This is a genomic window from Paenibacillus sp. FSL k6-2145, from assembly GCF_037976585.1.
Taxonomy (GTDB): Bacteria; Bacillota; Bacilli; order Paenibacillales; family Paenibacillaceae; genus Paenibacillus.
In genome coordinates this window covers 6,112,948-6,228,290 of record NZ_CP150267.1, presented here as the reverse complement: position 1 = coordinate 6,228,290, position 115,343 = coordinate 6,112,948, and the positions used below count along the sequence as shown (strand labels likewise).

Sequence of the window (115,343 nt, the reverse complement as noted above, 5' to 3'; positions counted from 1 at the left end):
TTATAGTAGTTAATCTTTGATCAATTGTGCGTTGCTTTATTTTACCTTTTGAATATGTAGCTAGCCACTCATATGCAACCATCTCAAAAGTGAGCTTCTTATTTTTCTGAGCGTCAATCCCGTATGAATTTAGATCAGAAATGACCTTATTGACTCGCTTTTCAGCTTCCTTCTTTGTATCCCCTCTTCGAGAAATTTGTTTTCTCTTTCCTGTGGCAGGGTCAGGCGGAGCATCCCCAACACAAACCCACTTATATCCTTGTTTATTGTTTGATGCCACTTTGTAGAAATATGCCATTATGATCAGCTCCTTATAAACCACTGGTCTGTTTTTTCAGCTGTTGAAGAAGACGTAATGCTTCATTGGAAGGTGTCTTTGGTTGAGAAGAACGGAATAAAGAGACAGCCACTTGAATTTTACCTTTCATAAGTTCAACATCTTCACGGTAGCTGTGGTATTCTTCGTGTAATCTAGAGGAAATCTGTTCAGCACGGTCTGCAGCCAACTCAATAGGGACTCTAAACTCTTCTGATAGAAGTCCAATATATTCAGGCCAAGTCATATCTAAGGGTGTAGGGAGCAAGTAGTAGGGCATAGAAGCCATTAATCTAAAGTTTGTTGCCTGGATCTCTTGGAGATCAATAAAAAGCTTAGGTAGTTCATCCTGATGGCCCTCGTGACGAACGATGTGAGCAAGCTCGTGAAAGAAATCTACCCGCTGTTGTATTAAAGAAGTATCTTTATTTAGAAAAATAACACTCCCCCAATCTTCCCAATGAGATTTCGGTTTTCCATTGTAGTAAATGATGTCTGCGCCCCATATGGAGGCAATTAGGTCGATATCTAGCTCGTGAGGATGATTAATTCCAAACACTTGATACAAATCGCAGATCAACAGTTCTGTATCCGTCGGTTCATAATATGGAAGCATTATGCCATTTCCCCTTGTAAAATAGTACATATGTTCGGTTTTTGGTTTGAAAGAAAAGCCCAAAAGGGCTTGGTGGAATTACTTTGCTGCTGTGATACCAAAAGTAGAGATGTTATTGTCTTGGATTTTGAATCGATATTTAAAACCATTTCTAACAGTCGCTCCATCAAAAGCATTCAGGTTTACATTGCTATCGAGTAAACCAATATCTTTTATAACATCTTGCGCATCGTTATATGTGTACTCGCTATTAGTTGTCATGATAAGTGTAGCGATGGCTGTCATTAGTGTTCCGCCAGTTTGTTCGCTGAAACCACCATTTCCTATGAGCATAATTTCCTGTATTTCCTCATTGGAGTTTAATACACCAACCATACTTAAGTCATCACTAAAAGTATATTGGAAAGTTCTTGTATCGTTCTCTTGAGACTTAGTTAAATCGAGTTTGGTTATACCTAAACCATTTAACCGGTACTTACCCACGATTGAATTGAATACATTCTTGAATTCATCTGTTGTCATGTTAAAGAGTGAGAGACTATTCTGCATTAGAGCATTTTGATTATCAACAACAGTAGCAGCAGTCGTGTCTTCAGTCTGATCCGACACTGCGTTGATAGAATTATCAGCCAGGGCCCGAATACCAAAAAGACCAACACAACAGATTGTAAGAAATATCCCAGTTAAAACCCAATGTCTTTTAGCTTTTCCGTTTTGTTTTTTTACGGATTTTATAGCAAGAACAACAAATATGAAAAATGCAAAGAAACCAATTAAGAATAGTATTGTGAATAAATCTTGCAAAATCTCACCTCTTGATTATCCTACTAACCAGCAATTATTTATCCTGCTGCTTTTTCTTCATTTCTCTCCAAGCCTGAATTGCTGCATCTGCGACCTGCTTTTCCTCTTCAGTCCAACTCTTCCCGCCATCCAAGTAAGCACTACCACCTGAAGGAGTTTTTGAAATTGAGCGACCTAAAATATAATCACCTGATACTTCAAAAAAATCAGCAAAGATATTGATTTCGTTATCTTCTATTGGACGTTTTCCAGATTCAATTCTCGATAGAACACTATTACTCATACCGATACGTTCTGAAAATTCAAGCTGACTTAAACCTCTTTCCTCACGCAAGTTCTTAATACGTTTTCCTGTTACGGACAAAGGAATAACACTCCCTTTCTTTCTAAAACAGCAATTAAATGATACCATTTTTCTATTTTAGAAAAAACAATTTTGCTAAAGTGGCAAAAATTAGTTTGACTTTGCTGATTTAGCAATGTAATATATGGAACAAGAAGATTGCTAAAACAGCAAAGAGAGGGAGTGAAGAAATGCTTAGGGATTTCAATCTTCACTTTATAAAAGAAAGACGCAAGAAATTAGGTAAAACACTTCAAGACATGGCTGATTCACTAGACATGAAGAATGCTTCGACTTATATGAAATATGAAAATGGTGAGTATTCTTTTAAAGCAGTACACTTGCCAGTTTTGGCAAAACAACTTGAATGTAATCTCAGTAATTTTTTTGCTGAAAACTTTGCTAAAACAGCAAAGTAACACTTCTGAAAGGAGACTTAACATGTTCAAAATCGAAGTCAATCCTAGTGAACTGGAACAAATGATCATGTCGGCCGTTCACAAAGCAATTGAACAATCAGCATTTGCTTCTTCCCAAACACATCCAACCCTGATGGACAAGAAGCAATTAATGGAGTTGCTACAGATCGGCGCTACGAAAGCGGCAGAGCTTCTGAACAGAGAGGATTTCCCAGTGATTAGAGAGTTTGGTCACCCAAGAGTACCTTTTCACTCATTAATGGTTTGGATTGACGAACACACAGATTGGGTGAAATCCAATGCTAAAGGCTATTGGGAGCAGCGAGGAGGCACTGCTTAATGCCACTACACTGGTATCGCGAATCCTCTCCATCCGCATGCGTCGCAGGAGCAACTATAAGAGTTTTACTTCAAGGTATTGAGCCTGATGAAGCTCTCCAGCAAACGTTATATAACGGTCGTCATACTGACAATCCGGAAGAGATTACGTTTGACGAACTAAATTCATTGAAGGAAACAACCCAAGCTCATCTTGAGCAAATAAGAAAATCCGCCGGAGCTGTACCGGCTACCGGCGGACGATGAAGGGATCAGGGGAAGACCTTACAACACAATATTACATCAACCCTCTGTCCAAATTCATCAGACTAAAACGGACAAAGGAGATCTAACAGATATGACAATTGGACATTTTCCTGGTGCACTGGGTGAAGTTCTCAAACGTACCGGCGATACTCTGGCGAAGGCAGGAGAAGCAGTTCACATGGATGGTTCGCAGATTGGAAAGGTGATCAAAGGGACGCGTAATCCATCGAAAGAACTGATGCGTAGCGCGGCTGAACATTACGATGATGGTCAGTTATACATTGCTGCAGCTGGGGAAGTCACAGGCGGCGCTTTTGCTCCCTGGCTGGACAATGTGGACTTACATAGGGCATCGGTACTTTTTAAAACGGTCGAGGAAATGAAGGAAGTTTTGGACCTGTCATCCGAGGTGCCGATCAATAAGACGGGCGACCAGCTCACCGAAGCTGATCGGCAGATAATGAAGCGGCTTCTGATGGAGACGGTCGAAGCGATAACGGCGCTCACGCACTTTGCAGCCGTGCTGTGCAAAGAGTATTCGTTCTCTTGGTTCGGGATCTGGAAAGAGCATCGGGCCGAGCTAAAGGCTAAAAAATATATGAAATGAAATGAGGTTACTTGAATGTCTCGTGAACAGTTGGCATATGAAGCATTGCAGGCTGGAAGAAACTCGAAGCACAACTTGGAACTGATTCGCAAACGGCCTGAGAAATTGTTGCCTGGGAAGATGAATGATGCAGAGCAGTATCTTAATAGGATGATCCGGTTCGCGGAAGTAGAAATGAAAAATGCCCGCCTGGCAGGGCGGACACTTGGTTTGAGAACTCGACTAAAGTCTCTTATGCTGCAAATTTTACAGTCTCCCGAGCAAAAGCGCAAGGGGGAATCGGTATGAAAGATCAATTATACATCCGAATCATCATTAATTATACGGAATCAGCCAAGGCCCTACGTGAGAACACGGCAGCTGTTATGTCCTTCAATGGATCGGTTCAGGGAAGTGACTTCGAAGCTCTTTGGCGGGAACGGGATATGATTTATCACCGCTGGCAGAATGCTGCCGCAAGCCTTCGTGAGCTACCCATGGAATATATGTCACTTGCGATTAGTGCAATCGACCATATTTAGAACACATAAAAGAACAAGACAAGCCTGTCGGCCTTGTCTTCCGGCGTCGGACGGTTTCATAACCAACTCCCGTACGGCGTCGGAAGATGCGGCTGACGCATCAATACATATGAAGGGAGGATAACTCGTGCAAATCATTCATCGGCTGACTGTTGTCAGCAATCCCACTCGTGTTTTCGAAGTGGGTACCGAAATCGAAGGCTGCGAGGTTATTGAGATCAAGCAAGTTGGTGCTGAGTACGAAGATCATGTCCATTCAGAATTTCATGTAATGGATGGTGATGGCCAACTGATTACAAGTGTTGAAAATGCTCCTGTGATTCTTGATTGGAAGACAATCGCAGAAGATGGGGAAGCACCAAGAAGTATCTTTACAAAAGAAAAATAGCCCGTTGCACCGGGCTATTTCAGAGCATTGAAAATTAAATATGGATACACGGCCATCTTACCATGGGTGACCGTTCCAAACAAGGAGGACGTTATGAGTAAAACGACTGCTATTACTGTCGACTTATCCGCTCAAACCATAGACGCTGCTGTTAAACCAGCGATGCACTACACGCCAGCAATACTTTCCGTCTCGGGTACATTTGGTTCCGTTGAACTGATGGCCGATGACGATCAACTTGCGGCTGTAGCGGATGCAATCAGCCAGCACTTCAAATCAAAGGAGAAGAGCGCATGAGACAAATTACTTTGACTTCCCTGACCCTTCGCAATTTCAAAGGATTACGGGATTTTGTATTGGAAGCTGACGGTCGCAGTGTTTCTGCTTACGGTGACAATGCCACAGGCAAAACAACGTTGTTCGATGCATTCGTATGGACGCTGTTTGGTAAAGACAGCCAAAATCGCACGGACTTTGAAATCAAAGGTCTGGATGAAGCTGGAAAAGTTGCTGAACACGGCCTGCAACATGAGGTTGAAGCAATCCTGATGGTTGACCGTCGTCGCCGTTCTTTCAAAAAGGTGTTTGCCGAGAAATGGACGCGTAAGCGGGGGCAAGCGGCGGCAGAATTTGGTGGTCATACAACAGATTATTATGTGGACGGTGTTCCAGTTAAGCAAGGACAGTACAAGGCCGAAGTCGATGGGCTTATAAGTGAAGACATCTTCAAGTTGCTGACAAGTCCTTCTTACTTTAACGAGATTCTTAAACCGGATGCGCGTCGCAAAGTGCTTCTGGAAGTGTGTGGGGAAATGACAGATGCCGAAATCATTGCAAGCAGCAAGCAACTCGCGCCACTGGCTGACATTCTTGGAGATCGAAGCCTTGAGGATCACCGCAAGGTAATCGCAGCTCGTCGGACGGAGATCAATAAGGAACTGGAGAAGATCCCGGTTCGCATAGATGAAGCCCGCCGAACCATGCCAGACGTATCCGACCTGGATGCTGAACTTCTGCAGGAGGACATTGAAACGATGCGCGGTAGAGTTGATGCCAAGACCGCTGAGCTTCAACGAATTCAATCCGGTGGTGAATTGTCGGCCAAGGAGATCCGCTTGCGTGAGATTAACGCAGAATTGACTGAAATCAAGCAACGTGTGCAAGCAGATGGATTACAAGCAGTTGTAGGGCAACAAGGAAGGCTGTCGCAATTACGAGGGGAAGCATCCGATTTACAATCTCGGATCTCATCTGGACAGCGGGAAGCTGATCAGCTCAAAAGGCAGATTTCCCGTTCTGATAGCCAAGTCAAACGGCTACGGGAAGAATGGACATCCCTTGATAGTCTCCAATATCCAGTGCATGAACATCAGCATGATGCCAACTGCCCAACTTGTGGCCAAACCCTTCCTGATGATCAAGTACAGGCTGCACAGAATAAAGCGTTGGAAGCTTTTAACATGAATAAGTCCAGACGACTTGAAGGGATCAGCTCCGATGGCAAACTCGCGGCTGCAGAGAAAAGAACTCATGATGAAGCATTGAAAACACTCGAACGCGATTTAGTTGTGCTACAGGAAGAAGTTGCATCGAAGGCAGCGGAGGTCATGGCAGCTGAAGCAACTTTGCAAAGCTTGCAAACGAACGTTGCCGATCCTGCGGACGATTCGGAATATCAAACTAAACAACGCGAATGTGAAACGGTGCGCGCTGAGATTGAACAGCTTCGTTCTTCTTCCGCGGATGCTATCGGCAAAGTGCAATCCGAGATCCGGTTGATCCGATCGCAAGTTGATGACTTGGAAACGGACAAAGCAAAACTGGCGACAGTAAATGCAACTGAGGAACGCATCGCTGAGTTGGCTGAACAGGAACGTAAGCTTGCAGGCGAGTTTGAGAAGCTGGAACACGAGCTCTACCTCACAGAAGAGTTCACACGAACGAAAGTGTCACTTCTTGAATCCAAGATCAATAGCAAATTCAGATATGCCCGGTTCAGGCTCTTTGAGGAACAAATCAATGGTGGTCTGAAGGATGTCTGCAAGACGCTGTATAACGGCGTTCCGTATGAAGGCGGTTTGAACAACGCTGCTCGGATCAACGTAGGTTTGGACATCATCAATACGCTTGGACAGCATTACGGATTCTCGGCCCCGATTTTCGTGGACAATGCCGAAGCCGTGACGCAGCTCATCGATACAGATGCCCAAATGATTCGTTTGGTTGTTCCACCGGCATTTAGTAGTTTGCCAGAAGAGGTACAGGAAGAACTCAGCAAACAACATGGCAGTTATGAAGATGCTGAAGCTGCTTGGAGGGACAGAAACAAGAAACTCCGCTTAGAGCATAACGACATCCAGGAGGCGATGTAAATGTACGACATTCTTAAAAGTATAGAAGCACAGAAAAAGTACTGTGAGGAAAAAAAGGCTCCACACTTCGCACCGCAATCGGGACGTTGCTGGAATTGCAATCAGAATATCTATTCTCCTGGTCGTTCCATGTGGAGAGGAAAGTTTGATGAAAGAGAATCAGCGGGCATTTCTGTAGAGAAAGCAGGACAGGAACTTGTAACCGGATGCCCTCATTGCCATAGATCATACTGCGATTAATACATTCAGGAGGCGATTTAATTGAGTACAGAAAAACAACAAGCTCCCCAAACAGGGGAGCAAGCAATTGCTAAAACAGAGCCGACACAATCTGAACGTTTTATGACCAAAGTCATTTCCGAATTTGGTTCAAGCGTTGGCGAAGTTGCTCTTACCAACTTCCAGAAACGTCTTGCTCAGAACTACTTCATTGCTTTGGATGCAGTGTTGAAGACTGCAGAAGAAAAGCGCCTGAAAAAATCTGACCAGTATCGTGATCCTGTTCCTATGACTTGGGCGAACGTGAACATGGATAAGTTGTCACGCGATGTAGTTGCTTATGCTCGTATTGGTTTCGATCCAGCGCAGCCGAATCATATTAGCTTGATACCTTTTAAAAACAACAATACAGGTAAATACGATATCGGCTTTATCGAAGGGTACCGGGGCCTTGAACTCAAATCAGTGAAATACGGCTTGGAAGTTCCTGACCATGTAACTGTTGAACTGGTGTACTCCAATGATTACTTTGCACCTATTAAGAAAGATGCAAACCACCCACATGAAAGTTATGAATTTGAGATCAAAAACCCTTTTGACCGTGGGACTATCCTTGGCGGATTTTATTTTCACTCTTTTATCAAAACCCCTCAGAAAAACAAGTTGGTTATGATGACCCTCAAGGAAATTGAGAAACGTAAGCCAGAAAAAGCGAGTGTTGAGTTCTGGGGCGGAGAGAAAGACGTTTGGGAGAATAAGAAAAAGGTTGGTAAGGAGACAGTTGAAGGATGGCACGAAAAAATGTGTTGGAAGACCGTTTATCGTGCAGCGCACAACGATATCACCATTGACTCACAGAAGATAGACGATGATTATCTGCGCCTGAAACAGATAGAGAGTGACTTGTCTGATGCTGAGGTTTCAGAAGAGATTAGAGCGAATGCAAATCGTGACGTAATCGATGTTACCCCGCCACACCTGGATGATATTCCAAACGATGTATCTTCAGGAGATGGTCAGCCTGAGATGGAGTTCGGTGATCCGGATGACGGGAAATCGGACAAGGCGCCTTTCTGATGATTGAAATTAGTTCTCTCGGCTCCAGCAGCGCGGGTAACGCCTACCGAATCACGGATGGAAAAACGCCGCTCCTGCTGGATGCAGGGCTTCGATATAAAGACATTCAGCGCGGTCTTGCCTTCCGTGTGTCGGATCTGGCCGGATGCCTTGTGAGTCATGATCATGGCGACCATAGTATCGCTATCAAGGATCTGATGAAGGCAGGAGTGGACATATACACTAGTTCCGGTACCGCAGATGCTTTGCGTCTCGACAGTCACCGTGTGCGGCGTGTATCGGCACTTGAGCCGTTCACCATTGGTACCTGGTCAATTCTACCCTTTGATGTTCAGCATGACGCAGCGGAGCCCTTGGGGTTCCTCTTGGCTAATACAGCAGGGGACAAGCTTCTGTTTGCAACAGACACCTATTACATCAAGCATCGATTTACTGGACTTACTCACATCATGGTGGAATGCAATTATTCCATTCAGATCCTTAACCAAAATATCGCCGCTGGCCATGTGCCGGCGGTCATGAAACATAGATTGTTGCGTTCGCACTTCTCGCTCGAGAACGTGAAGGAATTCATCCGAGCGAACGACATGCGGCATGTGCAAGAGATTCACTTGCTTCACCTGTCAGACAACAATTCAGATGAAGCGATGTTCAAACGGGAAATAGCAGCCCTCACAGGCAAACAGGTATATGTAGCGGGTAGGTGATCGATATGAACGATCTGTCAGGCAAGCCGCTCCTTAAGAGCATGATGGGGAAACGGATATGGAAGTTGTTTGATACTGACAAGGCAGCCTTTCAACGTGAAACTATTGCGTATTTTGAACGCGGGTACCCGGATTGGGAGGTTAAGAGGGCTAAGTATCCGCATGTATTCTTACAACACAGAAAGGGTCGATGATACATGGCAACTGTTAAGCAAGTCTCTGTTGGGGCTTCATATACGAAGAACCTGGGCAATTTCCAAAGTTTGAAAGTGGAAGCGAACATTGTTGTTGACTTACATGACGATGATGATCCAGAAGCTGTTTACGCTGATGCATGGGAAAGGGTCCAAAAACAAGTTCGAATTGGATTAGGAGGGAGCAATCAGAATGAACAACACCACACAGACCAGCAGAAAGGCAGTCTTCAACCAGCTTCAGCAAATGTTTGAAGAAGCTGATGGTCGCGGATCTACTGCTCTCCAATTGCACTTGAAGGATGTGGCCTATGCACTTGGTGCTCAAGCCGCAATGGTGTCTGAACCGGATCAAATGCCAGAAGTCATTAACAATCTAATCACCGAGTTTGGTCGAGGTATTCAAACAGTCATTCAAGAGATAACAGGCAATGAAAGCAAGTTAGATGTCGCCGTTTACGCAGTAAGTAGTTCACAGCATTAAAAAGGGGTTGAGCAACATGCCCGATGGCAGTTACCCGTTTCCGATTTACTCCGGCATCTTGGAGCCAGACCACTACAAGAACATAGGCAACGCGATATGGCTTTTCCTCTGGTGCATCAGTTCAACTACGAAGGAGATTGAGGAGGAGGAAACTGTCTGGGGCGTTGTCCTCGGCGGCAAGCCAATGAAGCTGTCTGAGATTGCTGGATACTTCGGAGTCAATGATAAGACCGTCAGCAGATGGATGGATGCACTTGAACAACATCAGTACATCAATGTTACCAGGGCACCAAGAGGGTTGATATTAAAGGTTAAAAATTCAAAGAAGAGATCAGACAGAAATGTCCGATCAGTCGAAAGTGAACGGACAAAAGTGTCCGATCACAATCACGGTGATCAGACAATATTGTCCGATCAGTCGCCTAGTGATCAGACAGAAATGTCCGATCACACAGCAAATTTGGGTAGTGATCGGACAAAACTGTCCGATCTAAAAGATAGTACTACTACTATTACTACTGTTAAAGATTCGGATTCATGGGATGACATATTGAATCCTATTCCTTCCGGAGACGATGGAATGATTGAAATATTGGATGCTTATTGCAAGATGCACAACAAACTGGATTTTAATGTTTCTCAGAAAGAACGTTTAGCCATGGGTAAGATGGTCGCCGGAGGTACGCCTAGCCCTTTTACCATCCAAACTATGGCAAGCCTGCTTCAGGCAAAACGCATTCGTGAGGGAAATAGCTTCAAGCTTCCCAAGAGTTTTTTATACTACGTCGAAGGCATCGAGGAAGCTTGGAAAATTCATCAAGTACCGGAACAGCAGCAGCCATTTAAACCTGCTTTGGTTCCAAACGTACAAGCGCCAGCGGCTACTCAGCCGCGCAGATTAAGCCGTCAGCAACAGGAACTCGCAGATCTAAGGCGGCGAGCGGAGGAGGAACGTAAGCGTGGATAGAGCAGAAATTTTTGACTTGCTGATCGAGATCAAGGAGAACTACCCCCATTTCGACGTGAGTGAGGAAAATGTGGATCGTCACATGAAGTATCTGCATGACTTCTCGTTTGAAGCAGCTCAGCAAAACCTTCAAGAACATGTACGGACAGGGAAGTGGGCACCGAATATTGCTGAAATCCGCGGACAGTTGGGTGAACAGCTTGAACGTAATCGGATGCGTGCTGTAACTGCTGAATTTTTTGCAAAGAGAGAAGCGGCAGCAGAAGTGGCTTGCCCACCTCCGCCAGGCTGGAAGGATGGTTTAATTGAACGGCTTCGACATAGAAAATAACCTGCCATACAGCATGGAGTTTGAACAGGCAGCATTGGGTGCCTTGTTGCTAAAGCCAGATGAAGCATTGGAACATGCCGAAATGCTCACAGTTGACGCTTTTTACGATAAGGCCCATAGCCTAATTTACACAACGATTGCAGGATTGGCTGAAGGTCAAAATCCGATCGACCTTGTTACAGTGACGGAAAGTCTGAAGGACAAAGGTGAACTGAATGATATCGGTGGAGTGAGTTACCTTGCTAAGTTGGCGGGGGGAGTACCAACTGTCGCGAATGCCGGTTACTACTTCGAACAGCTTCAGGATATGGCAATTCGCAGGGATCTGATTCGGACGAATATGCTTCTGATACAACAAGCAGCTGCAGGGACGGAAATATCGCAGTTAATGTCCAGTGCTCAACAAGCACAGAACAAGTTAACTGATCGAGCAGCACCAAAACAGGATTTTAAGCGAATTGAAAATGTGTTGATTGATGTTGTGGAATCTGCCGAGATTCGTTCTGACAACTTTAAGAATGGCACAGTCACAGGTATTCAGACCGGATTTGCAGACTTGGACAGTATCACAGCCGGATTGCAAAAGAGTGATTTGATTATTGTTGCCGCTCGACCATCAGTAGGTAAAACGGCTTTCGCTCTGAACATTGCTCAAAACGTGGCCATTCGGAATACCGAACCGGTAGCCATATTCAGTTTAGAGATGTCGGCAGCTCAGCTTGTTCAGCGGATGGTATGTGCCGAGGGGAACATCGACGCGAGCAACATGAGAATGGGCGATTTTGCTTCAGATGATTGGACAAAATTTGCTCAAGCAGTCGGAATCCTAGGTGCTACAAATATCCGTATCGACGATTCGCCGGGTATCACTGTTCACGAGATTCGCGCGAAGTGCCGTCGTCTGAAAAAGCAAGAAGGACTGAGGATGATAGTCATCGACTATCTTCAGCTCATCGCAGGTCGTCAGGGAAAAGGTTCTGAGAATCGACAACAAGAAGTTTCCGAGATTTCAAGGACATTGAAGCAATTGGCTCGTGAATTGGATGTTCCGGTTGTTGCATTGTCCCAGCTCAGCCGAGCGGTTGAACAACGCCAGGACAAACGTCCGATGATGAGTGACTTACGGGAATCGGGTTCGATCGAGCAAGATGCCGACATTGTAGCGTTCTTGTACCGGGACGACTACTACAACCAGGAGTCGGAGAAGAAGAACATCATCGAGATCATCATCGGTAAGCAGCGGAATGGTCCAGTAGGCACGGTTGAACTGGTCTTCCTGAAACAGTTCAATAAATTCGTCAATTACCAACGCACTCATAACGATTCATTCGGACCAAAACCGCCACAACGGCCTCAAAACATTGAACAACGCCAGTGGGCATAAGGAGGAACGGACATGAAGCAAGGGAAGCGGCCAACAAAGCGGCAAAAGATTGAGATTAAGGCTAATGGCTTGAATGCAGAGAACTGGTTAGTTGAAAGGGATCTGCCAGACCAAATGGTCATTGTTCATCGTTTTTCAGGTAAAGCGAGAACAATTCGGCGGGGAGCATGATGGGCAGTACGTATACCAGATGGTCGGTGTCAGAGTACATGAGACATCGATTCATGAATACAGGACAGGTCCCAGATCGGGATGAGCTGCAGGCCGAATTTGCGGGAATTGATCAAACTGAGCTCCACGAAGGGATCGCTGAGTTTGATGCAATTGTCGGAACTGGAGGTGCGGCATGCGAAAGCTGATTGATCCGCACCATCAGACACATTTGAGTTACATTGTCCGCGGTGACGATGGTCGTAAACTGGACGAGATATTTGTCATTAAGCGGGACATGCTGCCTGCACGTCAACGGCGTAGAGAAAGAACGAAAGGGCGGCGACGCAGATGATCACTTTCACGGTATATGGTGAACCGGTGGCGCAGGGGAGGCCTCGGGCTTCAACTCAAGGCGGGTTCGTGAGAATGTATGACCCGGAGAAGTCGAAGGGATACAAGGATTATGTCCGACTGGCAGCTGCTGAGCATGCGCCAAACGCATTGTTGGAAGGCCCGCTCGGAATGATGTTGACAGTGTACAGGTCAATTCCCAAATCCTTTAGTAAGAAGAAGGCCGCGCAGGCCGAGTCTGGAGAGATCAGGCCAGTCAGCAAGCCGGACGTGGACAATTATCTGAAAGGTGTGAAGGATGCCCTCAAGGGCGTTATCTGGAAGGATGACAGCCAAGTGGTTGAGGTATTTGCTCAGAAGCGTTATAGCGCACGGCCACGCATTGAAGTGAAAATCAAAGACCTATCTAACTAAATCTTAGGAGATGAACAATCATGGCAAATGAAATGGTGAAATTTACGGCAGAAGTGGCAAAAGGAATCAGTGTTGGTACAAAGGATGTCACAATTAAGTTGCTTATCCCACTTGCTGCAGTCGAATCAAGATTATCTGTTTTAGCTAAGATGCAAGAAAAAGAGGTCATGGTATACCTGGGCGATCCGCAGGGAGCTTTTGACTTCGATGATGAAGAACGGGACCCAATGTATGACACTTGGCAAGGTGGCCGCCGCGTAACAACCGATGCATCTGGGGTAGTCACCAAGATTGAAGGTTCAGGACAGGAAGAGAAGGACGAGAACCAGGCGAAGCTCTTCGATAGTGAAGGCAATCGGTTGAATCAGCAGGATGATGTACAAGATTCAGACAAGCATACACTTGAGCAGTATATCCTTCAGCATCGCCCTGTTGTGCCCGGATTGGACCTTGATGTTCTCCCTGTACTTGAACGCCGGAGTAGAACAGGGGAAACTTTGCGAGAGATCGCAGAGGATATGGATATAAGTCTCGGCATTCTGGCAGCTCAAGTTATTAAGTATGAATTTGCTGTTAAGGACTTAATGACTACTATCGATAAAGAACCTGAACTTTATGGTGAAAAATATGACAATGAAATACCTGATTGGATGACGGAAGGTGGTGGAGATTCCGAGCCGAAGGAAATGGAATTCTCTTCTAATGATTTAGAAGTTGATCCGCAGCCGCCGGCAGATAAGAATTTACCTGAAGGCGACACAGAGGGTTCAGATGGCGACATCGATCCAGACGAATTGGAGCGTTATATCTTGGAGAAGCGCCCGATCATTCCTGACATCACTTTAGACGTCCCAGCTGCCATTGAACGTAAGCGCGGAAGTGATGCAACATGGCGTGAAATTGCAGACAGCATGGGTATTTCGCAAGGCAAGCTGAGTGGCGCGGTTTCTCGTTACAAGAAGGCAGTTAAAGATCAGATGATAGGAAATGGGGTAGCGTAAGCCTTCTGATGAAATTCTCAGTCAATCAAGGCTTGGAGTTTAGTTCAGTAATACGAAATTCTACTCTGTTTTTTATAATAATAAAAATTTTTATTTTCTCTCTTTCATTACGAGTATCTTTCAAAACGCTAAATAAGATGAAAGTGAAGACTAATAAGAGTATGCAAGAAATAATGATTTTAATCGTGAGAATAGAATCATAAGCGATCAAAATATTACTTGAAGTGAAAGAAACTATAGCACCAACTAATGTGAGGCTTAAACCGAAAGTTGATATTTGCTTACTTTTTTCAATATTACCGTCTATGTAGCCGACTAATTCTTTTAAATCATTCAAACTTAATCCGTTTATATGAGAGCTGGTTTGTTTGTAATCAGTGACCAATGTTTCTAAATATCTATCGAAATCCATAACAGTACTCATTCGTTTGCTCCTATCTGCATTGTTTATATATTTATCGGAATGTTATTGGAAAATGTAAATATCTGAATAAAGGAAACCCCCGCAATCCTTGGTCGGGTCCGCGGGGGTTAAACTATTACCATCACCAAATTATAACACGGTGAGGGGATTAAAATGGGGAAACGCCGAAAAAACAACTTACAATTAACTTTTAACATACTGCCAATCGACGAGAAGGCTACCCGCCGCGCTGTGGAAGAATATATTGAAATCGTTCGTCAGTACCGGCAGATCGGTTTCGTGAGACGTGAGGCAGCAATCATTCAAGCTTATGTATACAGAGAACACCAGTCCACAAATGTGATCAGCAAGCAGACTGAGACAATTGCTATATATAATGTAGATAAGGAAACTGAGTTGAAAGAGATGGATCGGTTGCTCAGTTTAGCAATGGAAAAGTTATCATCCGTTCAACGGGAAGTAATCCAGCGAAGCTATCTTGATGTTGAGGGAGAGTTTGATTATATCAATTGTGGAGAGATAGGGGTGAGTGATAGAACATATCGAAGAATTAAAAATGAAGCAATAAATATGTTGGCTTTAATTCTAAACTTAAATGTAGTTAACAATGTTCTACTAAATGAAGTGAAATAGCTGACAAAAAAAGTGTTAGCTATTTTTTTATGATAAACTGTGATTATGGAGGGGAAATATGAAAATTTCAGAAGCATATCCAATTCAAATATTTGCAACTTACAGTGACCTTTTTGGAGAAGTATTTAACAAAGAACGTTTGAAGGATATTATACATGATCTTCCTCTTGGGGGAATGATAAATATTCTTTCAAAGTTGAATGGAGATGAACTTGATGAAAAAAAAATCAGACATGAATTTATTACTTTTTTGAAAACAAACGTAACTAATTCTGAATTAATTATACAAAAAGTTGAAGGGATGAAGTTATACACACCACAGGGTTTATTGACACTATGGAAGTGGTTTCTCTCATATGGAGATTGGAATAAAATTGATGCTTTTTTTGAAACTAACAGAAGCATAAGTACTAATTTGTATCTTCATCTTATAATTGGAGATTATCTGTATGAAAAAAAAGATGAGAACGATGAAGATGAAATTCTTTATGAGATGTTTAGTAATCTTAATTTTAATTCACACGAGGACATTGCTTCAGCACTAGCGCGTGCCTGTGTGATTTATGATGAAATTGCAAAGAACAAAGACAACTTCAATTCTAGGGAGTATATGGATATAAATGCTGCTTTTCAAGGAAAATATAATTATAGTATTACGGAATATTTAGCATGTATATTTTCTATTTTTTCGTCGTTTGATGCGGCTAAAAATGATATGAGCAAAAGCGCAGCAAGAGATTTGGATTTTTTCAAACAATTTGTTGAACATGTGAAAATTGACAAAATACTGGATGAACTTTCGGTAGACATAAAAGTGGCCAAGAGATGGGCTGCTGAAAACATAGATAATAGCTGGAATTATCAACTGTTCAAAGAGAAACCATTGATCAAACTGGATAATGGTTTTTACTTACCTTTTAGTGTGAACCTTCTAAGACAGCAGATGTTTTCTCAATTGTTTTTTAAAATTAGAGAATGCTTTTCCAAAGATAATGAACAAATTATAAGTTTCATAGGAAGATGCTTCGAAAAGTATGTGGAGATTATTACTGAAGAGGCAGTAAGCTTGTCAAATATTGATTATAAAGTCATTCCCGAATTTACATTCGGTAACAATAAATCGCCTGATTATATGCTTCGCTTAGGTAAGAAGTTACTTGCGGTTGAAGTAAAGAATAGAAGATTAAAATTAGACTCAATTATTAACAAGAACCACGAAACGATTCATTCTGATATGGGAAATATGATCGAAAGTCCAATTCTTCAACTATCTAGGTGCATAAAGAAATTGATAGAAAAGAACCATTCTTCTGTAGCAGGGATAGAGGAGATCTATCTTGCCGTTGTAACACAGGGATCTATTGCGACTTTACCGAATTTTATGAAAGATATTGAAGATAATGTATTTGGTAGATTAGAAATTCCAGTAAAATCAATTTATCATTTTGATATTCAAGAATATGAAAGTTTATTAGCGATAATAGCGAAACAGGGGGCTAAACCAGTATTCAGGATTCTTGATAACAAAACTAGACTGGCTCCCTATATATCATTTAACAATTATTTGTATAAAAGATCCTATTCCAAGAAACGTTTACCTTTAATTAATCAAAAGTTTAACCATTACACAGACGAATTTCTAGATATTCTAACTGGAAATCAAACAAGAGACCGCTAAATGGCCATGTTTTGACCTTAACTTGGCCCTGAGCTGGATTTTTTACATGATATATTTGTATTGTGGAAATCGGGCGAGAATGAAACGCACAGCTGTACTAGCGGCATATGACTGGGGCGTTCATCTTCTCACCTTTTCCAGTTCTCAGTAAAGCAACCGATAGGCCAACCGGGAGGCATTCGAGCAAAGGGAACTCCTGATAGAGTTTCTGCTATGCTCCTTCGGTTGTTTTGTTGTTTTGAAAATCAAATGCGAAATAGTAAGCATTCAGCAGGAAACGACGGGTTTGTTCTAGTTCATCGGGACTCACCTGTTTTCAGTTCCTTGACCGGAATTTTGCATCATATGTAAAATGGTCTTGTTCTTCCTCTCTTGTAACTTAGAACGTATGCTTTTAAAGCAAAGAGCACAGCGTTTTTGCGGCGACAGTTTCGGGCGCATGCTTTTAGGACGTAAAACCAACATCATACATATCACATTAAAGTCGTTCCTTCACTGGATCGGCTTTTTTTATTGGAGGAATTGAAGTCATCAGCAGAAGACGGAAGAAGATACGCATTCGCCCCAACAAGCAGCCAGAGAAGTGCAAGGGTTGTGTATGGGGTAGATGGGATGGAGTTAAGCAGTTTTGTTGTAGACGACCTTGTGTTAGGAAGGGAAATCTTCCCTGATGTCGAATTATAAGAGACTGGGGGGAGTGCTTTGAAAATTAGTGATGTTATTGATTATTCATTAGAATCTATAGCCGGCAAGATCAAGAATGCACCAAGTGAAAAAATCGCTGAACTTGCAAGTAACAATGTCCTAAGAAGTACGTTTGCGATCACAAGTACATTTGCCATTTTAACTGAGGAGTTAAAGAAAGAATTATTATACTTAATTCAGGAAATTTCTCAGACTGAAGTTAGAAAAAAAGATATATCTGCTCTTCGGGTTAGACTCAATGAGTTTATTCTGTCTGAATTTAAGGAGCATGAGAAACATTTGACAAGTTTGAACATCTTCTCTAAATTCGCAAGTCCGGAAATCATCAAATTTATTAATAAAGAAATTGATGACACTAAGTCGACAGTGGAACTGAAACTGTTGGTTGTCGAACGGAAGCTCAGTGAACGAAAGTGGCAAATTTATTGGGATTTAACTAAAATGGCACTTTCTGCAATAATAGGAGGTGTTATTGGAGCATATATCAAAAGTGTATTGGGAGCCTAAACGAAGGGGCCTTTTCTTTTGTCGAGTTGTGATATAAGGAGGAAAGTTTATGGGTGAATTTGAAGACGGTTTTTATTCATATATAAGAAATGAAGCAAAAGAATATGTTTGTGTAGAGTGTGGTACAAATAACCTTAAGGCAACAACAAGAAAATATATCAATCCGTTTGTAGCAGAAGTTACTCTCAAATGTGTTTATTGTGTAGGTGAAAGAGTAGTTACGATGCGAATGCCAGATTAACATCTCCGAAGGTTTTTCTTTTGCTCTCATATTGACAGAATTTGAGCCGTTCTAAGTCTTGCTAAATGAGTTCTTATGTTCTCGTGTGTTAGTCCATTGATAGTTGAGAACAGCAACTGAGCCATTTTATGCATACATATGAAGGTTATACGAACGTTGAAACCAACTCAACTCAATTTTTAACTGAATCTTTTTATGTTGAAGTTTATAAGTGTGTTACAAGTTACATAACGGAGGCACAATAATGAAAGAACAACAAATCCATCTGCGTTTGGCTACAAGTAACTTAGACCTTTCAAAAGTTACTAATGATTACTATGAATCGTACGAAACTTATGATCGGGTAGGCGGATTCTGGACTTCAACATACAGACATGATATTTGTTGCGAATGGTTGCATTTTAAAATATACAAACCATTGGCTGAAGTTTATAACGGATACGTATTTAACGTCTTATCTGATGCTAAAATATTCACGATTAATAGTTTTGACAAAGAAGAGATTGTTCAAAATGAATATAAAAATAATTATAATTTGATTGCGAAAGATTTTGATGGAATTCATCTTGATGGTGAATATTTAGATCAACTGAAAAAGAGACATGCTGATTCTCTTTTTCTACATTGGTCATGTGATAGTACATGGTGGTTCAACACTGATAAATTAAAATTAGGGTTTACTCTTAATGGTGAAGAGATAAAGAATTTTGCTAAGATATCATACAAGGGTTTTAATCTTAGGCCTCAATAATTTGTCTAATAAATCCCTTGAGTGCCGTTAATTATTGTCAGGTGCAAAAAGGCTGTTTCAGAATTCGAGAGGGGTATGATACTTGATGAAAAAAATATTGAAACATTCAGATTGGCTTTTTCTAAGCATAGTGATATTAGGTTACATTGCTATTACCATTGAAATAGTTTTTACAGGTGAACAATCGATAGTAGAGAAAAGAGATTTATATAGAATGATGGCTAGCACAAATATTACGCTGGCTTTAGGGTTTGCTGCTATTCTGATCGCTGTTGTGGCATTGAATAATAAAGTACTTATTGATGCAGCTTGGAAAAAATCCTTAACGGTTGGTATTACAGCTTATATTCTATTTATGTTACTGAATTCTATTCAGTTAATGTTGAGCTACTCAAACATCTATATAGAGTTAGCTGTTATGAAAAATGTCTTTGTTGTATCGAATATTTGTTTTGCACTATCGTTGGTATCAGCATTCTCTCTTATGAAGCGTGTAATCATGAGAGTGGAGAAATGAAATCTGTAAATGACTGTGGCTTATCTGCTACAGTCAACATCCGAATCGTGCCAATCGATAAGATTAACGCAGCAGCCTACAGCCTCTGTGTAGACCTTCAGCCTGGCGATGTTGAATAGAGAAGTTTCGCCGTATCATAGAGGAATTTGGCAATGTTGAGCCGATTGTCTGGAACGAACGCACTGGGATTAGGGTCGGGGGTCTCAGCGGTAAAAGATCATGGATAAATCAAAATGATACCAGCTCAAAATAAGCAAGGGTTTTGACACAGTTTGTCAAATGATTAATTCGAGGTGGTTAATATTGGATGAATTAATTAAAAAAATAACGGCATTTAGAGATGCGCGAGACTGGGGACAATTTCATAACCCCAAGGACCTTGCGATTTCTTTAAATCTAGAGGCGAGCGAATTACTCGAGCTCTTCCAATGGAAGAGCAGTGAGGAAGCAATCGAGCAAAATAAAGACAAGCTTCAGGACGAATTAGCAGACGTTCTCTATTACGTGCTACTAATTTGCCATGATCTTGGCATAGAACCCAAGGAAGCACTGCTTAAGAAGATAAAGAAAAATGCCGATAAGTATCCTGTAGAGAAGTCTTATGGTTCCAAAAAGAAATACAATGAATTTTAGAGGTGATAACTAACATGACTCAAATCCTATTACAACCTGCAGCAAGTGATAAACCATTAGAACATTTTGAAAAAACCATACAGCAAAAAGTTACTCAAGAAGTCCTTAGCGAATTTTTAACTGAAGAACAGCTCTCCCAGGTTCAATTGATTTATGGTGAGGATAATGTGCCTGTATGGGGTGTAATAAAATCTGCTGACCTGAGTAATAAAAGGCAGTGGGACAAAGTTCAGAAAGGTGATGTAGCTCTTTTTGCAGGTAGGACTATTTATGCATCAGGAACAGTGACTTTAAAACTACATAATATTGATTTGGCAAAGAAATTATGGCCGGATACTGAGTATCCCTTTGAGTATATTTATTTTTTAAATAATATTATCCAGCAAAATATTTCAAAGAAAGAACTCAACAGCCAAATTGGTTATTCTATTAATAATCCGATTCAAAAGTTTACAGTCCTTGATCCAGAGACTAGCCAGGTTTTGTTAGAGGAGTACGACTCTTTCAATTCCACAAACGTAAGTGATTTTACTCGTGAATTTGTGGCTTTGGCGAGAAAACCATTGGTTAGATATGAGAAATATAGCCGGAAAGAAATTCATGATATTTTCGAGCCTCATACAAAATTTACTCCACAGACGGGGACATGGGGAATAAAAGGGATAATTCCTTTGAAAGAAGCACCTAACGATTTCGTTTTATTTGTAACCTATGGTAAAAAAGAAGCTCACCATACATTTGATGAAGAGATAAACATTAATGGACTGGTGAATTGGCAATCTCAACCCAAGCAAAAGTTGGGATCTAAAACCGTGAAAAGGCTAATTGATCACGATCATGAAAAAAGCAATGTTTATTTACTATTACGCACAGCTAGCAATGATCCTAGATATATTTATATGGGGAAATTAGCTTACGTTGAGCATGATCTTTCGAAAGAAGAGCCAGTATATTTTAAATGGCAGATACTTGATTGGGATTTAGATAAAGAAAGAGCATCTTTATTAGGTATAGAACTTGTTGATGAAATATCAGATTTAACGATCGTTCATGCCAGTCCATCAAAAGAACTTACTTTAGTTCCACCGCCTCCTAAAAAGAAACGAAATAAAAAGAGCCAGAACAGTTTTAAAGGGAGAAAGGTTGATTTTGTTCAGACTAATGCAAAGAACAAAGTAGTAGGTGATCTCGGAGAAATGTTAGTTGTCCAATATGAAAAGGATAAACTTATAGAAGCGGGAAGACCTGACTTAGCAGATGATGTTGAGCATTCCTCCGATCTTATTGGAGACGGATTAGGTTATGATATAAAATCTTATACCCCTGATGGGGAAGTGAAATATATAGAAGTTAAAGCAACTGTAGGTGATATTTACACTCCGTACTATTTAACTCTGAGAGAAGTATTGTTTTCTCAAGAAAAGAAGAATAGCTACTATTTGTACAGGGTTTACAACATTAATGACAATCCTGAGTTTTGTATTTACCAGGGTGATCTTACCGACCAATTAGTATTAGAACCAACTCAATATAAGGTTTACCCATAATTATTACATGTAGCTGGGTAACCTTATAATGTTTCAGGTGATTATAACATTTTTAAAGTATGGTTATCTTTTCTTTACTGAAAACTTAAGAGATATGCTTAAGAAATCAGCCTAAAACTATAGGCTGATTTTCTTTTTTTATATTAATCAACTACTACGAATGAAAGTGATATTTTCACCTAAATTCACCTTCTCAACCTTCCATCCAGCTTTTAACCAAGAATGAGCTTGAACACGAGTGGCATTGGTTGTGTTTCCCCACCATGTTCGATCTTTGAAAGCACTCTCGGGGAGCTTGCTTCCTATAATGTATTCTATGTCTGCGTATGTAAGTGTAAGGGTGACTTTTGAACATAAATATTCGTTTAATGGGTCATATTTATTCATGAGCATACCTCCATTTTGTTTTTCTTATTATATTACGTTTCGGGGGTGGTGGTAATGTAATGGCCAGAGAAAGAAGTCCCGAACGGGACAAGGCCAAACTAATATGGCTAGAGAGCGGCGGGAAAATGATGCTAAAAGACATCGCCGCCGCTCTTTCTGTTCCCGAGTCCAGGGTCCGAAAATGGAAGTCCATGGACCGTTGGGAAGAACAATTGAATGGGAGCGCTGAGGGATCACTCAAAGGGAGCGTTCCAAATGGAGCGAATGGGAGCGTTCCGAAATCAAGGGGAGCGCCCAAAGGCAACAAGAATGCATCTGGCAATCGGGGCGGTGCTCCACTCGGGAATAAAAACGCCGTTGGGAACAGCGGTGGTCCAGGTGGTCCATACCGAAATAAGAAGGCGTTGAAGACGGGTATGTATGAAACGATCTTCCTAGATGCGTTGGAACCTGAAGAACAGGACATGTTTGATCAAATCGATACAGACCCCCTTGCTCAGCTCAATGAACAGTTGATCATGCTATCCTTGCAGGAGCGGCGACACATGAAACGAGTCAAGTTGCTTGAAGCCGGTCTGACTGACGAAGAACGTAAGACCAAGCAAGAGCTCATGCAGCGGCAGGACAAGGTTTCTATGTTGAGCCCTAAAACGGGAAAGGCAATCACGGTACCACTGACCACTGAAGGGATGAAGGTCACCGAGATTACGACTGTAGTCACGTCTAAGCTGGACAAGATCCTCAAACAAGAGGAAGCCTTGGTCAAAACACGGGATAAGAAGCTTCGGGTCATCAATTTGATCGCCAGCTTGCAACAAGAAGAAGAGAAATTAAGAATCGCCCGTGAACGTCTTGAACTGGATAAATACAAGGCGTTGGGCCATGGGGATGAAAGCGGGGGCGGAAATGATGTAGACGATGACGATGGGGATGATTTAGATTGGTAATTGCACTGGCTAAGGAACACCGTCGTCGAATCAAGCGTAGGCTGCAACAACGACCGGAGAAGCTCACTGAGTTAAAAGCGATCTTGTTAGACTTCGAACAGTTTTGTTACCGGATGCTCAAGATCAAGGACAAGTCCGGTGCTATGGTACGGTTGATCCTCAATGATGCCCAGCGGCGCTATGCTGCAAAGGTATTTGAGGATCTGGAAGCAGGGAAGCCCGTTCGGATCATCATTCTGAAAGCTCGGCAAATGGGCTTTTCAACGGTGACAGAGGCGTTAATCTACTATTTCACGTCACTGCAGGAAGCAAAGAATGCCTTTATCGTTGCTCAGTCTTCCGATGCTTCAAGTAACTTGTTCGATATGTTCCAGCTTTACTATGAACGCGTGCCATCAGTTATTCAGCCGATGACTCGCAAGAACAATGCCAAGAAGCTGACTTTTGAGAACCCCGCGATCCGGACGGCAGATCGTCGAAGGAGTCCAGGGTTAAAGTCGAAGATCACCGTTCAGACAGCCGAAAGCCGGGTACTTGCCCGTTCCGATACGATTCATTATCTCCATGCTTCCGAAGTAGCGTTCTGGCCCGCGAAGAAAAAGAAACGGCATTTGCTGTCGTTGCTGGCTGCGTTGTCTAAAGAGCCAGGGAGTATTGGAATTATCGAATCTACAGCGAACGGCATGGAAGAGTTTAAGCAAATATGGGATGCAGCCGTTAAGGGCGAAAATGATTTTTCTCCGCTCTTTTTTGCATGGTTCGAAATGCCAGACTACCGCAAGCCTGTCCCCCCTGATTTTGAACTCACCGAAGATGAACTGGAACTGAAAGCAAAATACGGGTTGGAGGATGAACAGTTGCAATGGCGACGGTACACCATCCGGAACGATTGCGGCGGTGATTCACGACAGTTTGAACAGGAATACCCTTCTGAACCTGACGAAGCGTTCTTGTTATCAGGTGAAAGTATCTTTGATAACAAGTTTATTAAGCGACTGCGGGATGCAATTCAGAAATCAGGCATTCGGTATGAAATTGACTTTGTTAAGCAGGATGTTATCCCGACACTGAATGGGGAACTGGTCATCTATCACCTTCCAGAGCAGGGGAAGCGATATATTTTATCTGCAGATACAGCAAAGGGTACCGAAGATGGCGACTATGACGCTGCTTATGTGATCGATGCGCGTACAGGCGAAATGTGCGCCGCTCTGCATGGCAAGTGGGACACTGACTTGTTCGGGAAAAAGCTGAACACGTTGGGCTTGTACTACAACACAGCATTGCTTGCCGTTGAGAATAACAACACTGGGGAATCTGTTCTCAATACGTTGTTCAACACATGTCATTACCCGCTGCTGTTCCTTCATAAGAAGGGCAAGCTTGGATGGGAAACCAATAAGGCAACCCGTCCTGTGATGATCAGTGATTTCAAAGAAGCCATTCGTGATGAGCTTTACGATATTTATTGTCCAGAACTGTTCGGTGAGTGTATGACTTTCATCGACAATAAAGGCAAAGCGGAAGCAGACAGCGGTTGTCATGATGACCGGATCATGGCTTATTCAATTGCCCTGCAGGTGCGTCAGGTAGCCGACAAGTGGTTCGAATGGTTTAAGAAAAAACAACAGCAACGGGAGGAATCGAAGCATGAAGAAAACAATGGGGGAGTGGGGTGGATTTAATTGAGTGAAGGCAATGCAGCATGGGTTCCATTTTCGAAAGAAGAAGGTAAGCACATTCCGTCCAGTGCCCAACTTCCCGATGTATTCGACAGCTTATACGATGATCACGGACTGTTACCATTTGAATCAGGCAACGATCCTACATCCTGCAGGCTGCTTGTCAAAAACAGCAACATCATTCCTCAGTGTATTGAGGCATACAAGCGCAACATTGCAGGACATGGTATCGCGCTGGAGTACTTACCGGGCGAGAGTGACGAGACTGCAAAGGAAGAATGGAACCGTGCAGAGCGCTTTTTGGAGACTTGTAACCTCGAAGATAATCCTGAAGAGATCATAGGCCAGCTTATTGAGGATTTGGAAAGCACGGGAATGGCCAATATGGAAGTTGCATGGCCGAGCGGTAGCGAGTTCCCGACGATCTTCCGGATGGACCCGAAGTATGTACGGTACACCAAGGAAAGCAAACTTGCGACAATTAAACGCAAACGTCGGATCAGTTCTACCAAAGAGGTTGAGGAGTTCACTCAGCAGATCTATGCCCGTCGATATGCTATGAAACGGGGGACTTCGGTTGTGTGGTTCCGTCTATTCGGTACCGATGGCACTGAGAATCAAGTTATTCCATTGAAGGTTGGCAATGACGGAGCCTACGGAGAACCCCGTTGGTTTGGGAACGCGCCTGGTGTGGTCGGTTCCCGTGAAGCTGAGGAATTGAACGTATCCTATTTCTCAAATGGTCGAATGCTTTCCATGATCCTGACTGTGACGAATGGACGACTCACTCAACAATCCATGGAGCTATTGAGTAAGGTCAAAGGATCTCAATCCCAAGGGGGTATTCTTTACCTTGAAGCCAAAGGGCAAGAAACAGGCGGACCATTAGATGAGAAGGTCGAGAAAGTATCAATCCAGATGGACAAGCTCAATGACCTTTTGCAACAAGATGCGCTCTTCCTTGATTATGGAAAGGAAAAGAAAGCTGATATCTTGTCATCCTTCCGCTTACCGCCGATTCTTGTTGGCCAAAGCTCAGACTATAACCGGGCGACAGCTCAGGCAGCATTGCAGTTTGCAGAAGAACAAGTATTTGAGCCTTATCGCAAGTGGATCATGAATGAGGTATTCAACAAGCGGTTGTTCCCAGCCATGGGAATCTTCCGAGTGAAAGCAGTGCTTCGAGCACCGAGCATCATTGATCCGGAAGATCGCAAGGCAATGCTGGACTTTATCGCTGAACGAGGAATTATGTTGGTCCGTGACCTGATCCCAATTGCAGAGGACGTTTTGGGTACGACGATCGATGAAAGCAAGTTCAGTCCGCAATACCTTGATACGCCAATTGCACAATTGGCAGGAAGTCAACCAGCTATCCTTGATCCGGAGGGAACAGGTGACGCTGACGACCTGCAGGAGCGTGTATCGATTATTGCTAAGCGTTTACTGCGAAAAGGATCAACTGAGGTGGGCGCTCATGTGTGAAACTTGTTGGGAACTGATTGTCAAAGCTGATGACGATGAGTTTCTTGATAGTCTTGAGCTGACATATGTGGAACGCGAGTTGCTTGAAGAGTTGTATAAGCAGGGTGAAGACCGGATCATGGAGATCCTTGAGCTTCAGGGAGAAGCGCTTCAGGAAGCTATCGCTGAACTGAGCGAGGAATCTCTTGGTGATATCGGTGAGTTGGGTAAGGTCATGATTGCGTTACACACATCCGAAGTCTTTGGTGATCTGTTTGAACAGGCGGTACAGGATGCATTCGAACCTTTGTTCAATCTGGCGGGAGAGTCTGAGCTGCTTGAGCTTGATTATGAAAAGGTGTGGAGCACTAAGAATAAGGCGGCCAAGAAATTCGTGAAGGAGATCCGCAGCCTGGTACCCGATATGAACCAGTCTTCAACGGATACACTCTTGCGCAGCTTCGAAAAGGCGATTGATGAAGGGAACACTCCTTCAGAACGGGCTTTGCTTGTTCAAGAGATCAGCGCTATAGCCGCAACGGGTGAAGATGGACCTTTCAGCATGGAGCGAGCGCAACGAGTATCGCGAACGATGAGCACGGCAGCAGCCAACGGCGGCAAGTTGGAAGGCTGGAAGCAATCTGAGATTGCCAAGGGTAAGAAATGGCGTTCTGCTGCCGGCGCGAGGACACGAAAGACTCACCGCAAGGCAAACGGACAAGTGGTGGAACTGGATACACCTTTTAAGGTAGGTAAAAGCAAGCTCATGTATCCGGGCGATCCTTCAGGTGAGGCTAAAGAGATAATTAATTGCAGATGTAATATGGCATTAATTATAAATAACCAAGTTAAAACAAAAAAATAATTAATTTAACTTGATTATTTTAAAGTTATATTGTATAAATAATGTAGTTACATTGAAAATTATTTATACAAGGAGAGTGACTGTATGGCTGTATGGATGGTTCGACCGTTTCCAGAACAAGTTGATCGTAAAGATGTGTTTCTTCAGAAGAACATAATTGCTGTTTCATGGGGAATTGATGATTTAACAAACTGTAATGACAAAGAAATGATTAGTCAGGTAGTTGAGAAAAAAAATCTTGAGCCAAGAGACGCAAGTTTAAAGGTTGGTTTATTGGATAAATTTAAAAATCAAATGACAGCAGGGGATTATGTCTTGCTCCCATACGTTGATGTTTTTTATGTTGGCGTTGTTAAAGGAGACTATTACTTTAATTCTAATGAACCAACTTATGCTCATCAAAGAAAAGTGGAATGGCTATTTGGTGCGCAGCCAATGGAACGACATATGTTGCCGGAAGCAATTCAAAAATCTATTAGATCGAAGTTGGGTCTTGCAGATTTGTCACAACATGATCTGAAGTTTAAAGAGTTTGTAGGTCAACTGGTTCTGGGAGAAGAAGAGATCAATGATTCTGATACAGATATAAGGGAAATCATAAATGATTTATCATTAATATCACTGGAGGTGATCAGAAATGAATTAGAAAGTGATGATCCAAACAGAAGATTACAGGCAGCGATATGTATAATGAATTTGAAATTAAAAATTTAGTCAAGAAAAAGACCATAATAATATGGTCTTTTTCTTTTTAGTGAGGTGAGAGAAGAAATGACCTACAAAATGAAGGATGCTAAGATTACGCACTTGTCGCTCGTGGATAAGGGCGCTAATGGTGTATCATTCGCTATTATTAAAGCTGCTGGAAAAAACGCCATTCAGAAACAAGTTCAGATCTCCAAGGTGGACGACACCAAGCAAATCGTTATTGGGGTTGTATATCAACCGGATGTGGAGGATTCCCACGGTGACTTGATGGACGCTGTGGAGATCGAGAAGGCGGCGCACTTGTTCATGGAGAACCAGCACACCTACAACATCGATAAGCAACACGACTTGGATGCTGATAAAGGATACGTTGTTGAATCCTATATTGCCCCATGTGATATGGAGATTGGGGACCAGGTAATTGCAAAAGGTTCATGGGTTGCAGGTGTAAAGGTAACTGATGATGATACTTGGGAAGACATTCAGAAGGGTGAGATCACTGGATTCAGCATGTTTGGCGTGGGTAAGCGTGAGGAAGTCGAGGATGAAGAGGAAGTTTCCAAGGGACTGCTTCACAACATCAAGAAAGCTATCAATGCAGCCTTGTCTCCGATCGTCAAAGGGGCTGTAGCCGACAAATACAATAAGAACCGGAAGAACCGTGAATTTTGGGCAGCGCAAGACGCCTTGAACGCGGTTCTTTTTCGTTGGGACTCCTGGGAATCCGGGATGGAGACAGACGCCGAAATCATTCGCGAAGCCTTGCAAGATTTTGTTGAGATCGCCCAAGACGTATTGGTGCAAGAGGATATCGTGAAGGCGATAGGCCAACCCCCTGAAGCTATTGTCAAAGCAGGCAAAAAGATTTCTGCCAGCAACCTGCAGCACATTGATGATGCGATTGCTACATTGACCGACCTTAAAAATAAAACGGCTCCTGAAGAAGAGCCTGAGGAGGAAGACGATTTGAAACCAGAAGATATTGCAAAAGCCGTTCAGGCTGCTGTTGGGCCTATTGTTAAGCAAATGGAGGGACTGGAAGCTGATGTCACTGAACTGAAGAAACAGGATGGTGAAGGTGATCTAGATCCAAACGCTGGAACATCTGGTGCGGGAACAAGCACTAATCCTGAAGCCAATGCGGTTACTGATGCCATTGCCAAAGCATTGGCCCCGTTGACTGAGCAAATGAGCACGTTGGCAGCTGATGTACAGATTGTTAAAAACAGCCGAGGCGGATCTGCTCAGGGCGGCGCACAAGATGAAGGCATTCAGAAGTCAGGTGGAGCCGTAAGCTTCAGCGGCTTACTCTAATCTGCTTAAAATTGAAGGGAGACTATTAAACACATGAGAACCAATGGACAAATTATTAAATCCACTACCGTTACACCGATGGACCAAGCAGCACTTAATTATGAGCAAGTAGATGCCTTTATGACTATGGCTTACGAATCTACTCAGTTCCTGAAAGGCATTCGTACCATCATCCGTAGGAGTTCAAAAGGTAACATTGATAAAATTGGTGTGACTGGGCGAAACCTTCGCGGTAAAGTGGAAAACAAATCCGTTAGCAAAATCTCTGAACCAACATTTCCGCAAGTACCGTATGCTGTTGCGCCTGTTGTACTGGCATTCGAAATTACGGAGGAATTTATCCGCCAAACGCAACGTGTTCGTGGCCAAAATGCAGAGGATATCATCATGGCGGCTATGACTAAGAACTATGCAGATAACATGCAGGACCTTGGCTTTAATGGTGATACAGCGACACCAAGCACTGATCCAGATTACGACTTCCTCAAAATCAATAATGGCTGGTTAAAGAAAGCTAAGGAAGAAGGGAATCTCGTTGACTGGTCGACATTGCCTACTGAAAAGAAAGTCGGTATCTTTTTCGAATTGGAACGTGCTGTTCCGACGCGTCTGCGTGCAGCTGGAGTTTTCAAATATTTCATGCACCCGAACACATTTAGTGAACGTCTGCAGAAACTGGCTGAAAAAGATACCAGCGCTTCGATCCAACTGCAAATCATGGGCGGCGTGAAAAAGATCAATTCCTATGACGTTGAAGAAGTAGCACACATGCCAGAAGGCGTCGTAATTTTCACGTATCACGACAATTTTGTTTTGGTGAACACCTATGACATGCAGATCCGTAAGACGACTGAAGGTAAAGAAGCCATCTACGAGGACAAACGCTTCTATGCTATTCATTCCGACTATGACTCCATCTTTGAAGAGCCGGGTGCAGTGTCGATTGCGGAAGGGGTGACGTTCTAATGCCAAGAGTGATCTTTACAGGGAAAAACACGTCTGTATCCAAATATGGCCTTCGCTTCGAACCGAACAAGCGTATTCTGGTTGATGATGAGATTGCGGATAAATTGGCACAGGAGCAGGATTTCACAGTTGAAGACATTCAACTTGACCCAGCTCCACCAGTTGATGATATTGGCAAGGACGATGGTCCTTCCCTTCAGGAATTGAAGGAACAAGCAAAGGCTGAGGGCATCAAAGGGTTTTCATCCATGAATAAGCAAGAACTGACTGTTGCACTGGCAGCACTGCCACAGAAGGATGATCCTTATGCTAACGCCCCAACTTCTTAAAACTCGTAGTCGTGTATCACCTATTCAGGAAGCTACATCGGAACAGTTGGAACAGTATATCGATGACGCCCAAGTGCGGATTGAATTGTATTTACCCATTCCTTTCCCTGAAGAAGTGGATCGGCAGCTCATGCTCGCATGGGTCAAGCTGGCTGAAGGGCTTGCCTTACAGGACAGTGAAGAATATTTGGCTGCTGTCGCACGGAACTATGCTTCAGAGAGCGATGGGGCTTGGACATACACCCGACAAGCCATTGCAGGCATGACCACGGGTAACCCGGACGTGGACGCAATCTTGTTCCTTTGGGTTAAGAAACAACAGGAAGGGCCGAACGATGGCAACATCACGGCCTATTTGTTGTGAACCACCGATTTAAAACGCCACTTGCTGTGTATCGGGTTGGCAGCAAGCGAGACGGTGATGACTTGTTCAACGACCGGAAAACGGGCAAGATTAGCGATCTCAAGTGTCATGTTATCAAGACGGAGACATCCGACAAGGCTGATGCCAAACCCGTGATGTACATCGTGAAGAAAACGATCGGCGTGGCCAAAACGGCTGATGTGAGAATCAGCGATGAAATTGTATTATTCGGCCGCCGTTATCTCGTCATCGATGCGAATCCTCGTCGCTATTGGATGGAACTGCTGATGACATGTGAGGTGAAAGGCAATGATCGTTAATGATTTTGATGGATTGGCACGTAGATTTAGAAAACTGGCTGATCAAGGGATGAAGCGGGTCCTGACCAACATTGCCGAAGCTTTGGGTGAGACTTTGTTAAACCACATCATTGACGAAATCGATAGGCAAGGTCTTATTGATACAGGTTTGATGTGGAACTCCTTTACCCGTGGTGGCGACGGAAACGTATGGGAATGGGACGTTGACAGGAACTCTATCACATTGGAAGTCGGATCTGATCTTGGGTCCGGTATAAACGATCAGGGAGTATGGGGATACCCGCGTTTGATTAATGACGGTTACACAATTCACAAAGCCCATTGGGTACCAGGTTACTGGAACAGTGGTGGATCATTTGTGTATGACCGAAAAGCCAAGACAGGCTTCATGGCTAAACCACGAAGCTTCATCGGTCGGAAGTATTTCGACATTGCCGTGACGCAGTTTGAAGGAGGGATGAATCAACTCATCATACAACGCCTGGACAGAGAATTGGAAAGGGTGTTGCGCTGATGGATGCAGGTTTAAAAGCATGGGCTGAGATTGTGCGACACGTTTACCCTGATCTGACGATCCTACGGGACCGGACGCAATGGCTGGCTGGTAATTTCGATACGCCTTCCGTTTTTATTGAAACGGATCTTGTATCTGATAAGACCCATACCCCGCGGGCTGACCGGATCGTAGAGGATGTAGGACTTGTCTTCCATTTTGATAAGGAGCGATTAACGGAAGAAGACGAGGGTGAGCCCATCCCCTTTGATTTAGCGCCGTTGTTCACATTCTTACGGCAACAACGGTTTTGTTACGCTTCAAAACGCTTCGGTGTGGCATTGGTGATGGAACCGCCGCGTAACCGACCCGAAAAGGATCGGATTGAAGTCACCTGCAGGTATTCGTATCTTCTGGCAGTGCCGAAGGTTCCGGTACCGAAGATCAATGAATTCCACATTGGATATGGAAAGGAGTTCACACCATGAGTACACCACGCAAGGAAAGACTTGCTGCCGCTGTCCAGGAGGATCTGAACAAACGTACCAAGCAAGAATGGATTGAGGGTGCAGTTGCCTTGAAGCATGAACGCTTTGAGGTGGCGGGGGCCCTTTTTGATTGCAAAGCAGAAACCCTGCTATCCCAGCAGGAAGTACAAAACCGACTGGAAGCATACTTGCAACCAGCTTCACAAAAGGAGGAAACCTTGAATGTCGATTCAGAGAGTTAGACCTGGCGGATATGTGGAATTGATCGCGTTGGCGAAAGCAAGGGTAGTGCCAGTAACTGGCCGTGTGCTTATCCCATATCAAGCCGAGTGGGGGGCGGCCAATAAAGCAATTGATATGGCCGACACGTCCGAACGTTTGAAGGAAAGCGGCCTGCAGGTCGATGAATTGGAGCTGGCTTCGGAAACGGGGGCAACGGTGGTCGGTTACCGGGTCACCAGTGGTTTGGAAACGGTTGCTTCCGTATCTGTTACGGACAGTTACATGATTGAGGCACGTTATCCAGGATTACGCGGTAATGATTTTGAATACATGATTCGTGCCAGCTTGGTCGATGCCACCAAAAAGGAAATCATCGTTCGCGATACCAAAGGGATTTATGACACAGAGACGTTCACAGTGTCCGATAAGGCTTCTGCAGAAGAAGCCCTGAAGAAGTCAAATATGGTCCGGTTCAAATCGACAGGTGTTGTTGCTTGGGCGGACGTGGCATACACGGTGCTCACGGGAGCAGTATCTGGTTCAGCGACAATCACGGCGTCAGACTGGAGTCGAATCTTTAACCGGGTGGACGGTCTGACCTTCGATGTGTTCTATTTACCTTCAACTGAAGCTGCCGTCCAAGCTGCGGCAAAACAATGGCTGTTGGATCGTCGCATGAAGGCCCGCAGACTCGCTCAGTTGGTCGTTGCTGGCCTTCCACTCGATGATACCGACATTGATAAGCATAATGCCCGTAGCCGCGCTATGAACGCGCGGTATATCGCCAACTGTTCACTAGCTGGGACACACACCAACGGGAAAACGTACAACTCGGTGCAATGGGGAGCATGGTTGGCTGGTCTGATGGCGGGTACACCTGCGAATAAGTCCTTTACAGGGGTTAAGGTCCCAATGACACAGGCTGCCATTGATTGGAGCCATAGCGAAGTCATTAAAGGTTTGGCTGAAGGCACTCTGATGGCAACTCGTGACGGTTACGACTATATCATTGAGTCAGCGGTCAATACGCTGACAACGATGGGTGCAGGTGAACGTGAGGACTTTGGTAAGATCCGTGTCTCTATGACGATCGACCAAGTTCTGAACGACATCTATTCCACGGCGAAGAAGTGGAAGGCTAAACTGGACAATGACAAGGATGGTCGGGGTATGTTTATTGCGGCTGTGCTTGAATACCTGGCAATCCGCAGGAGCCAAAAAGCGATTGATGAAGGTTATACCTTCACGGAAGATCCGAACAATGTGAGTGACTTCGATTACGCTTATTTCAAACTGTTCGCCAAACCGCTCGATGCCATCGAAGCATTCTATATTACATGGGAGGTGGCATAGTAGATGGAGCGCGAACTAATTGGCCGAAATCTCTCGGTTGAAGATGATAATGGGGATGCAGTTCAGACTATCAAAGAAATTGAAGTCACACTGAATCCTGAAACATTGGATGTTGTCCGAGCTCGCCGAATGGCCAAGACCAAACAAATCGTGGGATATGAGATCCCAGTTAAAATCGTTATGTCCAAATTGGAATCCAGGTTGCGTTATCGTCTGTTGACTGACTTTAAAGCAGGTAAAACCATGTTCCTCGATCGCATCACAGGTTCCTTGGAAGATATGCAGACAGGCAATACGGAGAGAGTCCTTCTGACAGGGATTCATATCCACGGAAATATGGATATTTTGGTTGCCCAGATCGACAGTAATACAGGTATTGATATCACGTTGGAAGGAACGGCTACGGATTTTGATTTTGTGGAACAGTTCCCAGACTACATGGCCTGAGCTATTGATAATCCCTTGAGAAAAATGGTTCAATCATCATATATTTAAGAATATGAACCATTAGGAGGAACTTAAATGGCTATTTGGGTAAGCAGAGGCGAATTGATTGGGACTACTAGTGAAATTGTGGGTTATAAGTCTGGTCTCGGATTAACAAGGGAAGAATACTCAGATATTGTACCTACTGAGAGTCACCGCATATGGTTTGGAGAGGACGATGACACTCTCAGAATTTATCCAGAAGAATTTGAAGAGCTTATCTCACATTTACTCTTTAAGGTAGGGAACATTGAAAGTCCTACAAATGAACTGTTTACTATTTCACTACGTAGAAAATATAAGGATAATGAAGAATTGCTCGATATACTTATGGATCTTTTTTCAATGTTTATTGAATCCCTGAATAAGTTTAGCGCCACTGTAAAACTCCTCAGTACTCCGGTGTATAATCCTAAAGAGTTTTTTGATGATGCTAGATCTAAGTATGGATTTCCAGGAAGCAAACTTGCTTTAGAAATCGTTGAAAACCATATCTTGCAAATGCACAAGAGCCCATGGGGATCATTCCGTGAAATTGATTGGAGGGATATTATTAAACTCAAGGGACTCTTTGCTTCCAGTTCAATAAATACATCTCATGGAACGTTTATTGATCAACGCTATATTGATTATTTGGGTCCAAACTTTAACAAAATTGAAGATATTCATTGGCGAAAGTTTGAAGCACTCACATGTGAATTTTTTGAAAGACAAGGATATTACGTTGAGATTGGGCCCGGGACAAACGATGGAGGAATCGATGCAAGAGTTTGGACGGATAATCCTGAGAATGGAGAACCTCCAACTATATTAGTACAGTGCAAACGGTATAAAGAAAAGTATCCAATAGAACAAATTATTGTTAAAGGGCTTCATGATGATGTTGTTTACGAGAATGCGCAGAAAGGTTTAATAGTTACTACAAGCACTCTTTCCCCTGGATCTAGAAACCTAATCAAAGCGAGATCATATCCAGTGTATGAAGCTAATAAAATGACTCTTAAGAATTGGATTGAAGTAATGAGAAAGCCTAATACAGGAGTATTTATGGCAAGATAGATCTTAAGACCGCTTAGCTGAGCGGTCTTTTTATATTTTGAAATTTTGGCAGGAGGAATAACAATGAGCGACAAACTACAAAAATATCTGGCAGCTGGTACAGAGGCGGCCGAACCTGAACAAATCGAAGTACCAGTAGACGGAGAAAAATGGTCCGTTCGTCGGCTGACCACGATTGATATTCGTAGGTGTTATGATGTGGCATTCAACGACGATGGAACTGCAAAGGAAACATTCAACGAGATCGATGCCATGATTGTACGTGCAACAGAACATGATTTCCCGTGGAATAACAAGGAATTGTTGTTGGCTTACAAGTGTACGAACAAAAACGAACTGCCACCCCGTTTGCTGAACGATCCTGATCATTATGCGGTATTGTCCAAGGCAGTTCGGAACTTTCAGGAAACTAAGGACGCGTTGCTTAAAGAAGCAAAAAACTCATCCGGCGAGACGGAGAAGCTAGCTGGATAGCATCCTTTTGGATTAATCAAAAGAAGCTGCCTGCCGAAGTCTTGCCATATGAAGTAAATCGGAACAGACAATATCATTTCTGTCTTGCCGCATCGATGCTGGCTGAGGAAGAGATGAAGAAGCTTAACAAGTAGCATGGGAAGGGGGTGAACAATATCGCAGCCACAAGCCGGGTGACCGTCCCGTTTGAAGCTAAAGATTTAATATCTGGCGCTGTGCGAAATATGCGCAGTTTGATTCAAAGAGCCACAGATGACGTGAGAGAGTTTCGACGCATTGCGGGTAGCATGGGTGATGATATAGTTTCCAGCAGCCGCAGGGCTAGAGATGCAGCCGATGATTTGGGTAGGCGAATACATGGTGCAGCGGATGAAGTACGAGATTTCAACCGTGTCCAACTGGATGATATTTTTCGTCGTTCGCGAGCTGGGGCCGATGATTTAAGGCGGTCTGCAAGTCGTGCCGATGCGGAGATCCGTGGGATAAGTGATGCACATGTCCGCCTGAGAGCAAATGATGAGATTAGTCCATTAGTGGATGGTATTTCCGCCAAAGTTGCGGCTTTGGCTACAGTAGCTGGTGGGCTTGTGCTCGGTGGTGGCGTGTCAGACTCGCTGTTTGGTGGTGTAACAGACTATTACTCGGAAGCAGCGCGTAGCGCACCTTATATACCTGCTCAGGAACGGCAAAAAGCACTCGCAATAAATGATGATCTCGTATCTCAAGGGATCATTCCAGACCGTTCAACTGGTGCGGGTAATCTGGCCGACATTGCACCGATGTTCCCTGATAAATCTATGATCGGGGAAGCAATCACGGCTTCATCAAAGATTCAATACATTCGTCCTGACGCTGGAGCTGAGGAAGTCAACCGTGCATTAGCCCAAGCTAGTAATGCATTTAAGGAAACGCCTACTCAGATCGCAGATAGCATGATGTATGCCTATCAAAGTGTGGGCGATCGTCAGCAAGATTTGTTCGATACATTCTGGGAATATAGTCCTTATTTTGCTAGTAGCGGTACGGATTCTGCTCAGATGAGTAATTTTTTATCAAAAACGGTCGAAGGTGGAGCCTTCAATTTCGACAAGCCTGGTGATTTCTTTAAAGAAACATTTGGAGTAAAAGCCCTAAATGCTGATGACATGGCTAATTATTTCGTTAGCAGGGGTTCAGGTAAAAAAGATGCAGCTAGTCAAGCTCAAGCATTCACAGAAGACGTTAACTCTGGGGATAAGCAAAAAGCTCAGGGTGCTATAGCCGCATTAGTTGCTGATTTAGCCAGTCAAAGTCGAAGTGATTTAAAGCAATCGCTTGTAACTCTTGGTTCAGCTGCTGCCGAGGATAATTCAGATTCGATTCTGAGTACGTATAGTCTACCTTTCGAAAAAGCACCGGATATGACCGGAACCACTGATCGATTGGTTGCAACTCAACAACAAGCTAACCCAATGACTGAATACAACCAGATCCAAGCTCAAATCCAAATGCAGATGCAAGACATCGGCGGAAATATCATGCAGGCTTCATTGCCGGCGCTTAAAGAATTTAACTCCTTGATCACTGAGAACAAAGACAGCATCGAAGCTTTTGGTGTAGGTGTTGTAAATGCAATTACGAAAGTGACCAATGTTTATAAGGAAAACGCTGGTTTAATTAATGCAGCATTGATTGGGTTGGCTAGTGTGCTTGTGATAAAAGGACTGGTTTCTTTTGGCCAGGGTGTGCGTCAACTCAATTCAGATCTTGCCGGGGCTGTTGGATGGGCAGGACAAAAAGGTAAGAATATCGTAACCGGGGCGGGTCAAGGGCTTAAAAACGGCTGGGATCGCATTCGGGGCAGATCATCCGGACCACCTGAGCCGACGGTGGAAACACCTGCCGAACGTGCTAATCGTATTCGTAATCAAGTAGGTGACCGTCGAATCAGGGGTGACTTAGGTCGTAATCGAAACAACTCAGGTAACCCACTGGGTGGAGTTCGTAGCTCATCAACGATGACAATTAATGCAAATCGGGTGAATGTGTATGGATCTACATCAGGTGGTAGAGGTAATGGTCGAAACCGTGGAAATAGAAGAGGAGGCGGGAATAACCGAGGTTCAGGGGGAGATCGTAACCGCAATAGAAACAATTCTCCTGATACACGTGACCCGAACAGGCGCGGATCGCGTGAAAATCCATATCGGGTGCGTCGGCCCAATCCTCCAACCCCTCCACCAACTCCTGACGTGCCAAACGGGGGTAAGATAGGGAACTTCATTAAATCGAATGCGAAAATGTTGAAAGCTGGCGGAATTATTGGGGCTGCCACATCATTGGGTTTCGGAGCATATGACTTATACCAGACAGCCAAGGAAACCGGGTGGAAGGAAGCCATATCTTCGTCAGGTGGTTCAGTTGCAGGTGGTGCCATTGGAGGTACGTTGGGTGGTATTGTCGGATCATTAGCCGGTCCGCTCGGAACTGCTGCAGGTGCTTACTTTGGGAATTGGGCAGGAGAAAAGCTTGGTGCACTTGCTGATTCAAGCGGTATTACTCGTGACATCGTGGATGGTGTCTCATCTCTTACAGACTCTATCAAGGGTTGGATGGGTTTTGGTCCAAAAGAAGAGGCTAAGCCGGTTATGCCACAGTTACCCAAAGAAGCATTTGTCACTACAACGGCTTCTACAACAAAGGAAGGCGAGCAAAAAATCAAGGAAACGATGGAAAGTGTCGTTTCTAATGTTCAGAAAAGCGGACTGAAGCAAGGCCTTACAGATGCAATGAACGAGAGCGGCATCACTCAAGCCGCAGATCATATTAAGGATAAGTTAGTGGGTATGTTCAAGGGTTCTGAGTCCAAAGAAGCTGAGAATAATGTCAAGGCTGTTGGGACAGCAGTCAAGGAAACCGAACAGAAAGCCAAGGATCTGGGCGTTACAACAAAGAATAGTACCAGGGATATTATCAGCGGCAACGGCCAGGCTGCTTTGAGTTTTAGTGGTGTGAGCTCATCGGCCAAAAGTGCGATTGATCTTACCCGGCAACATCTTGAATCGCTCTCAACTGTCTCAAGCAAAGGAAGCGCCTGGGGTAGCAATCTAATCAGTATGATGGCGGCGGGAATGCAAAGTAAATTCCCGACATTGACAAGTATCGTTTCCAAAGCTGCAGGTGTGATCAAGGATTACCTGGGTTTTAGTTCCCCAACCAAAGAAGGTCCTGCCAGTAAGTCAGATCGATGGGCAGGAAACTTCGTATCCATGTTCTCGGATGGATTACGGCCGGACTCAATTAAACAACGCATGAATTTGATCGCGGGGACGATGCGTGATGGTGTAGAAGGCATTGAAGGTCCAGAATTATCCGGAGGCAACATTCCTGTCCGTACCACTTCACTGTCTGCCCAGGCATCCAGTGGAAATAAGTCTGTGACGATTGGCAATGTCACAATTGATCTCGGAGGGATTACAGCTGGCATAACTGACTTCCAATCCTTTGCCAAGGCTCTGACAAGCCCTGAAGGGCGCGCACTGATCCGTGATGTAGCAGGAGAAGAAATATACAAAGCATTGGAGACGGGGGGGTAACTCATGCTTGCAATGTCTCAGGGAGCGATTCGGTTGACCTTCCCGATCACTCCAGCAGAGGTACAAATCACAACCGGGAATGAAGTGGATACTTTTAACGTCATTGCCGGACAAGAGCGGACAGGGAAACCCACTTCCAAGTTGCAGCGGGTTTCTTTTACAGCCATTTTGCCCCGCGAGTGGCGCGAACTGTGGGAAACGGACAAGAAACAGACCGTCACTTACAAAAGGCCAGAAACCACGTGGCAACTGCTGGAGAAGTGGAAGCCTAAGCCGGTCGTGATCAACTTTGAAGAATTATTTTCCCAGACCATGTTGATTGAGAACATGGAGATCGTTTATAAAGATGGCCAAGGTAATATCCACATTACAATAAGCTTGGTAGAGCATAAACCTGTCAAAATTATTTCATATAGTAACACGAAGCAACTCCTGAAGCCCGGCGTGATCATCACTAAGTCTAGTAAAAGTAGGCCCAATACGACCAGCAAGAAAGACAAAAAGGATAAGACAAAGAAGTCTAAAGATAAGAAGAAGTCAGAGGATAAAAAGAAAAGTACTGCTGCAGCCAAAGATGCTGCTGATAATGCAACAGGTGCATTTGACTATACAGGGCAAAAAAACAAAATATCTGCAGCGGTAAACAAAGCGAAGTAAGGAGGGCAGTCATGGATAAATTTGCAGTCATATACGGTAAACAGGATTCCAGGTCTGCCTTGACTCCTGCTATAACCGACATTTCTTGGTCATCCCAAAGGGACGAAATCGCGCGAAGCATGACTGTGCGGCTGCGTGATATCCCTACGGTTAGTGTGGCCGGTATGCTGATGTGCTTTTCCCACCGAATCGGCAAGGCACTCCTTCATCACAAAAATCAGTTCTTTCATGGTCCAATCATTGACTATGAGAAAGACGACTTTTCAGGTGTATGGGAGATTAAAGCCCGTGAGATCGGTTGGTATCTGGCCAAGAACAAAGGGACTCGTCCATATCTGAAAGGTGAAGCAGGGGCTGAACTTCAGAAATACATCCAGACGACGGGCGTTGACTTTCGTTGCCCTAAACTCGGCTTTAATCTGGATGAAAGATATGGGACTATGGCACATTCCGAAATCATCCTGGATGTGCTGCAAAAAGCATATGAGCGTAACGGCTACCGCTATCATGTGGATGTCATCCGGACGGAGAAACATTTTTATCTGCAGGTCATTCGTGAAGGGACAAACGAGAGGGTACCCATTTTTGTTCCCGAGCAAATGGAAGCCAGCAGTGCAGGATACAACATGGAGGACACTTACACCGTTGTCACAGCCCAGAAGTACAAGGATGACAAACTATCAGCATCTGTCACTAAAACTGATGCTAGCGCATTAAAGACTTTTGGACGTATGGAAGAAATCATCGAAGTTGAAGAAGATGAGAACCCGACGACAGTTGCAACTCAAAGGTTGAAGGCGATGGCCAAGCCCAAGCAGATTAAGAAGATCACTGTTCGTCATGAGGATCATACTTTGTCGGGACTACGGGCTGGATGGCTCGTGTTGATCAAGACAACCGTCGTCACTAAATGGATCGTGGAGAGTGCCGACACAAGCTGGAGCAATGGGATATTCACGGTCAAGATGGTTTTGGAACGGAGGGAAGCATGATGATGGGTGATGCTATCAAGCTTTTAAAAGAGAAGATGGCGGGGCACATTGATGCACGGGATACCGAACGCGCTACCCTTCTGAGCTGGCCAAACGCCAAAATCGAAGTGGATGGCGATCCGCATCCTTATGAGTCGGGCAAACTCGTCTTTGCGGATTACCTGCAGGAGCAAGAACTTGAAGTCACCTTTGATGTGTTGGAACCATCCCCTTCAGTATTAAAAGGCAAAATGATCATTCCGAGCCCCCTGCAGGTTGGTGATCGACTCCTGGTATCGCGTATGACAGGACAACGTTATTACGTGTTGGGAAAGGGGCGTTGATCCATGGAAGAAGATGAAACGTTATTCCCTGAAATGGAGTTGGAAGAGGTCGATGTCACAGACCTGATGGATAACATCCCTTCAGCGACTAAATGGACATACAAAATAGATTACCGTAACCGCAGGGCTGTCCTGGATGAGTCGGGGCGTCCGGTCCGGACAACCAGTTATGAGGAATTTCTTGTCGAAACCGCCATGAAGATACTTTGCACCGAGCGATTCCAATATGTTGTATACGGCGCTGACATGGGCGTTGAAAAATCTGAGTGGCCAGGTTGGGAAGACACTGAAATTATCCGAGATATTGAAGAAGCGTTAACGGCTCACCCGGAGATTGAGCAAGCCGAGGTTACGTCAATGACACGAGTGGATCGGGGCATGGATTTGACCATCCAAATTACGGGTCTTGTAGGCATGGCTGAATTGAATGAGGTGATCGATACATGAGCTTAACGATTAATGATTTGCCTAAATTCCCTGTTGTCCCTGTACTTGAAGAAACCCCGGATATGATTTATCAACGATGGGTTAACCGGGCTATTACGATGGCCAACGAAAGAGGGCTGCCACCGCCTCCTGTGGGCGAAGGGGAATATTTTTATGACCTTTGGTACCCCATAGCTCAGGAGATCGCTGAACAGCAAGAATTGTGGGGCTATGGTGTGCTGCAATCCACACCGATCTGGGCAGATGATGAATTCTTGGATGCTCATGGATGGGCGGATGGGATGGTCCGGAAAGATGGAGAATCCAACGATGATTATCGGTTGCGTATCTTGGACAGGGCCTTCACAGAAGAGGGCAATGGCCGTCGTAAAGACTATGAAATATGGGCTAAAGAGATTCAAGGCGTGGGTGGTGCTGTCGCAGTAGAAAAGGAACATCATGACAACTCTATCGATCTGTATCTAACAGACATGAACGGTCAACCTATTACTGCTGAGTTTGCGGAGACAGTCAAAACGTTAATGTGGGAGGATTATCGTATTGCTGGTCATGACTTGGCTGTGCATCCGGCTCCGATCTTCCTAGTGACTGTAAATGCCACATTGGAAACAATGGAAGATCTGCAGCAGCTGGCCGAACTGATCCGTCAGCGTGTGACAGCGTACGCCAACGGTCGCAGCAAGTTGTTGTACAACTATATCGCGGCTCTCTTGCTCATACCAGGCGTGGAGAATTACAGTGACTTTACCCTTAATGATGATGTTCAGGACATTGATGTGCCGCCTGTCTCGTTCCTGCAGGTTGAGGTGATGCTGTTATGATTCCCGTTCGGTACCGCGAGGTACTTGCGCCGTACTGGTATGAGAACGAGGTAGCGGACTGGCACTTTGGCGTGATGGAGGAAGAAATCGATCTACGAGCAGAGAAAATGAGCGAACTTGTGAATCAATTTTTACTGCAGCGGTCAACCTGGGGGTTGGATCTGTGGGAATGGATCTACTTCCGGACGGAACAGGTAGGTCTATTGGCTAACCGTCGAGAAGCAATCCGAAGGAAACGACTGGCCAAAAAGCCTTTCAAGTTGCCGATCCTTCGACAAATCGGTTCGCAGTACGGTAAGCTTCTGCAGGTGACGGAAGAGTTTATGACCAAAGAGATCCACTTTGAGTATGACAGCAGCTCCCCAATTAATATGGCGGGGCTATTTACTGATTTTGAATATATTCGGCCAGTTCATATCAATAGAGCTGTGCCGGTGGCCAAAACAATAACACCAGCAATAACAATGACAGGGAAAGGGTACTCGCATTCAGTTGATTTCCCAATTTGCGGATTAGAAATGCCCCTAGAGTTGGGGACGAGTGGCGTACTGGCTACTCAGAACGTCACGGTGGGCTCAGTGACATCACACGCCCGGATTGACAGTCCGATTACAGGATTTGAAATACCCATGCAAGGAGGGACAGCATAATGGCAGATATTATTCAACCGTTAATGCTTGATTATGCGGTGACCGATGCGGATTCACATTTTGACCACGCCCTGGTAAACGTCAGTGGTGAGCTGGTGGAATTTCCGATCTACAATACCGTCATCTCCGGAAGATCGATCCGCAAGTACGTGTTTTTGAACGATACCGAGGTCGTCGGCAAGCAAATCCTTGGTGCGTCTTTGATGGATAACCAGGGTAGAACACTTGCAAATCAGGCGTTGAATGTTGTTAAGAACGATCGGGGATTTCTTATCGGATTTGAATTCAGTATCAAGTTGGAGGTGAAGGCAATTGTATAACAAACAAACGTGGTTGGATGAGATCCCAGATATGACAAAGCCGATTATGGACCCATCAACTGGGAAACAGAAAACTGATCCGCAGACAGGAAGACCATTATTTGAATTGGTTCAGGTGGGTACCCGGATTACCTCAACAAGATTGAACACGATGGAAAGCGGGATAGATGCCGCTCATGGACTTGTTGAGAAACTTGCCAAGGAGATGGGTAGTAATTTTGTCGCTGTGATCGATGGAGTTATGGGGCTACAGTGTAGCGCTCAAGGTCTGATTGCAAGCTGGACAGCAGGTGTGGCGTATGTCAGTGGTCGTCGATATGAGATTACAGCAGGAACCCTACCACTTAATCCGACTCAAGGGCAGTATCTTTATGTGGACGTTGGTGGAGTAGTTAAAAAGACATCATCACAGGCCGCAGCTAAAGCGGGGCTGGTGCTATTTTATGTGGCCACCGACACAAGTGGTGTAATTTCTTCCAACGATCAACGGGTTAACATCGGAATGGATGAGATTCGTCAGGAGATCGATGCGAATACGCTTCACTCCACTAGTAAAGATAACCCACACGAAGTAAACAAGGACCAGATTGGGTTAGGAAACGTTGATAACATCCAGCAAGCAACGAAGACTGAGTTTAATGAACATGTGGGGACCGGCGGAAATGCACATGCAGTAGTTACATCAACAACAGCTGGATTCATGAGTCCGGCTGATAAGAATAAGATCAACGGTATCCAAGCTGGGGCACAAGTAAATGCAGTAACTAGTGTTGCTGGAAAAACCGGAGCAGTTTCGTTGACGAGCAAAGATATTGTTGGACTAAACACAGATAATTTAGCTTTGGCTACAAATGCCACAGCGACCGGAGCCCGTGCTGTAGGTATAGGTTTTAATGTATCTGCGAGTGCGGCACAGTCAGTGGCAATTGGTGATAGGGCTACAACGACAGGAAGCTTTAGCGTTGCAATTGGCGTCTCTTGCGAAGCTACGCAAATTACTTCCATAGCAATTGGCTATGTCGCGAAAGCTACAGGCGACAGTTCCATAGCAATTGGAGATAATGCAAGGGCGAGCGGAGCTGGATCAGTGGCAATAGGTGATGCGGCTGTTTCACTAAACGATTATGAAGGAGTATTAGGCGCATCACACACCACAAAAAATTGGAAAGTGCCGGGTTCTTTATCTGTAGCAGGGACTAAAAATTTTGAAATCCCACATCCAGCTCCACACAAGAAAGCTACTCACGTCATACGTCACGGAGCTGTAGAGAGCCCGACTTCTGGGGATACGCTCTATCGATACACCGTTGAAGCAGCTATCGATGGGGAAACTGTTGAAATACAGTTGCCCGATTACTTTGAACATCTGAACATAAACGTTGATGTTTGGGTAAACGGGCACATGCATTTTGGTCGTGCTTTTGGATGGACTGAAGGCGACAAACTGAAAGTAACGTGTGAAAAGGCAGGGACCTACAAAACTCTCATCATAGGAACACGGAATGATGACAATGTTCAGGAATGGTATTTCAAAGGAGTTGAGCGAGAAATAGGTGAAAGCTGGCTTGGTGAAACATATGTGTTTGAAGTGGAAGAAATCATAGAAATCGAAGAATTCAAGGAGGTCATATCAAAATGAGTATCAATATCAAATCGTCTGTTATTCAATTTCGTAACCCACAAATAGGCCAACCGACTCGGGCGGTGGTAGAACATTATTACGGGCGCAGAGTTATTGCTGACATCGATGGTACGGATCAGACATTTAAATTTGTACCATCTGAATTACACTTTGAAGCAACAGAGGAAGAAATTATCATGGCTATTAGTATGAAAATCAATTAAGCGCCGAAGGGCATTTTTTTTGCCTTTTGGAGTTTTCAGGGGGCTATTTACTTTAAATGATGGGGGATATGAATTTGGAGAACGTGGGGAAATGGGTTTTGGCCGTAGGAAGCTGGCTGGTGTCTTACTTATTTGGGGGTTGGTCTGGAGTGTTAGGAGTATTGCTGTTCTTCGTTATTTTGGATTATTTGACGGGTGTGGTGGCTGCCGGATCTATTGGAGGATTAAAAAGCAAAATTGGCCTTATCGGGATTGCCCGGAAGGTCTTTATTTTTGCGATGGTGGCTGTCGGTCACTTGGTGGATGGCATCCTTGGTGATGGCCACTTATTCAGGGATACAGTGGCGTTCTTTTACATTGCAAACGAACTACTGTCTATCACCGAAAACGGTGGCAAATTGGGCGCGCCTATCCCTGCCGTGATCAAGCAGGCTATTGAAGTGTTGAAAGGCAAAGGTGGCAATGACAACGATAAAGGAGCTGGTACAGGTGCAAGCACGTAAGGATGGAAACGTTCAAGGGATCGATGTTTCCCGTTACCAGGGCAAGATTGATTGGCTGCAGGTGAAGGCAGATAAACGGGAATTTGTTTTCATTAAGGCTACTGAAGGCAAAACATACACAGATCCGAACTTTGTGGCCAACGTTAAAGGGGCGTTGTCGGCTGGGTTGCTGGTTGGTACGTATCATTTCTTGCGGGCCACATCAGCAGTTGCAGCAAAGGCTGAAGCAGTTCATTATGCGAAATCCCTCGAGGAGATTGGCGGGGCAAAAGCATTGCAGTTACCGCCTGTGATGGACTACGAGAACAATCCTGATGGTATCAGCAAGGCACAGATCAACATTGTGGCCAAAGCTTTCTTGGTTGAGCTGGAGCGACTGACAGGGATCAAACCGATTATTTATACGGGCAACTCGTTCGCCGCCAATTTTGATATTGGCCTATCCGGTTATGATCTTTGGATTGCACGTTATAGTAACACTCGTGTCCCGGATGATCAGCCCGCATGGAAGACCTGGACCATATTTCAATATAGCGATTCAGGCAAAATACCAGGCATTGCCGGTAACGTGGATCTGAATGAGTTCAATGGATCGTTAGCGGATCTCAAGAAACGATATGGAAGGGAGCCAAACATGAGTAATCCATTTGAAGGATACCGGCTCACAAGTTCGTTCGGAATGCGGACACATCCGGTGTCAGGAGAGAAGAAGTTTCACAGGGGCGTGGATCTCGTTGTCACACCTGCAGACGGTCCCATCCATGCTTTTGTAGCTGGAGAGGTAATTCACGCTAAATTGGGTGTGTCCGGATCCGGCTTCGGTAATTACGGTGTGACTGTTGCCATTAAGGACGACAAAGGTTATCTGCACGTTTACGCCCATTTATCAGCTGCAGGCGTAAAAGTTGGCCAACAAGTAAAACGTGGCCAACTGATCGGTAAGCAAGGCAGTACCGGCATCAGCAGCGGGGCGCATTTGCATTATGAAGTTCGCAAAGCCTTTGGTCCGCAATATGGTTATACGACCACAGAAGCGGGAGTTGTAGAGCCGACACAATACTTAATCAACTATTATGGGCAAGCGCCTATTAAGGAGGACAAGCCAGTGACGGTAAGGGATATCAATGTGCCGAGCAAGTGGGCAGAAGCGGCATGGGCTGAGGTTACAGCCAATGGGTATTACGATGGCACACAGCCAGGTGCGGTAATTACACGAGAGGAATCAGCAATTGTGATGAATAGGCTAAGGAAAAATATCCTGAAGCTGATTGCAGGGATTAACGGAAACGTGGCCGACATGGATGAGCGTCTTAAGAAGATTGAAGCAGAAGGATAATTGTGGTATTTTAAAGTCGAATCTAAAAGCATCGGTAAAAAAGACCTGCATAACCTTCATCGGTTAGCAGGTCTTTTTTTGATTTAATCATTTACCCTATTTTTTAAAACGGACTGTTTGAACTCCACTTCCGGGATTATTAAACATGAGTGTACTAGCGTTTACTACAGTAGAACCAGCCACACAGGCACCTCCTGCTTGCATTGGGAAAACGATCGTAACCGATTCTTCACCAGATGTAAGGAATATTGAGGTGTGAATAAAAACTCTAGTACCTGCAGGTATCGTATAGCCGTTCGTCAAAGGAATTGGAGATGGAATAGTATAGAATTGACCAATGATATTACTAAATGGAGCCCGTTGATTATTTCTTTTCATTGTTTTGTTGACCTCGTTTCTGTTTGTTTTTATTACACATTATTGTATATGATTGGGTGGTTGTCTCTGATACAAACACTTATAATTTTGGGCTGTTGGTAAAAAAGACACTGCTGGAATTATTCCGGCAGTGTCTTTTTTTGTTACATATATATTTTTATCAAGCAGCGTGTCCGGCTCTTATTTGTCTGAAGCTCAGCGGTAGCCTTGCGACCAAGTAAACGTTTGACGATCCGAACCGCTTGATAGTATTTATAAGAATGAACTTCATAGTTATTATTATTCTCTATTTCGAATTGGCATGGACAACGAACAATGATTTATTTCATTTAACGGTACCCACTCAACACCATCCTGATGTTTGCATTTCACTCTTTTTTTGTCGGATGACATTTCAATCTTTCCTATGTACTTCGAATTATCCTCAAAAACTAAACAAACTTCATATAGCTTTGCCTCAGCTAAAAGCAAATCCTTAATCATACTTCCCCTCCATTTCCATTATTTATTTACAGTATAACATGTGGTCTTATATTTTTGGTGAGGAAAAGAAATTAAAGTACAGAATGATATCAGCATCCCCCTCAGACACTTGAAATAAATAAAGAGCAGGAGGTATAACCTCGCTCGCTGCTCTTTATTCGCTTCACTGTGACTGGAGAATTCCAGGATTAGTATATAAGGTCTATTTGATAGTTCCTATATAATTCTTGGCTTTAAATTTTTGCCCCCATATGGAGCGATAAACCTGACTCCCAAACTTAAAGGAAAATTCTTCTTGTCAGCTCATGGTAAATGGTGGTAATATCATTTCGACGAGTACGACAGGTCCTGTGACACCACAATGTGGGTTGTGGGATAAGAATGGTCGAAAACGCGTTGCTAAATTACATAATTTGTACAGTATTCTGTGCTAGCGATTCGTATAACCTCAAATTTGCGAAACAAGTCTGTTTAGTGTAAGGTTTTTAACTCGCAAATTGTATGCTGGATTGTGCGTGTTCGCATATGTACTGCGGTTTGTTCCTTCTAACCGTCGGCAACTCCGTATAGCCTTTCTTATTTCGACAAGGATCTGCATTTATGTAGGTCTATTTTTTGTTGGAAATAAGAACTCTGCGGACTCGTACAACAGCACACTTAGGAGGTTAAACCTTGAACAACTCATCTAAGCAAGCCAGTCTAGAAAACATCACGCAAGAAGGTGCACCTTTACTTGCCAAAAACTCGCCAGTAAATGAAGAAGAAGGACTGGGGCTCTTTAATCCTGAACGTATGTACGAATCATTGCGTATTACAGAATTCGAGATAACTAGTGGATTGGGAGAAATAATTGACAATAGTATGGAAGCGGGCGCTAAAGACGTTTGGGTTAAAATTGAAACCGAAAAGCGTAAGGATGTAACTTCTAAGAAAGAAGTAGAGGTAATTTCAGAGATAGCTATAATCGACAATGGTTGTGGGATGAATTCCAATGTATTAAATCGTTGTTTAGTCCTAGGTGACACTATTCGCCCACCGAAACTAGGTGGAGCGAAAGGAATTGGTAAATTTGGGGTGGGTCTTACTCTTGGTGGGGTATCCTTGGCTCGTCGTGTCGAGGTATACTCGCGTGACAATAAGAACAACGAGTTCTCCTATACTTATCTTGACTTGGATATGGTGGCTAAAAATGACCAAATGTCGATTCCGTATCCTGTTCAAAAGAAACCACCAGAGAATTATGCTAAATATCTAGAGAATGATACCGGAACAATAGTTTTGTTAGTATCTTGTGATCGTCTTCAATATGATTTTATAAAGAATAAGCAGATTAATGCAAGTGAGCAAATTGCGGGTTTATCACACTTTTTTGGGCGTACTTATCGTAAATTTATCTATGCAGGTACTAAAATTCATGTAAATGACGAGAAAGTATTTCTCCACGACCCGTTATACAAAATGGGCCCTACTAGATTTGAGATTAATGGAACAGTCGAAAAGAAAGCTACTCTATGGGGAAAAACAGAAACGTTTCCGTTGGAGATTCCTAATTCCGGAGGTAAAAAAGGAATTGTTACTATTACAATGACATTATTACCGATAGAATGGCGCAAAAAATATGGTGATGGCGGGAATCAGTTTTCTAAGGATAGGAAAATTCCGGAAAATGAAGGGGTCTCTATCTTACGTGCTAATCGTGAAGTTCTATATACAACTGTGCCTTACATTATTGGTAAGCGCGGCTCTGCACGTTTCATGAATATTGATAGATGGTGGGGATGTGAGATTTCCTTTCCACCAGAATTAGACGAGTATTTTACAGTTAGATATATAAAACGTGGAGCAGAACCAGTTCCATCTTTGCGAGAGAAGATTAGGGATATTATCTCTGATGCAGTTGAAGATCTTAGAATACAAATTCAGAGAGACTTCAATGAAGAGAAGCAAAGAGCAGCTAAAGAAGATGGGATTTTTGATGATGCAGAAAAGGCCATGTCTGAAGCAGAATCATTCTTACCTAAGGGTAAGCAAGGTGCAGACATCAGCAAAGAAAATGAAGAAGAAATTTTGGATGATATAGCCACAAAGGCGGCTGATAACGACAGTGCAAAAACTAAGGACGATAAAAAGCGAGAACTTGCTGATAAGCCCTACAGTATCGTACCTGTCAACTTACCAGAGATGTTCTTTTTTGAAACAATCCATGTTTTAGGGAAAATCGTTATTCAACTTAATGTCAATCATCCGTTCTATAAACATGTCTTCGAGCCACTTTGTGGTTCGATTGAATTACTTGACGATGAAGAAGCTAATTCTGCAGATACGGAAGAAAAGCGTAAAGTACGTCAAGCAATCATGTTAATGTTGCTTAGTTATGCTAAGTCAGAATCGTTTTTTACTGATACACAACAAATTAGCATGTTACAGCAATTAAGGATGCAATGGGGGATGACATTAGGAGCAGTAATCAATAACACAGCAGAGAAGGAGTGGTAATAGTTTGAATTCCTCTCTAGTCCCGATTCTTTTTACACCTGAAGTCATAAGAAAGAGTGTTATCCCCAATAGAACTGGCGTATATTTGCTTGGAAATGACGTTGATGGTTTTGAGGTGAGATATGTGGGACGTTCGGATAATTGTGTTAAAACAAGGCTCTTAAGTCATAACCACATATACAAGTACGATTATTTTGTATTGCTATATGCTGGATCTGAGGTTGAGGCTTTTTGGATGGAATGCCAATACTGGCATGTATTCCATAAGAGTCATATTTCGAATAAAATACACCCCGCCTCCCCACCCAAAAAGCAATTAGAGTGTCCCTACTGTCACTTTACATCAAATGTTGTAAAATTGCTTGGATAACTATAGTTCAGTTGAACATTCTTTTGCTTGATACGAACCCAAACAAGCTGGAACGGATGAGCAACTTACGCAATCGATAAACAAGATAACAACAAAGGGCTGTTTAAGAGTCGTAAAGGCCACATCTTGTTAGATCAGGTCCTGACGTTTGAAGTAAGTGAATACTAATCAACTTTTATTAGATTAAGGAGAAAAGGCTCCATCAGTGATAAACTGATGGAGCCTTAGTTATGTTACATGTATAGTTTAATCAGGCAATGTGTCCGAAGCTTATTTGTCCGCAGCGTAGCGGATACCTTGCGGCCCGGTAATCGCTTGACGATCCAGACAGCCTGATAATGAGCATCCTTCACTGAATTTTGAAGCATAAAATTCATTTCTTTTGTATAAGAAACTGGGTAACATTACGGCTTAGTAAACCTAACTTAATTGACTTGCTAAAACCTTCCAACCCTGCATATAAAGTCTCATGATTAATATTCATTCGTTGTAAATTATCCCAAGTATCCAATATGAATTTCCTAGGGAAAATGAATTTGAAAGCCACAATATCACCGTTTTGGTCAATTCTTCCTTCATTTAATTGATAATTCAATAATATTTTATCAAATTGTTCATAATTTTCGTTTGATACTATAAATAAGCCTTGTTGCCGTCTAAGTCTTTCGTTTTTCCTAAGTGGCTCATATGTCTTAAAATATGACGGATCACTAGTAAAACCTAACGATGGCGGTTTTATCAGTAATTCGTCATTTTCATCTACGAGCCTATGATTATAATTTAAAAAATTTTTAATTTTTAGTGCATAGATACAAAAATCTGAGGTTGCACCATCTACAGCAAAAAAAGCCCCAACATATGGCGAATATGTCCAATCAAGCAAACGAGTCGGGGCGCCATAATGTTGCATTAATGACCAAGCTTCTAAAAAGTAAAGATCTCTCTCTTTTGAATTTATTTCTTTTGGTTCATATAAAGTATGAGTTGAGTAAAGATTATACGATGAAATAAATTCTTTAGTCATTTCCATTTCTGCCAAGTTGTAATTTATTCCAATTTCCAAGTTGATGTATTCATTGAATATATGTACCTTATCAAACTCTCTATGTAATGAAGTAACTATTTTCCATTCTGCATTTGATTGTCCCCGATATATCCATTGTCCTCGGGGAAATGTGCTAACTAATTCTTCGAATTCCCTCCATGATTTCAACACAACTTCTAACCACACAATAAAATACATCCCTTCAATTAAACTATCTTTAATTTATCATTTCTGTCCCAATATTCCAACACAACATTTAAAAGAAGTTATTAACCGTCTATTACTGTAATGACCGCTTTAATTTAATGTAGATACTACTTATTCTTTTGACTGATTCTTTCTGTTAAATAAGGAGCGTATATTCGCATATACTATTAAAAAACAAACAAATGTTCTGTTTTTTGGAGGGGTGAATATGCGAGTTAAATACATGGGTTGGTTAGTTGAAATCATTTATCAACACCAGTCGGGAAAGATTACGAAGCGTCGCATTCAGATTAAGAACATTCGATCTGTAATGATCAAATCAGACGACCTTCTGCCTGACCAGCCCCGTACATACGGGAATAAGAACTGCTGACGTGTCATCCGATCAAGACGATAGCATAGGAGGAATGACAGATGCTGAGCGATTATCAACGGAAAGTGCTGAGAATATGTACAACTACAACGGAGGCGGTGATGCTTCCCATAGCCTCTGAATATCAAATCTAATTGAACAGTGTGGAAGGAGTAGAATTTTTATTGAAACGATAATGTTTAATATGCGTACTGTAACATATATGGAATTATATAAATATGAATGGGGGAGAAGCTTTGAAAGACAAGCGAAACAAGGAAAGGCGTTTTAACAGTGTAAAGAGAGAAAAAGAAATGCGAAAACGTCAAAAAAAGAACGCGACAAGCAAAAAAAATACCCAAATTAAGATGCGAAGCCAAGAAGTGTTTCTTTCTCCACTGGAACGAGTGCTTGCAAAAGTACATCGTCGGGAAGCTAAAGTTCTCAAGCACTTAAGGAAGTATAGTTCTTTTATCAATAGTAAGAAGTTTTTGAAATATCCAGTTCAATTAATTGGATGGATAAGTCTTATTCAAGTTCTTCTTGTTATTGGAATTGCTCCATTAAAGCTTATGTTCACAGGACTTTTTCAGCTACCAAGCATGGGGGACATATTTACATATCTCTTCGGGATGAAAGATGCGATTTTTTCAGCTTCTCCAATTAAAAATTTCCTGGATCAACTGGTTACTTTGATATTTGGCGTTGGATCTTTCGCATTTATCATCACACTGGTTGATGTGGAAAAAATTGCTAATGAATCGGTTTTAAAAGGTACGAAATTTCCAACACGGAAATTTATCATTGCTTATTTCTCAGCATACTCCGCTGTGAAGAATTTATTTATGCCAGAGATATTCATTCTCTTGGTTTCTGGCCTACTTTTATTCGCAGTAATGAGGTACTTCAAACTTAATGATCAAAGAAAGAACGATCCTGTTGGCTTTGAACGTAGTAGATTACTCCTTCAAGAGGATAAGATCAAACTATCGGATGGTTCGTATTATAACGTGGTAACTGGTGAGATTTCAAAAGTAAAAGGACAGAAGCAAAAAGGAATGAAACGTGCATCATAAAAAGTTATATACTAAAAGTCTAAGGAAGCTCAGGCTTTTTAAGATATTTAATACGTATAATTATAGTCTCCAAATTATTCTTTTTATGAATTACAACTAGTTTGCACAGAAGAATTTGTACATCAACTACTTAAAAAATGATTCAAGCTTCTTTGTCTTAACCACCCTGCTTCAATTTCATGCAAAAGTGAATACTAAAAAGTGCTCCATCGGCGTTTGCTGATGGAGCACTTTTTATATTATTTATAGAAAGAATTTACGCATATTAAGCGCAGGCATTTTAGCATTATTGGATAAAAATAAAATCACAAAAAACTCACGCTTTTTACGTAAGAGAACGAATATGGGCGAATTAAAAAGCTAATCAAGAGAGATAAATTACTGAAATTAATGCTGCATGAAATTGGACGGTATCAATGGAAATATCAGCATTATAAAGGGTTCTCTGTTGTTGATGAGATAAGAGACCAACGTATTGACGGCGTTAGTGGTGGTGTTAGCGGTATGCTTGATGCTGTTCATAATATGGGACTTCAAAAACCGGCATCATGGAATGATTTGCTGGATCAAGGACTGGAGGATGATGAACATGAAGAACCGCTTAGCGGCATGGAAAGTGTCTGGATTTTCTATAAAGGTAAGTCCATTCATCTATCCTTTCTGTCATTTGGCAGCATCCGTGAACTGAAAAGGGTATGCCAGAATATATACAAATACAATTATCCCGGGCAGTTGTCGGAAGCAAGTGGATACAAGGTGAACGAGATGAAAGACGGCTCCCGTGTCGTTGTTGTTCGTCCTCCTTTTGCAGAATCATGGGCGTTCTTCGTCCGGAAGTTCGATATTCCGAATGCTTCACTTGAACAGTTGATTACGGGTAACAACGCAAATTTGCCAATCACACTGCTTCAATATCTGATGAAAGGAAGCCGGATTACAGCAGTCACCGGGGCGCAAGGTTCTGGTAAAACGACGTTGCTTATGGCTATGGTGAAACACATCTATGCATCCTACACCCTTCGGGTGCAGGAGATGGCGTTTGAGCTTCAATTAAGACGGATCTATAGCCGTCGTAATATCTTGAGTTTCCGAGAGACCGAACACATTTCAGGTCAACAAGGACTTGATTTGCAGAAAAAAACGGATGGTACTGTCAATATTCTTGGTGAGGTTGCGAGTGATGAAGTGGCAGCGTGGATGATTCAAATGTCTCAGGTTGCCAGTCTGTTCACCCTGTTTACCCACCATGCCAAAACGTTCCGTGATCTGGTTTTCTCCCTCCGTAATTCCTTGCTCAAGACAGGTATGTTCCAGCATGAGCATATTGCTGAGGAGCAGGTTGTGAGTGTCATCAATTTCGATGTTCACATGAAAAAAGATGCTGAGGGACGAAGATATATCGAACGTATTACGGAATGTCTTCCTCGTGCGAATCAAGGTGATAGCTTGGAAGAGAGGGCAGGTTTTACATTTCGTAATGTTGTGGAATACAGAGATGGAGTGTATGTTGCAACAGCTCCAATCTCCTCTGGAAGCATGGTGGATATGCGAGACCAGATGACATTACAGGATGCCGAGAAATTTGAACAGTTTATGAAGCAACACTGGGGTGATTCAGCATGACAATTAAATGGATTCTGCTCCTCGTATTAAGTATTTGTGCAGGAGGGCTGCTGATCACACTTCTGGTTCTAAGTATGTTACGTCACAGAGGAGGTGGTTCACCAAGTCAGCCCGGCGTTATTCTTGCTCCTAGCGGGAAGGGACTCAAGGGAGTCGGATCAATCTTGTTTCAATCCTACCGTCTTGGAATGAAGGTCCCACTGTTATCAGCGTATATTTTACAGGTGCAGAAACGTATTTCATTCCGCCATGTTGGGGATGAGCCTTCACTTCGCAGGCTGACGATGACAGTGGTTCTGATTATTCTTGGAGGTTATGGAGGCATAAGTGTCATTCTGTTTCTTCTGCAGCCGGGTATCGCTTTTGTAATACTTTCCGTACTCTGTGCTGTGGTGTTAAACAGCCTGGTATTGGATATGTGCCTCAGTCGTATGGAAAAAAGGTTGCTGGTGCAGATGTTGGATCTCTTCGCAGATGTAAGGCACCGGTATCATCAGCATGGCATGGTTGAGGAAGCGCTATATGAAGCCGCTGAAGCAGGTACAGGAGAAGCAGCAGAACAGGTAAGACTGATCTACGAAGCTCTAACTTCTCCAGATCCGAATGAAGCACTTGAGCGTTATTATGAAGTGGCTCCCAACCGTTTTCTCAAAGGATTTGCCGGCGTTTCCTATATGGTCATGGAGTTCGGGGATAAGGACAGGGCACAAGGTTCTATTTATCTCAAAGGACTTGGTAACCTAACTCAGGAGATTCATTTGGAGATTTTGCGGCGTGATAAATTGGATTACCTGCTCAAAGGGCTTAATATTATCGCTCTTGCTCCGGTATTGTTCACCGCTCCAATCGAACGCTGGGCTAGAGTCAGCTTTCCAACGATGGATGAATTTTACCGCAGCAAAATCGGTTTTGTTACCAAAATATCGATCTATGTCATCATCATCCTTGCTTATTTGCTTCTGCAAAGGCTCCAGCAATACGATGAAACTCGTTACCGGTCAGGACATAAGCATTCATGGTTGGATCAGTTGCTGTACAGGCAGACCTTCATACGGAAATTGGCGATGTTGTTTGCAGCAAAACCTGGCAGTGCACAGTACAGTCAAACGATACGGCTCATGAGGGAGAGCAGTTCAGAGTTGAAATACGAATGGCTCGCCATTCGTCGAGTGATGTTATTCGCAGGTTGTTTAGTTCTTACAATGGGATGCATCTTGTTATTGCATCAGGTTGAACGTAACCACATCATGCATGATCCGATCCGGGATGATCGAATGTTTGGTGCAATGGCTGAAGCGGATCTCAGGAAAGCTGAGGAAAAAACACTGTTGGATCAATCCGTATTGGAAAGTGTAGAAATGAACCGAGGAGCTACATACGAAGAAGTCTCCAAAGCGTTACAGCAGTTATCTCCAGTTCAGTTAGACCATGATACCCAGAATGAGACCATCACGCGCATTATGCAGAAACTTGAGGTGTACAACAAGCAATATGTACGCTGGTGGGAAATGATTATAGCCATTCTTATGGGTGTAGCAGGGTATTACATGCCGGTATGGCTCATGTTATTTCAACGGAAAATGCGAAGATTGGATATGCGACATGAAATCTATCAATTCCAGACAGTGATTTCCATTCTACGTGAGATGGACCGAATGTCAGTCGAAGAGATATTGGAATGGCTTAATCGATTTGCCGTCATTTTCAAGCGTCCGCTACAAAAATGTTTGTTGCATTTTGAACATGGGCCAGAGCTTGCACTTGAACAATTAAAGGAAGAGGCGGGCTTGCCCGAGTTCCAGCGACTGGTTGATAAATTACTGCTTGCCCTTGGCAAAATATCAATACGTGAAGCCTTCGATGATCTTGAGAGCATGATGGCATTCTATTTTGAACAACGTAAGCAAGAGTACAGCAAAATGATAGATGTCAAAGCATCATGGGGGAGAACCATTGGATTTACACCTATGTACGCCCTTATCTTTTTGTATCTGGTTATTCCATTGGTCGGTATGAGTTTCTTGCAGATGAACATTTATTATGAGCAAATTCAGAAACTGTAGCACAATTCATCTGTGTGACAGTCTGAAATAGTTTAATAACTTATAACTTGGGAGGATTTATCATGAACAATGCATCAAGCGCTTTAAAGGTGGCAGCAGGGATTTTCTTAACAATCGCTTTGATCACAATTGTAGTTCTGTTGTTTATTTCGGCTCAGGAGGCAACCAAGACGGCCCAGAATAATTTTGCTGATATCCAAACCGAGTTGTCCCAGGCCGCATTTACGGTATATGACGGAACAACCATCAGTGGATCGCAGGTTACGAATGCGCTGCGTAAATATGCGGACAAGGATCAGTTCGGTATTCAAGTTATTACAGGTAAAAATAAAGCGGGTCAATGGTACGGCAATCAACTAAACATTTCACAGGATCTCAATAATGCGGACTACGGCTCGGTTATTGCACCCGACGATAAAGTGGGGATTATTAACCAGACCATGAGTGAAAAAGACAATCAATATGTCAATCCAAGTGGTAAATTCAAAGCCATTATCGTAAAAGACCGATCCAACGTGGTAAGAGGGCTGATCTTCCAGCAATCCTGACAGGAGTTGGTTTAACATGTCCCGGAATACACAGCATCTTATGTTGTTTTGTACGGCGGTTGTCCTGTTTGTGACAGCCTGCCTGTACGGGCAACAGAATGTTAAGATTTTATCAGCGGCCTTGAACGACAGAGTACAGACAACAGCAGGCATGGAAGGTCGGCTGACAACAACACTGCATACCACCAATCCGTCCCGGTATAGTGGTGCGGAAGTGTTGCATACCGTGAGACAGATGACAGGCACAGGCATTCCTGTAGAGGTAGACGGGACTTCCTATGTGATCGATCCACTTGTCAGCAAAATAGCGACTATTCCTGTCCAGCTCTATGTTACCTACAGACCAGAGTTTATACGAAATGAAACTGGAGAACTGCTCAAGATTGTTTTTTGGAAGGAGACCAGTGTGAATTGATTAATGCCGCATCCAAGCTGCTTGCCGTATTGCTCGCAGTCCTTCTGCTCTATGTGTACCCAACTGCTGAAACAGCTGATCGGCAGGATGATATAACACGTATGACGGCTGTTCAGAATGTAACACGTTTTGTTGATGCTGTCCGAACGAAAGGATATATTTCACCTCGAATGTTGGCTGAGTTTGAGGAGCAACTGGCCCAGACGGGCAATCTGTATGAGGTGTCGATGGAACATTTACATAAGAAATATGTACCTCATTATACAGACCCGATGGACAATAACAGTTTTACCGGGACCTATGAGGTAGTGCAGGATGGATATTATGCAGCTCAGATTCGAGAAAGACTATTCCCATCCTCAGGTGTGATACCGGTTGATGATCCTGGCCGAAGATATACGTTGACGACAGGGGATTTTTTCACCGTGACGCTCCAAAATACAAATCGTACACCTTCCATGCTCATTCGTGAATGGTTGAGTGGCACGGCTCAGGCTTCAGCAGTATTTGTCACATACGGAGGTATGGTCCTCAATGAAGATTACTGAGCTATCCATTGTATTTGTGCTGATCTTCTTCCCGCTCTTCTGGATCATCTCACTCCATACCCAAGATGCCGAAGAGGCTCAATATCTTGGTCAACGATACAGATCTGCACTTCAAACCGCAGTCATGGATGCAGGTGCAGTCATGCATCAGAATGAGAAACAAAATGATGAAGCAGGTTATGATTCAACCAAATTTGTTAAAGCGGATAAAGAGCTTGCCTTGTTAACATTTACTCAGACGATGGCTTTGAATATGGGGATTCAGGATGATCCCGCAGCTATTCAAAACATGTTTAATTACATTCCTGCCGTGGTTATTCTGGATTATGATGGCTATTATATGTTGTCCACAGAAACAGAGATGACGGGTCACCGTGAAGATTCTTTCAGGCAAGTGTGGAGCCCCAAGAAACCTTATACATATTCAGATTCTAATGGTAACAGTATTAACTTTACACTGGACGACTACGTATATGCCTATGACGCAAATGCAGGGAAATGGATTGAAGGATTTCAAAAAGAACTGGCCTCAAGCACACAGATTCCTTTACTTCAGAATACCAGCGTATTTGAACAAGTTAGACTAAGCCGGATTGTGACTACTGTGCAGGATGATCTGGCTGATGTGATTAACCGCCATAATGAGTTTGCCAGAAAGAACGGTATTTCCTATACGTTCACGATGCCCCTGGTTGCACAGGAAGATTGGTACAACTCCATTAACGATACAGGGATTATGGCCTTTATCCAAGGTATAGGTGTGGGTGACCAGAAGATCAACAATTATGCGATCGGTGGAGGCAGACTTGTGAAGAAAACGGCCATCGTAGGTGGGGTAGATCCTTTAACGGGTATCAGGTACTATTACCCCTCCACATGTGGTAATGGTTACCGTGCTGAAGAGGTGTTCACAGACGCAAGACAAGCAGCTGCGCAAGGCTATTTCGAATATAAATGCTCTAATCGTTAGGGTAGCCTGTATGACAAAATCATGTAAGAGGTTCTTGAACTGTTTACATTACTTTCAGAAAAGACGGGACCTGTGCTAGAATAGGGTTTCGGAACAATAACAAAAGTAATGTCTAATAGATAGGAGCAACCTCATCTTATGAGTTTATTGTCAGTAGAGAACGTAAGTCACAATTTTGGAGATCGCACGTTATTTAAAAATGTATCATTTCGTTTACTTGCCGGAGAGCGCGTAGGACTTGTTGGTGCCAATGGTGTGGGTAAATCCACATTAATGAACATCCTTACCGGTAAATTGCTTAAAGATAGTGGAAAAGTGGAATGGACACCTAAGGTCCGTTATGGATATCTGGATCAGCACACGAAGCTTACCCCAGGCAAAACCATTCGTGACGTGCTTAAGGATGCATTCCTTCCGTTGCTTGAATTGGAAAAAGAAATGATGAATATTACGGACCAGATGGCAGATGCAGATCCAGATAAGCTGGAGCAGTTGCTGGAAGAGATGGGCGATATTCAGGAACAACTGGAACAGGGCGACTTTTATCTGATTGACGTAAAAGTGGAAGAGATGGCCAATGGTCTTGGTTTGTCCGCAATTGGTCTTGATCGGGATGTCGCAGCTCTAAGTGGTGGACAACGTACCAAGGTGCTTCTTGCCAAGCTTCTGCTTGAGAAACCTACAGCTCTTTTGCTGGATGAGCCGACCAACTATCTGGATGTAGAGCACATTGAATGGCTGTCACGTTACCTGAAGGACTACCCGCACGCGTTTCTTTTAATCTCCCATGACACGGAATTCATGAATGAAGTCGTAAATGTCATTTATCATTTGGAATTTGCCAAATTAACGAGATATGCAGCGAACTATAACAAGTTCCTCGAGATGGCTGATATGAATAAAGCCCAGCATATTGATGCATACGAGAAACAGCAAGAGTACATCAAGAAGCAGGAAGATTTCATTCAGCGTAACAAGGCACGTGCTTCAACTTCAGGTCGAGCGAAGAGTCGGGAGAAACAGCTGGACAGAATTGAACGTATTGATCGCCCAGATGAAGCGGCCAAACCAACGTTCAAATTCAAGGATGCCCGTGCGAGCAGTAAAACGGTCTTTGAGGGTATTGATTTTGAAATTGGATATACGTATCCTTTGCTGCCTAAGATGACAATGACAATCGAACGTGGTGAGAAAATTGCCATCGTAGGTTGTAATGGTGTGGGTAAATCGACGCTGTTGAAAACCATCCTGGGAAAAATATCTCCACTCAGTGGAAAGACTTTCTTAGGAGATTACCTCGAAACAGCCTATTTTGAGCAGGAGGTTCGTGCTGGGAATATCACGCCGATTGAGGATGTCTGGAATGAATTTTCACATTTGACCCAAAATGAGGTCCGAGGTCATCTCGCTCGCTGCGGGTTGAAAAATGAGCACATTACTCGTCCACTTAATATGCTGAGTGGTGGAGAACAAGCCAAGGTTCGTTTATGCAAACTCTTGATGCGTGAAAGCAATTGGATTCTATTCGATGAGCCGACGAACCATCTGGATGTCACAGCCAAAGCGGAGTTGCAGCGTGCTTTGAAAGAATTCAAGGGAACGGTGTTACTGGTATCTCATGAACCTGATTTCTACGAGGGATGGGTCACCAAAACATGGAATGTCGAAGAATGGTCTGAGAAAAACTAAACGATTCAAGACAATGTTTAACAGAAATGACGGTGACAAAAAAAACCGTCTATGGTAACATAGGCTACAACTTCATATGAACACTAGGGGGGCCGCACGATGCGGCTGAGATGGAAGAATGCGATTCCGGACCCTTTGCACCTGATCTGGATCATACCAGCGTAGGGAAGTGGCGAGCGCGTTTCAGTGAATGACGTGAGCAAACGGCAATTCGAAAGAATTCAACCGTCTTGCTTAGTAAATTGAAACATGCAGTTGCGTGTATAACGTTATGGCTATAAGGTCTATAGCTTTATTGCACGAAATGAACTGTATGTATCAGTCAGTCATCTGGTCCTATAATTAATACGCAGCCACTCCCCTACGGGAGTGGCTTTTTTGTGTTTTCATAGCATTCAAGTCTGGAAGGAGATGAACAGTACGGTAATTTCTCATGAACATGTTCAAGAATCATTTGAATTGCATGTTGTATCTACGGGTGCAGGGGATCAGGCATCTTTTGTAAAAGCTGCAAAGGACGTTTGGCCTTTGGTGGACTATATTCACATACGAGAAAAACAACTCACATGGCAAGACAAGATCGGTTGGGCTCAAAGTCTGCGTAGCGTTGGCATTCCATCTTGCCGCATTGTTATCAATAGTTCAGAACTTCCTCCACAGAATGACATTTATGGCGGTGTACATTGGGGGCAAGATGCGATACGAAATTATAACCCTGCTGTTATAAGCAATGTGCAGCGCCTTCGTCTGGGTGTATCTGTTCATTCAATCGATGAGGCAAAAATCGCTGAAGAACGGGGAGCCGATTATCTTTTCTTCGGGCATGTCTACTCAACCAACAGTAAGCCTGATCTTGACCCCAGAGGATTACATGCTCTTGCTGAAGTGTGCAGGCGTGTCTCCATTCCTGTCATGGCGATTGGGGGCATCGAACCGGGAAACATTCAAGCTATTCGCTCTGCAGGGGCACAGGGAGTCGCCGTGATCTCGAATGTATGGGCGAGCGAGTCACCGGATCGGGCGGCTGCATTATTAAGGCAGGCTATCGTTGCTACAGAAAGTCTGAGTCCCTGAATCAAGGAGATGAGAGGATGAAAGAGATCGTTATTGATAAACCAGATAAGTTTCATGCAGAAACGATTATTGTAGGTGGAGGCGTTGTTGGTTGTGCTATCGCTTATGAGCTTGCTTCCCGTGGACAGGATGTGCTGTTGCTGGAGCGTTCGGCGATTGCAGGAGGCACTTCTTGCGCGGCGGCTGGAATGCTGGCGGCAGACAGTGAGGATTTTGCTCATCCTTTGATGGCTAAGCTTGCCAGACAGAGTAGACAGTTACTTATCGAGCAACAGGTGCTAATGGCTACACTCAGTGAGGTAGAGACTGGCCTGCAACGCCAGGGATTCCTAACTCCTTTTCGTTCATACAGAGAATTAAGTAGTTATAAGGACAATCGGAAGTCTGCGTTGTCTGCTTCTGCTGATGAGGTATGGTGGGATCGTTCCGTTGTGCAACAGGAGGCATCATGGCTTAACAGAGATACGTATGGAGCCTACTACAGACCTTACGAGAGTGAGATTCTTCCAGTCCATCTAACGAAGGCATATGCTGAATCCGCTCAAGCATTGGGAGCACGGGTTATGGAGGACATACAGGATATACGTGTGCAAGCAAACGAACTTGGCGTGCAGGGAATCACCACATCGATCGGTGAGATGAGATGCAAACATGTCATTATAGCGGCTGGATTACAGAGTGAAGAGTTGATGAGACATGTGAATCTGAGCATGCCTGTGTGGTCGGTAAAAGGAGAAATAGCCGCCGTTCAGTTCTCAGATGAACATGCAGGGTACAGACCTGACAGAACGGTGTATGCAGAGGATATCTATATTGTTCCCAAAGCCAATGGCGAAGTTTGGCTCGGGGCAACCAGTCTGCCAGGCAGAACGGATCTTAACGTTTCTGTACAGGGTGTCCAGAAGCTGCTAACAGCGGCTACCCACTGGGTACCTGGGATGAAAGAAGCACAATTTATGCGAGCGTGGGCAGGCGTAAGACCGGCAACTCCAGATGGACTGCCTTATATAGGTGCTTGCAAGAGTATACCAGGGCTGTTCGCCGCCTTTGGGCATTACCGCAACGGTATCTTGCTTAGTGCGATAACAGGCAGGCTTATCGCTGAGTTGCTCGCTGGCAAAAGCTCAGAAGAACTCGGAATTGAGGCGCTGAGTCCGGAGCGATTGAACAGAAAGGGAGTGGTGCAGTGAATATCATCGTTAATGGTCAACGGATGGAGATTGAAGACAGATTGAATCGTGTGGATAAACTGCTTAAATCTTTTGATCTGCAAGTCAAGACTGTAGTTGTAGAGCTGAACAAGCATATTTTAACCCGTGAGTATCATGAGTCAACGGCATTAAGAGAAGGCGATCGAATTGAGATTGTACATTTTGTAGGAGGCGGTTGATGATGTTGAATATTGGTAAATATACGTTTGAGTCCAGATTGTTGCTCGGAACAGGCAAGTTTTCGGATCTGGAAGTGCAAAGTCAGGCTGTGGAAGCATCTGAAACGGAAGTTTTAACCTTTGCTGTTCGTCGTCTGAATCTGGAGGAGCGCAACCAGAAGCATTTCCTGGATACATTGGATCTGGACAAATACACTCTTCTTCCGAATACGGCTGGAGCTTCCAATGCGGAAGAGGCGGTGCGAATTGCCGAGCTTGCGCGGGCTTCAGGACTTTGTGATATGATAAAAGTCGAAGTCATCGGAGATGGAATGACGTTACTCCCAGATCCGATTGAAACGTACAAGGCTTGCGAAATTTTGCTTGAAAAGGGCTTCACGGTATTGCCTTATATTTCGGATGATGTCATTCTGGCCAAAAGGCTACAATTGCTTGGCGTACATGCTGTAATGCCTGGCGCTTCTCCCATCGGAGCTGGCAGAGGCATCATCAATCCCTATAACCTTGAGATCATCATTGAGCAGGCCGTTGTACCTGTAATTGTGGATGCAGGATTGCGCTCCCCAAAAGATGCTGCTTATGCGATGGAACTTGGTGCAGATGGCGTATTGTTAAATACAGCCGTATCCGGATCAGGGGATCCAGTGAGCATGGCTAAAGCGATGCGATTGGGGGTAGAAGCAGGTAGATTGGCATATGAGGCAGGCATGATTCCCGTAAAGCGTTATGCAGCAGCCAGTAGTCCTGTGGAAGGAATGGTTCATACATGACAGATCAATTAACATCCTCAGAACAGGCCGATCGTTATTCCAGACAGGAACGTTACGCGCCACTTGGCAAGGAAGGCCAGGCCAGATTAAAGGGCAGCAGAGTTTTAATTGTAGGCGCTGGCGCACTCGGAACAGGAATTGCAGAAACGTTAGTTCGTTCAGGAGTTGGACACTTAACAATTGTGGATCGTGATTATGTGGAGTGGAGTAACCTGCAGCGACAGCAATTATATGTAGAACAGGACGCGATTGAACGGATGCCGAAGGCGGTGGCAGCGGAAAAACGGTTATCTGCCATTAATTCCACGGTTCATGTGGAAGGGAAAGTGTTGGATGTCAGAGTAGATGAATTGGAAGAACTCGTTCAGCATACCGACTTGATCATGGATGCAACGGATAACTTTGATACACGATTACTCATTAACGATATGGCACAGAAACACCGTATTCCCTGGATTTATGGTGGATGCGTAGGTAGTTACGGCATCACCTATACGTTTATGCCTGGAGATACGCCATGTTTAAATTGTTTGCTGGGTGAAGTCCCTCTGGGTGGAGATACATGTGATACGTCTGGTATCATACCTCAAGCGGTACAGATGGTAACGGCAAATCAGACAGCAGAAGCGATGAAGTTACTTAGTGGCAATGCCAATGCATTGAGACGTAAGTTATTGTCATTTGACGTGTGGAGGAACGAATACATATCCATCAATGTGGATGGTGCGAAAAAGCAAGACTGTCCTTCCTGCGGCACTTCGGCAACATATCCATATCTTTCTGCGTCCAATCTGGAGAAAACCGATGTGTTATGTGGCAGGGACACCGTTCAGATCCGACCTGCACGGCGTATGAATCTGGATCTTCAACATACGGCGGAACGTCTGAACAGGCTTCAAGAAGGAAAAGTGGAATCCAATCCGTTTCTGGTTTCTTTTACAACAGGAGTCCATAGAATGGTTATTTTCCAAGATGGACGTGTCCTCGTACACGGAACAAAAGACACAGCTGAAGCACGTACGCTCGTCCATCGCTACTTTGGTTAAAGCAAGAAAGAAGCAAAGTCTGTTCCCTTGAGGGAATGGACTTTTTCATTTTACGGCATGCTATCTGTACCAACCATTGCTGCGAGCAGTGGGGATAGAGACAGGCCGGGTGAAAAAGAGTGAAAACAGTCATTTTGCTGATTGGAGCAGGAGAACAGGTCAGCCGTATTCAGGATATTTTATGTAGCGAAGGGTACGAGGTGCAACGAATGAAGTGGTCCCAACTAAACCAATCCGTCGAGCCTTCGTTGCTGCATATTAAACTGATCATCCTGGTAGAACGGGAAGAGGGAAATGAACATTGTGGCCAGGATCAGAAATTAGAGTTAAAACGATGGATAGATAAGGGTCAGGTTATACCTCTACTGGTTATTACTTCAAATGCATCTCCTCAGTTCATCGTGGAATGGCTGGATTACGGAGCTAATGACGTGATGGAGGAACCGATCCACTTAACCGTGATGCTTGCCAGAATACGAAATTTATTGCGTGTTTTTGCGAATGCAACACCAGAGGGTGAGGAAGTAATTGTAGTTCATGATCTTAAAGTCAATTTGCGTTCAAGAAGGGTAAGTCGTACGGGTGAATACCTGACATTAACGCCAAAAGAGTACGAATTGCTGGAATTCCTGGCCCTGCATGTAAATGAAGCATGTACCCGGAGTGATATTTTGCGGGAAGTATGGGGATATGAGTATGCGATGGATACCAACGTTGTGGATGTGTATATTAAACATCTAAGGGTTAAGGTGGATAAGGGAAGAAGTGTGAAACTGATTCATACGGTGCGTGGGATCGGTTACATGCTTCATGATAAAAATTAGATGTATCACCGAATTCCATGAAACTCCAGTTTAGACTGTGGCGAAAAAAGGGTAAATAAAAAGACCGGAACATATCGTCCGGCCTTTACTTACTAGCAATATATAATTCTAAAGTACACGACGAGCTTTAACATACGTTCTCTTCCAAGTACCAGAGTCCAGATCAGAGAGGGTTACGCCTGGAGATCCATACGTATGCAGAATCTTACCATTTCCCGCATAAACACCTACGTGAGTGACATTAGAACCGGTAGACCGGCTACCACTGGAGAAGAATACCAGATCTCCGACACGCAGATTAGCTTTAGACACAGCTTTACCTTCTTTGGATTGTTTCACGGAAGTGCGCGGCAAATCTACACCATACTTTTTGAAAATATATTTCATAAAAGAAGAACAGTCAAAAACTTTGGTTGTTGATGTTGAAGCACCAAATTTATATGGAGTTCCAGTAAATTGTTTACCATAGTTAACAATCTGTTGACCTGTGGATACAGAAGCAGTTGCTGCCTGTGCAACAGGTGCGTTAGTCATTAATACAGCTCCAAAACCTAGTGTAGCGCACAACCCGACGGTTACGGCCTTTTGGACAAAGATGTTTGTTTTCATGTTAGTTAGTACCTCCAAAATTCGTTTTCGTTAAGTTGCTAGAGCGAGTATAACAGCTTTGTAACAGCCTAGAAATTGGATAGGGAAGTGTAATCCCTTGCGCCACAATGGTTTGGGTATGTTTATTAAAATATGATTAAAAATGTCAAAAAATTAATCATTGACGGACGAAGAATAAAGATGAAACAACAAAGACCCTTGAATATCAAGGGTCTTTGTTATGTGTGAACCTATTTTCTTCATTCAATCACTGGTTACAAAAACGTAATAAATAACTATGAAGCATTCGAATAGATTCAATCTTTGCTCTGAATTATCAGTAATAAGCCACTATCAATAGTGACTGTACCGGAGGAGCCTAAGAGCTTGTTGCTTACACCCAAGGATTGTCCCATGCGAATGGTGGCTTGATCTAGCGGATACATAAAACCATCTAGAGTTATTCCTGCAACTTCATGAGTCAAGGGCAGCAGAGAAACATATTTATAGTCTCGGTGTTCAACCACAGCTTTGGATGTGGTCAGTGTCATGTAGTTGTGTTTGTCCTGAATGGCACAGGAGATATGATGTTGCATCGCGCGAACCATGATATGTACATTAGCGAGAGTGTGATCCATACGTGTACCTGTAGCACCTAACATTAAGATGTGAGAAGGTTCGTAATCTAGCGCTGTCTCAAAAGCCATTTCTGTATCAGTAAGATCCTTATGAACAGGGTCACATGTAATGAACCGAATGCTATTGTTGCTTACAATGATACGTTCCTCTTCAGTAATGGAGTCGAAGTCTCCAACTGCAATGTGAGGCTGAATGCCGTGTTCAATTAAAAATAATGCACCGCGATCGGCCGCGATGATCATATCATCTTCTCGTATTTCCTGAAGTAATTCTACAGATAAGTTTCCGCCTGTAAAAATAACTATCCGTTTCACCGTCATTTTATTTCATCCTTCCTAGTTCAGAGAAAAATAGTTCATTGTTCAAATATAATGTTGGAACCTGTACAAATATATTCACCAAACCAGTATAATCCACAAAATGTGGTTGCACAATTTCAGTGCTCGCGGATACAATGGGTAGAGCGACATGGAGATGACTTGAAAAGTGAGGTTTGAACAGGTTGGACTTACACATTTTTGAAGTATTCAGCATTATAGGCACTATCGCATTTGCAATGTCCGGTGCCTTCGTAGCAATGGAAGAGGAGTATGACATTCTGGGTGTACTAGTGCTTGGACTTGTCACGGCATTCGGAGGCGGGATTATCCGGAATGTACTTATAGGTATACCTGTAACGACACTGTGGAGTCAGGGATCACTTATTATGTTAGCCTTAGTATCTGTAGCGATTGCGTTTATATTGCCTCTCAAGTGGATAAGTCACTGGAAGCGAACAGAGGCGTTGTTTGATGCAATCGGACTCGCAGCATTTGCAATTCAAGGGGCGCTGTACGCGGCGAACATGGGACATCCTATTAGCGCAGTTATCGTTGCAGCAGTAATGACCGGTATTGGTGGAGGCGTTATTCGTGATGTGCTTGCGGGACGTAAACCGCTTGTATTGCGTGACGAAATTTATGCTGTATGGGCAATGACAGCCGGTTTTGTTATAGGTATGGGTTGGTTAACAACGAATGCCGGATTATTATTTTGTTTCGCGGCCGTTGTGTTCTTCCGGATGTGTTCTGTACATTATAAATGGAAACTGCCACGTCGTTCGTTGGTGCCATCTGAGACCGGGAACGTCACTCCTCAGCCGGAGAGCATTGTGACACAGCCAACATCGTCGGTACTGCAAGGTACGTTAAGCAAGGGGGATTAATATGATTAATGTTTTGTTTGTATGTCTGGGCAATATATGTAGATCACCAATGGCTGAAGCCGTTTTGCGTCACAAAGTCCTGGAGAAGGGGCTTGAACACCAGATTCGTGTGGACTCAGCGGGTACAGGGGACTGGCATGTTGGTAAACCTCCGCATGAAGGGACTCGAAAATTGCTGGATTCGTACCAGATTTCTTATGCCAACATGGCAGCAAGACAGTTCGCCAGCGAAGACTTTACTCAATTTGATTACATTGTGTGTATGGACAATTCCAATGCAGATAATGTGCGCAACGTTCCAGGCGGAGCTGAGGCGGACATCATCAAGTTCATGGACATGCTTCCCGAGGAAAAACTCAGAGAAGTACCTGACCCGTATTACACAGGCAATTTTGAAGAGGTGTACGAGCTGGTTAACGCAGGCTGCGATGTTCTGTTGAGAAAGATTGAAGCGGAACATTCCTTAGCTTAAAAAGTAAACGAAATTCATGCTTAATTTGTAATCGGGCAAAGAAGCAGGATTAGAGCACTTAAAGCAAGCAGGACATCCTGCTTCTTTTTCAGATTACAATTGTAAGCGGTATCATTAAAATGAAAAACAATAGCGGCATTTCAGCCGCCTGTTAATGTGGTCCTTTTATCTCTCCTGGAGAAAATAAAGTAATGCTTCGGGCAATTCCTTCTGCCAAAAACCCCATTGGTGTTTTCCGTCTTTCTCTTGATAGGAGACGAGGGCACCACGTTTTTCCAGCAATTCTCGAGTATCCCGGTTTAATTGAACAAAATCATACGTACCGGTATCTGCCTTAAAGGCAGTTTCCTGTAAACCAACGATCATCCAGATCGAGAGCCAAGACAGATCTTCAGCTGCGGCATAGATTTCTTGTGAAGCAGAGTAGAAGGCACCAGACATGCTGATGACACGTGTGAACAGATCCGGATATAACAGAGCAAGATGAAGCGAAACACTGCCACCAAGCGAGTCTCCGGCAAGAATGCGTTCCTGCGGAGAACGGCGCACAGGATATTTCTCTTCTATATAGGGAATAATCTCTTCAGCGAAGCAAGCGGTATATGCCTTGAACCGATCTCCGAATGGAGCATATTCCTGCGTTCTCACAGACACATCGACCTGAACCCCTACAATAATGAAAGGTTCGGCTCCTTCGTCCAGAATAATTTGGTTAGCTGTTGTAGCAATTCGTCCGAAATTAAAAAATTCTTCGCCATCCTGACAATATACGACAGGGTAGCTAAGTAATTCGTTATAGCCCGGAGGGAGGTAAATACGGAGCGTTCGCTTCTCTCCGAGATAGCGACTTTCAATCTCTTCCTTCACAATCGTGCGTTTCAAATAGCGGGAATCCGTCATAAAACGTCACCTTTCTCGGTTAATTTTTTGCATTCGACCGCGCAATACGGTAAGATTACCCTTGTGCGGGGTTAGGTCAAACACGCAATCATGTATTATGCTGTTATACCAATATTAATCCCCTGTTATACATACAATCCGGCAGGAAACATAAAAAAATTACGGATTTCTTTGACGTATGGAGTGAAACAGGTGTATAATAATATTATAACAGCGGAACTTGATATTCAAATTTTTTGTTGAGGTGAAGAAAAAAATGAGCAAGGTTCCTTATGAAGTGTATACAGAGGATGTAGAAGCTCTGTCCGTGCTGTCTCCTGACGGCGAAATTGTTAACAAAGACATGATGCCTACACTTTCCGATGATCAATTAAAAGAAATTATGTACCGCATGGTATTTACCCGTACTTGGGATGACCGTGCAGTAAACCTGGGCCGTCAAGGTCGTCTTGGTTTCTATGCTCCAGTATCTGGTCAAGAAGCTACAATGGTTGGTAGTGAATTTGCAATTGAAAAAGAAGACTTTGTATGTCCTGGCTATCGTGACATTCCGCAACTCGTATGGCATGGACTTCCTCTTTATCAAGCATTCTTGTACTCCCGTGGACACCAACATGGTGGACAAATTCCAGATGGCGTTAATGTATTGATGCCACAAATCATCATTGGTGCACAAATTCTGCATGCAATGGGTATCGCTATGGGTTACAAATTGAAGAAACAAAAACAAGTTGTTATCACTTACACAGGTGATGGCGGTTCTTCTGAAGGTGACTTCTATGAAGGTCTGAACTACGCTGGTGTATACAAACTGCCTGTTATCTTCTTCGTACAAAACAATGGTTATGCCATCACAACTCCTTTTGCTAAACAAACAGCAGCTCTGTCCATCGCTCACAAAGCGGTAGCAGCAGGTATCAAAGGTGTTAAAGTTGACGGTATGGACATCTTCGCTGTTATCAAAGCTGTTCAGGAAGCTGCTGAGCGTGGACGTAACGGAGAAGGCGCAACATTGATCGAAGCAGTAACATATCGTTTCCGTCCTCACTCCCTTTCGGATGATGCTTCCAAGTATCGTACAAAAGAAGAAGAGGCAGAATGGTCTGCTAAAGATCCTATCGCACGTTTCGCTAAATATCTTGAGAAAAAAGGTCTTTGGACTGAAGAAGATACAGCACGTGTGAAAGAAGAAGCAAAAGCTAAAGTAAATGAAGAGATCAAAAAAGCGGAAAAAACCGAGAAAATGACGATTTCAGGCTTGATCGACAGCATGTTCGAACAAACGCCTAAGCACTTGGAAGAGCAAAAAGCTGATTTCCAATAAGTTTTTTCCGATAAAGCATAAACATCCGTGACTTTAATGTCCCGGTATACATGTACGAATTCAAATGTGAACTGTCAATGTTTAAGGAGGAAATGAAGCAAATGGCACAAATGAACATGAAAGAAGCAATCCGTGATGCGCTTCGCGTGGAGTTGAAACGTGATCCTAACGTTCTGCTTTTCGGTGAAGACGTAGGTAATGTAGGCGGCGTTTTCCGTGTAACGGAAGGTCTGCAAAAAGAGTTTGGCGAAGAGCGTGTATTTGATACACCACTGGCTGAGTCCGCTATTGGTGGTCTGGCTGTAGGTCTGGGTGTACAAGGCTTCCGTCCGGTTGCTGAGATCCAATTCGTTGGTTTTATCTTCGAAGCCCTTGACCAAATGGTAGTGCAAGCTGCTCGTATGCGTTTCCGCTCCGGTGGAAAATACAATTCTCCAATCGTATTCCGTACACCATTCGGTGGCGGTGTAAAAGCGGCAGAATTGCATACAGATTCCCTGGAAGGTCTGCTCACGCAAACACCAGGTATCAAAGTCGTTGTTCCTTCTAACCCTTACGATGCAAAAGGACTGATGATCGCTTCTATTCGCGATAACGATCCTGTATTCTTCATGGAGCACTTGAACTTGTACCATGCTTTCCGTGCAGAAGTGCCTGAAGAAGATTACGTTGTTGAGTTGGGTAAAGCGAACGTTGTTCGTGAAGGTTCTGATGTAACAATCATTACTTACGGTATGATGGTTCACACTTCTGTGAAAGCAGCAGATGAACTCGAAAAACAAGGAATCAAAGTTGAAGTTATCGACCTTCGTACGGTTAGCCCGATCGACATCGATACTATCGTTGCTTCCGTTAAGAAAACAAACCGTGCAATTGTTGTACAGGAAGCTCAAAAGAGCGCAGGTGTTGCAGCTGAAGTCATTGCCCAAATCAATGAAAAAGCAATCCTGCACCTGGAAGCACCGGTTCTGCGTGTAGCTGGTCCGGACACTGTATATCCATTTGCACAAATCGAAGATACATGGCTGCCTAACCCGGCGCGTATCGTTGCTGCGGTTAACAAAGTCGTAAATTTCTAATTTAATCATCTGACATGCCGCAAGGCGCAGTATGGTGATTCACACCGCAGCGCAAGCTGCACTGTAAACAGCCATTAGCCCCTTGAGTAACAGTTATTTGCATTAGCAGTAACAGTTGTTTCTTGGAGTTAAGGGTTGTTTTCAGGATTGAGCACATAATCAAGGAGGTTTTTCAGTTGGCTAAATTTGAATATAAATTCCCTGAATTGGGCGAAGGCCTGCACGAAGGCGAAATCATCAAGATGCACATCAAAGTCGGTGACAAAGTAACTGACGACGACATCATCATGGAAGTACAGAACGACAAAGCGGTTGTGGAAGTACCTTGTCCGGTTAACGGAACAGTTACAGAAGTATTCGCTAAAGACGGTCAAATCTGCCACGTTGGTGAAGTTGTAGCGATCATCGATGCAGAAGGCGAACTTCCTGAGCAAGACGACGCTCCTGCTGGCGATCAAGGCGAGCAAGAGAAAGATGCAGCTCAAGGCGGAGCTGACACAAGCGGTTCTTCTGCAGCAGCTTCCAGCTCGGATGCAGCTAAAGAAGGCGGCAACAACAGCGTTCCGGCAGTACCTGCCAAAGACGTTCTGGCAACACCAAGCGTGCGTAAATTTGCTCGCGAACAAGGTGTAGACATCGCACAGGTTAACGGCACTGGCAACAACGGTAAAGTAACCAAAGAAGATGTTGAATCCTTCAAAAACGGTGGCGGTTCTTCCGCAGCGGCATCTTCCGAAGCTCCGGCTCAAGAAGAGAAAAAATCCGCAGCACCAGCAGCGGCTGCAGCTGATCAATACCTTGAAGAAGAGCGCGTACCATTCAAAGGTATCCGTAAAGCAATCTCTAATGCGATGGTTAAATCGGCTTACACAGCACCTCACGTTACAATCATGGACGAAGTGGACGTAACTGAATTGGTTGCTTTCCGTACTCGCATGAAACCAATTGCAGAGAAAAAAGGAACAAAAGTTACTTATCTCCCATTCATCGTTAAAGCACTGGTTGCGGCTTCCCGCCAATTCCCGGCTCTGAACGCTATGATTGATGAAGAAGCTAACGAAATTGTTTACAAAAAATACTACAACATCGGTATCGCTACAGATACAGACAACGGCTTGATCGTTCCTGTTATCAAAGATGCTGATCGTAAATCCATCTGGATGATTGCTGATTCTATCCGTGATCTGGCTGCTCGTGGTCGTGAGGGCAAATTGAGCGCGAATGAAATGAGAGGAAGCACAATCTCCATCAGTAACATCGGTTCTGCTGGCGGTATGTTCTTCACTCCAATCATCAACTTCCCTGAAGTTGCTATTCTCGGAACAGGACGCATCAGCGAAAAAGCAGTGATCAAAAACGGCGAAGTAGTTGCAGCACCTGTAATGGCTCTTTCCCTGAGCTTTGACCACCGTATCATCGATGGCGCAACAGCACAAAACTTTATGAATTACATTAAACAGCTGCTCGCTAACCCTGAGCTGCTTGTTATGGAGGTGTAAGATATGGTAGTAGGCGACGCTTCTCTCAATATCGACACATTAGTAATTGGTGCGGGTCCTGGCGGCTATGTAGCTGCCATCCGCGCTGCTCAACTGGGCCAAAGCGTATTGATCGTAGACAAATCCGAACTGGGCGGTGTTTGTTTGAACCGTGGATGTATTCCATCCAAAGCCCTGATCTCTGCTGCACACCAATATGAGTCTGCACTTCACGGTGAAGCTTTTGGTATCTCTGCTGAGAACGTAAAAGTGGACTTCAGCAAAACTCAAGAGTTTAAAAACGGCGTTGTTAAGAAAATGACTGGCGGCGTAGCTGGTTTGCTCAAAGGCAACAAAGTTGAAGTTTTCAACGGTGAGTGCATGTTCATCAACGAAAACGAAGCTCGTGTATTCAATGACCACGAGTCTCCACGTTACAAATTTAAAAATGCAATTATTGCAACAGGTTCCCGTCCAATCGAACTGAAACCTTTCCCGTTTGGCGGACGCATTCTGTCTTCGACAGAAGCTCTGAACTTGCCTGAAGTACCAAAAAGCATGATCGTTATCGGTGGCGGATATATCGGTGCTGAGCTTGGTCAAATGTACTCCAAATTCGGTGCAAAAGTAACAATCATCGAAGGTTTGGATACAGTACTGCCAGGTTTCGATAAAGACATGACTAGCCTCGTGGCTAAAAACATGAAGAAAACAGGCATCGAAATCGTAACGGGTGCAAAAGCTGAAAGTGCTGAGCAAACGGATAAAGATGTAACTGTTAAGTACTCTGTAAATGGTGAGTCCAAAGAAGTAACTGCAGATTACCTGCTGGTAACTGTTGGACGTCGTCCAAACACAGATGGAGAACTGGGTCTCGACATGATTGGGGTTGACGTTGACGAGCGTGGATTTGTCAAAGTTGACCACCAAGGTCGTACCAGCATTCCTCACATCTTTGCTATCGGTGACATCGTATCTGGCTTGGCTCTGGCACACAAAGCTTCTTATGAAGGTAAAGTGGCTGCTGAAGCAATCGCAGGACAACCATCTGTAGTTGACTACAAATGTATGCCAGCTGTTGTGTTCACAGATCCAGAGTGTTCCAGCGTAGGTTACACTGAAAAAGAAGCTAAAGAAAAAGGTTACAAAGTAAAAGCAGGCAAGTTCCCTTATGCGGGTAACGGCCGTGCTGTATCTTTGAACCACGCTGAAGGCTTCGTGAAAATCGTAGCTGACGAAGAAAGCGGCCTTGTATTGGGTTGCCAAATCGTAGGTCTGGAAGCTTCCAACCTGATTGCTGAGCTTGGTTTGGCAATTGAGATGGGCGCTACTTTGGAAGATCTGGCTCTCACAATTCACGCTCACCCAACTTTGGGCGAAATCGTGATGGAAGCTGCGGAATTGGTTATGGGTCACCCGATCCACATCATCTCCCGTTAAGATCATCTAAGCTTCGGATCCGTCCGGCATTATACGTATATCAGAAGAGACGAATGACGTTAACGCGTTATTCGTCTCTTTTTTTTGATTGAAATAAGAGCAAAGTTTAAAAAGGTTATGCCTTGATTTGTATAGCTGATTACAATACAACGAATTCCTCATTTGTGGTACACTGTAATAATGATTAGAGTAGTATAGGGTGGTATTAGTTGAATTAAACTTTTACTTGAGAACGCAGAGGACGGAAAGTGCCTAAAGAAGCGAAGCGTTCGCCTTTATCACCGGATTTTTCCCCTTAGGAAAAGGGAATCGAAAAAATCTGGGGATAACAGAGCGATCGGAAGGTTGTTCGGTCATCGGAGTGGGCAAGTGTAAATGTTTTTAGTTCAATTGATATACGAGCCAATTCTATTCTGGAGTAGTATAACAGTGAGGAGATTTCAACATGAAAAACTATCTCGATTTATTACAGGATATTCTGAACAACGGCGTGCATAAAGGAGACCGTACAGGAACAGGAACACAATCTGTATTTGGCAGACAGCTCCGTTATGATCTCTCCGAAGGGTTTCCGCTGGTAACAACGAAACGAATTCATCTCAAATCGGTTATTCATGAACTGTTGTGGTTTTTGAGTGGCGATACCAATATATCTTATCTGAAAGAAAACGGTGTGAAGATCTGGGACGATTGGGCGGACGAAAATGGGGATCTCGGTCCGGTATACGGCTCGCAGTGGCGCACATGGGAAGCGCCAAACGGAGAAAAAATTGATCAGATCGCCGCAGTCATTGATTCGATTAAAAATAATCCGGATTCACGTCGTCACCTTGTCAGCGCATGGAATGTGGCTGAGATTAATAATATGAAGCTTCCACCTTGTCATTTTGCGTTTCAGTTTTACGTTGCAGAGGGTAAATTATCATGTATGCTTACGATGCGTTCTGTGGATACGTTCCTCGGGTTACCGTTTAACATCGCGAGTTATGCGCTCTTAACTCATATGATCGCTCAGCAATGTGATCTTGAGGTGGGTGACTTCATTTGGTCTGGAGGGGATGTTCACATCTACTCTAACCATGTTGATCAGGTTAAAACTCAGCTGGAGCGTGAACCTTATGCTTTACCTAAGCTGGTAATCAAGCGTAAGCCGGATTCTATTTTTGATTATAAGTTTGAAGACTTTGAGTTTGAGAACTATCAGCATCATCCGGGCATTAAAGCTCCAATTGCAGTCTAATTATGTGTTCAATCTCGATAAGAGACTTGGATTGAAGGAGTGTATTACCCTTGAGTATTGAACTGGTATGGGCAATGGGGGAGAACGGTGTGATCGGATTAAACAATTCGATTCCATGGCGTTTACCCAAAGATATGGCCTTTTTCAAACAACGTACGTTAAACAAAACAATTATCATGGGACGTAACACGTGGGAATCTTTTGGTGGTAAGCCGCTTCCTCAGCGCCGTAATATCGTAGTGACAAGAGATCTGAACTACAAGGTGGAACAGGCTGAAATCGTACATACGATTGAAGAGGGTCTGAGTGTAACCAAAGGTGAGGAACTGTGCGTAATTGGGGGTTCCCAAGTGTATCGTGAGTTCCTGCCACTTGCAGATCGTCTTGTGGTGACCAAAATTCATGAGAATTTTGAGGGAGATACGTTTTTTCCTGAAGTGGATTGGTCCGAATGGGAACTGATTGAACAGATTGAAGGCGAACAGGATGAGAAAAATGTTCATGCGTATACTTTTGAATTTTATGAACGTAAACGGTAAATATGGCATAAGAAATTCCTGACTTCGGTCGTATTTGTATGATGAGAGGCGCTGATTGCGAAATATTCGTGAACAGCGTCTTTTCTTTTATAAAAAAAAGAGTCACTTGTTTAAATTGGAATACATATAACATTAATGTAACATAATTAATTGGTATTTATGTATAATATACATACGACCAAGCATTAAACAGTAAAAAAGTGTAAAAGTTTTGAGGTTTTAACGTTGTGAAGCCCTAAAACGAGTCTGATATTCGGAATTGAGAACAATTTATAGCAAAATATGTTGGATTTGATGACAAATTATCTGACATTCACTTAACGTTTCGACCTTTTATTTCTTTAACAAACACCAGATTTCGCAGTTCAAAACCACATTTAACACCAAAATAAGGGTATTGACCATGGGTAGACTTGAAAGATATGATGTATAAAATACAAATAATTATGCGGATAATCCATTTAATATTCAGCACAGTAAATGCTACTATAATTGAAATATCTTCGAGAAGATTTTGTGATACAATAGACAAAAACTCAAGTAATGAGTAATCCATTTCATATAGAACCATGCACATGAAGGGATTAAGACAAGAACGGATGGGGGAAAACGTAAGATGTCTACACCTACTGGATTTATGGAATACAAACGTCAACTGCCAGCGGATCGTGAGCCAGCGGAGCGGATCAAGGATTGGGAAGAGTTTCATAAACATATGGCAGAAGAAGAACTCAGAACACAAGGTGCACGATGCATGGATTGTGGTACCCCGTATTGCCATACAGGTATAGATATGATTGGCGGCACGTCAGGTTGCCCTGTGCATAACTTGATTCCTGAATGGAATAATCTTGTATATCGCGGACTGTGGAGAGAAGCACTTGAGCGCCTTCACAAAACGAATAATTTCCCGGAATTTACAGGTCGCGTCTGTCCAGCTCCTTGCGAAGGATCATGTACAGTTGGCTTAATCGGTCAGCCTGTAACCATCAAAACGATCGAAGAAGCAATTATTGAAAAAGGTTTCGAAGAAGGATGGGTGGTTCCCCAACCTCCTGAAAAACGTACGGGTAAACGTGTAGCTGTGGTAGGTTCAGGTCCAGCGGGATTAGCTACTGCGGCTCAGTTGAATAAAGCAGGACACTCGGTAACGGTATATGAGCGTTCGGACCGTGTCGGCGGATTGCTGATGTACGGTATCCCAACGATGAAATTGGATAAAAAGGTAGTTCAACGTCGTGTTGATCTGCTCGAAGCAGAAGGCATTCAATTCATTACAAACACCGAGATCGGTAAAGATATTGCAGCACAACAACTGGTGGATGAATATGACGCTGTTGTATTGTGCGGTGGTGCAACGAAGCCGCGTGAATTCAATATTGAAGGCAGCGACTTGAAGGGCGTTCATTATGCAATGGATTTCCTTAATGGCAGCATTAAGAGTTATCTGGACTCCAACCTGGAAGATGGTCAATATCTGTCCGCTAAAGATAAAGATATTATCGTCATTGGTGGCGGTGATACAGGATCTGACTGTGTGGCTACATCGCTGCGCCATGGTTGTCGTACGATCACTCAATTCGGTACGCATACACAAGCGCCTATGGAACGTGATCGCATTAACAACCCTTGGCCGCAATTCCCGAACGTATACACACTTGATTATGCGCAAGAGGAAGCCAAAGCGTTGTTTGGTCAAGATCCGCGTGAGTTCTCCATCATGACAACAAAATTTGTCGGAGACGATGAGGGGAACCTCAAAGAATTGCATACAGTACAGATCGAGCGTATTGTGGATGAGACTGGTCGAAAGATTTATCAGCCGATTCCAGGTACAGAGCGTGTATTCCCGGCTCAGATGGCCATGATTGCCATTGGTTTTGATGGACCGGAACAAACGTTGGTAGAGCAACTGGGACTTGCAACAGATCGTCGTACAAACGTTAAGGCACGTTACGGCAAATACAATACCAATGTGGATAAAGTATTTGCAGCAGGTGACATGCGTCGTGGTCAAAGCTTGGTTGTATGGGCAATTAATGAAGGCCGTGAGGCTGCTCGTGAAGTGGACAAATACTTGATGGGTGCTTCGGTTCTGGTGTAAAAGTATAGAACAAGATATCAATGACAACCTTCGCGATTAGCGAGGGTTGTTTGCTGTTATTTTAACCAAGTTGACTATATATTTCATCTAAGTGTGAGCAATATCATTGCTTTTTAAGTGATAAAGATTTATTATTATATTATAATTATTATAAATAAGGATTCAGTGAAACCCAGAATCGGTAAGATAAAAGTAAAATTTAATGAATATAAACCGGAGGTGCGACCTGCTATGGCAAGTAACCGGGACAAGTCCATTTCAGAACAGATCTTTCACATTAAAAATCAATTGGTTGAAAAAGGATATAAGTTAACACAACAACGGGAAGTTACTGTACGTGTATTGCTTGAACATGAAAAGGATCATTTCAGCGCAGAGGAAGTATTTCTCCTGGTTAAGGAGCAGTTCCCTGAGATTGGATTGGCTACCGTATACCGCACTCTCGAACTGCTGAGTGACCTTCAGGTCGTTGAAAAGATTAACTTTGGTGACGGCGCTGCGCGCTTTGATTTGCGAAGTACAGACGGTTCCCATCACCACCATCATTTGATCTGTACAGAATGTGGTAAAGTAGAAGAGATTATGGAAGATGGTCTGCTTCGTTTGGAACAACAAATCGAACGTCAGTATGGCTTTGCTGTTACGGATCATCGTCTGGATTTCCAGGGTGTATGCAAAGAGTGCAGACAAAAACATGTATTAAAGGAACAGGCAGCAGGATAATTCATTTCGGGAAGGTGCTCCCGAATCCAAAATCTGATATAATGAGTTTCAGAAGCAAGGGGCTTCCGTCGGCGGAATGCCCCTTTTTGCCGTCATGCGGACGGTGAAGGAGGAGAGATGGACGGATGAAGACACTGGTTATAGCGGAAAAACCCGACATGGGTCGAACCATTGCCGCCGTCATAGAACCAAAGGCCAAGAACAATCGCACGTATCTCGAGGGTGAACATTACATCATCACATGGGCGATAGGGCATTTGCTTGGACTGGCTGAACCGGATGCCTATGATACAAAGTACAAGCGCTGGAATATAGCGGACCTGCCGATCATACCCGATCAGTTCAAGATTGTACCCAATCCGAGGACAAAAGATCAGCTCAAAATGATTGGAGAACTGGCAAAACGGGCTTCAGCGATCGTTAATGCTTGCGATGCAGGGAGAGAAGGTCAGTACATCTTCGCCCTCATACAACAGCAATTGAAGCTGCGTCAACCTGTAAAGCGTTTATGGATATCGGATTTGACGGCAGAGAGCATTAGACGTGGTTTTGATGGTCTGAAGGATGCCTCTGAATTTGAAAATTTGACCCATGCTGCTCGCGCCAGAAGTGAAGCTGATTGGCTGATTGGGATGAATGCCTCGCGGGCGTTTACAACCCGTCATAATGCATTGTTGTCCGTAGGTCGTGTGCAGACGCCGGTACTCGCGCTAATCTACGATCGGGAAATAGAGATTGAAGCGTTCCAGTCACAGACCTTTTATGAAGTAGCCGCCTGGTTTCGGCAGGAAGGTGTCGAGTACCGGGGACTGCGTCAGGGAGATAAATTGACCGATGCGGAGGCAGCAGAGGCCATTGCAGCCAGTGTGAAGGGCAAGACAGGGCAGATTACCAAATACGAAGCAAAGCAGACAAAGGAGTATCCGTATCGTTTGTATGACCTGACCCTTTTACAGCGTGAAGCCAATGCCAAGTTTGGATATGGAGCCAAAAAAACATTGGATATTGCACAGGCCTTGTATGAAAAACACAAGGTAATTTCGTATCCGCGGACAAACTCCAACTATGTTACAGAACAGAATATTGAAGGTATGCACAAAACACTAAACCTGCTTAAAAATGGTACCTATAGTGAGCTTGCGCAAGGGGCCAAGCCAGAGCTTGTTCATAAGAATAATAAAGGGGTATGTAACCCGAGCAGGGTTGAGGATCACCACGCGATCCTACCTACTTTGAAGCGACCAGGTACCTTATCCAAGGATGAGCAGAACATCTATGATTTGATTGTCAGACGATTCTTGTCTCACTTTTATCCTCCGGCGGAGTATAAGCAACATACCGTGCTCACCGAAGTGGAGAAACATCAGTTTAAGACATCTGTCAAAGAGCTGCTGTCCCTCGGATGGAAAGTGGTTCTCGGTTCTGGAGATCAGGAACAGGGCGGTGCAGGCAAGAAGAAGACTAAGAAAAACGGCAATGAGGAAGAGGAAGCAGAAGAGTGGACGGACAAGGCTTTTACTGTACAACCCGACTTGCCTGTTCAATGTACGAAGAGTGAGTTTAAGGAGAAGGCGACCCAGCCTCCCAAAAGTTATACCGAGGGAACATTGCTGAAAGCGATGGAAAGTGCAGGCAAGCAGATCGAGAATGAAGAGCTGCGAGATGCGATGAAAGATAGTGGTCTGGGTACTCCGGCTACACGTGCGGCTACAATTGAACGCCTCAAAAACGTGGGTTACATTACGCTGCAAGGGAAGAAAATGCAGTTAACGCTCAAAGGCAGAACAGCTATTGAGTTGATTCGCCGTGCGGGTGTAGATCTGTTAACTTCACCTGAGATGACCGGGCAATGGGAAAGAAGGTTATATCAGATTTCCAAAGGTGAGGCGGGTCAGGACAAGTTCATGGAGAACGTCAAGAAATTCACCTTGTCCATCATTGAGAAAGTGCGTGTACAAGCTCCTGCTCCAGCAGATGCTTTTGGAGAAGATTCACGGGCAGGCAGGGGGAAAGGTAAAGGAGCAAGAACCCAGGCCGGCAATACAAGGACATCTGCCAAGACAGCTAGTGGCGGTTCGACTGTAAAAACGTCCCATCAGACTTCGGCATCTTCATCGAGAGCCGGCAGTGGGAAAAGTGCGACCACCAAGGCTCCGTCTTCTAGTGCGAGTCCATCGGGAGTGAGAGAGATACTGGCACCTTGTCCTTCTCCCGGCTGCACGGGTCAGATTATAGAGGGCAAGAAGGGTTATGGATGCTCACGTTTCAAGGAAGGCTGTTCGTTTGTAGTTTGGAAAGAGTATGCGGGCAAAAAAATCACCAGTACGATGTTAAAATCGCTGATTGAGAAGGGCAGTACCCAGGTACTGTCGTTCAAACGAAAAGACGGGAGTACAGTAAAGGCACGTATTATTTTGCAAGATGTGGTAACAGGCAAGTTATCTGGTGAGAAACAGGATGCTTGATCTTAGTTAACTGTTAACATACAGCAAAAGGACCCTTATCCAAGGGTCCTTTTTTGTTGCTGCTGTTGTATATTTTCGTGTATGACTTTTGGTACCTCTTCCAGAGCAGTGATGGTATACATCGATGTTTCCGGATTAGGTTGAAGTTCTACGATGTTGTATTGCCATTCATTCGGTTGTTTGATATATATGCTGTGAATTCCGGCTTTTACCGCGGGCATAATGTCTGTCCGCAGTGAGTTGCCAATCATCCAAGTTGCACGACGATCAAACGGACCATTAGACAGAATGCCTTCCAGTGCCTCAACGTTTTTGTGTTGTCGGATATAGATCCGATCATCAAAATAAGCCGAGAGTTTCATCTGATCAATCTTGCGCTGCTGAATCACGGTTTCGCCGCCGGTATATAAGTAGAGGGAATGTCCAGCACCTTTGAGGTTCTCAAGCGTTTCAACCATATGAGGGTAGGGTTCAACCTCCTGGTCGTACACACTCATACCCAACTTGCTCAGATAGGACTCTTCTCTGGGAGAAGTTAATCTGTTGAACTTTCCGGAGAAGTAACGATAGGTATCAATCAGGGATTGCGGGAAATGATGACTTGCAAAACCAAGCTTGTTCACTCCGGTTACATCGATCTCCAGCTGTTTTTCTCGAATCTCTTGTGTTGTCAGAGAATGTCCATCAAACCACTCTTGCATATTCTCAAAGAATTCTCCCAAAATCAGGTTGAAGTACTTGTTGCAATATACAAGTGTATCATCAAGGTCAAACAAAATATGTTGTTTCATTATTTTCATGATCTAACTCACTCCTTGTAGCCAGTAACTCCACAATGGTTCAACTAAATTAAATGCGAATGTAGGATTCCAGAAACATATTCAATTCAGATACGCCATCCGGCCGAATACTGTATTTCTCTTTGCGGTTACTTCCGAGCAGATGGGTCCGTAGCAGACCTGCGATGCGTAGCGCCATAACCTGGTCTTTGACCGTGTCTTCGTCTTTACCCAATTCTTCACACATCTCAGCGAGGGATTTGGGTTCATCCGATACGTAACGAAGCAGGCGAAGTCTTTCGGGATCAGCCAATGCATGGGTAAAACGTAAAAGGCATGTTGGCGGCTGGTCTTCGTTCTCTTCAGGTGCATCTACGGGATACTGCATAATCATCATCCCCTCATAGAAGCAGTACATATTAATAGGGCGATTGTGCACCGTTGGAAACAGGATAACTTCATTCAATCCAGGCATTGGTTCAACAAGAACTCCTGCCGTAGCATATTCAATAAGCAGTTCAGGGCCCATTTTATCAAGCAAAATGCGTTTTTCTTCGGCATCTTCTTCCAGCCACACACGCTGATCTTCGCTCATATTCTGACAGTAGTGTTCATCCCATAGTCGCAATAATGGGACATAACTGTTCCGAATGCGCGTAGATTCTTCTATTGTAAGAGCGGGCAGAAGAGGAGACACACGTGCAAACAGGTCTTCCGCTGTCATTCCGGCAAGCATGTCCAGAAATTCACGATTTTCCTTCGTATCATTTTGATACGCAGCCCATGCAAACAGGACATCAAAATCATCAAATGGCCAAGTGGCAGCAGGTGCGAGCGCAGCTCGTACATTGGAACTTAGTTTGCCTTCCACTTCCTGAATCCATTCAGGACCAATATCCAGATGCTGAATCCATTTTTTCGTGACATAAACCAAAAAGCTGTTAAGCATTTCATATATCGGTGAAACATCAATTTTCACATGATAAGCCATAATGTTGCAGAATCCTCCCGTCACATCTAAATGTACGCAGCGACTTAAGTACGATTAGTGCGTGTTCAAAAAGTCTGGTTTTCAGTACCAAGAAGATGGAATGAAGATAGAAATGGAGTAGCGTAGGAAAACTACGTGAGCAACGGACATTTCGGCTGAATTTCATCTTCGAAGCTGATGATGCCACTAGGCATGATTCGTAATCAAAAGTGAACTTTTTGAACAACCTCTATTATGGCTTGTTTTGCAGGGCGTTGTCCACTATAATGTTCAAGTCCGGGGCAAAGCCCTGATTCAAGAATAGCAGTTTAAAACCATATGTATACCATACAAAAGTCGTCAGCGATGGCGATTTTTCTTTGTGTGTTCGCAGGAGGAATGAATTCGTGTCATCGATTACTCGCCCCAAACTATCACACTCGACAGCCAATTATCTGATTTTGATTACGGTAATTGTGGTAGCTGGAATTAGTCAGGGGCTTTTGCTGCCTGTGCTTTCGATTTTTTTGGAGCAAAAAGGAGTTTCACCAGGTTTAAACGGATTAAACGCTGCTGCATTGTACATTGGCTCTTTTGCCATGACTCTAGTTGCGGAACGACTATTAGGAGCACTCGGCTTCAAAAAACTGATTGTTGGTGGCCTCATATTGGTCATGGTCCCTTTAATACTATTTCCGTATTTACCAGATATTAAAATATGGTTCATATTGCGCCTGATCGTTGGAATAGGAGACAGCGCACTGCATTATGCGGCTCAGCTCTGGGTGCTGCTTGTTACGGCACCTGAAAAACGTGGTCGCTACATATCGTTATATGGCATGTCCTACGGTCTGGGATTCAGCATTGGTCCACTAGGAATCAAGCTGCTTGGCTTCGGTGATGCTGTCCCTTTCTGGGTATTGTTCGTATGTATGGCAGCAGTACTTATACTGGTATTAATGAAGCTTCCGAATACGAAGCCGGAAAAAGCAGAGCATGGCCAGCTCCCTGAACGGCGCTTCCGTCGTAGTCTGGCATGGGCTTGGTACGCACTGTTACCTGCTCTTTTGTACGGATATATGGAGGCCGGTATGAATAGTAACTTCCCCGTGTATGGCCTACGTATTGGGTTCGACACCGATCAGATTTCGTCGTTGCTTCCCTTTATCGGGATTGGAGGTTTGTTCCTTCAATTGCCTCTGGGGATGTTGAGTGACCGATACGGGCGTAAAAAGATATTGATGTCTGCGGGCACCAGCGGGGGAATCATCTTCATGCTGGTTCCAGTCGCAGGTACGCATTTCTGGTGGACGCTTGTATTGTTAACAATCGCTGGTGGCCTGGTCGGCTCCTTTTTCTCATTGGGCCTTGCCTATGCCGCAGATATTTTGCCTAAAGTGTTGCTGCCTGCAGCCAATGTTGTGGCATCCTTTCATTTCACGATTGGAAGTATTATTGGACCGAATCTGGGAGGTCAGATGATCAATTGGATTTCACCCGGAAGCATGTTCACCTTGCTCGGAATCATGTACCTTATTTTCGGCTTGGCAGGTATATTATTTCGTCGTAAACCTGAGTTCGAATCTGTGTTAAAATAGAAGCTGGTGTTCGCATGGAAATTGATGTCCATTTCCGAGTACACTAGTGGTAGGGAAAAACATGGACAAGAGGAGACATCGCGATGATCAGAGTAGAGAACTTGAGTAAATCCGTTGGCGTGGACCGCGTTCCCGTTCTACGGGATATTCGATTTGATATGCAACAAGGTGAGATGATAGCTGTAGTTGGTTCAAGTGGTAGCGGAAAAAGCATGCTGCTCAAATGTCTGGCTATGATGGAGAAATGGGATTCCGGTCGGTTTACGGTGGATGGCGCCGAGATTTTGAAAGAAGGCTGGTCCGGAAAACGGAAAATTAAACGGGAATGGGCTTACTTGGAACAGAATCCAGAATTATTTCCCAGACGTACGGCTCTTAAAAATGTATTAATCGGACGATCGGGTCAGACTCCCGTATGGAGAATGGTAACCGGTATGGTACGTTCCGATGATTATATGGGTGCTATGGATTATCTCGAAGGATTGGGATTACTTGATAAAGCACATCAAATAGCAGAGAAGCTCAGTGGTGGCGAGAAGCAGCGTGTTGCCATTGCAAGAGCACTTGCTCATGGTGCCAAAGTTGTTTTGGCCGATGAACCAGTGATTGGTCTTGACCCTCACACAGCAGATTCGGTGCTGGAAACGCTGCGCAAATTATGTGAAGAAGAACGTGCAACAGTCATTGCAGTACTGCCTATTGAACTTGCTGAGAAACATGCCACACGGATCTGGGGATTGGCAGAAGGCAAGATTGCTTTTGATATTCGTGGACGAAGACTGACACAGCAAGAAAAAAACCAGATTTAAACTATTGAAAAGAGTGATGAGATTGTTTAATTCACGGTGGGGACGCTTTGTAGCAGCAGGAACTATGGCAATTATGCTTGGTTCTGTTCTAAGCGGATGTACAGTCATAAGTGACCCCAAGGGTTTGATGAGAAAACCAATGATGTCCACCGATAAGGAGAAACTGTACAACGTGGTTCAGGTTAAACTGCCGCCAGAGAGTACATTGATTCGTCCCAAGGATATGAATAATACCAGCATGATTCGGGTGGAAGACCTGAACGGGGATGGAACTCGGGAAGCGATTGTTTTTTATGAGACACCAAATGAGAATGTGCGAATCCATGGCATGATTTTGGAAGAGCAGGGAGGCACATGGGTTAAAAAGCTTACATTTGATGTGCCGGGAAATGAGCTGCAATCCTTTAAAGTATTGGATATTACGAATGACGGAAATCCGGATATTATTCTTGGTGTAAGTCTGCAGGAGCAGAAGGCCCTAACTGCATATTCCTACAAGGGCGGGGCACTGGAGCAGGTCTTGGGTGGAGTTCCGTATAATCAATATATCATTGATGATGCGCAGGGGAACACGCTGGATTTGAGCGGAGATGGTAAAAGTGATTTTGTTATCATTTCGCTGAACAACAGCGGTTTTGCAACGATTGCGTTATACCAGTATGAAGATGGCAGCTTCAAGGAAGTTGATCGGGTGCAGACCGATTATACCGTTAAAGAAGTTTATAATGCTCTGGGCGGAGAGATCGCGGAAGGACAGATGGGCATTGTACTGGATGCCGAGCTGGATGATCGGAGTTCCTTCTCGCAAATTATGTATGTTAAAGATAACAAGTTAGTCAATGCTTTCAAATCACCGGATCAAACGTATAGAGATGACAAAATTTTAAGCGGTGATGTTGATAATGATGGTATTATTGAGTTTGGACTTAAAGAGACTCCGAAAGGCTGGGAGCATTACGTATTTGACTCTCGGTTGTGGTTCTACACATATTATCAGTGGGATGGAAAAGACAGCAAGAAATTTGTCTCATTCCAATTCCGGGATGATGCTGATTTATTTCATCTAAATCTCAAACCAGAGTGGTACGGTAAGATCACTATTGACACCAAATCGGAAAAGGAAAAATATATTCGATTTAAAATGATTGATACGGACGAAACCGTGGCAGAGATCAAATATTTCACCCTTTCCAAGTGGGAACAGGAGAAGGGTAAAAGCTGGAAGGAAATTACGCGTACCAAAGATCGGGTTATTGCTTCACGAGTAGCACAATCAGAGGCGGGTAAAGATGCACTGAGCAATACTTCCCAGCTGAATAGAAAGGGAGAACTTAATGAGTAAAGTACTTATTCTTGAGGATGAAGAATCCATCCGCAGTTTTATAGTGATTAATTTAAAGAGAAACGGATTCGAAGTGCTTGAAGCGGGTGACGGTCATGAAGCGCTTCGCATACTGCAAACGGTACCGGATATTGATCTGGCTCTGCTGGATGTCATGGTACCTGGTATTGATGGATTCGAGGTGTGTCGACGGATCCGTGAGACCAATGAACGCTTGGGTATCATCTTTTTAACCGCAAAAGTGCAGGAACAGGACAAAGTGTATGCACTTTCCGTTGGTGCAGATGATCATGTAAGCAAGCCTTTCAGCCCTACAGAGTTGATTGCGCGTATTCAGTCTTTATTACGCCGTGTGAACGTGCATCGGGAAACCGCGGCAAAGGTTACGTTCCAGTCTGGGCCATTTTCACTGGATCTGATCTCGAAGCAATTCAAGAAACAGAATGAAGCCATTGAATTGACTCCAACGGAGTTTTCCTTGATTCAGTTTTTCCTGGAAAAAGAAAATACACCGCTCAGCCGCGATGTGTTGTTAGATCATGTATGGGGAAAAGAGTACATGGGTGATCCAAAAATTGTGGATGTCAACATTCGTCGTCTGCGTCAAAAAATTGAGAACAATCCTTCCGAGCCCGAATACCTGCAGACAGTATGGGGTCACGGGTACAAATGGAAGGGCCGGGAGCAATGATTAAAAAAGGCATTACTCGGCAGATCGTACTACATTATTTCTTTGTGGTTTTTCTCGCTCTGCTGTTGGTCGAATTCGTATTTATGTTGGCAGTTCAAAGGTATTATTATGAAAGTATCTACAATACGATTAGTACCCACATTTCTAATTCAAAGGACTTTTTCGAGCCGATCGCTCGTGAGAATACTACGGAGGATGGCAATAATCTGTCCAGATTGATTGTGAATTTGGCCTTATCCAACACTGAATTGGAAATTTTGGATCTGAACGGGCGCGTATTGGCGAGTTCAACTGCTTTTGAATCCGACCGTGCTGTGCTGCAAACCAGTGATATTATGCAGGCTCTGAATGGGGATATGGGACGCTGGATTGGAAGACAACCAGGTACTGGAGAATCCGTCATGGCCGTTTCACACAAGTTTGATCTGGGCGGCGAAAATACTTATGTTATTCGTTATCTGACTTCACTCGAAGATGTGAATTCAAAGCTGTTGAATATGGGACTACTCGCCGCTGCGGTCGGTGTTGGCGTGCTTGCTATAGTGTTGATCATCAGCATTGGTATGGCAAATTCCATTGTACGTCCAATCAACAACATCACCGCAGTATCTGCCCAAATGGCCAGAGGACGGCTGGATGTCAGGGTTAAGGGGAATTATAAGCACGAACTGGGTGAATTGGCATCAACACTTAACTTCATGGCACATGAGATTGTGCGCAGTAATCAGATCAAAGATGATTTTATCTCTTCGATCTCCCATGAATTAAGAACACCTCTGACCAGCATTAAGGGCTGGAGCGAGACACTGGACTCAGGTGGTTATGATCCGGAAGAAACCCGTATCGGGATGGGCATCATTTCTAAGGAGACCGAACGACTGATTGGACTTGTTGAAGAGATGCTGGATTTCTCCAAATTGCAGCAGAATCAGATGAAGCTGGTCAAAGGAACGGTCAACATTCGTGAAATTGTACAGGAAACGATGTTGAATGTCTGGGCCAAAGCGGAACAAAAACAGGTCCATCTCAAGTTGGAAACGGACGAAACTCGTGCTTATAATGTCCATGGAGACGGCAACAGATTGAAACAAGTCTTCTTAAACATTGTTGATAATGCGATCAAATTTTCACATGAGAATTCCTGGATCTTCTTGTCTATCAAAGAGGAGAATGGTCAGATCATTGCAGCAGTTCAGGACACCGGTATCGGAATTAGTGAAGAACACCTTATCAAAGTACGGGACCGTTTCTTCCAGGTAAATCATCAAAATGGGGGAACCGGATTGGGTCTTGCGATTACGCAAGAACTGGTAGAACTGCACGAGGGGACGATCACGATGCAGAGTGAACTTGGATCTGGTACAACCGTTACGGTTACATTACCGGCTGTGTCTGAGGAGATGGGTACAGAAGAATCTGAAACCGCGTCTAATGATGCTGAATTCACAGATGAGCGAACAGCAAGTGATACAAAATCGGATATAGAAAAGTCTTAAGATTTTAAAAGATAAGAGACTTTTCTACCTGACGATCGAGCATGTACGCTTTATAACATCCATATCAACACAAAAAAAAGGTGAGCCATCCAAGGCTCACCTTTTTTGCATATTATTATGAAGAAAGTTCACCAGTGCGCAGGCGCCCACTTTTTTCATATACTTCTTTCAACATACGAACAGGTTGCGTACGGACAGCCGGTTTAGCAGAGATGATCTCGTTAGGTCCAACGACCACAATTTCATCCGCCGTACCTTTAACGATTGCACCGTCCTTGATTATTGCACCTTCACCAATGATGGCGCGTTCGATGTGAACCCCACGGCCTATGCGTGCGTTAGGCATAACAACACTGTCTTTAACCTCAGAGCCTTTGCCTACTTCTGCCCCGCAGAAGATAACGGAACGTTCTGAACGACCTTCGATTGCACAAGAGTCGTGAATCATGGAAGTAACATGTTCGATCTTTGTATGTCTTGCTTTGTAAGCACTTGGCTTGGAGCGCCAGTCGCGAGTAAACATCGGCCAGTTTTCTTTTTGCAGACTCCAGTCTTCCTCGTTGTGTAACAGATCCATATGTGCATCCCAAAGGCTCTTAACCGTACCTACGTCTTTCCAATAACCATTAAAGTTATAGACAAAGAGGGGATTATTTTCGTTCAACATTTGAGGAATAACATCTTTACCGAAGTCATGGCTGGATTCAGGGTTAGCGGCATCTTCCAAGAGATGGCGTTTCAGATAATCCCATTTGAACATGTAGATGCCCATTGAAGCCAGATTACTTTTTGGTTCAGCCGGTTTCTCGGCAAACTCGGTTACACGCAAATCCGCATCAGCAGCCATAATCCCAAAGCGATGTGCTTCATCCCATGGAACTTCCATAACTGAAATCGTTGCTGCGGCGTTATTAGCCTGATGAGCCTCCAACATATCACGATAATTCATATGATAAATATGGTCACCCGACAAAATTAGAACATTTTCGGGGTTTTGTTGGTCAATATAGTCGATATTTTTATAAATAGCATCCGCCGTTCCCAAGTATTCGTCATTTCCTGTATGATAAGATGGAAGCAAGGAGATTCCTGCCTCACTTGAGTTGCCATGTCCCCATGGTTCTCCTCCACCGATATGATCGTGTAACGATTCCGCTTGGTACTGCGTCAATACTCCTACAGTATCGATCCCTGAGTTTACGCAGTTACTGAGAGGAAAATCGATGATCCGGTAGTGCCCGCCAAACGGTACAGCGGGTTTTGCGATACTTGAGGTTAAAGGGGCTAATCGCTTCCCTTCTCCTCCCGCCAACAGCATAGCGATGCAATCTTTATTAAACATAATCGTTTCCCTCCCAAAATATTGTGCATTGTAGTACATCATTAACGCAAAGTAGAGCAAATGAAACGATTGTTACTGTAAAAATTCTGAAAATGTACAACATTTTCTAATTCACCGCATTTTTCTTTTCAACTTGGCTAGAATGGGGTAATGGTTACTGTTATATCTATTTTCTTGAGAAGAAGGTGATCTCTTGGCCATTCAACCGTTAGCACACCCGGATATATTGCCGGAGCATATTTATTTATTTCATGAAGGTAACCTTCATCACAGTTATCGAATGTTGGGCGCGCAGCCTGAGACTTGCGATGGCCTTCAGGGGTATCGCTTTACCGTGTGGGCACCAAATGCCGTAGAAGTGGGACTGGCTCTGGACCGCAATGAATGGAAAGGCGAAAAGGAACCTTTATATAAGATACCCGAATCAGGATTTTGGAGTCGTTTTTTTCCGGAAATCAGCGAAGGAACTTTATACAAGTTCCGTATATTAACGGAAGATGGAACAGAATTGCTCAAAGCGGACCCATATGCGTTTCAAGCAGAGGTTCGACCACAGACAGCCTCTGTCACCAGTTCAATCGAAGGGTACAAATGGAATGATGGAGCCTGGAGACGCAAACAACGTGCCATGTATAACAAACCTCTACATATTTACGAAATGCACATGGGAACCTGGAAGCGCAAAGAAGACGGAAGCCTCTATAGTTATCGCGAGATGGCTGATTTGCTTGTTCCTTACTTATTAGAAATGAAATATACACATGTTGAAATGATGCCCCTTAGTGAGCACCCATATGACCTTTCGTGGGGCTACCAAAACACAGGGTTTTATGCGCCTACCAGTCGTTATGGGCATCCAAAAGATCTGATGTATCTAGTGGATACACTACATCAGGCTGGGATTGGCGTATTGCTGGATTGGGTTCCTGCACATTTTGCCAAAGACGCTCATGGGTTGCGTATGTTTGATGGTACGCCTTTGTATGAGTATGCAGATCCGATGTTAGCAGAGAAGCCGGGTTGGGGTACACTCAGCTTTGACTACTCGAAACCTGAGATTCGTTCATTTCTGATCTCCAATGCATTATATTGGATGGAGATGTATCATTTTGACGGACTCCGTGTTGATGCGGTTACGAGTATGCTTCGGCTTGATTTTGAGAAGCAGCCAGGACAATATCGTACCAATGATGAAGGCGGTCTTGAGAACAAGGAAGCTGTAGCCTTTTTGCAGCAGCTGAATGAAACGGTGTTCAAGTATTTCCCTTATGCATTGATGATGGCTGAAGAATCTAGTGCATGGCCAATGGTGACTTTACCTGTAGATGAAGGTGGTCTGGGTTTCAACTACAAATGGAACATGGGCTGGATGAACGATACGCTTGATTACATGGAATCTGATTTTCATGAGCGTCCTTCCAAACATCATTTGCTGACTTTCCCGGTCGTATACTCCTTTGCTGAAAATTATGTGCTACCTCTGTCACATGACGAGGTTGTTCATGGCAAAAAGTCGCTCCTCGACAAGATGCCAGGAACCTATGAGCAGAAATTTGCCGGCATGCGTGCTTTTCTGGGCTATTTTATGACTTTCCCAGGGAAAAAGCTGTTGTTTATGGGTGGAGAATTTGGCCAGTTCATCGAATGGAAAGATGAGGATCAACTGGATTGGTTCTTGCTGGATTATGACAGTCACCGCAATTTGCATAAGTTTGAGCGTGAGCTGTCTAACCTGTACTTGAGTGAAAAAGCTTTGTGGGAGCTTGATCATTCCTTGGACGGTTACGAATGGATCACTCCGGATGATCAGGACCAGAGTGTCATTTCATACGTACGCAAAGGAAAAAAACCTGCGGATACACTCCTTGTGCTCATTAACTTTCAGCCGGTCAAGCGGGAGCGTTACCGGATTGGTGTCATGCGTCCCGGTATGTATACCGAAGTACTGAACAGTGACCATTCCGTTTACGGCGGTTCAGGCATTACTAATGATATGCAACTGCCTACCGAAAAGATTCCTTTTCATGGGCATCCGCATAGTCTCGAATTGGTATTGCCTCCGCTGAGCATCGTGATTCTAAAAAAGAATACGCGTCGGAAAACGGATGAATCACCTGCGAGTATCACTTCCGTCAGTTCAAAAACGAAGAATAAAAATGAAAGCAACACGCTCAAACCGAAGAGGAGGACAAAGGCATGAATATTCTATTTGCTGCTGCTGAAGTACATCCATTTATCAAAACAGGAGGCCTTGCTGACGTAATCGGTGCTCTCCCGTTTGCATTGAAGAAGAGCGGGGCAGATGTGCGGGTGATTATGCCTAAGTACAAGGGGATTCCCGATGAGTATAAAGACGCGTTACAGCCCGTAATTACAACGGATGTGCCTCTTGGCTGGCGCAGACCCTATTGTGGAATAGAAATGCTAATTCATGATGGGATTCCAGTATATTTTGTGGATAATGAGTATTATTTTGGGCGTGATGGAGTGTACGGTTATATGGATGATGGCGAGCGTTTCGCCTTCTTCAACCGTGCGGTTCTCGAAGTGTTGCCACAAATTGAGTTCAAACCTGACGTGCTGCACAGTCATGACTGGCATGCAGGAATGATTCCTTTGGTGCTTGAAGCCCATTACAGACATGATTCATTCTACAGTGATATTCGTACGGTATTCACCATACATAACTTGTTGTACCAAGGGGTATTCCCGCATGAGTTATTCAGTGAAATCCTTGAGCTGGACGATCGATATTTCACCGTGGATGGAGCCGAATATTATGGTAATGTCAATTTCTTGAAAGCAGGAATTGTGTATGCTGACCATGTGACAACCGTAAGCCCAACATACGCACAGGAAGTGCAAACGTCTTATTATGGATACGGCCTGGACGGACTGCTCAGTTCACTTGGAGATCGTTTCAGCGGGATTGTGAACGGAATTGATACCAAGAGTTACAACCCGGCAACGGACACCAAAATTCCAGTGAAATACAGAACAAGTCTGTCCAAGAAAACGGAGAACAAAATTGAGCTGCAAAAGGAACTTGGACTTCCTGTTCGTCCTGATGTACCACTTATGGTGATGGTGACAAGGCTCGTGGATTCTAAGGGGCTTGATCTGGTCTGCCGTATCCTGGATGAATTGCTGTACTATGATGACATTCAATTCGCGGTACTGGGAACAGGAGAGCCTATGTATGAACACTGGTTCCGTGAAGCCGCTAATCGTTATCCGCTCAAAATGTCTGCCCAGATCACGTTTAACGATGGGTTATCCCGACGTTTCTATGCTGGCAGTGATATCTTCCTGATGCCATCGAGGTTCGAACCATGTGGTATTAGTCAGCTACTGGCTCTGCGGTACGGTAGTGTGCCTCTCGTAAGGGAAACAGGCGGTCTGAACGATACTGTGCATGCATACAATGAGTTTACTGGAGAGGGGAATGGCTTCTCATTCACGAGTTTTAATGCACATGACATGATGAATACCATTCGGCGTGCTGAGGAGATCTACAAACAGCCAGAACACTGGAAGAAAATTGTGAAAAATGCAATGGGCGGAGAATACAGTTGGAACGTCTCAGCTGAAGAATATATGGACATTTATCGTCGGATCACACTTGACCCTGTAAACTGATGCAATCCTGAATGAGTCACAGCATTCCTGCTGTGGCTTTTTTTTAATCAAATAAAAAAACTTCCAAAGTTCAGAATGAAGTATCATCTGTGACGGTGGAAGTGTTTTTCTTTTCTTTTATATGACTGTTCAGAATTTAAACCTCAGTAGTGTTGGATGGTTGTCGGATCAAGCTGTCTGTACAAAATGCGGTACCCATAGGGGTCAAGCTTAATATTCATCATTCCATCGGTTGGAAACACAGGCTCTTCAGTTAATGCATCCTTCCAGTCTTTTGTTTCCATAGGATGAGAAAGCGTTTGATCTTGAGGTGTATTGTTCATCCATACGGTAAAATGAAGGTTGTCATCCACACGCTCGTACACGATACAGGGATCATTGTGATCAGCCTTGAGAAATCGGAAGCGTCCTTTGCGCAGGGCTTCATTGCTTTTGCGTAAATCGATCATCAGACGATAGAAATCATACAATTCTCTGTCTTGCTTGGCCGGGTCCCATTCCATACATTTTCGACAATCCGGATCAGCATCACCACTAATTCCCACCTCATCGCCGTAGAAGATACAAGGTGTACCGATATAGGTGAAAAGAAATACAACAGACAATTTTAAACGGCGTTTGTCTTCTCCTAACCGGGTTAGCAGTCGTGGGGTATCGTGGCTGCAGAGCATATTAAAGATCACTTCGTTGGTCTGTTGCGGATAGCGCATAATCAGTGAACCCATCTCGTTGGCAAAATGATAACCATCCATTGAACCGCAGAAGAACTGAAGCACTTTGTCAGCAAATGGATAATTCATGACCGAATCGAATTGATCTCCCATAAGCCAGGTCAAGGAGTCGCTCCATACTTCACCAACAATATAGGCTTCAGGATTCGCTGCCTTAACAACCTTGCGAAAATCACGCCAGAAATGGTTGTCCACCTCATTTGCTACATCCAGACGCCAGCCATCCAACTTGATTTCCTTAATCCAGTACTCTGCTACATCAAGTAGATATGCCTTAACCTCAGGGTTGGCTGTATTGAACTTGGGCATGTTGCCGTAGAACCCAAATGTATCGTAGGTTGGTATACCATCCTTGATTTGAATCGGATATTCATTGATGTGGAACCAATCGGCATACTTAGAGTTTTTTCCATTCTGGAGAACGTCTTGAAAAGGAGGGAAGTCTTCGCTGCAATGGTTAAACACTGCGTCAAGCATGACACGTATACCTAGGCGATGACATTCTTCTGTCAATTGTTTGAGCAGGGCATTATCACCGAAATGGGGGTCGACTTTTTTATAGTCAATCGTGTCGTATTTGTGGTAGGAATTGGCCTGGAATAACGGGGTAAAGTAAATGGCGTTCACGCCAAGTTCAGTTAGGTCATACAGATGATCCAGCACACCTTGCAGATCTCCACCAAAATAATTGTCCAACTCAGGTTTGCCACCCCAGTCATGCGTTTCTTTTGGATTCAGCTTGGGATCTCCATTAGCAAACCGTTCAGTCATGATCTGATAAAAGACGGCTTCTTTGGCCCACTCGGGCACCTTAAACACATCAATTTCATGTATATACGAGAACTCATAATATCCTCCAGTTGGATAGGGGGTCTCATAATGAATTCCATTATCCGCTAGAAAAACATCTTCTGAACCGGCAGTTATCCGAAATATATAGGTGAGACGTTTGAATTGTGGCTTGACGGCAGCCTCCCAATAATCAAACATGTTATCCGAAGCAGACTTCTCCAATTGAATTTCCTTGTACGTTCCATTCCAATCGTACTTATCTCCGGTTAGTGCAGTCACGTATTGCACATCATTACGTTTGGTTCGTACGCGCAGATGTATGGTAGACGAATTATAGGCATAAGCCCACTTGTCACGAGGAACATGATACATGGCTTCGAGCAGCATGACAGCACCTCCTGAATATAGGATAAGTTATAGAGGTTGTTCAAAAGCCCGCTTCTGATTACAAGTGATGCCTATCGGCATCATTGGCATCGAATATGGAATTCAGCCGAAATGTCCGTTGCTCACGTAGTTTTGCCTACGCTCCGCTACTCCATTTCTAGCTTCATCCCATCTTCTCGGTACTGAAAACCGCTCTTTTGAACACGCACTTATAGTTATAATTAACCAAGTTAGCCAGCAAATGAATCACATTTACTGTAATAAAATGTATTATTTTCATCGTTTTCAAAGGTTTCTTTCACAGCATCTCCAGCTTCTTGCTGAATATACTTACAGATAAATCAAGAAAAGGGTGCCTTGAACAAGCTTGGATTTCAAGTTTGTTCAAGGCACCCTATATAACATGTTGAAAGTGAATCTTAGCGAATAGATTGCTCGAACTCTGTACGGATGGTTTGAAGCAGCTCTGGCTGGCTCAGTACGTCATAGGCTGTTGTAGCAAGTGCCTTGGCTCCCAGAATCATGCCATCCAGCGCGCGCTCCTGAAGTGCAAGGTCACGGAAGGCTATGGAGTGCAGGGTATGAACCTCATCCACAACACGGATGTACGGATGGATTGCAGGACATTTCAGGGAAACATTACCGATGTCCATGGAGCCATGATCATTACCACTTACAATCTCTTCTTGCGGGATGCCGAGTTCCATGAGATTTTGACTAAACGCAGCTGAGAATGCTTCATTGGTAACCATCTCGTCATAGGACGTTTCATAGTTGGATGTCACCAGCTTGCAACCTGTCTGGAGAGCAGATCCTTCAGCAATCTGAATTACACGTTCTGTGAGGATATTCAGTTCTTTGCGAGTTGCTGCACGTACATAAAACTGCGCAGAAGCATAGTCAGGAATGATGTTTGCTGCCTGACCTCCGTTGTTGATCACACCATGAATCCGAACGGTGCTTTTCACTTGTTGCCGGAATGCATTGATTCCGTTGAACGTTTGAATGACGGCATCAAGTGCATTAATACCTTCGTGCGGACTTGCAGCAGCATGTGAAGATCGGCCATGGAATTCAAATTGCACAGCGTCAATCGCCAGCGAGCTGCCTGACTTTTCGTAGGCATAATACGGATGCGCCATAAGGGCAACATCACAGTCATCGAACAAGCCTGCTTCCGCCATCGGAACTTTGGCACCACGTGTCTCTTCTGCGGGTGTACCAAATACTTTAATCGTTCCACCTACTTCGTCCAGAATGGATTTCAGCCCAACAGCAGCTCCAAGACTCATCATACAGATCAGATGGTGACCACAAGCGTGACCGATCTCCGGCAAGGCGTCATATTCACACAATAACGCAATGGTAGGGCCGGGTTTGGCGGCTGAATAGGTTCCGATAAAGGCTGTCTCCAGTCCAAGGATTGGAGCCTCTACAGTGAAACCGTGATAGACCAGTTCTTCTTTTAGACGAGCAGAAGCAAGGAACTCTTCATTTCCCAGTTCGGGATTGGCACCGATATATGATGAAATGGCTTTAAAACGGGAAGCATATTGATCAATAACCGTCAGTATCTGTGATTTGTTAGATGTCATTAGTAAACTCCTTATGCAAAAATGAAAATAATTCATTGATTATATCATGTTTGCTTCAATTTTTCAGAAACAAGTCAAGATTTGTAATGTCAAAATGCATTGCATAATCATGCATTGTACTTTATAATGACTCAGTCATCAACATGAGAAGCATACAAAGTATTGTAAGGGGAGAGAACAAGGTTGAAATTAATAAGTCGTTACACCATGATACTGTTGACCTTTGTTATTCTGCTGACGACTGCCGTTCCTGTGGCATTTGCAAGTGGAACTACAGATAATTCAAGCAGTAAAAAGCTGGTGCTCGGTACAAGTGCCGATTTTGCACCATATGAATTCCATAAAGTGATTAATGGCAAAGATGAAATCGTCGGCTTCGATATTGAGATCGCCAAAGAGATTGCCAAAGATCTTGGCGCTGAGCTTGTGATTGAGGATATGGGCTTTGACGGTCTTCTGCCTTCGTTGCAGAGCGGGCGTGTTGATCTGGTGATTTCAGGTATGACGCCGACGGATGAGCGGAAGAAAAGTATCGATTTTTCCGACACCTATTATAAATCAAAACAAGTGATTATGGTTCGCAATGTGGATAAAGACAAATATCCAACTATGGCAGAACTTGAAAATGCGAAGATTGGCGTTCAGAAAGGCTCCATTCAGGAAACGATCGGACAGAGTATTCCAGGAGCGAAGCTTACTGCGCTAGATAAAATCTCGGATATCGTGCTTCAACTGCAAACAAAACGCATTGACGCGGCAATCGTTGAAGATACCGTTGCTGCAGGTTATCTGGACGATATCATTGGACTTGCTGCTGCTGTTCCGGACGAAGAGCAAGCAGAAGCGGCAATCGGGATTCGCAAAGGTAATACCGAGCTGCTAGCTGCAGTAAATGGAACACTGGAGCGATTGAAAAGTGAAGATAAAATCAATCAGATGGTGACTGACGCCAGCCTCTTGATGGCGGATAAAGCGAACAAATCACAAAATATTTTCCAAGTATTCTGGGAGTACAAAAGTTTCTATGCTACAGGAGTAGGATACACACTTCTGTTGTCCGCACTGGGTGTTATTTTCGGGGTAATTATCGGATTAATCATCTGTTTGTTCCGTTTGCATGACGCTGCAATCTTGCGCTGGATTGGTACTGCTTACGTTGAAGTGATTCGTGGCACACCGATGCTGGTACAATTAATGATTATTTACTATGGTTTTTCCCTGAGCTTTGGCATTAACTTTACTGCACTTCAGGCAGGTATCATTACACTTTCAATCAATAGTGGTGCATATCTGGCAGAGATTTTCCGTGCGGGTATTCAAGGTGTAGATCGTGGTCAGTTGGAGGCAGCTCGTTCCCTAGGTATGGGAAGAGGCGATGCGATGCGTTATATCATATTGCCACAGGCCTTCAAAGCTGTATTACCGGCAATCGGTAATGAATTCATAACCATCATCAAGGAATCCTCTATTATCTCCGTTATCGGTATGGTGGACATTATGTATCAGGCAAGTGTGGTCAAAAACATTACGTATCAAGGCTTGAGTCCATTTTTGATTGCAGCAGCCATCTACTTTGTATTAACGTTCATTTTGTCCAAGCTGCTGGGACGACTGGAAAGGAAGTTGAGTGCAAGTGATAGACGTTAGACAATTACACAAATCTTATGGAAATAACGATGTGCTTAAAGGCATTAACGTGACAATTGGCAAAGGTGAGGTTGTCGTAGTCATCGGCCCTTCCGGTTCAGGTAAAAGTACTTTCTTACGTTGTCTGAACCTGTTGGAACAGCCTACCTCGGGTGAGATTGATTTTGAAGGCGTGTCAATCACTGATCCGAAGCACAACATTAATGCAACTCGGGAAAAAATGGGCATGGTGTTCCAGCATTTCAACCTGTTCCCACACAAAACGGTTCAGCAAAACATCACGATTGCTCCAATTAAAGTGAAGAAACAATCCACTCAGGAAGCGGAGAAAATTGCTGCTGATCTGCTTAACACCGTGGGCTTGTACGATAAAAAAGATACATTCCCGAATCAGCTGTCTGGTGGACAGAAGCAGCGGATCGCCATTGCTAGAGCATTGGCCATGCAGCCGCATGTGATGCTGTTTGACGAGCCTACTTCGGCACTGGACCCCGAGATGGTCGGTGAAGTGTTGGATGTCATGAAACGTCTTGCAGAAGGCGGGATGACGATGGTCATCGTAACACATGAGATGGGTTTTGCACGTGAAGTGGGAGACCGGATCCTGTTCATGGATGGCGGGGTTATTGTAGAAGAGGGAACACCTGATGAGGTGTTTGGAGCACCAAAAAATTCACGTACACGTGATTTTCTTGCGAAAGTACTCTAAACGAAGTGATCAAATAGCGTTACTGACTTCGAGTCGGTAACGCTATTTTTTATGGATAATAATCACGTATGAATTCGAAAAAGTAACTATTCTGTTACCAAATGTAAAGTATCGGATCTCCCAACTTTTCTAAAGTATCCAGTATTCTTAATTATGCTTACATGCTAAAAAACCATTTGGTAAGAATTACTACAAGTTCAGGTTACAAAATTGTGATATATTGAACTCTGCCGAAACTTCCGGACAGGGAGTGCGGGGGATGTAACGATGCAGATTGTGCAGGGGGAAGATCTACAGCACACTGCTTGGGGTGAATTAGGGGTACATAACGTTTTAAATGTAATGAAGAACCTATAGGGTGGGCTCCTCATCCGAATCCGACAACTAACTTCGCAGGCACAATGAGGGAGGAAGACCATGATTAACAAGAAACGTATAGCCAAAACAGCAGTAGCATTATTGACAACAGCAATGCTCATTCAAGCCGTTCCGGCTCACGCCGATTCAGTTCATGTGGCCAAAGAAGGGGATACCTTCTACACCTTATCAAAACAATATGGAGTAGCAATGAACACGTTGGTTAAAGCAAATAACGACATTTCACCTTACAATATTTATGGTGGTTTGAAAATTACGATTCCCGGTAAGGCAAACAATGTAGCTGCCGCGGCGACGGAGAGCAAGACCCAAGCCAAAACGGTTACCACAGCAAGCTTGGACGTTAACGCAGATAACAAAGTGGTTCAAGCCTGGGGTAAAACATTTGATTACAGCAAAGCTGTGAACGTGAAAGCAACGGCATACTCTGCAGATCCGTCTGAAAATGGAGGATGGGGTGCAGTCGATTATTTCGGAAATGACCTTGAACTGGGTACGATTGCAGTTGATCCAAGTGTAATTCCACTCGGAACCAAAGTACTGGTAACTGGTCATAGCCATCCAGGATTGCCAAAACAGGCTTTTGTAGCCACAGCGCGTGATGTGGGCGGTGCAATCAAGGGTCACCGGATTGATATCTTTATCCCGGGTAGCAAACAGTCCGTAAGCACATTTGGATTTCAGGATATCGAGCTGTACATTCTTAAGTAGAAAGTAAATTACATCTAACAAATTCAAACAGGGTGTCTGCCAGTCGCTAATTTGCGATTGAACAGCACCCTTTTAATATTGCATTTATTTGCTATCGCAGTCATCTTAATCTTTGGCCTTTGGCAATCCCAACATCTCGTCCAAGGTGACCAGTTCATACCCCCGGTTACGCAGTTCTTCAATTATTTCAGGCAATGCCTCAATCGTACCGTTCAGGTTAGATCCCACACCGCCTCCTGCATGTTGCAGAACGATGGAGCCAGGTTTCACGGCAGATAGGATGTTATCCTTCACCTCTTCCTTGGAGAGGCCTTTCCAGTCCAGTGAGTCAACGTTCCAGTTTACAATGCTATAGTGTTGTCTAGCAGCCCATTGCAGCTGTTCTTCATTAATGTCTCCATAAGGTGGCCGAATTATCTTGGGCGTATATCCCGCTAAATGTCGAATAATATCCCCGGTATGTAAAATTTGTTTGCGAAAGGCATTCATCGACAGCTTACTGAATTCAGGATGATTGTAGCTGTGATTACCAACCATATGCCCTTCCTTAACGATGCGTTTCACCAGATCCGGATGTTTCTCAGCACGACTACCCACGATGAAGAATGTAGCTCTGACATTGTATTTCTTCAATACATCCAGCACTGGTGGAGTAAACCGTGGATCAGGTACATCATCAAAAGTCAGTGCAACCTTCTTTGTTGAAGGACCATTGGTTTTGAACGTATCGGCATATTTTTGACGTAACTGTCCCAATGTCAGTTGTTCTTCTTCCGCAGAATCCGAACCTGATACTGATTCACTTGGCGGGCTTGAAACATCCCGCGATGAAACTGGAGCATGATATCCTCCGAGAAAAATAACGATAACCATCAGCATAATGAGGCGTACGCGCATAATAACGGCCTCCTTTTCCAAAATGACGTTCTTCTTGGTATGCCCGGGGGTTTCATAAAATATGCGTAGTGTGAGAAGTTTCATTGCGGATTTAGCTTATGACAGCCATAATTCCTCCATATATAACATATAGAAAAGGATAGGTGGATAGGATATGAGTACATATGATTTGAAATCCATACGTTTACAGGTGATTGAAGCAGGAGAGGATAAGGTTTTTCTCGTTACCGGAGGAAAGGCGCATATTGGCGCCGTAGCCACGTTCTACGTGGATCATGAGCGCGTCAGCGGGACGACGGTACATATTCCTGGGCATAAGGAACAAGAGCTGTGTGAGCGGCTTGCCCGAAAGGCTGCCCTGCAGCTGAAAGTAACCGTTACGGTGATCATGGGTATTCATTTTGATTCCATCACGCGGATGCAGATCGACGAAATCGTGCAGACTGCAGAGAGGTTGATGGAGGATCATTTGAACAAAGATAAACGAACTTCCTGACATAAGAGCCATCGAATGTTTTGATTTTATTTGCTAAAATTGAAACGAGTTGTAGATTGTTACGTATGTATGTTTATATACGATGTAATATCGACTAGGAGGAATAACATAATGTCCATTTTCAAACGTTTGCGTGATCTAACCATGTCTAACATCAATGCCATAATTGACAAGGCGGAAGATCCAATCAAGATGACGGACCAATATATCCGTGACATGCAAGAGGATCTGGAAGATGCGGAGAAAGCAGTAGCTCAACAGATCGCCATTGAGAAGAAATTCAAGCAGTTGTTCGAAGAGCAGGAAGCTCTTGTGAAGAAACGTGAAGAGCAGGCGCATACGGCGGCACGTGCTCAGAATCTGGATTTGGCTCGACGTGCCCTGGAAGAGAAAAAGGCTGCTGAAGAGAAGATGGCTGAGTACAAAACTAGCTATGACCAAAATAAGGCTTCTGCAGATAACCTGCGTGGCAAGCTCGACGAGATGCGTAAGCAACTGACTCAAATGAAGAACAAACGCGAAACACTGGTAGCACGTTACAATGCAGCAAAAGCCCAAACGGAAATCAACAAAGCGTTGAATGGGTTTGGTTCTGATACTGCAAGTGCTGGTATGAAGCGTATGGAAGAGAAAATGATGCAGATGGAAGCACAGGCGGAAGCAAGTAACGAAATGTCTTCCAAAGGCAAGTCTTTGGATGAAGAGTTCGAGAAGTTGGGTAAAGATCAGGCTGTTGAAGACGAACTCGCAGCATTGATGAAACAGTACGATAATAAGAACTAATACCTTGGTTGTCAGCAGGGTTAACCAGCGGAGGAGAAGAGTATTTCTCCTTCGCTTTTAAATGCGGTTCATGTTGATATGTGGGGGCTGTGTAAATGGATTTGAATATTTTGGCGATGCTGGTCTGGACCGGATCTGGTTCGGTTTTGCTGTTTGTCTTGATGTATGTAGATTCACTGTTTACGAAATATAAGGATTTTGCTGAAGTTAAGGCGGGCAATATGGCCGTTACTACACGAATGGTTATGAAATTATTTGCACAAGGATATGTACTCGCTACGTCCATTTCTACGGCTGGTCATCTTGGAGAAGCATTGTTGGTCTCCGTTGTATCCTTTATCATTTTGTTGATTCTGGAGAGTGTTGTACACTTTATGATTCGCAAGTGGGCCAATCTGGATCTGGATACGGGAATTCAGCAAGGGAAGACAGGATACGGGTTGTTCTCTGGCGCTTTACATATCGTGGGCGCACTGATTATTGCAGCTTGTTTATAAGATAAGGAACAGGAGTAATTCTCATGAGTGTATGGAAACGAATTAAAGGAATACTAACAAAACCTGAACCACCGCAGGCAGAGAAAACGATGCTTCAGCTTGCACCTGGTGATATCTGTGAGGTTTCTCTGGTCACTTATGAAGTCGTTGGTCGGGTACAAAATCGCGCTAGAAATGCAGTTGTGCTCACGCTGCAGGATGGTACCGCATTTCGATATTTGCATATCGAAGAACGGGAACTCACACGTTACGCTCTATATACACCAATTGATGGCAGGCTTGATGCACCTGATGAGGTGCCCACATTGCTGGACCTGGATGGACGCGCATTTCATCTGGAGGAAGAGTATGGAGGCATGGTATCAACGGCAGGTAGAACTCCATATGGCCAGGCTGGAGAACAATTGGTATGGCAGTATCAGTCGGATGATAATATGCTTCTTCGAGTGGAGTGGCAAGACAGAAGATTTACACTGTATGAGGGTGAGTCCATTCTTCCTGCGGATATCAAAGTAATTCGTTCGAGCTAGGAGAGGTTCCCAATGAAAAAACGCTTGGCACATGGATTAAAATTAATGCTGGTCCTCAGCCTTGTGATGTCTCTGTTGTCCGCGTGCGGAGCACCTTCTGTTCAGGACACATATCCGCTTGAATCGGTTAACGGCAGTGGTAACTCAACGTCCTATGTGTACCGGGCTTCAGACCGTACCGTTCCGGAAGTGGCTCAGGAATTGTCTGACCAAAGGCAACCAGATCAGATCTCGGCAGAGAACACAGAGCGTATGTTCCTCGTGTATCAGGACGAGTATTATCACCTGCAACAAGACCCGAATAAGCCGGAGGATACCTTGGTTGAGGTGGACTCCAAGGAATATGTTCGGCAGAACTACGATTCATCTTTTTTACAAGGTTACCTCACCGCTACATTAATTGGTAATCTGTTCGATTCTTTTGGCGGGCGAGGGTATGGCAACTATCGGGGATATACCAATAAAGATACGTATAAACCGAGTGCAGGATCTTATCGTGCACCAACAAGTAATGACAAGAAGCTTGCTCCACCTATTACTGTTGATCGGAAAGGTACGATTACAAGGCGCGGAAGCGATAAAGATTCAAGCGTGGGATCTGGCGGAGGATTATTCAACCGCAACAAGGATCAGAGCAAGGGAACCATTGATCGTAACAAGAGCAGTGGCGGGTTGTTTGATTCACCTAAGAAATCCTACAAAAAACCAAAAACCAGAGTGGGCGGCGGCCGAATTAAGAGGCGAAGATAATAAACATCTAATCATAAGGATGGCTGCCAATCGCATAGTTCATTTAAGAACAGTGACAAGGGAAGGCGGATTCACCTCGCCGGCACATGACCTTGGAGCTGTTCTTTTTCGTTTACGATTTGCGAACATGATTTGACTTGCGTACACGGGGAATCGTTGAAGCAGGCTGTTTGCGAATCCAGCGGATAAAGGGGACCATTCGTTCATCCTGTCTCAAGGACTGCAGGTCCGTGAGACCAAGGGTTACAATGTCGCGATTAGTGTATAGGGAATGAATCTGTTTGTGACAGGGGATGCACAGGTTGGCTGTTGGCAGAAATGTTCCTCCCATTTCTTTCGGTGTCAGATGATGAACGGTCGTGTTTACAGGTTCTCTGCCGCATAATTCACATCGTTTACTCATGATCATCGCCTCCCTTTGTCAATATTATGGGCAGACAAGATGCCTTTCATGTTGAATATAGGTGAAGGAATGTTACACCTGTATGAAATAAGATTTTGTCACAGTATTCAATACGTGATGTACTTGTTATCTTACAGTATTCGGGCTACACTTTCTTAAAAGATGAATGTCTCTAGGAGGTAAGAATACTTTTGAAACTGAACTCACATTCACATGATATGACAACTGCCAAATTCAATCGTACAGCTGTACAGGTGCCGGATGCCCAAGCCAAAATCGCTGCAAGAGTTACTTTAGGCTCCATAGAGAAAGTTCACCTTGAATCTGCTCATGGCCGTACACTTGCAGAGACGATTCAAGCACCTCATCCGTATCCATTCTTCCGGAGATCGGGTATGGATGGATTCGCGATTATAAGTACAGATACCATAGATGCATCGAGTGATCATCAAGTTTGGTTTCGTGTAATTGATGAAATTCCTTGTGGCTACACCTCGGATCACACCATTGTTTCAGGTACAACTGCTCGCATCATGACGGGTGCACAGGTTCCGGAAGGTGCGGATGCGGTAGTCATGATGGAGATGACCGAGAGTAAGGTAGAGAACGGAGAACAGTGGATTGCACTGAAACGGCACATATTGTCGGGTGCTAACATCACCCCAATTGGACTGGAAGTCCAAGAGGGACAGCAACTGCTCGAAGCAGGAACGATCATCAGGGCAGGAGAGCAGTCTGTGTTAGCTACTTTTGGCATAGCAGAAGTTCCCGTATTTCAACGTCCAAAGGTGGCGATATTCGCAACCGGCACGGAATTGCTTGATGTTGACGAGCCATTACAACCAGGTCGGATTCGAAACAGCAACAGTTACATGCTGCGCTCTCTGGTCGTTGAAGCAGGTGGAGAGCCTGTGATGTACGGTTCTATTGCGGACGATGTGAATACGGCAAGGGCCAAACTGGAAGAAGCCATTCAAGATAATGATATCGTGGTGACCACAGGCGGTGTATCCGTCGGGGATTATGATATTATGGGCGAACTTGTGCTGGAAGAACATGTGGAGATGTTGTTTAACAAAGTGACGATGCGACCAGGCAGTGTGACCACAGCTGCTGTATATAAAGATAAATTGCTTTTTGCACTTTCGGGTAACCCGGGAGCTTGTTTTGTAGGTTTTAGTATGTTTGTTCGTCCAACCATTCGTTCCATGCAGGCGGATGCTCATCCTTATTTGGAAGAATGGACTGCGATCTTGGAAGAAGAGTACACCAAAGTGAACAATTTTACACGGTTCGTACGTGGACGTACAGAGATCCGCAACGGAATGGTGTATGCGATACCGGCTGCTGCCCGTGTAGATGAATCCAGTGTGATGATCACCATTAAGGACAGTGATTGCCTGATTGTTGTCCCGCCTGAGAAAAAAGGTATTCCTGCGGGTGAGCAGGTACGTATTATTAAACTTCCCACAGGTCATGTGAGGTAGTTGATAGATGACTACAATGAGTGATACAAAACCACATATCATACAGATTGTTGGATACAAAAACACGGGCAAGACAACCCTGACAGCCGCGCTGATTAGGCACTTTTCTTCTATGGGACTTAAAGTAGCAGCGATTAAGCATGATGGACATGATCATTTTGAGATGGATCAAGAAGGAACGGATTCGTATCAATTTGGGGAGTCGGGGGCCTCGGCGGTGGTTGTCATGTCCGAGAAACGTACTGCGATTATGGAGCGACAGGCAACCAAGCTGGAGGATATGTTAAGTCATCTGTCCGGTTATGATTGGATTGTCATTGAAGGATTCAAGGATGCTTCTTATCCCAAATTCGTGATGGTTCGAGAAGAGGAAGATCTGACCTTGGTTGATCAGCTTAAAGGGGTAGTTGGTATGATCTCATGGTTACCTTCAGAGCAGTTTATAGAGCGGAGCACCGTAAGCAGAGATATAACATGGTACTCGGTTCATGAAACGGAGGATATAGCCAAAGCGTTGTTACAGATGGTTGAGAGCAAGTGAAGACAGAATGGTGAATTCGAATCGTGGAAACGTCAAGAAGTGGGATATTATGGTGGCTTCACATGATTGAATGTACAGAGAGCGTGATTGATTCTTTTTTAAATATAACGTAATATTTATTATGTAAACTATAATCATTTCTACTTATGCTCTTCTTCTTGAATGATGCAAAAAAACAAAAAAGCAGCAGACCTTTCTCGGATCGAAATCCTTGATGTGGCTTGCTGCTTTTATTCTGTTCGGGATGTTACATCCCGTCATCAGTACGACGTTCGATGGCTTCGGACATCGTTTTGTCGGTAAGGTGAGCATAGATCTCGGTCGTTTCCGTAGAAGCGTGTCCAAGCTGCTCTTTCGTTTTGTAAATATCATTTTGCAAATAATAGTCGGTTGCGAATGAATGGCGTAATTTGTGCACAGTCAAGTATGGTTTGCCAAAGCGCTTGGCGTATTTCATAATCATGGCCTGGATCGCTCTTTTGGTCATTCGACTTCCTTCTGAATCTCCGTTACGCAAAGCAATGAACAGACCTTTCTCACGCTTGGGCGTACGGTAACGTGATTGCCGCAGGTTCATATAAGTTGCGAGTTCGTCCTTGGCTTGCTCCCTGAAATAAACGGGTGTTTTGTACGTCTCATCATTGTTACCTTTGCGATAAACATACAGGAGTTTGTTGTTCAGATCGAGGTCATCGACGTTCAGATTCACAACCTCCGACACCCGTAAACCTGAATTGAGGATCAGGCTGGCAATGCAGGCGTCCCGTTCTTTGTTGAGCTCATGGGAATACAGTGCCTGTTTGTTCTTTTCCATATCAACAGCGTACCCTTCAAGGATATAGCCGATAAATTCCAGCAGTTCCTCTTCCTCCAGAATTTTACCTTTGAGTTTGGCAGCGGTGTCCTTGGGTTTATGGGTTCGTTTGATCTCGATTTTGGCCATAATGTTCCGCTTCAGCAAAGGATAAAAGTCTTCATCTTCCGCAATCTGGCTCAAATAATGGAAAAGGGAACGAAGGGAAGAGAGTTTGCGAGATACGGTAATTCTGGAATTGGTTCCTTCCCGTTTGGTTGTGAGAAATAACCGATAGGCGGTAACCGAATCCATGCGAAGGACTTCCAGTTCATTCAAAGTTACTTCTTTATTAGAGCTTGCCTCGGACAGCCCTTCTGCTCGCAACCATCCGAAGAAAGCTTCGTAATCTCTCAGATATTCGAGCAGGGTAGAGGGGGACAGGTCAGGTAGCTTGTAGTCCATGAATTGCTGAACGAACCAAGGCATGGAAGGTAGTTTGTCATCCAGCTTGCGTCGATCAATCTCTTTTTGCACGTTGGTCAAGTTCGACACCTCCATGTGAAAAACATATAAGATTAATATTCAATTTAATAATATTCTATGCTCTAGTGTACCATAATTTACATGCTCACAGCTTGTTCACCAAAGCAGGCAGTAAGTAGGGATGCTTCCTTGCCCTTCGGCGCGTAAACCTTTAAAGTAATTAGTATACGTAAAGCAGAGGAGGTGAACCGGATGAATATGAAAATAGAACTGGTTCCCCGGGAACGCAGTCAGGTGATTCGGCATTTAATGCAATTTTATCTATATGATTTTACCAAATATCTGAATATTGATGTAGACAGTAACGGCATTTTTCCGGAATATCCCGGTCTGGAGGCATTCTGGGCAGAAGAGGATCGCAAGTTTCCTTTTTTGATTACAAGTGATGGGGCACCTGCAGGGTTTGCTCTGGTGGAGAAGTTAGAGCCTGGAAGTAAGGATAATGACTACTATTTGACTGAGTTTTTTGTGATGCAAAAATATCGGCGCAGTGGAGTGGGCACTCGAGCAGCATATGAGCTGTTCAAACGTTTTTCAGGAAGATGGAAAGTGACCCAGGTTCGTAACAATGTTATTGCGCAGGCGTTCTGGCGAAAAATTATAGGGGAGTATACTGGAGGACGCTTTCGAGAAAAGTTCCATCCGGAACTGGGTAATCCAAGCCAGTATTTTGTAACCTGATTCCAGTCGGGGTTTACCTACATACAAAGCATTCTGCTTGAATGCTGAAACTAAGAATCTAATGAAGGAGTGAGTGACATGAACGTACCCACATTCCATCTCGATGGACAGACAGCACTGGTGACAGGTGCAGGGAGAGGGATCGGAAAAGCAATTGCGATTGGACTTGCCCAGTCAGGCAGTGACGTTGTACTTGTATCCCGAACGATGAAAGAAATTGAGGAGACAGCCACCTACATCTATGAACAGACAGGGCGTAAAGCGCTCGCTCTGACTGCGGATGTGACATCAAAAGAACAACTGGAAGAGACGTTTCAAGAGGCAATCTCGGAGATGGGTAGTCTGGACATTCTGGTGAATAACGCAGGTATGAACATACGGACACCAGCACTTGAAGTAACGGATGAGCAGTGGGAGACCATTATGCAAACAAACTTAAAATCGGCTTTCTTTGCTTCGCAATTGGCGGGTCTGCATATGAAAGAACGTGGGACTGGGAAGATCATTAATATCTCTTCGGTAGGCGGCCACACGGCTCTTCGAACTGGGGTCGTATATGGTGCGACCAAAGCTGCATTAATTCATATGACCAAAGTTCTCGCATTGGAATGGGGGAAATATGGAATCCGTGTCAATTCAGTAGGACCATGGTATTTCCGAACACCTTTGACTGAAAAGCTACTGGATGATCCCCAGTATTTGCAGGAAATTGTAAGCCGCACACCGCTACAGCGAGTGGGAGAACTGGAAGAAGTGGTAGGGCCAGTTGTATTCCTGGCATCAGATGCAGCGGGATACATAACGGGTCAGACGTTATTGGTTGACGGTGGAATGTCCATTTATGGTTTCTAAATAAATGAAGTTGGTTGTAGTTTAGAAAAGTGGGTGGCATAACCAACTCATGGGTAATAACATAGGGAAAGTTAATCATTTCTATTTATCTGTACCCAATTCACTGAACTTGGAGGAAGATAACCATGGAAACGCGCAAGTACGGTAATACTGGCATGAACGTAAGTACACTTGGATTTGGCGGAGCGGAAATAGGCAAAAATGTATCCAAAACGGATGTAGCGACATTGCTGAATAGTGCCCTCGATGCTGGATTAAACGTAATTGACACGGCTGAATGTTACGGGGACAGCGAGGAATTAATCGGTGAGGTGCTGTCACATCGGCGTGATGACTACTATTTGTTCACCAAATGTGGACATGCTGCCGGGATCGAAGGTCCAGATTGGGATGCCAAAGTACTGGAGCAAACAATTGACCGTAGTTTGAAACGTTTGAAAACGGACTATGTGGATGTTATCCATTTGCATAGCTGCTCTGAAGAAGTACTCCGCCAAGGAGCAGTAATCGAAGTGCTACAGCGTGCCAAGGAAGCAGGAAAGACCAGATTTATCGGATACAGTGGGGATACAACAGATGCGCTATATGCGATTCAGACCGGAGTATTTGACAGCCTGGAGACTTCATTAAATATCGCAGATCAGGAAGCAATTGAACTTACGTTGCCTGAGGCAAGAAAAAGAAACATGGGTGTAATCGCGAAAAGACCAATTGCCAATGCGGCCTGGACGTATGAAACACTTTCGGAAGAGGCTTATCCATTTATATACTGGAAGCGCTTAAGTGAACTAAACTATGGTTTTCTGGGTGAAGATGCCCAGGCAGCGGTGGAAACAGCACTGCGATTTACGCTAAGTACCGAAGGTGTAGACACAGCTATTGTAGGAACAGCCAAGCCAAATCGCTGGCAGCAAAATGCTGATCTTGTGGCTAAAGGCGCATTACCACAGGAAATTTATGATGAGATTAGAGCACGATGGAAAGAAATCGCCGGAGCAGATTGGACTGGCCGGACTTAAAAAATGAAGAATATTAGCGAAGCCGCCATTATGGCGGCTTTTTTTATGACCAACATAAAATATTTTCAATATATGAAAAATTCATAATAATATTCGGAACAGAGGCTGCGAAAAACTTTAGGGGATAATGTCTATACATCAGCCTAGTCCGAAAACCGGTGAAAAAGGATAAAAAGGAAAAATCCCAGGAAGTAGCCCTTCTTATAAACAACTAAATTTATAAAAAACGACGAAGCTATTAAGAAAATACGAAAAAGAGGCAGTCTACGTTCAATTTAAAAGAAATAACGACTTATTCTATAATATTTCATCATATGAAAAATTCACAATAGAAAAATCATTTTCTCACCTTAGTTACCATCTCTCATATAGCCACAGTGACGCACCTCCAAGTTTAAAAGGAAAACCATTCTAAGCGATTGAAGTCAACCACTTTTTTTTGCGGATTTAAATAGAATTTAAAATATATTTTTATGAATAATGCCTAAAAGCATACAGCTTAATTCCATTATCAGAATGTTTTTAACATATTAATTATTATGTAAACTAATAATAATTCTTTTGGCAATACAGACATAAAACCTCCATGACCTGTAAATCGTAAGGGGATAAGGCAGAAGGAGGAGCTTCATGAAAAGTCAGCAACACCGTAAAAACGACGACGAAAAACTAAGTTGGGTCAGCCTATCCTTGTTTGGCGCGGGTTGCACACTGGGAACGGGATTTTTTCTAGGGACCAGTCTGGCGATTCATTGGGCTGGCATATCCGTACTTATATTGTTGGTGCTGGCGGCGGCAGGTACTTACTTTGTATTTGGTGCACTGGCACAGATGACCGCAGAAGATCCAAAGGAAGGTGCTTTTCGAACGTATGCAGGCGAAGCATTCGGACCTTGGGCTGGTTTTGGTAGTGGATGGATGTACTGGTTCTCTGAAATGCTCATCATGGGCAGCTCATTAACGGCACTTGGGTTGTTCTCTCAATTCTGGTTTCCCAAGTTTCCGCTTTGGGCATTTGTTGCGATCTATGCCGCTATAGGTTTGTTCATTGCTGCATTGGGAGCGAAGGGATTAACCAAAACGGAGAATATTCTTGCTGTAATCAAACTTGCTGCAACGGTTGCATTTATAGCTATAGCAGGAGCGGCATGTCTGGGTTGGTTACCTGTAAAAGTAACACCAGAGCAATTGAAGAATGAATGGTTCCCGCATGGAGGTAAAGGGGTATGGACCGGTTTCATCTATGCATTCTTTGCTTTTGCCGGGATCGAGGTTATGGGCTTAATGGCAGCTAACCTGAAAGAACCAAAAGATGCAGTGAAATCAGGTCGAGTAATGTTATTATCGGTGAGTACACTCTATGTGATTTCAATTGCGTTGATCCTGTTGCTTGTGCCTTCAGCTCAGTTAACTCCAGATGAAAGTCCGCTTGTCAAAGCCATGTCAACCATTGGATTAACCGTTGTGGTCCACATTCTCAACGGAATTCTGATTATAGCCGGATTTTCGACGATGGTGGCTTCGTTATATGCCATTACGTCCATGTTGGTGAAACTCGCAGAAGATGGAGATGCACCAAAGCTGTTCACAAAGACCTGGGGTAAAAAGGACATGCCAATTCAGGCATTGTGTTGCACAGCGGCTGGATTAGTCCTGTCTACGTTGATGGCATTATGGATGCCCAAGAGTTTGTTTGAATATGTGACGACAGCAGGTAGTCTGGTATTAATGTATACATGGCTGCTCATCTGCATCACGTACATTAAGAAAATGAAGCCCGTGAAGTGGAATCGCATCAAAGTATGGATTGCCATAGTATTCATTGTGGCTGCTGTGGCCGGGACAGCGATGGAAAAAGCCAGCAGAACAGGTCTGCTGGCAAGTGTGGGACTTGTGGTGTTCCTTGGGATTATCACATATGTTGTTCATAAGGTACGTGGCTCGAAACCACCGCAGTCAGCACCATCCAAACCATAAGCAAGTTTCAGCAACTTTCGTGGAAGTTGCACAACGAATTAATGAGTGCTTTAAAATTATTTCGTCAACTTGCCTAGGGCTTGCTTCATCCGCATGAAGGGACATTTGGAAGGTGTCTGCTCATCATCAGGCAGAAAATACTGTTTCCATTCCAGATTATCCTGCTGACCATACCACATCAGCGAAGGGTGAGCAGGGACAGCATCATACGCAGCGAGACGTTTGCGAATCAAGGTTTTCATTTTACGGCCAAGAGGGGTGTTGTCATTAATGGATTCGAATACCCAACGTGGTTGAAAGGCAAACATGAGATAAGGAAAATGCCGGCTGGCTCGGAGTTCATGTGCAGGAGTTGCACAGAAACAAAAGTAAGGCTCTCCGCCAAAGCAAAACTCCCATGATGAATCATGAGGATCGGTTGAAATATGTTCCGGCCACGGCTCGGTATCGTGTGAACTTACCCGATTAAGCATTTGCCAGAATAACGTCTGATATTGCTCTACCGTTGTATGATCTTTCAGATCACTTGGCGTCTCACAGATCACAACCATGGAAGCGTAATGACCGGTGTCTCTGGAGACAGGACCATATTGTCTAAGCAGATCGGCCATATCTTCGGCAGCATGTTCAGATC

Annotated in this window: 125 protein-coding genes, 2 pseudogenes and 2 riboswitches (2 of these 129 only partly in view); of the genes and pseudogenes, 106 read left to right on the top strand and 21 right to left on the bottom strand. The window is 44.0% G+C overall.

From position 1 onward, the window contains the following. From NZ043_RS27490 to NZ043_RS27475, 4 genes are all read right to left on the bottom strand, one after another. Positions 1-298, bottom strand: the beginning of a protein-coding gene (locus tag NZ043_RS27490) for a tyrosine-type recombinase/integrase (protein WP_339309768.1). It extends 899 nt beyond the left edge of the window; the window shows 298 of its 1,197 coding nt (coding positions 1-298); the start codon lies at positions 296-298; the stop codon falls past the left edge of the window. A 13-nt stretch (positions 299-311) separates the two neighbouring features. After that, complete coding sequence (locus NZ043_RS27485; protein WP_339309767.1) at positions 312-932, bottom strand: ImmA/IrrE family metallo-endopeptidase; 621 nt, start codon at positions 930-932, stop codon at positions 312-314. 78 nt (positions 933-1,010) lie between these two features. Beyond that, positions 1,011-1,736 (bottom strand): hypothetical protein, encoded by a 726-nt coding sequence (locus tag NZ043_RS27480; protein WP_339309766.1) that lies wholly within the window; start codon positions 1,734-1,736, stop codon positions 1,011-1,013. A 34-nt stretch (positions 1,737-1,770) separates the two neighbouring features. Beyond that, the gene (locus NZ043_RS27475) at positions 1,771-2,100 is read right to left on the bottom strand and encodes a helix-turn-helix transcriptional regulator (protein ID WP_339309765.1); all 330 of its coding nucleotides are present in this window, start codon (positions 2,098-2,100) and stop codon (positions 1,771-1,773) included. Positions 2,101-2,270: 170 nt separating this feature from the next. Here NZ043_RS27475 and NZ043_RS27470 point away from each other — a divergent pair, with 170 nt between their 5' ends. The 20 genes from NZ043_RS27470 (at position 2,271) to NZ043_RS27375 (ending at position 14,253) form a co-directional block, all read left to right on the top strand. Continuing rightward, positions 2,271-2,498, top strand: a complete 228-nt coding sequence (locus NZ043_RS27470; RefSeq protein ID WP_339309764.1) for a helix-turn-helix transcriptional regulator — start codon at positions 2,271-2,273, stop codon at positions 2,496-2,498. 22 nt (positions 2,499-2,520) lie between these two features. Continuing rightward, positions 2,521-2,838 (top strand): DNA-binding protein, encoded by a 318-nt coding sequence (locus NZ043_RS27465; protein WP_339309763.1) that lies wholly within the window; start codon positions 2,521-2,523, stop codon positions 2,836-2,838. Then, positions 2,838-3,083 (top strand): hypothetical protein, encoded by a 246-nt coding sequence (locus NZ043_RS27460; protein WP_339309762.1) that lies wholly within the window; start codon positions 2,838-2,840, stop codon positions 3,081-3,083. Before NZ043_RS27465 ends, NZ043_RS27460 begins: the two co-directional genes overlap by 1 nt. 91 nt (positions 3,084-3,174) lie before the next feature. Beyond that, on the top strand, positions 3,175-3,690 hold the full coding sequence (locus NZ043_RS27455) for a helix-turn-helix transcriptional regulator (RefSeq protein ID WP_105599227.1): 516 nt from the start codon (positions 3,175-3,177) through the stop codon (positions 3,688-3,690). A gap of 15 nt (positions 3,691-3,705) precedes the next feature. After that, positions 3,706-3,978, top strand: coding sequence for a hypothetical protein (locus NZ043_RS27450; RefSeq protein ID WP_339309761.1), 273 nt, complete (start codon positions 3,706-3,708; stop codon positions 3,976-3,978). Continuing rightward, positions 3,975-4,211, top strand: coding sequence for a hypothetical protein (locus NZ043_RS27445; RefSeq protein WP_339309760.1), 237 nt, complete (start codon positions 3,975-3,977; stop codon positions 4,209-4,211). Before NZ043_RS27450 ends, NZ043_RS27445 begins: the two co-directional genes overlap by 4 nt. A gap of 127 nt (positions 4,212-4,338) precedes the next feature. Then, a complete protein-coding gene (locus NZ043_RS27440) occupies positions 4,339-4,599 on the top strand; it encodes a hypothetical protein (protein ID WP_339309759.1) in 261 nt (86 codons plus the stop codon). Between the two features lie 93 nt (positions 4,600-4,692). Continuing rightward, positions 4,693-4,896, top strand: a complete 204-nt coding sequence (locus tag NZ043_RS27435) for a hypothetical protein (RefSeq protein ID WP_062319452.1) — start codon at positions 4,693-4,695, stop codon at positions 4,894-4,896. Continuing rightward, on the top strand, positions 4,893-6,971 hold the full coding sequence (locus tag NZ043_RS27430) for an AAA family ATPase (RefSeq protein ID WP_339309758.1): 2,079 nt from the start codon (positions 4,893-4,895) through the stop codon (positions 6,969-6,971). Before NZ043_RS27435 ends, NZ043_RS27430 begins: the two co-directional genes overlap by 4 nt. A 261-nt stretch (positions 6,972-7,232) precedes the next feature. Then, complete coding sequence (locus NZ043_RS27425) at positions 7,233-8,267, top strand: recombinational DNA repair protein (RecE pathway) (RefSeq protein WP_339309757.1); 1,035 nt, start codon at positions 7,233-7,235, stop codon at positions 8,265-8,267. Further along, positions 8,267-8,974 (top strand): MBL fold metallo-hydrolase, encoded by a 708-nt coding sequence (locus NZ043_RS27420; RefSeq protein WP_339309756.1) that lies wholly within the window; start codon positions 8,267-8,269, stop codon positions 8,972-8,974. The genes NZ043_RS27425 and NZ043_RS27420 overlap by 1 nt, the downstream gene beginning before the upstream one ends. Before the next feature lie 387 nt (positions 8,975-9,361). Continuing rightward, a complete protein-coding gene (locus NZ043_RS27415) occupies positions 9,362-9,652 on the top strand; it encodes a hypothetical protein (RefSeq protein WP_339309755.1) in 291 nt (96 codons plus the stop codon). Between the two features lie 16 nt (positions 9,653-9,668). Then, on the top strand, positions 9,669-10,619 hold the full coding sequence (locus NZ043_RS27410; RefSeq protein WP_339309754.1) for a hypothetical protein: 951 nt from the start codon (positions 9,669-9,671) through the stop codon (positions 10,617-10,619). Then, complete coding sequence (locus tag NZ043_RS27405) at positions 10,612-10,950, top strand: replicative helicase loader/inhibitor (RefSeq protein ID WP_339309753.1); 339 nt, start codon at positions 10,612-10,614, stop codon at positions 10,948-10,950. The genes NZ043_RS27410 and NZ043_RS27405 overlap by 8 nt, the downstream gene beginning before the upstream one ends. A gap of 13 nt (positions 10,951-10,963) precedes the next feature. After that, complete coding sequence (gene dnaB / locus NZ043_RS27400; protein WP_339312890.1) at positions 10,964-12,334, top strand: replicative DNA helicase; 1,371 nt, start codon at positions 10,964-10,966, stop codon at positions 12,332-12,334. Positions 12,335-12,346: 12 nt separating this feature from the next. Continuing rightward, positions 12,347-12,505, top strand: coding sequence for a hypothetical protein (locus NZ043_RS27395; protein ID WP_339309752.1), 159 nt, complete (start codon positions 12,347-12,349; stop codon positions 12,503-12,505). A 53-nt stretch (positions 12,506-12,558) separates the two neighbouring features. Continuing rightward, positions 12,559-12,693 (top strand): hypothetical protein, encoded by a 135-nt coding sequence (locus tag NZ043_RS27390; protein WP_256338082.1) that lies wholly within the window; start codon positions 12,559-12,561, stop codon positions 12,691-12,693. Beyond that, positions 12,681-12,839 (top strand): hypothetical protein, encoded by a 159-nt coding sequence (locus NZ043_RS27385; protein WP_339309751.1) that lies wholly within the window; start codon positions 12,681-12,683, stop codon positions 12,837-12,839. Before NZ043_RS27390 ends, NZ043_RS27385 begins: the two co-directional genes overlap by 13 nt. Beyond that, positions 12,836-13,252 (top strand): RusA family crossover junction endodeoxyribonuclease, encoded by a 417-nt coding sequence (locus NZ043_RS27380; RefSeq protein WP_339309750.1) that lies wholly within the window; start codon positions 12,836-12,838, stop codon positions 13,250-13,252. The genes NZ043_RS27385 and NZ043_RS27380 overlap by 4 nt, the downstream gene beginning before the upstream one ends. Positions 13,253-13,272: 20 nt before the next feature. Continuing rightward, positions 13,273-14,253, top strand: a complete 981-nt coding sequence (locus NZ043_RS27375) for a hypothetical protein (RefSeq protein ID WP_339309749.1) — start codon at positions 13,273-13,275, stop codon at positions 14,251-14,253. Between the two features lie 25 nt (positions 14,254-14,278). Here the strand turns inward: NZ043_RS27375 and NZ043_RS27370 are convergent, their stop codons facing one another. Continuing rightward, positions 14,279-14,677: a hypothetical protein gene (locus tag NZ043_RS27370; protein ID WP_339309748.1), complete on the bottom strand. Its 399-nt coding sequence runs from the start codon at positions 14,675-14,677 to the stop codon at positions 14,279-14,281. 153 nt (positions 14,678-14,830) lie between these two features. Between NZ043_RS27370 and NZ043_RS27365 the strand changes: the two genes are divergently transcribed. The 9 genes from NZ043_RS27365 to NZ043_RS27325 all read left to right on the top strand — a co-directional run bounded on the left by NZ043_RS27365 (position 14,831) and on the right by NZ043_RS27325 (position 21,889). After that, positions 14,831-15,310 carry an ArpU family phage packaging/lysis transcriptional regulator gene (locus NZ043_RS27365; RefSeq protein ID WP_339309747.1) on the top strand — a complete coding sequence of 160 codons (480 nt, stop codon included), beginning with the start codon at positions 14,831-14,833 and terminating at the stop codon, positions 15,308-15,310. Between the two features lie 58 nt (positions 15,311-15,368). Then, positions 15,369-16,988 carry a nuclease-related domain-containing protein gene (locus NZ043_RS27360; protein WP_339309746.1) on the top strand — a complete coding sequence of 540 codons (1,620 nt, stop codon included), beginning with the start codon at positions 15,369-15,371 and terminating at the stop codon, positions 16,986-16,988. A gap of 702 nt (positions 16,989-17,690) precedes the next feature. Continuing rightward, the gene (locus tag NZ043_RS27355; RefSeq protein ID WP_339309745.1) at positions 17,691-18,200 is read left to right on the top strand and encodes a hypothetical protein; all 510 of its coding nucleotides are present in this window, start codon (positions 17,691-17,693) and stop codon (positions 18,198-18,200) included. A gap of 49 nt (positions 18,201-18,249) precedes the next feature. Then, on the top strand, positions 18,250-18,441 hold the full coding sequence (locus NZ043_RS27350; RefSeq protein ID WP_339309744.1) for a hypothetical protein: 192 nt from the start codon (positions 18,250-18,252) through the stop codon (positions 18,439-18,441). Positions 18,442-18,685: 244 nt separating this feature from the next. Beyond that, positions 18,686-19,192: a hypothetical protein gene (locus tag NZ043_RS27345; RefSeq protein WP_339309743.1), complete on the top strand. Its 507-nt coding sequence runs from the start codon at positions 18,686-18,688 to the stop codon at positions 19,190-19,192. Positions 19,193-19,277: 85 nt separating this feature from the next. After that, a complete protein-coding gene (locus NZ043_RS27340; protein ID WP_339309742.1) occupies positions 19,278-19,709 on the top strand; it encodes a hypothetical protein in 432 nt (143 codons plus the stop codon). After that, a complete protein-coding gene (locus NZ043_RS27335; RefSeq protein WP_339309741.1) occupies positions 19,706-19,828 on the top strand; it encodes a hypothetical protein in 123 nt (40 codons plus the stop codon). The genes NZ043_RS27340 and NZ043_RS27335 overlap by 4 nt, the downstream gene beginning before the upstream one ends. Before the next feature lie 160 nt (positions 19,829-19,988). Next, on the top strand, positions 19,989-20,342 hold the full coding sequence (locus NZ043_RS27330) for a nucleotide pyrophosphohydrolase (protein WP_339309740.1): 354 nt from the start codon (positions 19,989-19,991) through the stop codon (positions 20,340-20,342). A gap of 14 nt (positions 20,343-20,356) precedes the next feature. After that, entirely contained in the window at positions 20,357-21,889 is a 1,533-nt protein-coding gene (locus NZ043_RS27325; protein ID WP_339309739.1) for a DUF3427 domain-containing protein, read from the top strand. A 147-nt stretch (positions 21,890-22,036) separates the two neighbouring features. On the opposite strand, the gene NZ043_RS27320 is transcribed toward NZ043_RS27325, so the two are convergent. Further along, positions 22,037-22,276, bottom strand: a complete 240-nt coding sequence (locus NZ043_RS27320) for a hypothetical protein (RefSeq protein ID WP_339309738.1) — start codon at positions 22,274-22,276, stop codon at positions 22,037-22,039. 59 nt (positions 22,277-22,335) lie between these two features. Here NZ043_RS27320 and NZ043_RS27315 point away from each other — a divergent pair, with 59 nt between their 5' ends. The 30 genes and pseudogenes from NZ043_RS27315 to NZ043_RS27170 all read left to right on the top strand — a co-directional run bounded on the left by NZ043_RS27315 (position 22,336) and on the right by NZ043_RS27170 (position 47,279). After that, positions 22,336-23,223, top strand: coding sequence for a phage terminase small subunit-related protein (locus NZ043_RS27315; RefSeq protein ID WP_339309737.1), 888 nt, complete (start codon positions 22,336-22,338; stop codon positions 23,221-23,223). Then, positions 23,217-24,908, top strand: a complete 1,692-nt coding sequence (locus NZ043_RS27310) for a DNA packaging protein (RefSeq protein WP_339309736.1) — start codon at positions 23,217-23,219, stop codon at positions 24,906-24,908. Before NZ043_RS27315 ends, NZ043_RS27310 begins: the two co-directional genes overlap by 7 nt. Further along, positions 24,909-26,390, top strand: coding sequence for a phage portal protein (locus NZ043_RS27305; protein ID WP_339309735.1), 1,482 nt, complete (start codon positions 24,909-24,911; stop codon positions 26,388-26,390). It begins immediately after the preceding gene. Further along, positions 26,383-27,234, top strand: coding sequence for a phage minor head protein (locus NZ043_RS27300; protein WP_339309734.1), 852 nt, complete (start codon positions 26,383-26,385; stop codon positions 27,232-27,234). Before NZ043_RS27305 ends, NZ043_RS27300 begins: the two co-directional genes overlap by 8 nt. Before the next feature lie 84 nt (positions 27,235-27,318). Next, on the top strand, positions 27,319-27,948 hold the full coding sequence (locus NZ043_RS27295) for a hypothetical protein (protein WP_339309733.1): 630 nt from the start codon (positions 27,319-27,321) through the stop codon (positions 27,946-27,948). Positions 27,949-28,005: 57 nt separating this feature from the next. Further along, a complete protein-coding gene (locus tag NZ043_RS27290; protein WP_339309732.1) occupies positions 28,006-29,256 on the top strand; it encodes an XkdF-like putative serine protease domain-containing protein in 1,251 nt (416 codons plus the stop codon). Positions 29,257-29,289: 33 nt separating this feature from the next. Further along, on the top strand, positions 29,290-30,222 hold the full coding sequence (locus tag NZ043_RS27285; protein ID WP_339309731.1) for a phage major capsid protein: 933 nt from the start codon (positions 29,290-29,292) through the stop codon (positions 30,220-30,222). Continuing rightward, complete coding sequence (locus NZ043_RS27280; RefSeq protein WP_339309730.1) at positions 30,222-30,551, top strand: Rho termination factor N-terminal domain-containing protein; 330 nt, start codon at positions 30,222-30,224, stop codon at positions 30,549-30,551. Before NZ043_RS27285 ends, NZ043_RS27280 begins: the two co-directional genes overlap by 1 nt. Next, positions 30,529-30,915 (top strand): hypothetical protein, encoded by a 387-nt coding sequence (locus NZ043_RS27275; RefSeq protein ID WP_339309729.1) that lies wholly within the window; start codon positions 30,529-30,531, stop codon positions 30,913-30,915. The genes NZ043_RS27280 and NZ043_RS27275 overlap by 23 nt, the downstream gene beginning before the upstream one ends. Further along, positions 30,912-31,235: a hypothetical protein gene (locus tag NZ043_RS27270; protein ID WP_339309728.1), complete on the top strand. Its 324-nt coding sequence runs from the start codon at positions 30,912-30,914 to the stop codon at positions 31,233-31,235. Before NZ043_RS27275 ends, NZ043_RS27270 begins: the two co-directional genes overlap by 4 nt. Next, positions 31,225-31,749, top strand: a complete 525-nt coding sequence (locus NZ043_RS27265; protein WP_339309727.1) for an HK97 gp10 family phage protein — start codon at positions 31,225-31,227, stop codon at positions 31,747-31,749. Before NZ043_RS27270 ends, NZ043_RS27265 begins: the two co-directional genes overlap by 11 nt. Beyond that, positions 31,749-32,216, top strand: a complete 468-nt coding sequence (locus tag NZ043_RS27260; RefSeq protein ID WP_339309726.1) for a hypothetical protein — start codon at positions 31,749-31,751, stop codon at positions 32,214-32,216. The genes NZ043_RS27265 and NZ043_RS27260 overlap by 1 nt, the downstream gene beginning before the upstream one ends. Further along, complete coding sequence (locus NZ043_RS27255) at positions 32,213-32,458, top strand: hypothetical protein (RefSeq protein ID WP_339309725.1); 246 nt, start codon at positions 32,213-32,215, stop codon at positions 32,456-32,458. Before NZ043_RS27260 ends, NZ043_RS27255 begins: the two co-directional genes overlap by 4 nt. Further along, positions 32,439-33,791: a phage tail sheath subtilisin-like domain-containing protein gene (locus NZ043_RS27250; RefSeq protein WP_339309724.1), complete on the top strand. Its 1,353-nt coding sequence runs from the start codon at positions 32,439-32,441 to the stop codon at positions 33,789-33,791. Before NZ043_RS27255 ends, NZ043_RS27250 begins: the two co-directional genes overlap by 20 nt. A gap of 3 nt (positions 33,792-33,794) precedes the next feature. Then, entirely contained in the window at positions 33,795-34,238 is a 444-nt protein-coding gene (locus NZ043_RS27245; protein WP_127550629.1) for a phage tail tube protein, read from the top strand. 75 nt (positions 34,239-34,313) lie between these two features. Further along, positions 34,314-35,336 (top strand): restriction endonuclease, encoded by a 1,023-nt coding sequence (locus NZ043_RS27240; protein WP_127550631.1) that lies wholly within the window; start codon positions 34,314-34,316, stop codon positions 35,334-35,336. A gap of 63 nt (positions 35,337-35,399) precedes the next feature. Continuing rightward, positions 35,400-35,810, top strand: a complete 411-nt coding sequence (locus NZ043_RS27235; RefSeq protein WP_105599190.1) for a hypothetical protein — start codon at positions 35,400-35,402, stop codon at positions 35,808-35,810. A gap of 146 nt (positions 35,811-35,956) precedes the next feature. Continuing rightward, a complete protein-coding gene (locus NZ043_RS27230) occupies positions 35,957-39,385 on the top strand; it encodes a tail tape measure protein (RefSeq protein WP_339309723.1) in 3,429 nt (1,142 codons plus the stop codon). 3 nt (positions 39,386-39,388) lie between these two features. Beyond that, the gene (locus NZ043_RS27225; protein WP_339309722.1) at positions 39,389-40,042 is read left to right on the top strand and encodes a hypothetical protein; all 654 of its coding nucleotides are present in this window, start codon (positions 39,389-39,391) and stop codon (positions 40,040-40,042) included. Between the two features lie 11 nt (positions 40,043-40,053). After that, positions 40,054-41,034 carry a hypothetical protein gene (locus tag NZ043_RS27220; RefSeq protein ID WP_339309721.1) on the top strand — a complete coding sequence of 327 codons (981 nt, stop codon included), beginning with the start codon at positions 40,054-40,056 and terminating at the stop codon, positions 41,032-41,034. Further along, complete coding sequence (locus NZ043_RS27215) at positions 41,031-41,357, top strand: hypothetical protein (RefSeq protein ID WP_339309720.1); 327 nt, start codon at positions 41,031-41,033, stop codon at positions 41,355-41,357. Before NZ043_RS27220 ends, NZ043_RS27215 begins: the two co-directional genes overlap by 4 nt. A 3-nt stretch (positions 41,358-41,360) precedes the next feature. Continuing rightward, complete coding sequence (locus tag NZ043_RS27210; RefSeq protein ID WP_339309719.1) at positions 41,361-41,804, top strand: DUF2634 domain-containing protein; 444 nt, start codon at positions 41,361-41,363, stop codon at positions 41,802-41,804. Next, positions 41,801-42,625: a baseplate J/gp47 family protein gene (locus tag NZ043_RS27205; RefSeq protein WP_339309718.1), complete on the top strand. Its 825-nt coding sequence runs from the start codon at positions 41,801-41,803 to the stop codon at positions 42,623-42,625. Before NZ043_RS27210 ends, NZ043_RS27205 begins: the two co-directional genes overlap by 4 nt. Next, positions 42,622-43,275: a hypothetical protein gene (locus tag NZ043_RS27200; RefSeq protein ID WP_339309717.1), complete on the top strand. Its 654-nt coding sequence runs from the start codon at positions 42,622-42,624 to the stop codon at positions 43,273-43,275. Before NZ043_RS27205 ends, NZ043_RS27200 begins: the two co-directional genes overlap by 4 nt. Next, positions 43,275-43,595, top strand: a complete 321-nt coding sequence (locus NZ043_RS27195; RefSeq protein ID WP_339309716.1) for a hypothetical protein — start codon at positions 43,275-43,277, stop codon at positions 43,593-43,595. The genes NZ043_RS27200 and NZ043_RS27195 overlap by 1 nt, the downstream gene beginning before the upstream one ends. A gap of 556 nt (positions 43,596-44,151) precedes the next feature. After that, a pseudogene (locus NZ043_RS27190) lies at positions 44,152-44,241 on the top strand (hypothetical protein); the annotation flags it as partial. A 54-nt stretch (positions 44,242-44,295) separates the two neighbouring features. Continuing rightward, a complete protein-coding gene (locus NZ043_RS27185) occupies positions 44,296-45,234 on the top strand; it encodes a hypothetical protein (RefSeq protein WP_339312888.1) in 939 nt (312 codons plus the stop codon). Next, positions 45,231-45,440, top strand: coding sequence for a hypothetical protein (locus tag NZ043_RS27180; RefSeq protein ID WP_339309715.1), 210 nt, complete (start codon positions 45,231-45,233; stop codon positions 45,438-45,440). Before NZ043_RS27185 ends, NZ043_RS27180 begins: the two co-directional genes overlap by 4 nt. A 68-nt stretch (positions 45,441-45,508) precedes the next feature. After that, positions 45,509-45,943: a phage holin family protein gene (locus tag NZ043_RS27175; protein ID WP_339312885.1), complete on the top strand. Its 435-nt coding sequence runs from the start codon at positions 45,509-45,511 to the stop codon at positions 45,941-45,943. Then, positions 45,930-47,279, top strand: coding sequence for a GH25 family lysozyme (locus NZ043_RS27170; protein ID WP_339309714.1), 1,350 nt, complete (start codon positions 45,930-45,932; stop codon positions 47,277-47,279). Before NZ043_RS27175 ends, NZ043_RS27170 begins: the two co-directional genes overlap by 14 nt. 96 nt (positions 47,280-47,375) lie before the next feature. Here the strand turns inward: NZ043_RS27170 and NZ043_RS27165 are convergent, their stop codons facing one another. Next, positions 47,376-47,657, bottom strand: coding sequence for a hypothetical protein (locus tag NZ043_RS27165; protein WP_339309713.1), 282 nt, complete (start codon positions 47,655-47,657; stop codon positions 47,376-47,378). A gap of 279 nt (positions 47,658-47,936) precedes the next feature. Next, entirely contained in the window at positions 47,937-48,140 is a 204-nt protein-coding gene (locus NZ043_RS27160; protein ID WP_339309712.1) for a hypothetical protein, read from the bottom strand. 672 nt (positions 48,141-48,812) lie between these two features. On the opposite strand from NZ043_RS27160, the gene NZ043_RS27155 reads away from it, so the two are divergent. After that, a complete protein-coding gene (locus NZ043_RS27155; protein ID WP_339309711.1) occupies positions 48,813-50,636 on the top strand; it encodes an ATP-binding protein in 1,824 nt (607 codons plus the stop codon). 743 nt (positions 50,637-51,379) lie between these two features. Here the strand turns inward: NZ043_RS27155 and NZ043_RS27150 are convergent. Then, complete coding sequence (locus tag NZ043_RS27150; RefSeq protein WP_339309710.1) at positions 51,380-52,237, bottom strand: FRG domain-containing protein; 858 nt, start codon at positions 52,235-52,237, stop codon at positions 51,380-51,382. A gap of 630 nt (positions 52,238-52,867) precedes the next feature. On the opposite strand from NZ043_RS27150, the gene NZ043_RS27145 reads away from it, so the two are divergent. The 14 genes and pseudogenes from NZ043_RS27145 to NZ043_RS27080 all read left to right on the top strand — a co-directional run bounded on the left by NZ043_RS27145 (position 52,868) and on the right by NZ043_RS27080 (position 66,646). Next, on the top strand, positions 52,868-53,686 hold the full coding sequence (locus tag NZ043_RS27145) for a hypothetical protein (protein WP_339309709.1): 819 nt from the start codon (positions 52,868-52,870) through the stop codon (positions 53,684-53,686). Positions 53,687-54,109: 423 nt separating this feature from the next. After that, positions 54,110-55,309, top strand: a pseudogene (locus NZ043_RS27140) (ATPase, T2SS/T4P/T4SS family); the annotation flags it as partial. After that, positions 55,306-57,372, top strand: a complete 2,067-nt coding sequence (locus NZ043_RS27135) for a hypothetical protein (RefSeq protein WP_339309708.1) — start codon at positions 55,306-55,308, stop codon at positions 57,370-57,372. The pseudogene NZ043_RS27140 and the gene NZ043_RS27135, both read left to right, overlap by 4 nt. A 62-nt stretch (positions 57,373-57,434) precedes the next feature. Next, positions 57,435-57,920, top strand: a complete 486-nt coding sequence (locus NZ043_RS27130; protein ID WP_062834890.1) for a hypothetical protein — start codon at positions 57,435-57,437, stop codon at positions 57,918-57,920. Between the two features lie 16 nt (positions 57,921-57,936). Further along, positions 57,937-58,335 (top strand): hypothetical protein, encoded by a 399-nt coding sequence (locus NZ043_RS27125; RefSeq protein ID WP_091029347.1) that lies wholly within the window; start codon positions 57,937-57,939, stop codon positions 58,333-58,335. Then, entirely contained in the window at positions 58,332-58,883 is a 552-nt protein-coding gene (locus NZ043_RS27120) for a hypothetical protein (RefSeq protein ID WP_091029349.1), read from the top strand. The genes NZ043_RS27125 and NZ043_RS27120 overlap by 4 nt, the downstream gene beginning before the upstream one ends. Then, positions 58,870-59,853, top strand: coding sequence for a hypothetical protein (locus NZ043_RS27115; protein ID WP_133385195.1), 984 nt, complete (start codon positions 58,870-58,872; stop codon positions 59,851-59,853). The genes NZ043_RS27120 and NZ043_RS27115 overlap by 14 nt, the downstream gene beginning before the upstream one ends. 138 nt (positions 59,854-59,991) lie before the next feature. Then, positions 59,992-61,542 carry an ABC-F family ATP-binding cassette domain-containing protein gene (locus tag NZ043_RS27110; RefSeq protein ID WP_133385194.1) on the top strand — a complete coding sequence of 517 codons (1,551 nt, stop codon included), beginning with the start codon at positions 59,992-59,994 and terminating at the stop codon, positions 61,540-61,542. Between the two features lie 75 nt (positions 61,543-61,617). Next, a riboswitch (TPP riboswitch) is annotated at positions 61,618-61,727 on the top strand. A gap of 193 nt (positions 61,728-61,920) precedes the next feature. Then, complete coding sequence (locus NZ043_RS27105) at positions 61,921-62,616, top strand: thiamine phosphate synthase (RefSeq protein ID WP_133385193.1); 696 nt, start codon at positions 61,921-61,923, stop codon at positions 62,614-62,616. A gap of 17 nt (positions 62,617-62,633) precedes the next feature. Continuing rightward, positions 62,634-63,806: a glycine oxidase ThiO gene (gene thiO / locus NZ043_RS27100; protein ID WP_165980203.1), complete on the top strand. Its 1,173-nt coding sequence runs from the start codon at positions 62,634-62,636 to the stop codon at positions 63,804-63,806. After that, the gene (thiS, locus tag NZ043_RS27095; protein WP_133385191.1) at positions 63,803-64,006 is read left to right on the top strand and encodes a sulfur carrier protein ThiS; all 204 of its coding nucleotides are present in this window, start codon (positions 63,803-63,805) and stop codon (positions 64,004-64,006) included. The genes thiO and thiS overlap by 4 nt, the downstream gene beginning before the upstream one ends. Before the next feature lie 2 nt (positions 64,007-64,008). Further along, positions 64,009-64,776, top strand: a complete 768-nt coding sequence (locus NZ043_RS27090; protein ID WP_289392812.1) for a thiazole synthase — start codon at positions 64,009-64,011, stop codon at positions 64,774-64,776. After that, positions 64,773-65,822 carry a ThiF family adenylyltransferase gene (locus tag NZ043_RS27085; RefSeq protein WP_133385190.1) on the top strand — a complete coding sequence of 350 codons (1,050 nt, stop codon included), beginning with the start codon at positions 64,773-64,775 and terminating at the stop codon, positions 65,820-65,822. The genes NZ043_RS27090 and NZ043_RS27085 overlap by 4 nt, the downstream gene beginning before the upstream one ends. A 119-nt stretch (positions 65,823-65,941) precedes the next feature. Further along, entirely contained in the window at positions 65,942-66,646 is a 705-nt protein-coding gene (locus NZ043_RS27080) for a response regulator transcription factor (RefSeq protein WP_133385189.1), read from the top strand. A 108-nt stretch (positions 66,647-66,754) separates the two neighbouring features. On the opposite strand, the gene NZ043_RS27075 is transcribed toward NZ043_RS27080, so the two are convergent. After that, the gene (locus NZ043_RS27075; RefSeq protein ID WP_091029367.1) at positions 66,755-67,255 is read right to left on the bottom strand and encodes a C40 family peptidase; all 501 of its coding nucleotides are present in this window, start codon (positions 67,253-67,255) and stop codon (positions 66,755-66,757) included. A gap of 296 nt (positions 67,256-67,551) precedes the next feature. After that, entirely contained in the window at positions 67,552-68,193 is a 642-nt protein-coding gene (locus tag NZ043_RS27070; protein ID WP_091029368.1) for a thiamine diphosphokinase, read from the bottom strand. A 182-nt stretch (positions 68,194-68,375) separates the two neighbouring features. Between NZ043_RS27070 and NZ043_RS27065 the strand changes: the two genes are divergently transcribed. Both NZ043_RS27065 and NZ043_RS27060 read left to right on the top strand, forming a co-directional pair. Then, positions 68,376-69,077 (top strand): trimeric intracellular cation channel family protein, encoded by a 702-nt coding sequence (locus tag NZ043_RS27065; RefSeq protein ID WP_091029371.1) that lies wholly within the window; start codon positions 68,376-68,378, stop codon positions 69,075-69,077. Between the two features lies 1 nt (position 69,078). Further along, positions 69,079-69,549, top strand: a complete 471-nt coding sequence (locus NZ043_RS27060; RefSeq protein ID WP_091029372.1) for a low molecular weight protein-tyrosine-phosphatase — start codon at positions 69,079-69,081, stop codon at positions 69,547-69,549. A gap of 165 nt (positions 69,550-69,714) precedes the next feature. On the opposite strand, the gene NZ043_RS27055 is transcribed toward NZ043_RS27060, so the two are convergent. Beyond that, positions 69,715-70,449, bottom strand: a complete 735-nt coding sequence (locus NZ043_RS27055) for an alpha/beta hydrolase-fold protein (protein WP_091029375.1) — start codon at positions 70,447-70,449, stop codon at positions 69,715-69,717. 256 nt (positions 70,450-70,705) lie between these two features. On the opposite strand from NZ043_RS27055, the gene pdhA reads away from it, so the two are divergent. The 9 genes from pdhA to NZ043_RS27010 all read left to right on the top strand — a co-directional run bounded on the left by pdhA (position 70,706) and on the right by NZ043_RS27010 (position 82,841). Continuing rightward, positions 70,706-71,773, top strand: a complete 1,068-nt coding sequence (pdhA, locus tag NZ043_RS27050; RefSeq protein WP_017688072.1) for a pyruvate dehydrogenase (acetyl-transferring) E1 component subunit alpha — start codon at positions 70,706-70,708, stop codon at positions 71,771-71,773. A gap of 101 nt (positions 71,774-71,874) precedes the next feature. Continuing rightward, positions 71,875-72,852 (top strand): alpha-ketoacid dehydrogenase subunit beta, encoded by a 978-nt coding sequence (locus NZ043_RS27045; protein WP_076210115.1) that lies wholly within the window; start codon positions 71,875-71,877, stop codon positions 72,850-72,852. Positions 72,853-73,028: 176 nt separating this feature from the next. Then, positions 73,029-74,351: a dihydrolipoamide acetyltransferase family protein gene (locus tag NZ043_RS27040; RefSeq protein WP_133385187.1), complete on the top strand. Its 1,323-nt coding sequence runs from the start codon at positions 73,029-73,031 to the stop codon at positions 74,349-74,351. Between the two features lie 3 nt (positions 74,352-74,354). After that, a complete protein-coding gene (gene lpdA, locus NZ043_RS27035; protein ID WP_036613658.1) occupies positions 74,355-75,770 on the top strand; it encodes a dihydrolipoyl dehydrogenase in 1,416 nt (471 codons plus the stop codon). Positions 75,771-76,215: 445 nt separating this feature from the next. Then, positions 76,216-77,010, top strand: coding sequence for a thymidylate synthase (thyA, locus tag NZ043_RS27030; protein ID WP_036613661.1), 795 nt, complete (start codon positions 76,216-76,218; stop codon positions 77,008-77,010). Positions 77,011-77,060: 50 nt separating this feature from the next. Next, positions 77,061-77,549, top strand: a complete 489-nt coding sequence (locus NZ043_RS27025) for a dihydrofolate reductase (protein ID WP_036613663.1) — start codon at positions 77,061-77,063, stop codon at positions 77,547-77,549. 616 nt (positions 77,550-78,165) lie between these two features. Next, positions 78,166-79,653, top strand: a complete 1,488-nt coding sequence (locus NZ043_RS27020) for a glutamate synthase subunit beta (RefSeq protein WP_133385186.1) — start codon at positions 78,166-78,168, stop codon at positions 79,651-79,653. Positions 79,654-79,884: 231 nt separating this feature from the next. Further along, positions 79,885-80,376 carry a Fur family transcriptional regulator gene (locus NZ043_RS27015; protein WP_036613667.1) on the top strand — a complete coding sequence of 164 codons (492 nt, stop codon included), beginning with the start codon at positions 79,885-79,887 and terminating at the stop codon, positions 80,374-80,376. Positions 80,377-80,501: 125 nt separating this feature from the next. Beyond that, positions 80,502-82,841, top strand: coding sequence for a type IA DNA topoisomerase (locus NZ043_RS27010; RefSeq protein ID WP_133385185.1), 2,340 nt, complete (start codon positions 80,502-80,504; stop codon positions 82,839-82,841). Positions 82,842-82,876: 35 nt separating this feature from the next. On the opposite strand, the gene NZ043_RS27005 is transcribed toward NZ043_RS27010, so the two are convergent. Both NZ043_RS27005 and NZ043_RS27000 read right to left on the bottom strand, forming a co-directional pair. Further along, the gene (locus tag NZ043_RS27005; RefSeq protein ID WP_091029388.1) at positions 82,877-83,641 is read right to left on the bottom strand and encodes an HAD family hydrolase; all 765 of its coding nucleotides are present in this window, start codon (positions 83,639-83,641) and stop codon (positions 82,877-82,879) included. Between the two features lie 49 nt (positions 83,642-83,690). Next, the gene (locus tag NZ043_RS27000) at positions 83,691-84,611 is read right to left on the bottom strand and encodes a helix-turn-helix domain-containing protein (RefSeq protein ID WP_091029390.1); all 921 of its coding nucleotides are present in this window, start codon (positions 84,609-84,611) and stop codon (positions 83,691-83,693) included. Positions 84,612-84,997: 386 nt separating this feature from the next. Here NZ043_RS27000 and NZ043_RS26995 point away from each other — a divergent pair, with 386 nt between their 5' ends. The 5 genes from NZ043_RS26995 to NZ043_RS26975 all read left to right on the top strand — a co-directional run bounded on the left by NZ043_RS26995 (position 84,998) and on the right by NZ043_RS26975 (position 90,526). After that, complete coding sequence (locus tag NZ043_RS26995; protein WP_133385184.1) at positions 84,998-86,188, top strand: MFS transporter; 1,191 nt, start codon at positions 84,998-85,000, stop codon at positions 86,186-86,188. An 83-nt stretch (positions 86,189-86,271) separates the two neighbouring features. Next, complete coding sequence (locus NZ043_RS26990) at positions 86,272-86,997, top strand: ATP-binding cassette domain-containing protein (RefSeq protein WP_036613671.1); 726 nt, start codon at positions 86,272-86,274, stop codon at positions 86,995-86,997. Between the two features lie 22 nt (positions 86,998-87,019). Further along, a complete protein-coding gene (locus NZ043_RS26985; protein WP_289389504.1) occupies positions 87,020-88,339 on the top strand; it encodes a hypothetical protein in 1,320 nt (439 codons plus the stop codon). Then, the gene (locus NZ043_RS26980; protein WP_017688086.1) at positions 88,332-89,030 is read left to right on the top strand and encodes a response regulator transcription factor; all 699 of its coding nucleotides are present in this window, start codon (positions 88,332-88,334) and stop codon (positions 89,028-89,030) included. The genes NZ043_RS26985 and NZ043_RS26980 overlap by 8 nt, the downstream gene beginning before the upstream one ends. Continuing rightward, positions 89,027-90,526, top strand: coding sequence for a HAMP domain-containing sensor histidine kinase (locus NZ043_RS26975; protein ID WP_133385182.1), 1,500 nt, complete (start codon positions 89,027-89,029; stop codon positions 90,524-90,526). The genes NZ043_RS26980 and NZ043_RS26975 overlap by 4 nt, the downstream gene beginning before the upstream one ends. Before the next feature lie 115 nt (positions 90,527-90,641). On the opposite strand, the gene NZ043_RS26970 is transcribed toward NZ043_RS26975, so the two are convergent. Next, complete coding sequence (locus tag NZ043_RS26970) at positions 90,642-91,868, bottom strand: glucose-1-phosphate adenylyltransferase (protein ID WP_091029400.1); 1,227 nt, start codon at positions 91,866-91,868, stop codon at positions 90,642-90,644. Positions 91,869-92,061: 193 nt separating this feature from the next. Here NZ043_RS26970 and glgB point away from each other — a divergent pair, with 193 nt between their 5' ends. Then, positions 92,062-94,068, top strand: coding sequence for a 1,4-alpha-glucan branching protein GlgB (glgB, locus tag NZ043_RS26965; RefSeq protein WP_091029402.1), 2,007 nt, complete (start codon positions 92,062-92,064; stop codon positions 94,066-94,068). Continuing rightward, positions 94,065-95,507 carry a glycogen synthase GlgA gene (gene glgA / locus NZ043_RS26960; protein ID WP_133385181.1) on the top strand — a complete coding sequence of 481 codons (1,443 nt, stop codon included), beginning with the start codon at positions 94,065-94,067 and terminating at the stop codon, positions 95,505-95,507. The genes glgB and glgA overlap by 4 nt, the downstream gene beginning before the upstream one ends. A 143-nt stretch (positions 95,508-95,650) precedes the next feature. Here glgA and NZ043_RS26955 read toward each other — a convergent pair whose 3' ends face one another. Further along, the gene (locus NZ043_RS26955) at positions 95,651-97,417 is read right to left on the bottom strand and encodes an alpha-glycosidase (protein ID WP_133385180.1); all 1,767 of its coding nucleotides are present in this window, start codon (positions 97,415-97,417) and stop codon (positions 95,651-95,653) included. A 419-nt stretch (positions 97,418-97,836) separates the two neighbouring features. Then, the gene (locus tag NZ043_RS26950) at positions 97,837-99,012 is read right to left on the bottom strand and encodes a M20 family metallopeptidase (protein ID WP_133385179.1); all 1,176 of its coding nucleotides are present in this window, start codon (positions 99,010-99,012) and stop codon (positions 97,837-97,839) included. Positions 99,013-99,195: 183 nt separating this feature from the next. On the opposite strand from NZ043_RS26950, the gene NZ043_RS26945 reads away from it, so the two are divergent. The 3 genes from NZ043_RS26945 to NZ043_RS26935 all read left to right on the top strand — a co-directional run bounded on the left by NZ043_RS26945 (position 99,196) and on the right by NZ043_RS26935 (position 102,457). Continuing rightward, on the top strand, positions 99,196-100,659 hold the full coding sequence (locus NZ043_RS26945; protein ID WP_133385178.1) for an ABC transporter substrate-binding protein/permease: 1,464 nt from the start codon (positions 99,196-99,198) through the stop codon (positions 100,657-100,659). After that, complete coding sequence (locus NZ043_RS26940) at positions 100,646-101,368, top strand: amino acid ABC transporter ATP-binding protein (RefSeq protein WP_017688094.1); 723 nt, start codon at positions 100,646-100,648, stop codon at positions 101,366-101,368. The genes NZ043_RS26945 and NZ043_RS26940 overlap by 14 nt, the downstream gene beginning before the upstream one ends. Before the next feature lie 218 nt (positions 101,369-101,586). Further along, a riboswitch (cyclic di-AMP (ydaO/yuaA leader) is annotated at positions 101,587-101,783 on the top strand. Between the two features lie 2 nt (positions 101,784-101,785). Continuing rightward, complete coding sequence (locus tag NZ043_RS26935; RefSeq protein ID WP_091029414.1) at positions 101,786-102,457, top strand: 3D domain-containing protein; 672 nt, start codon at positions 101,786-101,788, stop codon at positions 102,455-102,457. Between the two features lie 105 nt (positions 102,458-102,562). On the opposite strand, the gene NZ043_RS26930 is transcribed toward NZ043_RS26935, so the two are convergent. Next, positions 102,563-103,354 (bottom strand): polysaccharide deacetylase family protein, encoded by a 792-nt coding sequence (locus NZ043_RS26930; protein ID WP_339309707.1) that lies wholly within the window; start codon positions 103,352-103,354, stop codon positions 102,563-102,565. Positions 103,355-103,508: 154 nt separating this feature from the next. On the opposite strand from NZ043_RS26930, the gene NZ043_RS26925 reads away from it, so the two are divergent. The 5 genes from NZ043_RS26925 (at position 103,509) to NZ043_RS26905 (ending at position 106,410) form a co-directional block, all read left to right on the top strand. Continuing rightward, the gene (locus tag NZ043_RS26925; RefSeq protein ID WP_133385176.1) at positions 103,509-103,850 is read left to right on the top strand and encodes a hypothetical protein; all 342 of its coding nucleotides are present in this window, start codon (positions 103,509-103,511) and stop codon (positions 103,848-103,850) included. A 111-nt stretch (positions 103,851-103,961) separates the two neighbouring features. Continuing rightward, entirely contained in the window at positions 103,962-104,633 is a 672-nt protein-coding gene (locus NZ043_RS26920; protein WP_076210133.1) for a PspA/IM30 family protein, read from the top strand. Positions 104,634-104,728: 95 nt separating this feature from the next. Beyond that, complete coding sequence (locus NZ043_RS26915; RefSeq protein WP_036613690.1) at positions 104,729-105,130, top strand: DUF350 domain-containing protein; 402 nt, start codon at positions 104,729-104,731, stop codon at positions 105,128-105,130. Between the two features lie 23 nt (positions 105,131-105,153). Continuing rightward, positions 105,154-105,660, top strand: a complete 507-nt coding sequence (locus tag NZ043_RS26910; protein WP_076210134.1) for a DUF4178 domain-containing protein — start codon at positions 105,154-105,156, stop codon at positions 105,658-105,660. A 12-nt stretch (positions 105,661-105,672) separates the two neighbouring features. Next, the gene (locus NZ043_RS26905; RefSeq protein WP_091029419.1) at positions 105,673-106,410 is read left to right on the top strand and encodes a DUF4247 domain-containing protein; all 738 of its coding nucleotides are present in this window, start codon (positions 105,673-105,675) and stop codon (positions 106,408-106,410) included. A 112-nt stretch (positions 106,411-106,522) separates the two neighbouring features. Here the strand turns inward: NZ043_RS26905 and NZ043_RS26900 are convergent, their stop codons facing one another. Continuing rightward, the gene (locus NZ043_RS26900) at positions 106,523-106,813 is read right to left on the bottom strand and encodes an HNH endonuclease (RefSeq protein WP_215077703.1); all 291 of its coding nucleotides are present in this window, start codon (positions 106,811-106,813) and stop codon (positions 106,523-106,525) included. A gap of 218 nt (positions 106,814-107,031) precedes the next feature. Here NZ043_RS26900 and glp point away from each other — a divergent pair, with 218 nt between their 5' ends. Next, complete coding sequence (glp, locus tag NZ043_RS26895; RefSeq protein ID WP_339312883.1) at positions 107,032-108,300, top strand: gephyrin-like molybdotransferase Glp; 1,269 nt, start codon at positions 107,032-107,034, stop codon at positions 108,298-108,300. 7 nt (positions 108,301-108,307) lie between these two features. Next, positions 108,308-108,841 carry a molybdopterin-guanine dinucleotide biosynthesis protein B gene (gene mobB / locus NZ043_RS26890; RefSeq protein ID WP_339309706.1) on the top strand — a complete coding sequence of 178 codons (534 nt, stop codon included), beginning with the start codon at positions 108,308-108,310 and terminating at the stop codon, positions 108,839-108,841. A 247-nt stretch (positions 108,842-109,088) separates the two neighbouring features. Here the strand turns inward: mobB and xerS are convergent, their stop codons facing one another. Next, on the bottom strand, positions 109,089-110,195 hold the full coding sequence (xerS, locus tag NZ043_RS26885; RefSeq protein WP_091029427.1) for a tyrosine recombinase XerS: 1,107 nt from the start codon (positions 110,193-110,195) through the stop codon (positions 109,089-109,091). 177 nt (positions 110,196-110,372) lie between these two features. Here xerS and NZ043_RS26880 point away from each other — a divergent pair, with 177 nt between their 5' ends. From NZ043_RS26880 to NZ043_RS26865, 4 genes are all read left to right on the top strand, one after another. Then, entirely contained in the window at positions 110,373-110,861 is a 489-nt protein-coding gene (locus NZ043_RS26880; RefSeq protein WP_339309705.1) for a GNAT family N-acetyltransferase, read from the top strand. Between the two features lie 78 nt (positions 110,862-110,939). Continuing rightward, positions 110,940-111,713: a glucose 1-dehydrogenase gene (locus tag NZ043_RS26875; RefSeq protein WP_339309704.1), complete on the top strand. Its 774-nt coding sequence runs from the start codon at positions 110,940-110,942 to the stop codon at positions 111,711-111,713. Positions 111,714-111,838: 125 nt separating this feature from the next. Then, complete coding sequence (locus tag NZ043_RS26870; protein ID WP_339309703.1) at positions 111,839-112,732, top strand: aldo/keto reductase; 894 nt, start codon at positions 111,839-111,841, stop codon at positions 112,730-112,732. Between the two features lie 630 nt (positions 112,733-113,362). Further along, positions 113,363-114,709: an amino acid permease gene (locus tag NZ043_RS26865; protein ID WP_091029434.1), complete on the top strand. Its 1,347-nt coding sequence runs from the start codon at positions 113,363-113,365 to the stop codon at positions 114,707-114,709. A 56-nt stretch (positions 114,710-114,765) separates the two neighbouring features. Here NZ043_RS26865 and NZ043_RS26860 read toward each other — a convergent pair whose 3' ends face one another. Continuing rightward, positions 114,766-115,343, bottom strand: partial view of a YqcI/YcgG family protein gene (locus NZ043_RS26860; RefSeq protein ID WP_036613709.1) — the 3' portion only. Its footprint extends 184 nt past the window's final position; the window shows 578 of its 762 coding nt (coding positions 185-762); its start codon lies off the right edge, out of view; the stop codon is at positions 114,766-114,768.

Coding starts and splice junctions, on each gene's coding strand:
- NZ043_RS27485 (WP_339309767.1), bottom strand. CDS start 932: ATGCTTCCATATTATGAACCGACGGATACAGAACTGTTGATCTGCGAT.
- NZ043_RS27470 (WP_339309764.1), top strand. CDS start 2,271: ATGCTTAGGGATTTCAATCTTCACTTTATAAAAGAAAGACGCAAGAAA.
- NZ043_RS27465 (WP_339309763.1), top strand. CDS start 2,521: ATGTTCAAAATCGAAGTCAATCCTAGTGAACTGGAACAAATGATCATG.
- NZ043_RS27460 (WP_339309762.1), top strand. CDS start 2,838: ATGCCACTACACTGGTATCGCGAATCCTCTCCATCCGCATGCGTCGCA.
- NZ043_RS27455 (WP_105599227.1), top strand. CDS start 3,175: ATGACAATTGGACATTTTCCTGGTGCACTGGGTGAAGTTCTCAAACGT.
- NZ043_RS27450 (WP_339309761.1), top strand. CDS start 3,706: ATGTCTCGTGAACAGTTGGCATATGAAGCATTGCAGGCTGGAAGAAAC.
- NZ043_RS27445 (WP_339309760.1), top strand. CDS start 3,975: ATGAAAGATCAATTATACATCCGAATCATCATTAATTATACGGAATCA.
- NZ043_RS27435 (WP_062319452.1), top strand. CDS start 4,693: ATGAGTAAAACGACTGCTATTACTGTCGACTTATCCGCTCAAACCATA.
- NZ043_RS27430 (WP_339309758.1), top strand. CDS start 4,893: ATGAGACAAATTACTTTGACTTCCCTGACCCTTCGCAATTTCAAAGGA.
- NZ043_RS27420 (WP_339309756.1), top strand. CDS start 8,267: ATGATTGAAATTAGTTCTCTCGGCTCCAGCAGCGCGGGTAACGCCTAC.
- NZ043_RS27415 (WP_339309755.1), top strand. CDS start 9,362: ATGAACAACACCACACAGACCAGCAGAAAGGCAGTCTTCAACCAGCTT.
- NZ043_RS27410 (WP_339309754.1), top strand. CDS start 9,669: ATGCCCGATGGCAGTTACCCGTTTCCGATTTACTCCGGCATCTTGGAG.
- dnaB (WP_339312890.1), top strand. CDS start 10,964: ATGGAGTTTGAACAGGCAGCATTGGGTGCCTTGTTGCTAAAGCCAGAT.
- NZ043_RS27395 (WP_339309752.1), top strand. CDS start 12,347: ATGAAGCAAGGGAAGCGGCCAACAAAGCGGCAAAAGATTGAGATTAAG.
- NZ043_RS27390 (WP_256338082.1), top strand. CDS start 12,559: ATGAATACAGGACAGGTCCCAGATCGGGATGAGCTGCAGGCCGAATTT.
- NZ043_RS27385 (WP_339309751.1), top strand. CDS start 12,681: ATGCGAAAGCTGATTGATCCGCACCATCAGACACATTTGAGTTACATT.
- NZ043_RS27380 (WP_339309750.1), top strand. CDS start 12,836: ATGATCACTTTCACGGTATATGGTGAACCGGTGGCGCAGGGGAGGCCT.
- NZ043_RS27375 (WP_339309749.1), top strand. CDS start 13,273: ATGGCAAATGAAATGGTGAAATTTACGGCAGAAGTGGCAAAAGGAATC.
- NZ043_RS27370 (WP_339309748.1), bottom strand. CDS start 14,677: ATGAGTACTGTTATGGATTTCGATAGATATTTAGAAACATTGGTCACT.
- NZ043_RS27365 (WP_339309747.1), top strand. CDS start 14,831: ATGGGGAAACGCCGAAAAAACAACTTACAATTAACTTTTAACATACTG.
- NZ043_RS27360 (WP_339309746.1), top strand. CDS start 15,369: ATGAAAATTTCAGAAGCATATCCAATTCAAATATTTGCAACTTACAGT.
- NZ043_RS27350 (WP_339309744.1), top strand. CDS start 18,250: ATGGGTGAATTTGAAGACGGTTTTTATTCATATATAAGAAATGAAGCA.
- NZ043_RS27345 (WP_339309743.1), top strand. CDS start 18,686: ATGAAAGAACAACAAATCCATCTGCGTTTGGCTACAAGTAACTTAGAC.
- NZ043_RS27340 (WP_339309742.1), top strand. CDS start 19,278: ATGAAAAAAATATTGAAACATTCAGATTGGCTTTTTCTAAGCATAGTG.
- NZ043_RS27335 (WP_339309741.1), top strand. CDS start 19,706: ATGAAATCTGTAAATGACTGTGGCTTATCTGCTACAGTCAACATCCGA.
- NZ043_RS27330 (WP_339309740.1), top strand. CDS start 19,989: ATGATTAATTCGAGGTGGTTAATATTGGATGAATTAATTAAAAAAATA.
- NZ043_RS27325 (WP_339309739.1), top strand. CDS start 20,357: ATGACTCAAATCCTATTACAACCTGCAGCAAGTGATAAACCATTAGAA.
- NZ043_RS27320 (WP_339309738.1), bottom strand. CDS start 22,276: ATGAATAAATATGACCCATTAAACGAATATTTATGTTCAAAAGTCACC.
- NZ043_RS27315 (WP_339309737.1), top strand. CDS start 22,336: ATGGCCAGAGAAAGAAGTCCCGAACGGGACAAGGCCAAACTAATATGG.
- NZ043_RS27300 (WP_339309734.1), top strand. CDS start 26,383: ATGTGTGAAACTTGTTGGGAACTGATTGTCAAAGCTGATGACGATGAG.
- NZ043_RS27295 (WP_339309733.1), top strand. CDS start 27,319: ATGGCTGTATGGATGGTTCGACCGTTTCCAGAACAAGTTGATCGTAAA.
- NZ043_RS27290 (WP_339309732.1), top strand. CDS start 28,006: ATGACCTACAAAATGAAGGATGCTAAGATTACGCACTTGTCGCTCGTG.
- NZ043_RS27285 (WP_339309731.1), top strand. CDS start 29,290: ATGAGAACCAATGGACAAATTATTAAATCCACTACCGTTACACCGATG.
- NZ043_RS27280 (WP_339309730.1), top strand. CDS start 30,222: ATGCCAAGAGTGATCTTTACAGGGAAAAACACGTCTGTATCCAAATAT.
- NZ043_RS27275 (WP_339309729.1), top strand. CDS start 30,529: ATGCTAACGCCCCAACTTCTTAAAACTCGTAGTCGTGTATCACCTATT.
- NZ043_RS27265 (WP_339309727.1), top strand. CDS start 31,225: ATGATCGTTAATGATTTTGATGGATTGGCACGTAGATTTAGAAAACTG.
- NZ043_RS27260 (WP_339309726.1), top strand. CDS start 31,749: ATGGATGCAGGTTTAAAAGCATGGGCTGAGATTGTGCGACACGTTTAC.
- NZ043_RS27255 (WP_339309725.1), top strand. CDS start 32,213: ATGAGTACACCACGCAAGGAAAGACTTGCTGCCGCTGTCCAGGAGGAT.
- NZ043_RS27250 (WP_339309724.1), top strand. CDS start 32,439: ATGTCGATTCAGAGAGTTAGACCTGGCGGATATGTGGAATTGATCGCG.
- NZ043_RS27245 (WP_127550629.1), top strand. CDS start 33,795: ATGGAGCGCGAACTAATTGGCCGAAATCTCTCGGTTGAAGATGATAAT.
- NZ043_RS27240 (WP_127550631.1), top strand. CDS start 34,314: ATGGCTATTTGGGTAAGCAGAGGCGAATTGATTGGGACTACTAGTGAA.
- NZ043_RS27235 (WP_105599190.1), top strand. CDS start 35,400: ATGAGCGACAAACTACAAAAATATCTGGCAGCTGGTACAGAGGCGGCC.
- NZ043_RS27225 (WP_339309722.1), top strand. CDS start 39,389: ATGCTTGCAATGTCTCAGGGAGCGATTCGGTTGACCTTCCCGATCACT.
- NZ043_RS27220 (WP_339309721.1), top strand. CDS start 40,054: ATGGATAAATTTGCAGTCATATACGGTAAACAGGATTCCAGGTCTGCC.
- NZ043_RS27215 (WP_339309720.1), top strand. CDS start 41,031: ATGATGATGGGTGATGCTATCAAGCTTTTAAAAGAGAAGATGGCGGGG.
- NZ043_RS27210 (WP_339309719.1), top strand. CDS start 41,361: ATGGAAGAAGATGAAACGTTATTCCCTGAAATGGAGTTGGAAGAGGTC.
- NZ043_RS27205 (WP_339309718.1), top strand. CDS start 41,801: ATGAGCTTAACGATTAATGATTTGCCTAAATTCCCTGTTGTCCCTGTA.
- NZ043_RS27200 (WP_339309717.1), top strand. CDS start 42,622: ATGATTCCCGTTCGGTACCGCGAGGTACTTGCGCCGTACTGGTATGAG.
- NZ043_RS27195 (WP_339309716.1), top strand. CDS start 43,275: ATGGCAGATATTATTCAACCGTTAATGCTTGATTATGCGGTGACCGAT.
- NZ043_RS27185 (WP_339312888.1), top strand. CDS start 44,296: ATGAGTCCGGCTGATAAGAATAAGATCAACGGTATCCAAGCTGGGGCA.
- NZ043_RS27180 (WP_339309715.1), top strand. CDS start 45,231: ATGAGTATCAATATCAAATCGTCTGTTATTCAATTTCGTAACCCACAA.
- NZ043_RS27175 (WP_339312885.1), top strand. CDS start 45,509: ATGAATTTGGAGAACGTGGGGAAATGGGTTTTGGCCGTAGGAAGCTGG.
- NZ043_RS27165 (WP_339309713.1), bottom strand. CDS start 47,657: ATGAAAAGAAATAATCAACGGGCTCCATTTAGTAATATCATTGGTCAA.
- NZ043_RS27160 (WP_339309712.1), bottom strand. CDS start 48,140: ATGATTAAGGATTTGCTTTTAGCTGAGGCAAAGCTATATGAAGTTTGT.
- NZ043_RS27135 (WP_339309708.1), top strand. CDS start 55,306: ATGACAATTAAATGGATTCTGCTCCTCGTATTAAGTATTTGTGCAGGA.
- NZ043_RS27130 (WP_062834890.1), top strand. CDS start 57,435: ATGAACAATGCATCAAGCGCTTTAAAGGTGGCAGCAGGGATTTTCTTA.
- NZ043_RS27125 (WP_091029347.1), top strand. CDS start 57,937: ATGTCCCGGAATACACAGCATCTTATGTTGTTTTGTACGGCGGTTGTC.
- NZ043_RS27115 (WP_133385195.1), top strand. CDS start 58,870: ATGAAGATTACTGAGCTATCCATTGTATTTGTGCTGATCTTCTTCCCG.
- NZ043_RS27110 (WP_133385194.1), top strand. CDS start 59,992: ATGAGTTTATTGTCAGTAGAGAACGTAAGTCACAATTTTGGAGATCGC.
- thiO (WP_165980203.1), top strand. CDS start 62,634: ATGAAAGAGATCGTTATTGATAAACCAGATAAGTTTCATGCAGAAACG.
- NZ043_RS27090 (WP_289392812.1), top strand. CDS start 64,009: ATGTTGAATATTGGTAAATATACGTTTGAGTCCAGATTGTTGCTCGGA.
- NZ043_RS27085 (WP_133385190.1), top strand. CDS start 64,773: ATGACAGATCAATTAACATCCTCAGAACAGGCCGATCGTTATTCCAGA.
- NZ043_RS27075 (WP_091029367.1), bottom strand. CDS start 67,255: ATGAAAACAAACATCTTTGTCCAAAAGGCCGTAACCGTCGGGTTGTGC.
- NZ043_RS27070 (WP_091029368.1), bottom strand. CDS start 68,193: ATGACGGTGAAACGGATAGTTATTTTTACAGGCGGAAACTTATCTGTA.
- NZ043_RS27060 (WP_091029372.1), top strand. CDS start 69,079: ATGATTAATGTTTTGTTTGTATGTCTGGGCAATATATGTAGATCACCA.
- NZ043_RS27055 (WP_091029375.1), bottom strand. CDS start 70,449: ATGACGGATTCCCGCTATTTGAAACGCACGATTGTGAAGGAAGAGATT.
- pdhA (WP_017688072.1), top strand. CDS start 70,706: ATGAGCAAGGTTCCTTATGAAGTGTATACAGAGGATGTAGAAGCTCTG.
- NZ043_RS27045 (WP_076210115.1), top strand. CDS start 71,875: ATGGCACAAATGAACATGAAAGAAGCAATCCGTGATGCGCTTCGCGTG.
- lpdA (WP_036613658.1), top strand. CDS start 74,355: ATGGTAGTAGGCGACGCTTCTCTCAATATCGACACATTAGTAATTGGT.
- thyA (WP_036613661.1), top strand. CDS start 76,216: ATGAAAAACTATCTCGATTTATTACAGGATATTCTGAACAACGGCGTG.
- NZ043_RS27020 (WP_133385186.1), top strand. CDS start 78,166: ATGTCTACACCTACTGGATTTATGGAATACAAACGTCAACTGCCAGCG.
- NZ043_RS27015 (WP_036613667.1), top strand. CDS start 79,885: ATGGCAAGTAACCGGGACAAGTCCATTTCAGAACAGATCTTTCACATT.
- NZ043_RS27010 (WP_133385185.1), top strand. CDS start 80,502: ATGAAGACACTGGTTATAGCGGAAAAACCCGACATGGGTCGAACCATT.
- NZ043_RS27005 (WP_091029388.1), bottom strand. CDS start 83,641: ATGAAAATAATGAAACAACATATTTTGTTTGACCTTGATGATACACTT.
- NZ043_RS27000 (WP_091029390.1), bottom strand. CDS start 84,611: ATGGCTTATCATGTGAAAATTGATGTTTCACCGATATATGAAATGCTT.
- NZ043_RS26990 (WP_036613671.1), top strand. CDS start 86,272: ATGATCAGAGTAGAGAACTTGAGTAAATCCGTTGGCGTGGACCGCGTT.
- NZ043_RS26980 (WP_017688086.1), top strand. CDS start 88,332: ATGAGTAAAGTACTTATTCTTGAGGATGAAGAATCCATCCGCAGTTTT.
- NZ043_RS26975 (WP_133385182.1), top strand. CDS start 89,027: ATGATTAAAAAAGGCATTACTCGGCAGATCGTACTACATTATTTCTTT.
- NZ043_RS26970 (WP_091029400.1), bottom strand. CDS start 91,868: ATGTTTAATAAAGATTGCATCGCTATGCTGTTGGCGGGAGGAGAAGGG.
- glgA (WP_133385181.1), top strand. CDS start 94,065: ATGAATATTCTATTTGCTGCTGCTGAAGTACATCCATTTATCAAAACA.
- NZ043_RS26955 (WP_133385180.1), bottom strand. CDS start 97,417: ATGCTGCTCGAAGCCATGTATCATGTTCCTCGTGACAAGTGGGCTTAT.
- NZ043_RS26950 (WP_133385179.1), bottom strand. CDS start 99,012: ATGACATCTAACAAATCACAGATACTGACGGTTATTGATCAATATGCT.
- NZ043_RS26935 (WP_091029414.1), top strand. CDS start 101,786: ATGATTAACAAGAAACGTATAGCCAAAACAGCAGTAGCATTATTGACA.
- NZ043_RS26930 (WP_339309707.1), bottom strand. CDS start 103,354: ATGCGCGTACGCCTCATTATGCTGATGGTTATCGTTATTTTTCTCGGA.
- NZ043_RS26925 (WP_133385176.1), top strand. CDS start 103,509: ATGAGTACATATGATTTGAAATCCATACGTTTACAGGTGATTGAAGCA.
- NZ043_RS26920 (WP_076210133.1), top strand. CDS start 103,962: ATGTCCATTTTCAAACGTTTGCGTGATCTAACCATGTCTAACATCAAT.
- NZ043_RS26915 (WP_036613690.1), top strand. CDS start 104,729: ATGGATTTGAATATTTTGGCGATGCTGGTCTGGACCGGATCTGGTTCG.
- NZ043_RS26910 (WP_076210134.1), top strand. CDS start 105,154: ATGAGTGTATGGAAACGAATTAAAGGAATACTAACAAAACCTGAACCA.
- NZ043_RS26905 (WP_091029419.1), top strand. CDS start 105,673: ATGAAAAAACGCTTGGCACATGGATTAAAATTAATGCTGGTCCTCAGC.
- NZ043_RS26900 (WP_215077703.1), bottom strand. CDS start 106,813: ATGAGTAAACGATGTGAATTATGCGGCAGAGAACCTGTAAACACGACC.
- glp (WP_339312883.1), top strand. CDS start 107,032: ATGACAACTGCCAAATTCAATCGTACAGCTGTACAGGTGCCGGATGCC.
- mobB (WP_339309706.1), top strand. CDS start 108,308: ATGACTACAATGAGTGATACAAAACCACATATCATACAGATTGTTGGA.
- xerS (WP_091029427.1), bottom strand. CDS start 110,195: ATGGAGGTGTCGAACTTGACCAACGTGCAAAAAGAGATTGATCGACGC.
- NZ043_RS26880 (WP_339309705.1), top strand. CDS start 110,373: ATGAATATGAAAATAGAACTGGTTCCCCGGGAACGCAGTCAGGTGATT.
- NZ043_RS26875 (WP_339309704.1), top strand. CDS start 110,940: ATGAACGTACCCACATTCCATCTCGATGGACAGACAGCACTGGTGACA.
- NZ043_RS26870 (WP_339309703.1), top strand. CDS start 111,839: ATGGAAACGCGCAAGTACGGTAATACTGGCATGAACGTAAGTACACTT.
- NZ043_RS26865 (WP_091029434.1), top strand. CDS start 113,363: ATGAAAAGTCAGCAACACCGTAAAAACGACGACGAAAAACTAAGTTGG.